Source organism: Dongia sp. (assembly GCF_041905885.1).
In the GTDB taxonomy this organism is placed as follows: Bacteria; Pseudomonadota; Alphaproteobacteria; order Dongiales; family Dongiaceae; genus Dongia.
In genome coordinates this window covers 371-110,285 of record NZ_JAYRKD010000010.1, presented here as the reverse complement: position 1 = coordinate 110,285, position 109,915 = coordinate 371, and the positions used below count along the sequence as shown (strand labels likewise).

Here is a 109,915-nt window from a genome sequence, read left to right as displayed (position 1 = left end):
TTTGGCCGGGCTGGTTCCGTCACTCATGGTCTTCAATCCTTCTTACCTTGTTGCAGCAGCAGCGCGTCCAGAGCTGCGCGCAAATTCCTCTCGTCGCCGCGAATTTCCACCAGCTTGCGCCGGTCGGTTGCGCCCGAGACGACGGAAATCGCCGATTTGGCGACACCGAGCGCCTCCGCCAGCAGGGCGATCACCGCGGCATTGGCCTTGCCGTCTTCGGGTGGTGCGCCGACCGAGAGCTTCAGGGCTAATCCGTCCGGATCTGGGGTCCATCCGGCGATGCCCTCGCGGCGCGCCTTCGGTTGCACCTTGAGGCGCAGGCGGATGCCACCGGCAACCGCACGCGCGCCGGAGACCTCAGGCAAAGATCACATACTCGAACAGCAGGTCGCGGATGAAGTAGAGCAGGAGGATGAGAACGACCGGCGAAAGATCGAGACCGCCGAAATTCGGCAGGATGCGGCGGATCGGCCGCAACACCGGCTCGGTGATCTTATAGGCCACGTCCGCGATCATGTAGACGAAGCGGTTGCGGGTGTTGACCACGTTGAAGGCGATCAGCCAGCTCATCACCACCTGAACGATCAGGATCAGGATGAAGATGTTGACGACCGCGTTGATCAGATTGGCGAGAGCAATCATGGCGTGAGACGCTTCCTCCGAGCCCGCGCTTATCCCCAACGCCGTCCGCGGGACTGGTTGCCTCCGGGCCGGGGTTCAGCAAGTGGGCCGGACCCTAGCCAAGGCCGGGGCCGGGTGCAAGGTCGCCCCGGGGGCCCTGGGGTCGCACCGGCCAATTAAGGCTTTTGTTTTCTTGAACAAGACCTTAGACGCTGCTTGACAGGCCACGCCCCAGGCAACCATATTCCGCCCCGTTCCGCGCGGGCCCAAAGCCCGCGCCGGATCTCCCGCCGGGTGGGCCCGTAGCTCAGTTGGGAGAGCGTCTCGTTCGCAATGAGAAGGTCGTCAGTTCGATTCTGATCGGGTCCACCAATCTCTCCGCGCTTTCCCGTCAAAACCCCGGTTCCGGCACCCGCGCCGCCACGCCCAGCAGCTGAACGCCGTCCGCGTGGCGCAGCGGGCAGAGCAGCGATTCGAAGCTGAACCAGTCGGAATACTCGCATTTCATCCGCCCCAGGCTGCGGTAGGGCTGGGCCTGCTCGGTCACGAAATCGAAGTAGCCGGCGAAGGCGCGCGCCAGCGGCTCGCCGTCATCGCGCCGCCAGATATGGCCGCGGCGGCGGCGGAACAACTGCTCGAACACCTCACCCGCCAGCCGCAACCGGAAGCCGTCCGTCACCGGCTCGACCAGATAGAGATGGGCGGCAAGCTGCCGGTTCTCGACCACGTCGAAGTCGTTTCGATGCGGCTGCCGCCCGGCCGCGGCAGCGCCCCGCCACCAGGACCAGAGCGCCCGCGCCTCCGGGGTCTCCGGCGCAGCGGCATCGGCCGGGAGGACGCTGCGCCCGGACTGCGCGACATAGGCCGCGACCCGGGAATCAATCGCGCCCATCGGCGAAGCGGCGGCCTGCAGCGGATCGGCGATGAGTTTCGGCACGATGTTGGCTCCCGGGGTCGTCCCGCCGATCCTAGCCTGAACGTCCGATTCGCCCGCAGGGGTCTGTGAATTTTCGCTGAAAGATCAGTATATTCCTATCGGAAAGGACCGACACGGCAGGACTTCCTTCACGATTTTCGCGCAAGTTGGAGCGATGAACGCGCTCTCGGAAATATTGCGCCGGACGGCCCGCGGAACGAGAGACCCGATGATGCCGCAGGACATACTGGGCGCGCATGAAGCACTGCCGGACCGCCGCTTCCGGCTGACCCGCAGCTTCGCCATGGTCGCCGGCCTGGTGATGGTGGCGGCCTCGGCGCTGCTCTCGGTCTTCCACTGGCATTGGTCTCTGGGCGAGCTCGAGAAGATGGCCGAGCAGAACAACGTCAACGTCGCGCAGGTGCTCTCCAACGTGCTGTGGAGCCGCAACGCGCCGCTGATGGAAGCGCTGGCTGCGGCCGACCGCGAAACCTTGAAGGATCGGCCAGAAGTCGCGCAACTGCGCGGCGAGATCATGAGCTTCATCGAGGACGCGCCGATCGCGCGGGTGAAGATCTTCGACAAGGACGGCGACATCATCTTCTCGACCGACCCCAACCAGATCGGCTGGAACGTCCGCGACCGGCCCGGCTTCGCCACGGCGATCACCGGCGTGGTCAAGAACGAGCTCGCGCGCAAGAACAGCTTCAGCCTGACCGAGGCGGTGACGGTCGATCGCGACCTGATGTCGAGCTATATCCCGATCTACCGCAACGGGCCGGGCAGCGAGATCGTCGGCGTGTTCGAGGTCTATGACGACGTCACCATCTTCCTGCGCGACATCAACCGCGGCATCGCGCTGCAGGTTGCGATCGTCCTCTTGATCACGCTGGGCGTCTACCTGGTGCTGATCTGGTTCGTGCGGCGCGGCGACCAGCTGCTGCGCGCGGAACATGCGCGCTCGCTCGAGCTGGCGCAGACCGCGGCGCGCGCCGAGGCCGCCAGCAAGGCAAAGTCGCAGTTCCTGGCCAACATGAGCCACGAATTGCGGACGCCGCTGAACTCCGTGATCGGCTTTGCCGAGATCCTGAGCGCCGAGGGCTTCGGGCCGCTGGGCGACAAGCGCTATCTCTCCTATGCCAAGGAGATCGGCGACGGCGGGCGAAACCTCCTCACCATCATCAACAACACCCTCGATCTTTCGAAGATCGAGCTCGGCACCGCCGACGTGATCCTGCGTCCCGTGGACCCCGTGGCGGTGGTGCGCGGCGCGGTGGCCCAGCTCGACCGGCAGATCCAGGACAGCGGCGTCGCGGTCGCGATCGAGATCGATCCCCGCACCACCTCGATGCAGAGCGACGAGACCAAGCTGAAGCAGATCCTGCTCAACGTGATCTCGAACGGCTTGAAGTTCACGCCGGCGGGCGGAAAGGTCTCGATCCGGGTCAGCAGCAGCGCCGCCGACCGCATGGTGAGGTTCGAGATCAGCGATACCGGGATCGGCATCTCTGCCGGCGACGTGCCGATCGCGCTGGCGCCGTTCGGCCAGGTGGATTCGGCGCTCAACCGCCGCTATCAGGGCGCGGGCCTGGGCCTGCCGCTGGCCAAGGGCCTGGCCGAGCTGCTGGGCGGCAGGCTCGAGATTGCCGGCGCGCCGGGCGCCGGCACCACCGTCGCCATCACGCTGCCGGCGCAGCGCTAGCTCAGCCTTCTCCCGTCAGCGTCCGCGTGTTCGCCTCGGCGAGCACAATCGCCTCGCCGAGCAGCTGCAGGATGCGGATGTTGTTGTCCAGCACCTGCCGCGCTTCCTTGCGCGGGTCGCCGGCATGTTTCTGCATGCGGGCGATGATGTCGGCGCGGATCAGCCCCAGCACCTTCTCCGTCGTATAGCCGTTCGGGTTGGCTTCGGAGACCAAGAGTTTCGTCATGATCATCCCTCCTCGGGAAAATCGGGCAACAGATCAATCGATAATCCAGCCTCGCGCGCCGATATTAAAGCGCGGTTAACGTGTGATTCCGATCACGACCCGATTGATCCCGACTACTCGCGGATCGGCCATTTTTGTATAGCTCGCGCCCATCAGAGCCGTTCGGGGACGGTCATTGGGAAAGGATTCTACCATGCTCAGTCGCCGCCTGTTGCAAATCGCGGTGGTCTATTGGGTGCTCGGCGTCAGCTGGGGCATCTTCATGGGCGCCACCGAGAACTTCACCGACGTCCCGGTGCACGCGCATCTCAACCTGCTCGGCTGGGTCAGCCTCGGGCTCTGCGGCCTGATCTACGCCAAGGCGCCGCATCTCGAGAAGAGCTTCCGGGCCAAGGCGCATTTCTGGCTGCACAACCTCGGCCTCCCGCCCCTCATGGCCGCGGTCTGGCTCATCGTCAACGGCCATCCGCAAATCGGCGGGCCGATCGCCGGCATCGTCTCGGTGGTGATGGGCCTCGGCGTGCTGAGCTTCGCCGCCAATCTCTGGCTCAAAGGCTTCCCGCTGCCCGCGGGCGAGACCGAAGCGTCGACGATGGTGCCGCAGACCCGCGGCGCCTGATGCCCGGGTCAATCCCCGGATCAAGTCCTGGGACGGGCATGACGACTCAGTGAGCTTCGCCTTCGATGCGCTCCATGTCGGCGTCGCTGAAGCCGAAGTGGTGGCCGATCTCGTGGATGAGGACGTGGCGGACCAGCTCTTCGAAGTCCATCGCGTCCTCCGCCCACCAGTCGAGCAAAGCCCGCCGGTAGAGAAACACCATGTCGAGGTGCTGGGTCACGTCGGCGACGCCGCGCGTGGGTAGCGGCGCGCCGCGATAGAGGCCGGCCAGCTCGAACGCGGATTCGATCCCCATCTCGGTGAGCGTCGCGTCGTCGGCGAAATCCAGCACCCGGATCGCCAAGCCCTGGCAGCGCGCGGTGAAGATCTGCGGCAGCGCCGCGAAGATGCGGTGCGCCAGCTCCTCGATCTCGTCGAGGCTCGGCGGCGGGCCGAACCGGCGAAGCTCAGCGGTCATGCGTTCCCCGACCGGTTGCAATCGGCCTTGCCATTCTCGCTCTCCTTGGCGATCCTGCGACAGGGGGCGACTATGGCACGAATCGAATATCCGGTGTGGACGGTCGCACGGTCGGCGCTCGCGATGCCGTTCCGCTACCCGCTGGCGCTGGTCAGGTTCGGACTGCTGCCGCTGCTGATCGCCACGGTCTGCCTGCCGCCACCGCTCAATATCGGCCAGACCACCACCACGACTGTCGACGGCGTGGACACGGGTGCCATCACCGATATGTTCTCGACCACCGACAACGAGCTCGGCCTGCGCGATCTCGTCGGCTTCCTCCTGATGCTGCCCTTTGCCGCCGCCTTCGCAGCCGCCTGGAACCGCCTCACCGCCACCGGCGACGCTACCACGATGGGACGAGCGCCGATCGCCTTCGACGCCCGCACTGTCGGCGTGATCTGGGGCTTCATCCGGCTAGCCTGCGTCGCGCTGGGAATGGGGCTGCTGGTCGTCGTCGCGTTGTTTCTCATCTTCGGCAAGTACCAAGACGGCCAGCTCTCGTTCAACATCTCATACACCACGGAGGTCGATGGCCTGGGGCCGACCCTGGCCATGATTGCCGCGATGCTGCTGGTGACGCTGGCCTTCGCCTGGTTCGTCCTGCGATTCGCGCTGATCATTCCGGCCGCCGCCATGGCCAACCCGATCAGCCTCAAGGAAAGCTGGCGCCTCTCGGCGCCGGTGCAATTTCGCCTGTTCGGCGCCGCCTTGGTGGCCACGGCCGGCTTCTTCATCGTCTACCTGCTGATGTCCTTGGTCCTCGCGCTCCTGTTCGGGGCACTCGGCGCGAGGGGGACGTTCTATGTCGCCGTCGTCCTGTACTTTCCGGTGCTGGTCTACGCGCACGCCGTCTGGGCGGGACTGCTCGGCGCAAGCTATGGCCTGCTGCAGCCGGCCCACTTCGCGGCGGAAGCCAAGGCGTTCGACTGAGAAGAGACCGGACCGCTATTTTTGGTGCGAGGCCTTCAGGAAGCCCCGCAGCCGATCCGATTTCGGATTGGCGAAGATCTCCTTCGGGTCGCCCTCTTCCTCAATGCGCCCCTGGTGCAGGAAGATCACGTTGTTGGCAACCTCTCGCGCGAAGGCCATCTCATGGGTCACCACCAGCATGGTGCGCCCTTCTTCCGCGAGCTGGCGCATGACGCGCAGCACCTCGCCGACCAGCTCCGGGTCCAAGGCCGAAGTCGGCTCGTCGAACAGCATCACCTTCGGTTCCATGGCAAGCGCCCGGGCAATCGCCGCGCGCTGCTGCTGGCCGCCGGAGAGATGGCTCGGATAGTGGTTGCGCTTGTCGGCGATGCCGACCTTTGCGAGCAGTTTCTCGGCGCGCTCGACCGCTTCCTTCTTCGGCAGCTTCAGGACATGCACCGGCGCCTCGATCACGTTCTCGAGGATGGTCATGTGGGACCAGAGGTTGAAGCTCTGGAATACCATACCGAGGCTGGAGCGGATCCGGTCGACCTGCTTGGAGCTTTCCGGCACCGCATGGCCATTCTTGGTCGGCTTCATGCGAATGAGCTCGCCATTGACGATGACCTTGCCGGAATCCGGTGTCTCCAGCAGGTTGATGCAGCGGAGCAAGGTGCTCTTGCCGGAGCCCGACGAGCCGATCATCGCGATCACGTCGCCGACATGCGCGGTGACTGAGACGCCTTTCAGGACTTCGAGATCCCCGAATCGCTTATGCAGGTCCTCGACGACCAGCGCGGTCTCCGCCATCGGCTTTCCCTCGTCTGAGCACCGTGTTTGCCACGGCGAAGCGGGCCTTCGGCCCGTTGCCTTCCCCTTAGGGGTCTCGCCCCTCGGGTTATTCTATGGGCCCTGGCTCCGGCCTTGCCAAGCAAAAATCGCCGGCGTCGGGTTTGCCGGCGCTCCCGGGCCGGCGGTCATCCGCGCCTGGCTTGTGTGGAGCCGGCACGGCGGCGATCCCGGGTATTGAGACGCATTGCCGCCGCGTCCCGCGTTGACTAAATCCGCGGTTGCATTACGGTGCACACGCCGGGCGACGGGCCGGAAGATGGATTGAGCGGGAAGCGGGGAATGCGGGGCTTGATTTTGGCGATGGCGCTGCTGGCGCTGTCGAGCGGTGCGGCACAGGCGGTGGAAGGCCAGAAGATCGATTGCGCCGACACCGACATGGCGCTCAACGCACCGGATTTCGAGATCACCTGCGAGGATTACAGCAACAACACGGCGCTCTCGAGCGCCGGCAAGCTCGGCGTCGAGTATCTGAAGGCGGTCTCGGAAAAGCGCGAGCAATTCATCGGCGTGGTGGATCGCCGGGCCATCGGCACCATCTACCTGCTCCGCAAAGGCCTCGAAGAGGATATTCGCGGCAATTTCCCGAACGAAGAGCTGGCGGAATGGCGTGCCACCGGCGAGCCGGTCGCCGGCTTCGAGTATGCCGAATATTCCAACCGGCGCAGCGGCTCCAGCGAAGAGGAATGCATCGCCTTCCGGCGGCAGATGACGCGACGCAACGGCGGCGGCGGCGACGCCGGCTTCGGCCGGATCGTGATCGGGATCGGCTGCACCACCGGCGACCGGGCCGGGCTGATCGAGACTCTGAAACTGCTCGAAGCACCCGGGGACTGAGACAGAATGAGGATGAATGGAATGCGCTTGATGAGGACCGTCGCGGCCGCCCTGGCCCTTTCTGCCTTGACCGCCACGGCGGCATTCGCCGAAGGAAAGGAGGTCGATTGCAGCGAGACCAAGCTTTCGTTCAAGGCGCCGGGCTTCGAGGTCAAATGCAAGGACTACAGCCGCTCCTCGGTCAGCACCGGCCAGTCGGTTGCGGCCTCGAACTCTTACAGCCTCTATGCCTATTCCCAGAAGGACGTGACTTTCCTGGACGCGTTCAGCGACTACATCGTGAGCGCCTCGGTCTATTACACCCGGCGCTCCATGGAGGCGGATCTCGAAAGCAACTACACGGCCAAGTTCTCCGACTGGGCGACCCAGGAGGATGTCGGCGACTACGAGATCCGGACCGTGACCGTGACCTTCAGCGATGGCGAGCCGCTCGAATGCGTCGGCTTCCGCAAGCTGGGGGCGCGGCGCTGGGAAGGGATCAACGGCCTGACGGTCGGCCTCTCCTGTTCCGACGGCGGCCGGGACAAGGCCTTCGAAACCGTGAAGCTGTTCATCTCCCAGGACTGAGCGCGGCGCGCCCGAGAGCTGGGCGCGCGCCCCGCCGCCTTTACCGGTGCGGGCCGGGCGCGTAGCATGGCCTGATGGCCGATATCGAGAATCAACGGGCTATCCTGGATCGCCGGACGCTGGCCGGCGATCTGACCGCGCTGGCCGATGCCAGCGCCGATCCGGCCGGCGCCACCGCGGAGCTCCAGGTCCTGCTGCGCCGGCATCTCGCCGAGGGCCGGGCCGAGATCAAGCGGCGGTTCGACGCCAACCCGCGCGGTGCCGGCGCGGGTCTCGCCTGCGCCCACGAGATGAGCTTCCTGATCGACCAGCTGATCCGCTGCCTGTTCGACTATGCGATCGAGCGCGCCTATCCGCTGCCCAACCCGACCAGCGCCGAGAAGCTCTCCCTCGCCGCGGTCGGCGGCTATGGCCGCGGCGAACTGGCGCCGCATTCCGACATCGATCTCCTGTTCCTGCTGCCCTACAAGTTGACGCCGCACAGCGAGCAGGTGGTGGAGTTCATCCTCTACCGGCTCTGGGATTTGGGGCTGAAGGTCGGGCACGCGGCGCGCACGGTGCAGGAATGCATCCGCCAGGCCCAGGGCGACCTCACCATTCGCACCAATCTGCTGGAATCGCGCTATCTGTGGGGCGAGCAGCCGCTCTACGACCAGTTCCGCGCGCGCTACGAGAAGGAGATCCTCAAAGGCAAGGGCGAGGCATTCCTGAAGGACAAGCTCGCCGAGCGCCAGGCACGGCACAAGCGCGCCGGTGATTCAAGATACGCACTCGAGCCCAACATCAAGGAAGGGAAGGGTGGGTTGCGCGACCTCCAGACCCTGCTCTGGGTCGCGCGCTTCATGTACCGGGTGCGCGACTTCGTCGACCTGGTGGAGCAGGACCTGCTGACCGCCAACGAGGTGCTGGCCTATGACAAGGCCTTCAACTTCCTCTGGACCCTGCGCTGCCATCTCCACTACCTGACCGGCCGCGCCGAGGAGCGCCTCACCTTCGACCAGCAGTCGGAGATGGCGCGGCGCCTGGGCTATACCGATCACGCCGGCTCGAAGGGCGTCGAGCGGCTGATGAAACACTATTTCCTGGTCGCAAAATCGGTCGGCGGCCTGACCCGCTATTTCCTGGCCGCGGTGGAATCGAAGCAGCTGCACCGGCCGCTGTTCAAGATGCCGAAACTCTCGCTGCTGAAGAGCGACGTCGAGGGCTTCCGCAACGAAGGCGGCCAGCTGCACGTCGCCGGCTCGAACTGGTTCCAGAAGCACCCGATCGACCTCTTGCGGATCTTCGCCGTCGCCCAGCGCCACGAAATGGGGATCCACCCGGTGGCGATGACCTGGCTCACGCAATCGGCGCGCCACATCGATGCGATGCGCACCGACCCGGCCGCCAATCAGATCTTCGTCGACATCCTGACCGGCGCCAACGATCCGGAGCTCACCTTGCGCCGGATGAACGAGGTCGGCGTGCTCGGCCGCTTCATCCCGGATTTCGGCCGGGTCGTGGCGCAGATGCAGTTCGACATGTACCATCACTACACGGTCGATGAGCACAGCCTGAAGGCGATCGGCATCCTCTGGCAGATCGAGCGCGGCGACATCAAGGAGGAAGCGCCGGTCGCCAGCGAGGTGGTGCATCAGGTGGTCTCGCGCCGCGTGCTCTATCTTGCGGTGCTGCTGCACGACATCGCCAAGGGCCGCGGCGGCGATCATTCCGAGCTCGGCGCCGACATCGCCGACCGGCTGGCGCCGCGCCTCGGCCTCAGCGCGGAAGAGACCGAGACCGTCGCCTGGCTGGTGCGCTTTCACCTGATCATGAGCAACACCGCCTTCCGCCGCGACATCGAGGACCCGAAGACCATCGCCGACTTCACCGAGGCGGTGCAGTCGATGGAGCGGCTGCGGCTGCTGCTGGTGCTGACCGTCGCCGATATCCGCGCCGTCGGCCCCAAGGTCTGGAACGGATGGAAGGCGCAGCTGCTGCGCGCGCTCTACCAGCGCGCCGAGGAGAAACTCTCCGGCGGCCTGATCACCGAGGGCCGCGAGGCGCGGGTCGCCGAGACCTTGAAACAGCTGCGCGCCGAGCTCGCCGATTGGAGCGACGCCGATTTCGAGGCGCATGTGTCGCGCGGCCCCGCCTCCTACTGGCTGGGCTTCCCGCTGCCCAGCCTGGTCCGCCAGGCACGGCTCATTCGGGAGGCGGAGCTCGACAAGCGCCCGCTCTCGATCGACTACGCGGTCGACACCTGGCGGGCCATGACCGAGGTCACGATCTATGTCGCGGATTGGCGTGGCCTGGTCTCGCAGCTGGCGGGCGCCCTAGCGCTCTCCGGCGCCAGCATCGTCGATGCGCGGATTTTCACCCTGAAGAACGGCATGGCGCTCGACTCCTTCACCGTGCAGGATTCCAGCGGCGGCCCGTTCGAGAGCCCGGCCAAGCTGGCGCGGCTCGCCGCCACCATGGAGCGCGTGCTCGAGAACCCGACCAAGACGCTCGGCGAGTTGAAGCGGATCGCGCCGGCCAATCCCGCGGTCCGGAGCTTTCCGGTGGTGCCGCGCGTTCTGATCGACAACAAGGCCAGCGCCACCCATACCCTGGTCGAGATCACCGGCCGCGACCGCCGCGGCCTGATGCACTTCCTCACCCGCGCCTTGACTGCGCAAAACCTGCAGATCTCCACCGCGAAGATCTCGACCTTCGGCCACCGCGTGGTCGACGTCTTCTATGTGAAGGACCAGTTCGGCCTGAAGGTCGAGAGCGAGGGCCGGCTGAAGGCGATCCGCGACTCGCTGATGCAGGTGCTGCAGGAACGCGAGGCGGATTTCGCGCCGGCGAAAGACACGAAGACGGTCACCGCGGCCCAGTAGCCGCGCTACTCGTTCCGAAGATACGGCGCCGCCTTCGCGCCCAGCGCCCGCCAGGACGAGGCGAAGCCGATCAGCAGCGCCAGGCTGAGACTCAAGCCGACGGCGCCGAGGGCGGCCGCGGGCGAGAAGACGAAGGCCGTGTCCATCACCCGGGTCAGGAAGAACCAGGCGCCGACACTGCCGACCAGCAGCGCAATAGCGGCGGCGGAGAGCGCCAGCAGGGCGAACTCCCAGAGGAAGCTCATGGCGATGTCGCGGCGCCGGCCGCCCAGCATCTTCAAGAGCACCGATTCATAGATCCGGCGCTGCTGTCCCGCTGCCATGGCGCCGGCCAGGACCAGCACGCCGGCGACCAGCGCCACGCCCGCCGCCACCCGTACCGCGGCGCCGACCGAGCGCAGGATCTCGGCGGCCGAGGCGATGGCATCGCGCACCCGCACCGCGGAGACGTTGGGAAACTGCTTCGACAAGAGCGCGATCAGGTTGCCTTCCTCATCCGGCGCGACGTGCAGGGTCGCGATATGGGTCTGCGGCGCGCCGGACATCATGCCGGGCGAGAACACCATCACGAAATTGATCGAGAGGCTGGACCAGTCGATTTCGCGCAGGTTCTTGATCGTGCCGGTGATCTCGCGGCCGAGCACGTTGACGGTGATCGTGTCGCCGACCTTGAGGTTGAAGGCATGCGCGGTCTCGGCGCTCAGGGAAATCAGCGGCGGTCCCTGGTAGTCCGGTGCCCACCATTCCCCCTCGACCAGCCGCGAGCCCTTGGGCGGCGTTGCCGACCAGGTGATGCCGCGATCGCCCTTCAGCACCCAGGCCTGGTCCTCCGGCGTCGGGATCTTGTCGACCGGAACGTCCCGCATCTTCATGATCCGGCCGCGCAGCATCGGCACGCGTTCCAGGCCTTCGGCGGTCGGGAAAGCGCTCAAGGCCCGGTCGAAGGCTTCGGTCTGGTTCGGCTGGATGTCGAGGAAGTAGAAGCTCGGCGCCCGCGCCGGCAGGCTGCTTTCCATCTCGTCGACAATGCTGCCCTGGATCTGCATCACCGCGACCAGCACGGTAAGACCGAGGCCCAGCGAGAGCACGATGCTGGCGGTCGGCGCCCGCGGCCGGCCGACGGCGGCGAGGGCGAAGCGCAAGGCGCGGCTGCGGGACCGCGCGCGGCCCCAGCGCGCCAGGCGCCGCAGTCCCACCGCCAGGACCTGGAACAGCGCGAAGGCCATCAGCGCCGCGGCGACGAAGCCGAGCGAGAGCCGCACATTGCCGGTGGAAATTACCGCAAGCGCGGCAAGCGCGACCACCGCGATCCCGATCGGGATGAGATCGCGCCGGCGCACCTCGCCGAGCTCGGTCGCGACCGCGCGGAAGAGCTGGGCCGGCTTGACCCGCATCGCCTGGAACAGCGAGGGCAGCGAGAAAGCGAGCGCGGTCACGAGACCGAAGCCGGCGGCGAGCAGCAGCGGCTCGGCATAGAGCGCCGGAATGAGGCGGAGATCGAAGCGCGCGAACAAGCCTTGGGTCGCAAAAGGCGCCAAGGCGCCGAGGACCAGGCCGAGCGCGGTGCCGATCAGCGCCATGCGCGCGATCAGCAGCATATGCAAGGTGAAGACGAAGCCGCGGGTGGCGCCCAGCGATTTCAGGATCGCGAGCGACTGGGCGCGGCCCTCGAGATAGACCCGGACCGCATTGCCGATGCCCAAGCCCCCGATCAGCAGGGCGCTCAAACCCACCAGGTTGAGGAACATGCGGGTGCGGTCGATGAAGTTCTTGACGCCGGTGGCCGCATCCTCGACGCCGCGAATGCGCCAGGGCTGTTCCGGAAACTGCGCCTTCACCTTCGCCAGCCAGCGCGGCCCGGAGATCGCCGCCGGCAGCTTCGCCCGATAAAGGTGATAAACCAGGCTGCCCGGCTGCACGAGCTGGGTGTCCGGCAAGGCCGCGCCGGAGATCATCAGCCGCGGGCCGAGGTTGAAGACCTGCGAGCCGCGATCGGGCTCGTCGGCAATGACAGCGCGAAGCTGAAAGGTCGCCTCTCCCAGGCGGACTTCGTCGCCGAGCTTGAGCCCGAGGCGCTGGACCAGCGCCGGTTCCGCCACTGCGCCATAGCGGCCTTCCGCGTCCTTCTTCAGAGCGGCGGCGAGCGGCATGTCGGGTTCGAGCAGCATCTTGCCGTAGAGCGGATAGATGAGGTCGACGGCCTTGAGCTCGACCAGTGTCGCCGCGGCGGAATGCGCGCCCTCGGCCTCGTTGGCGGCACGCGCCATCGCCCGCATCTCGACCGCATGCGAGAGCTGGGTTCCCGACTTCAGCGCGTTGGCCTGGTCCTGGGTCAGCGGTTCGTAGGTCAAACGGAACTCGTAGTCGCCGCCGAGGATGCGCTTGCCGTCGGCGGCGATGCCGGCATCGATCGCCGCGGCGATCGAGCCCACGCCCGCCACGATCGCCACGCCGAGGATCAGGCAGAGCAGGAAGATGCGAAAGCCGCGCACCCGCCCACCGGTGCGGCCGCCGCGCATCTCGCGAAATGCGATGCGCAGCAGCGTCGGGAAGCGGCTCATTTCGCCGCCTGGTGCTGCACGATCTCTTCTTCGACGATCCGGCCGTCAGCGAGATGGATGATGCGGTCGCAGCGCCGTGCCAGCGCCGGGTCATGGGTGATCAGCAGCAAGGTGGCGCCGCGGCGGCGCTGCATGCCGAACAGCAGCTCGATCACCTTCTGGCCGGTCTCGGTGTCGAGATTGCCGGTCGGTTCGTCGGCCAGCAGGATGTCGGGTTCCGGCGCGACCGCCCGCGCAAGGGCGACGCGCTGCTGCTCGCCACCGGAAAGCTGGCTCGGGTAATGGCCGAGCCGGTGGCCGAGGCCGACTTCCTCCAGCGCATGCCGGGCGATCTCGAAGGCCTTGCTCTCGCCGGCCAGCTCGAGCGGGGTCGCGACATTCTCCAGCGCGGTCATGGTGGGGATGAGATGGAAGGCCTGGAACACGATCCCGATGCGGCGGCGACGAAAGAGAGCGAGTTGATCCTCGGAAAGCGCGGTCACTTCTGCGTCACCGGTTTCCGGATTGCCGAGACGGATCTTGCCGCCGCTGGCCTGCTCCAGGCCCGCGATCAGCAGCATCAGGCTGGTCTTGCCGGAGCCGGACGGCCCGACGATGCCGAGCGATTCCCTGGCCGCAACCTTGAGATTGAGTCCATTGAGGATATTGACCGGGCCGGCATCGCTCGCCAGTGTGAGACGGAGGTCCGCAATGTCGATCATGAAACCTTCTTCAACCCTGTCCCCCCGTCTGCGGGCCCCCAGCATTCAGTTTGGCCGGCGCGGCTTCCTCGCCGGGTTAGCGGGGTTCGCATTGGTTGCCCCGCTGCGCCCCGCCCTCGCCGAGGACCCCGTGAAACTGCTGGCCCTTGGTGACAGCCTTACGGCCGGATATGGGCTTAAGCAGGGCGAAGGCTTTGCCGACCAGCTGCAGACCGCTTTTCGCAAGATGGGCCGTCCGGTCACGGTTATCAATGGCGGGGTCAGCGGGGATACCTCGGCGGGCGGGCTGGCCCGGATCGACTGGGCCCTCGCCGACCAGCCGAAGGTCGTGATCGTCGAGCTCGGCGCCAACGACATGCTGCGCGGGATCAATCCCGACAGCACGCGGCAGAACCTCGCCGGGATCATCGAGAAGGCCCAGGCCGCCGGGGCCAAGGTCCTGCTGGCCGGCATGAAGTCGCAGCGCAATCTCGGCGCCGATTATGTGCAGAGATTCGATGCGATCTATCCCGATCTCGCCAAGCAGTACAATGTGACGCTCTATCCCTTCTTCATGGCGGGCATCGTCGGCGCGGATGGCAAGGCCGATCCAAAGCTGCTGCAAGGCGACGGGCTGCACCCGACCGAGGCCGGGGCCAAGGTGATCGTCGATGGCATCATGCCGGACATCCTGAAGCTGCTCGACAGCCCATGAGCGCGCCGTTCCGTGTCGCCCATGCGGGCGCGAATGACGACGATGTCGCCGGCGGCCATTGGTCGGCGCTGACCCGCCGCTGCCTGGCCGCACTTTCAGAGCAGGGCCCGGTACCGACCGGTGATGCCGGGCTCGGTTTCGTCTATGTGACCGACCGGCTGGGCGCCCATCTTTCGGAGATCATCGACCACTTGCGGCTCAGCACCGGATTGAAGCACTGGGTCGGCACGGTCGGGATCGGCATCGTCGGCAATGATGGAAGCGCCGCGATGGAGTATTTCGACGCGCCGGCGATGACGGTGATGGTCACCGATCTTGCCGCCGACAGTTTCCGGCTGTTCGAGCAGCAGGAGATTGGCACCAGCGCCTTCTCGAAGCAGCATGGAAGCTGGATCGAAAGCCATGGCGCGCAGCTCGGGCTGATCCACGGCGATCCCCGGAGCCATCGCCTGCCGGCGATCCTGGAATCGCTGGCCGACAGCAGCGGGCTCTATCTGGTGGGCGGCCTCGCCTCGTCGCGCGGGCCCTATGCCCTGGCGGCGGAGCATGTCGCCGAGGGCGGCGTCTCCGGCGTGATGTTTTCCGGCGCGGTCACCGTCGCGACGGGTCTCAGCCAGGGCTGCTCGCCGATCGGTCCGGTTCATGCCATCACCGAATGCGACAGCAACATCGTGATGACGATTGACGACCGGCCGGCGCTCGAGGTCTTCAAGCAGGAGATCGGCGAGGTGCTGGCGCGCAATCTCAACCGCGCCGCCGGATATATCTTTGCGGCCCTGCCGGTGAAAGCTTCGGATACCGGCGACTACCTGGTGCGCAATCTGGTCGGGATCGATCCCAACAAGGGCTGGATCGCGATCGGCGACCTGGTCGCCAAGGGCGATCCGATCATGTTCACCCGGCGCGACAAACCCAGCGCCGAGACCGACCTCGATCGCATGCTCGCAAAGCTGAAGCAGAGGATCGAGAAGCCGATCCGCGGCGGAATCTATGTGTCCTGCCTGTCGCGGGGCGCCAACCTGTTCGGCCCGGACGCGGCGGAAACCCGCCGCATCAACGCCCAGCTCGGCGACTTTCCGCTGGTGGGATTCTTCGCCAACGGCGAGATCAGCCATGACCGGCTCTACGCCCATACCGGCGTGCTGACGCTGTTCACCTGAGCGCCGGATCAATCGGCGTATTCGAGCTCCGGGTCGCGCATCGGGAAGAAACGCTCGCGGCTGCTGTCGAAGGCGCGGCAGAAGGAGGTCTCGCGCACCACGCCGCCGGCGTCGGCATAGTCGATGCGGCCGCAGAAGATCAGCGCGATGACCTCGCTGTCCTTGATCAGGTTCTTGTTCCAGGTCCGCTCCGCCACCTTGTAGGTGAAGGTCGCGGCCTCGCCGGCATTGAGCGTCAGGTCGCCGATCTCGTTCTTGCCGGCCGGGATCGGCACGCGGCGCGGGCTCTGCCAATGCTGCACGTCGACCGAGAGCACGCTCTCGACGATCCGCGCGGCCGAGCTGCCGGTGTTGCAGATCGTGTAGGTGACCTCGATCGGCTCGCCCGCCTGGCAGTTCTTGGCATGGACGTCGCGCAGCACGAAGCGCGGCCGCATCGCGGCGAAGAATTCATGCTTCACGTTTTCGAGGCGCCGGCGGATCAGGTGCGTCTGGCTGATGCTGGCCAGCGCGATGACCACCGCCAGGGCGGCGATGCTGGAGGAGATGGCGACGTCGGGATGGGCCCGCCAGCTCCCGAGGATGTCGCCGAACCAGCTCAGAATCGGGTTGTCCACCAGGTCCAGCCAGGCAAAAGCTTGAAAGAATTCTTCGAGATTCATGGCGGTGCGTCCGGTCCGAAAGCCAGCAGGCAGGCGCAAGAAGCGGCGGACGGCAATCTCCGGCCGTGCTGCAAAAACGTCAATCCCGTCGGCTTCGTTCCCCCGGTCGCTGCGGTTTCCGGGGCCGCCGTCTTGTAGTTGAAGCCCGCCGTTTTTATGTATTATCGGACGGCTGCGGCGATTCGCCCGGCGCGGCGGTCAGGCGCCGCGGGGCGCCTCACGCGGCAGAATTGGGGCACTATAATGCGCTACTTCGTTGCCCTGAGCTTGCCCGAAAACCTGCGCTGGCAGTTGCGCCTTCTTTGCGGCGGATTGCCGGGCGCGCGCTGGGTGCCGCCGGAGAATTTCCATATCACCTTGCGCTTCCTCGGCGATGTCGATGGCCGCGACATGGATTATGTCGATGCGGCGCTTGCCAATATCCGGGCGCCCGGCTTCATGCTGCGGCTGGCCGGAGTCGGGCATTTCGCCAGCGGCAACCGGGTGAAGGCGGTCTGGGCCGGCGTGGAGAAGGAACCGGCGCTCTTGCATCTGCATGACAAGATCGAATCCGCCGTGGTGCGCGCCGGCCTGCCACCGGACGGGCAGAAATACACGCCGCATGTGACCTTGACCTGGCCCAAGGATCCGCCGGTCGGAAAGCTGCAGCAATATCTCGCGGGGCATAATCTGTTCCGCTCGGACCCGTTCGAGGTCACACACTTCACCTTGTTCTCGAGCGAGCTCGGCAGCGAGAACTCGGTCTATCACGCGGAGCGGTCCTACGCGTTGACCGCGCGCCCCATGCCGCTAGTGCAGAACGCGGGACGCTGAGGCCGGCATCTCGGCCGCGCTTGGCGCAGCGAGGCCGGCATAAGGCGGGATTGGCTTCGCGACCATTCCGGCTTCGCTCAAGTCGCGCGCAAGATCGACCAGATGCGGCAGCGCCGCACGGGCCGCCGTCCCGGGCATCAACTGGCGCAGCGCCACGGTCGCGACGAAATAGCCGCCCGCTTGCGCCGCCGCCATGCCGTCGATCAGCAGCGCTTCGTCGGGACTGAGCAGCCGGCACTGCACGCAGCGGATGTCGATGCTGCGCGCGGCGGAAGCGGCGAGCACGGTCATCAGGCTGTCGACCGCCAGCGCGGACCGCGACAAGCCGAAGCGCGCGAAGGTCTGATGGGTGACGTCGTCGAAGGATTGCTTCGACTTGAAGGCCTGGACCCAGCTGCGGATCGCCCAGACGGTGAACTGCGCGGTGAAATCCAGCGCGCTCACGTCCGGCATCGCCATCAGCTCGTTGCGGCAGTCGTCCTCGTGCCCCCCGCCCTGATTCTCTTCCGGCCGGTTGTCGTTCACGGCGGGGACTTTGGGCGCGGGCGCCTTTGGCCGACCGGATCGTGCCATGCGGGATCCTTCATTGCTCGGGGAGGTCGCGCCGGGGAGTTTTCTTCGCGGGAGTTGCCGCGCCTGCCTGAACACGGCCCGAATATGAACTCCCCGGCGCTGACGAGTTTGTAGCACCCTTCCCGGCCAATTGCAAATCATTCTCATTTGCATAAATCACGATCGCTTGAAGGGCGGTTTTGGGCGCTTACTTACTGGAAAGGCAGGGTTTGGGAGCGATGTTCGGAACTCGGCGGTCACGGGTGGTGGCGCTGCCGGTGGCAGCGGCCATCGGTTTTTCGATCATAGGAAGCCGCACCTCCGGGCCACTGGCGGATCTTTCCTTTGCCTTCGCTGTCGTTATTGCGCTCGGCCTGCTCTATGTCGGCTTTTACGGCCGGTTCCTGGCCTGGGCCTGGGTCGACAAAGCGCGGCCCATTGACGAGGCCATCCGCAGCGTCTTTCCTCGCTTGCGCCGATGGTCCTGGCCGCTGGCGCTTGTGGTGACGCTGGGGCTGGGGCTTTCCGTCGTGGTGCTGCGTGCGTGGTGGCACGCACCGCCCGAACAGACGGCGCATATCGATTTCGGAGATCAGCAATGGTTGCGCGACTTAATGAATCGGAGCGACAAGCCGCACTGAAAGAGTTGACGAGCTGGCAGGCCACCCAAGGCCGCGACGCGATCCAGCGCAGCTTCAAGTTCAGGAATTTCAGCGAGGCCTGGGGCTTCATGAACCGGGTGGCGCTGCTGGCCGAGACCCAGGACCACCACCCGGAATGGTCCAATGTCTACAACCGGGTCGAGATCCTGCTCAGCACCCATGACTGCGAGGGCCTCTCCGAGCGCGACCTGAAGCTGGCGCGGGCGATCGACAAACTGCTGGCGTAAGCGGAGCGGACGGGAACCTTTTCCTCGATTTCACATTGAGCTTGCGGGTGGCGAATCCGACCTTCGGGCCGGATGGAGACGTGGCGCCTGGCGCCGATCAATCTCCCCGATTCTGCGGCCCGCATCGTCCGTGGGGTTCCCCCCAGCGATTCCCGCGGACGTCCCCTTGGGCCTCGGCGCCATCCCCTGACTGGCCGGCCGCGTTCCCCCCGCGGCCGGCCAAACTTTTCCCAGTTCGGAACGACTCCAGAAAGTCGACATTGGTTTTTGAGACCGACTGATCATGGAGTTGACGAATGGGACAGCGCAACGAAGGCGAAGGCAACAAGACCGCCGCCCGCGAATACAACCGCGACACCACCGAGTTTGCGAAGAGCGGCCAAGTCGAAGGCAAAGCCCGCGAAGCCAAGCAGGCGATGGAAGGCAAGGACGCCGACGCAATGCGCAAGGCCGAGCGCGAAGGCAAGTCGCATTCCCACGGCGAGGACCGGCTGCTGAAAGGCGGCGCGCATAAGAGCGCGGAGTAGCTTCTGAAAACCCGACCGGCCGCAATGGAGCGGCCGGTCACTCGAACACGCCGGCGAGGTGAACGTCCCGCCGGAACAGCGCGCCGAAAGCAACGATCCCGATCGTTCCCCCCATCAGCGCGACCGACAGCGCGGCGAAGCCCGAGCCGATATCGGAGGCGACGACATAATAGGCCGCCTCCGCTTCGAGGCCGGACCACTGCGCGAGTGATTCCGAGAGCGGCGTCACGCCGGGGACGAACCCGCCGAAATACCAGAACCCCAACTGAACGGAGGTCGCGACCAGTTCGACCACCAGGAAGGTATAGAACAGCGGCCCCAATGCGCCGCGTGTCGCCTTCCAGGATTGGACGAGGGTCGCGGGTCGCTCTTCGTAAACCGCGGCCACGACATACAAGGCCAGCCTGGCGTGCAGATAGGTGAAGAGCAGAATCCCAAGCAGCACGAGTACCAGGAAAGAGAGCCAGGACACCAGCAGGTCCGCGTCCTGGAACAGCGGCCCGACGCTGTCGAGGACTTTTCCCAGGAGATAGCCCGGGATCAGGAATGCGACCCAATAGATGACCATCCGCGCCACGAAGCGCGGAAGATAACGGTCGGGGCGTTGCCCCGGCTGCGGCGTGGCGCGGACGAACAACCACCCGAGCGCGACCGTGAGAATGACCCGCCACGAAAACTCGGCCCCTTCCGTCGCAACGGCGTATTGGATCGACAAGATGTCATTGCCGATCCAATCGTAAATTCCGGACGGAACGCAAGCGTCGAGCAGCGACGGAAAGCATCGGGCCATGGCCAAGAGCGCGAGCAGAGCACCGGCGGCGACCGCCACAACAGACAGCGCCACCATCCGGCCATGCCGCAGCAGCAGACCGGTCGATTGCCGGAGCAGAGCGCCGGTCGAGATGAAATCCTGCGACGCCGCGCCGCTCACTTCGGCGCGAGACGCAGCGCGCCGTCGAAGCGCACCACCTCACCGTTCAGCATGACGTTCTCGATCATGTGCTGCACCAGGCGCGAGAACTCGCGGGCTTCGGCGAGGCGCTGCGGGAAGGGCACGGAGTCGCCCAAGGCCTTCTGGATGTCGGGCGGCAGGTTCAGCATCATCGGCGTCGCGACCAGGCCGGGCGCAATCGCCAGCACGCGGATGCCGGAGCGCGCGAGGTCGCGGGCGGCGGGCAAGGTCAAGCCGACGATGCCGGCCTTGGAGGCGGCATAGGCCGCCTGGCCGATCTGGCCTTCATAGGCCGCGACCGAGCTCGTATTGACGATGACGCCGCGCTCGCCGTCGGCCAAGGGCACCATCGCCGCCATGTCGGCGGCGGCGAGGCGCATCATGTTGAAGGTGCCGATCAGGTTCACCTCGATCACCTTGGAGAACTTCTCCAGCGGCAGCGGTCCCTCCTTGCCGAGGATGCGGCCGGGGATGAGGATGCCCGCGACATTGACCAGGATGCGGGCGGGGCCATGCGCGGCCTTGGCCTTGGCAAAGGCCGCTTCGGCGCTGTCGGCCTTGGAGATGTCGCAAGTGCAGGCGACGCCGCCGATTTCCTTGGCCACGGCTTCGGCCCCGGCGGTGTTGACGTCCAGCACCGCGACCTTGGCGCCCAGCGCCGTCAGGTGCCGCGCCACGTCGGCGCCCATGCCCGAACCGCCGCCGGTCACGACCGCGGCCATACCTTTAATCTGCATGAGTTAACCCCTTCTTAGAACCCGCCGAGGCTTCTAGCAGAGGGGGTCGGGGCGAGGCTATCGGGAAAGCACCAAATCCCCAGGCGCGGGGCTGTTCAGACGCACGGGAACATGCATCATGGGGATGGGGTCGGGGAAAACGTCTGGGCGCATGAAATCGGGCCTGCTCAAGTTCGTCGTGGGTGCAGCATCGCTGTGCGGCCTCGCCGCCGTGCTGCTTTGCGCCTGGGCGCTGGCCGGGGCCGGTGCTGAAGCACCGCCGGGCTTCGGCCTGCTGAGCGCATCATCCCTGCTGCTGGTCGCGCTCGGCGCCTTCCTGGCGCAGTGGCGCGCCTGGCGCCGTTTGTTCCGCTGGGTCACGGCGCTCGGCGGTTTCATCGGCCTGGCGGCGCTGCTGATGCCGGAGGCGATGGCGCCTTCCGCGAGCGCATCGGTCATCTGCTACGGCGCGGCGGCGCTGCTCTTCCTAGCCTGCCGCTACGGACTCGGCCAGGCCGCGGCGGCACTCGGGTTGCTGCCGAGCCTCGGCAGCGCGATCGGCCAGCTGCTCCACACCGAGGTCTTGTTCGGCCGCCCGCCGGCGCTGGTGCTGCTGGCGACGGTGCTTGCCGGCATCGCCTTGCTGGGCGGCACGGCGCATCGCGGCGCGATCCGCATCTTTCTCTCCAAGACCATCTCCGGCAGCTTCGCGCGCAAGCAGATCCTGGTGGCAACCGTCGGGCCGATCGTCCTGGCGTTGTTCTATGCGGGCCTGCTGCCCCAAGGCGGCACGCCGCTGGCGCTGGCGGAGACGGTCGCCAGCGTGATCGTGGTCGGCTGGATCACCTTCGGCGCCACCGCCCTGGTCGGGCGACGCCTGGACATCAAGCGGCACAAGGCGGAAGCGGAGCTGCGCAACGCAGCGCGGCATGATGCGCTGACCGGCCTCTTGAACCGGCGCAGCATGAACATCTCGATGCCGCAGCGGCACGCGGAAGCGCGCGCCGAGGGTCAGGCTATCACCTTGATGATGTGCGACCTCGATCACTTCAAGCATTTGAACGACGAATACGGCCACGCGGTCGGCGACGAAGTGCTGCGCCGCACCGCCCAGCGCGTGCATGCCGCGGTGCGCGACAGCGACCTGGTGTTCCGCTACGGCGGCGAGGAGATCGCGGTGCTGCTGGAATGCGGGTCGTTCGACGCCCAGCGAATCGCCGAGAAGATCCGCGAATCGGTGAAGTCGAAAGGCCGGCGCGCCCATGACGACGACCTGCCGCCGGTCACCATCTCGATCGGCGCCGCCACCAGCGAGAAGGCCCAGACCGAGCTCAAGGAGCTGATGGCCGCGGCCGACGAATGCCTCTACGCCGCCAAGGATGCCGGCCGCGACTGCGTGAAGACGGTCACCCTGCCCTAAGTCTTAAGGCCCGCTGCGTAATCCAGAGCCATCGCCAGCCAAGCGAACGCGCCACGAACGAGTCGTGATTCCCCGGGCGGAACGCGCTTGTGGACGGAAACTCCGTAAATACAAGTGCTTGAGGCGGTATTCTTAAGAGATTACTCTCGTTTCCGCTTTGTGCGACTCGAGTCGACGCCGAGTCGCGCCTTGATTCTGATCGGCCTTTTGGCTTTCGGGGTGTTATGCGCGCGGACCGACTCGAGTCCTTGGTAACCTTCCATCCCTTCACGCGGCTCAACAAGCTGCTGGAGGGCATCGCCCCGGGCGGCGGAAATACGCCTTTGCTGTTACAGCTCGGCGAGCCGCAATTCGCGCCGCCGGCCTTCGTCGCCGAGGAGATCGCCAAGGCCGCCGCCGGCTGGAGCAAATACCCGCCGACCGCCGGCAACGAAGCCTTCCGCAACGCCGTGAAGGCCTGGCTCGAGCGCCGCTATCATCTGCCGGCGACGATGCTCAATCCCGACAAGGAGATCCTGCCGGTCTCCGGCACCCGCGAGGCCTTGTTCCAGATCGCGCTCTCGGCGGTCGCCGCCGGCGAACCTAGGGGCAAGACCAAGGTCTTGATGGGGAATCCCTTCTATCATTCCTATGCCGGTGCCGCGGCGGTCGCAGGTGGCGAGCCGGCTTTCCTGCCGGCGGATCGCAACAGCAACTTCCTGCCCGACATCTCCAGGATCACCGCGGCCGCGCTCGACCAGGCGGCTTTGGTCTATCTCTGCTCGCCGGCCAACCCGCAGGGCGCGGTGGCGCCGCTCGACTATCTGAAGCAATGGCTCGAACTCGCCCGTAAGCATGATTTCGTGCTGGCGGCGGACGAATGCTATGCGGAGATCTATCCCGATGCGCCGCCGCCGGGCGCGCTGGAAGCGGCGCGCGAGCTGGGCGGCGCCGTCGATCACCTGCTGGTGTTCCATTCGCTCTCCAAGCGCTCGAGCGCGCCGGGCCTGCGGTCCGGCTTCATCGCCGGCGACGCCAAACTGATCGCGCGGCAGGCGCAGCTCGTCAATTACGGCGGCGTGGCGATGCCGCTGCCGATCCTCGCCGCGGCGACCAGGCTCTGGCAGGACGAGGCGCATGTCGCGGAGAACCGCGCGCGCTATCGCCGTAGCTTCGAGATCGCGCAGGAAATCCTCGGGCCGATCTTCGGCGAGGTGCGGCCGCAAGGCGGCTTCTTCCTCTGGCTCGATGTCGGCGACGGCGAGCGTACGGCGGTCGAGCTGTGGAAGCAGGCCGCGGTGAAAGTATTGCCCGGCGGCTACATGGCACGGGCCGAGGCGGACGGAAAGAATCCCGGCGCGCGCTACATCCGCGTCGCGGTGATTTTGGAACCGGATGAGATGGCGGCAGCGTTGCGCCGCATGGCGCCGGTTCTGGAGGGTTTGGTTCATGGCAAGAGCGCAAAAGCTGCGGCAGGGGGCCGGTAATCCAATGATCGGGGACAACACGCGGATGTCGCTGCTCTCGCGCGCCGAAGGCACCGGCGGGCAAAGCCTGCTCGACTTCCTGCGCCGCCGCACCATGGAAGCGGTCGGCGTCGGGCTGATCCTGATCGGGCTCGCCTATCTGATGGCGCTGCTCTCGGCCGATTCCAACGATCCCAGCTTCAACCATGCGGTCGACGATCCGGCGCGCAACCTGCTCGGCCTGCCCGGTGCCTATGTCGCCGACTTCGCGCTGCAGGCGCTCGGGCTCGCGGCGGCGGTGCCGGCCGCGGCGCTGATCGCCTGGGGCTGGCGCCTGATCCGCACACGGGCGATGGCGCGGTGGTGGCTGAAGCTGCTGTTGCTGCCGATCTCCACAGCACTGACCGCGATTCCCTTGTCGGCGCTCCCCTCCAGCGGGCAATGGCCCTGGGTTGCGGGCTTCGGCGGCTTTGTCGGCCGCATGGGCTTGGCCGGCGCCGACGGCAACAGCGGCCTCGCCGGTTGGGCGGCGCGGCTGGCCGGCAACGAAATGCCCGGCACGCAGGTGCATGCGCTGCTGATCCTCACCACCACGGTGCTGAGCTTCGTCGCGCTGTTCTTCACCTTGGGCATCGCGCTCGGCGGCTATGTCCGCTTCGGCCGCAATGTCGCCCATGCCGGCAAGAAAGTCGGCCTCGCCTTCGACCGCCGCCGCCAGCCCGCCGCCGCAACCGCGCGCGTCGCGCGGACCGTGCGCGAAGAGGACGAGGAAGAGAAGGAGTCCTTCTTCCGCCGCACCTTCGGCGAGATCCGGATGCCGAGCCTCAGGAGCCTGTTCACGATCCGCGGCCGCCGCGACGACGACGAGGACGTGGTCGCGCGCCGCGAGCCGCAGCTCGGCGCCTATGAGGAGCCGGAGATCGACCTGCCTGAGCCGGCGATGATCGAGCGTCAGGGCGCCGCGCGGGTCGTGGTGCCGCCGGCGCCGAAGAAGGAGAAGAAGCCGGCGAAGAAGGAGCGTGTCCAGGCGAAGCTCGACTTCGACGGCGAACCTGAGTTCGAGCTGCCGCCGCATGACATGCTGTCGCGCCCGACCTCCAATGCCGCGGTCCAGCGCATCAACGAGGAATCGCTGGAGAAGAACGCGCGGCTGCTGGAAACCGTGCTCGACGATTTCGGCGTCAAAGGCCAGATCGTGAAGGTGCGCCCCGGCCCGGTGGTAACGCTTTACGAATTGGAGCCGGCACCCGGCACCAAGACCAGCCGCGTGGTCGGCCTCGCCGACGATGTGGCGCGGTCGATGAGCGCGGTCTCGGTGCGCATCGCCGTGGTCACCGGCCGCAGCGTGATCGGCATCGAGCTGCCGAACCGCGAGCGCGAGGTGGTGAGCCTGCGCGAGCTGCTGGAAGACGATTCCTACGCGGGGACCGGCAGCAAGCTCGGCCTGGCGCTCGGCAAGGATATCGGCGGCCAGCCGATGGTGGTTGATCTCGCGCGCATGCCGCATCTGCTGATCGCCGGCACCACCGGCTCGGGCAAGTCGGTCGCGATCAACACCATGATCATGTCGCTGCTCTATCGCCTGACGCCGGAGCAGTGCAAGTTCATCATGATCGACCCGAAGATGCTCGAGCTCTCGGTCTATGACGGCATCCCGCATCTGCTGGCGCCCGTCGTCACCGAGCCGAAGAAGGCGATCGTCGCGCTGAAATGGGTCGTGCGCGAGATGGAGAACCGCTACCGCTCCATGTCGAAGCTCGGCGTCCGGAATGTCGAAGGCTACAACCAGCGCCTCGCCCAAGCCGTCGCCGCGGGCGAGCAGCTGACCCGCAAGGTGCAGACCGGCTTCGACCCCGAGACCGGCCACCCGATCTACGAGGAGGAGCCGTTCGACCTCAAACCCCTGCCCTTCATCGTCGTCGTGGTGGACGAGATGGCGGACCTTATGCTGGTCGCGGGCAAGGAGATCGAGGCGGCGATCCAGCGGCTGGCGCAAATGGCGCGCGCCGCCGGCATCCACATCATCATGGCCACACAAAGGCCATCGGTCGACGTCATTACCGGCACAATTAAGGCCAATTTCCCGACCAGAGTGTCGTTCCACGTGACCACCCGCATCGACAGCCGGACCATTCTCGGCGAGACCGGCGCCGAGCAGCTCCTGGGGCAAGGCGATATGCTCTACATGGCCAATGGCGGCCGGATCACCCGCGTTCACGGCCCGTTCGTCTCGGATCGTGAAGTTGAAACTGTCGTGAAGTTCTTGAAGGCCCAGGGGACGCCTGACTATATCGAGGACGTCACGGCCGAGGAGGAAGAGGTCGGCGAGGACGGCGAGCTGCCCGGCGAGGGCGGCGGTTCCGGCGACGAGCTCTACGACAAGGCGGTGCAATTGGTCTGCCGGGAACGCAAAGCCTCCACGAGTTTTGTTCAGCGGTACCTGCAGATCGGCTACAACCGCGCGGCCCGCCTGATCGAGCGCATGGAAAAAGAAGGCGTGGTCAGCCAGGCCAATCACGCCGGCAAGCGCGAAGTGCTCGCCCGCAACATCGACGGAATGGACTGAGACAAACCTTGCTGAAACTGGATCTGACACGGCCCCTCTTGTCCCGAAGGGGCTTGATGCGCGCCGGATTTGGCGCGCTGGCGTCATCGACGGCGATCGGCGCCCTCGCCTCTTCCGCCTGGGCGAAGAAGGTGCAGGCCGCCGCCCTGTCCGACCAGGACAAGGCCGACGTCGCGCGCATCGAGGAATATCTCAACGGCATCACCACGATGCGGGCCAAGTTCCAGCAGGTGGACGACGCCGGCAACATCGCCTTCGGCATGATCTATGTCCGCCGCCCGGGTTTCCTGCGCGTGCAGTATGATCCGCCGAGCCAGGTCATCCTGGTCGCGGATTCGATCGCGGTCAGCTACTACGACGCCGAACTCAACCAGCTCAACCAGGCGCCGCTCGGCCTCTCACCGCTCTGGTTCCTGCTGCGCGACCATGTCAGCCTCGGCGGCGACGTGACGGTGACCACGTTCAATCGCGGCCCGAATGTCTTCGAGATCGGCATCGTGCAGACCGACGAGCCGGATGCCGGCACGGTCACCCTGGTGCTGGGCGACAAGCCGCTCGAGCTGCAGCAATGGACCATCGTCGACAGCAAGAACCAGGCGGTCCGCGTCGCCCTCTACAACGCCGAGTTCGGCGTGAAGCTGGAGAACGCGCTGTTCCGCACGCCGGAGAAGAAGAAGGGCAAGGGCTAGCCGCGGCGCCCGACCCGGACGCCCAACCGGCCCGGATTCGCCTAAGCCTTTGACGATCCATGTTTAAGCCGCCGCCGCCGCGCGGCGGTTTTGTTGTTCTGTCCGGGTCCTGTCCGCGATGCAGTGCAGCACAGACGGCGACTTGCGACGCCCGGGAGAAATTCCCCGGTCTGCGTCCGGTCTGCGATGCAGCGCAGCACAGACGGCGGCGTGCAAAGCGCAGATGCGTGATCCGGCTTTCGGCAGAAGTTTCACGATTTCCAACAGCACAGCGATCATACCAGAATCGGCGCGCGCGTCTCCGCTGCTGCGTTGCGTGAATTCGGGACTATGCTGTAACGCCGCGTTACGACCGATAGAACGGCAGCGCGAGCAGGCGCAGCAGATTGACTTCCTTCTCACCTTCGACGCCGATCGGCATGTCGCGGCGGCGGTCGATGTTCGGGCCGGTGTCGAACAGTCGGTCCCACAAGCTCAGCAGCGTGCCGTAGATCGAATCAGTGTCGCTCTTCTGCTTGTGGTGATGCACCCAGTGCAGCGAGGGCGTGATGATGACTCGCGCCAGGCGCTGCTCGATCGCGGCGGGCAGACGCCAGTTCGAATGGTGGAAGATCGCGGCCAGCAGGACCAGGGTCTCGAAGACCAGGACCGAGCCCAGGGGAATCGCCAGCAGGAAGATCACGATCGCCCGCGCCACCGCCGCGATCACCACTTCGCCGAAATGGAAGCGGAGCGCCGTGGTCGCATCGAGGAAGGCGTCGCGGTGATGCACCTCGTGGAAGCGCCAGAGGATCGGCAGCTCGTGGTTGGCGCGATGCCACGCATAGATCCAGAGATCGAGCAGCAGCAGATCGAGCGGCAAGCTGTAAGGGAAAGAGAGAAAGATCGGCCGGGGCCAGAGCGGATTGGCGGCGGCGAAGAATGTCACCGGCAGCACCAGCAGGGGTGCGAGACCGGCATTCAGCGCGAAGAAGCCGAGATTGCGGCCCCAGCGCTGGAACCAGGCGCGGCCATAACCGGCGATGCGCAGCGGCACGATCGCGCTCGCCCAGCGATTCTCGATGACGATGACGGCAATGAGCCAGGCCAGGACGAGAACCGATTTGCCGATCAGGGCGTAGCCGAGCCAACCCTGTTGATCCGCAGTCACTGCAGAGTCACCCGGGGGCCTTGACCATGTTTTCCAGGCGCGCGGCGAGCTTGGGGCCGACTTCGCCACCCTCGCCCTTGATGTCCTTGGTGATGATCAGCCGCAGCGCATCGAGATGCGCCTGGACCACGCCGAGATCGGCGTCGGAGAGGTCGCGTTCCTGGCGCACCAGGGTGCAGAGCGAATGGGCGATCCGCGTCACCAGGGGATAACCGAAGGCGCCGCCCTGGCCCTTCACGTTGTGGGCGATGCCGTAGAGTTCCTTGATCGAAGCCGCGCGGGTGGCGAGATCGGCGCGCGCGGCTTTCAGCAGGCTCGCGCAGCGATCGAGATCGGCGAGGGTGCTGGGGCCATAGCTCTTCGCAAGATCGGCAACCGCAGCCTGGGCGCGCGCGAGCACGGCTTCCATCTTGCGATCGCGCTCCTCGTGCATTGGCCCTCCTCCCGCGGCGACGGGATAGTAGAAAGCTTGGAACCCCTCTACAAGTCGTTAAGGCCTATCACCAAGGCGTACATCCGAAAGGCTTACATGCGCCGGGGCAATCGCGTGGCGATCAGTCCAACCGCGAGAGTCAGCACACCACTGGCAACGAAGACCGAGCGCAGGTCGAAATACCCTTGCAGGGTGAGATAAACGAGGCCCGGCAGCAGGTCGCCGAGATCGATATAAGTGCGGAAAAGCGCGGTCATCTGCGGCCGCTCATAGGAACGCACCGCGCGCATGAAGGGGATGTTGCCAAGCGCGTCCAATGCGACGACGAAGACCGCGCCGGCCAGAAACAGCAGCGCCGTCAGCGGCACGGCGTCCCAGGTAACCGAAGTTAAGAGCGTCAGGCCGCCGGCGCACAGGAAAGCAATCACAATCGGCCGCCGGATTCCGGTGCGCTGCGCCATCCAGCCGATCGGGAGTGTCAACAGCAACAGCAGGTTTCCGGCCCCGGTGAGCGCGCCGGTCCAGCTGTCATCGACCTCATGGTTGCGCAGATAGAGCGTCGGGTAGACGAAGAACATCGACCACCAGGCCGAACGGCCGAAGGCGATGGCCCAGCCGAGCATCAGACGCGGCTGCGAGATGAAGCGCTTCAGGTTGGCAAAGGGATTGGGCGGCGGTCGTGTCGCCGCGGCGACCGCGGGGTTGTCGCTCAAGCGCAGGTACCAGAAATAGACCATGAGCGTGGCATAGGCGATGAAGCTCATCGCCGAGGTCGCCTCGACGCCGAAATGCTTGTAGAGCTCGACGCCGATCCAGGGACCGAGGCCCCAGGGCAGGCAGCTCGAGAAGAGACGCAGCGGCTCCGAGCGGATCATCTGATGCCGCGGGATGAAATCCATCACATAGAGCATCAGGCCGATGTTGATCGCGACGCTGCTCAAGGCGCGCAACACCAGGGCGGCGATTTCGCCCGTCATGGTCGCGGTGCCGAGCGAGACCACGGCGGCCATGCCGAGCAGGATGCCGCCGGTATAGACCCAGCGCCGGCGGAAGCGCTGCATCAAGAGCGGCGCCAGGAAGCTGAAGATCAGCGAGCCCAGGCTCGCGACATTGGTGAGCAAAGTGATGTCGCGGTCCGGCAGGCCGAGATCCTTGGCCTGCAGATAGAGCACGGTGACCACGGATGCGCGCGCCAGCGAGTCCAGTGCGAACAAGGCGGCAAAAGCGCCGGCACCCGGTTTGCGGGTCGGCCTCAGCCAGAAAAGCGGGTTGGATTCCATCGGAGGGGTTGGCGGAGTGAACGCGGTCTTCTATTGATCGAGAGATAGCACGCGCGCCATACGCGTGGCGATGGGGGCTGCATGAGGAAATCGACAGCATGAATGAGCTTTGGCGTTTGAGCGCCTGCGCCGTTACCGACTTGCTGCGCCGCGGCAAAATCTCGCCGGTCGAGCTGATCGATGCAGCCCTCGCCCGCATCGCCGCGGTCAATCCGGCGGTCAACGCGCTGGTGACCTTGGGCGAAGAGCGCGCGCGGGCACAGGCCAAGCGGCTGATGCAGCTTCCGATCGAGGCACGCGGGATGCTGGCCGGCCTGCCGATCGCGGTCAAAGACCTGAACGACGTCGCGGGCCTCAGGACCACTTACGGCTCGCCGATCTACGCCGACAACGTGCCCACCCGTTCCGACATCATGGTCGAGACGCTCGAAGGCAATGGTGCGGTTCCGCTGGCGATGTCCAACACGCCCGAGTTCGGGGCCGGCGCCAACACCTTCAACGAAGTCTTCGGCGAGACGCTCAATCCCTGGAACACCAAGTTGAATGCCGCCGGTTCTTCGGGCGGATCGGCGGTCGCGCTGGCGACCGGCCAGGTCTGGCTGGCGACGGGATCGGATCTCGGCGGCTCGTTGCGCACGCCGGCGAGCTTCTGCTCGGTGATCGGGCTCAGGCCCTCGCCGGGGCGCGTTGCCAACGGGCCGCGTGAGCAGAATTTCGACACGCTCTCGGTCAACGGGCCGATGGCGCGCAATGTCGAGGACGCGGCGCTGATGCTGGACGCGATGGCGGGCTGGCATATCGAGGACCCGATCTCGCTCAGCAAACCGGAGGAGACATTCCTCACCACGGCGCGGCGGCGGAAGAAGCCGAAGCGGGTGGCGCTGATCCTCAGCCTCGCCGGATTGCCGATCGAGCCCGAGGTGATCGCCGGCGTTCGCGCGGTCGCCGAGAAGCTCGCCAAGGAAGGCATCATCGTCGAGGAGGCGAGCCCGGATTTCGGCGGGGTCGGTCAGGCCTTCCAGACCCTGCGCGCGGTCGATTTCTCGAGCAGCATGGGCGCGCTGCTGCAGCAGCATCGCGACAAGCTGAAGCCAGATGTGATCTGGAACATCGAGAAGGGTCTCGCGCTGAAGTCCGAGGAGATCGGCAAGGCGCTGCTGCGGCGGGCGCGGCTCTACAGCGAGGTCGCGGCCTTCTTCGCAAGCTACGACGCGATCCTGCTGCCGGCGGCGCCGATCCTGCCGCGCGACGTGAAGGAACGGTGGCCACGGGAGATCAACGGCGTGCAGCTCGAGAATTATGTCGAATGGCTGAAGCTGGCGGCGCTCATCACCATGACCTCCTGCCCGTCGCTGGCCTTGCCGGGCGGGTTCTCGGCGGACGGGCGGCCGATCGGTGTCCAGTTGGTCGGCAAGCCCCGCGGCGAGGCCGACCTCCTCTCCCACGGGCTCTGGATCGAGGACCTCCTCGGCCTCAGGGATGAGGTTCCGATCGATCCCAAGGTTCACCCCAGAACCCATTGATCGGGCAGCGAAAATTAACCTTTCGCGGCGCAGCGTGATGCCTTGTGACGGGTGGGTGCGCCCGATATAGTGCCGCGCCAAATCTTGGCCCACGACTGAACCCTTTGAGGGCGACATGGACGAATTGCGCGGCAAATACCTGGACGAGATCACCGAGGGCATGAGCGCGGTCTTTTCCAAGACCGTGACCGAGGCCGATATCGTCCTCTTCGCCGGCATCACCGGCGACACCAACCCGGTCCATCTCGACGAGGAATTCGCCAAGCCGACCATGTTCAAGGGCCGGATCGCCCATGGCATGCTGACCGCGGGCTTCATCTCCGCCGTGTTCGGCACCAAGCTGCCCGGGCCGGGCTGCATCTACTTGAGCCAGAATCTCAAGTTCAAGGCGCCGGTGAAGATCGGCGACACGGTGAAGGCCCGGGTCACGGTCAGCGCCATCGACCAGGAAAAGGCCCGCGTCACCTTCGCCACCACCGCCCATGTCGGCGACAAGATCGTCCTCGACGGCGAAGCGCAGCTGATGGTGCCGCGCCGCCCGGCACAGTGATGCCAGTCGGCAAGAGTCATCGACCCCTCACCCCGCCCTCTCCCGCAAGGGGAGAGGGAGTTTTTATTCGCTGCGGGGCGAGACGGTCTCTCCTGGTTACGCGCGGAGCGCGGAAGAAATCCCCCTCTCCCCTTGCGGGAGAGGGTCGGGGTGAGGGGTCGACGGGTCTCTCCACAATTGAACACACGCGGCCATGCGGCTGATCCGCCATTTCGAAGATGTGCCCGCGGAGCTGCGGGGCGCGGTGATCGCCATCGGCAATTTCGACGGCGTGCATCAGGGCCACCAGGTGGTGCTGGGCCAGGCGGCGGAACAGGCGAAGAGGCTCGGCACCAAGCTTGGGGTGCTGACTTTCGAGCCGCATCCCCGCTCCTTCTTCAAGCCGGATGAGCCGCCGTTCCGGCTGACGCCCTTCCGCATCAAGATGCGGCATCTGCAGGATCTCGGCGTCGATGTCGCCTTCGTGCTGACCTTCGATTTCGACATGTCGCAGCGGAGCGCCGACGCCTTCGTGAACGAGGTGCTGGTGAAGGGGCTGGGCGCCGCGCATATCGTGGTCGGCTCGGACTTCTGCTACGGCAACAAGCGCGGCGGCAATGCGGCCACGCTGAAGGCCGCCGGCGAGAAGCATGGCTTCGGCGTCACCGCTGTTTCGCCGCAGACCGACCGGGCCGGTGCCATCTATTCCTCGACCCTGATCCGCGATGCGCTGGCCAAGGGCGATCCGGTCTCCGCCGCCATCGCCCTCAACCGGCCCTGGGAGATCGAGGGGCGGGTCGAGCATGGCGACCAGCGCGGGCGGCTGCTGGGCTTCCCGACCGCCAATATTGCACTCGGGGAGTTCATGCACCCGAAGCTGGGGGTCTATGCGGTGAAAGCCGCCGTGGACGGCGGCAGCGGCTTGCAATGGATCGGCGGCGTCGCCAATCTGGGGATGCGGCCGACGGTCGGCGGGACCAGGGTCCAGCTCGAAGTGCATCTCTTCGACTATGCCGGCGACCTCTATGGCCGGCATCTCCGGGTGGCGCTGCTCGGATTCATCCGGCCGGAGATGAAATTCTCCGGCCTCGATCAATTGAAGGCGCAGATCGCCGCCGACAGCGACACCGCCCGGCGGATGCTCGCCGAGTATCGCGGGCCGGCTTTGCGCGAACACCCGGCGAGCCTGCCGGAAGATTTGAACTGAAGGACCGAACGTGGACTACAAAGCGACCGTGTTTCTGCCGAAGACCGATTTCCCGATGCGCGGCGACCTGCCGAAGCGCGAGCCGGAGATCCTGGCCTCCTGGCAGAAGGTGAACCTGTTCAAGCAGCTCCGTGAGACCTCGAAGGGCCGCGAGAAGTTCATCCTGCATGACGGCCCGCCCTACGCCAACGGCAACATCCATATCGGCCATGCGCTGAACAAGATCCTGAAGGACGTGATCAACCGCTCGCAGCAGATGAGCGGCAAGGACGCCTTCTACATCCCGGGCTGGGACTGCCACGGGTTGCCGATCGAATGGATGATCGAAGAGAAATACCGCAAGGCCGGCAAGAACAAGGACGAAGTCGCGATCATCGACTTCCGCAAGGAATGCCGCGAGTTCGCCGCACACTGGATCAACGTGCAGCGCGAGGAGTTCAAGCGTTTGGGCGTCGAGGGTGACTGGGAGAATCCCTACACCACGATGAAGAACGCCTCCGAGGCGCAGATCGCCGCCGAGATCGGCAAGTTCCTGATGAACGGCGGGCTGTTCCGCGGCTCGAAGCCGGTGCTCTGGTCGGTGGTCGAGAAGACCGCGCTCGCCGAGGCCGAGGTCGAGTACAAGGAGCACACTTCGGACACGATCTGGGTGAAGTTCCCGATCGTGAAGGCGCCGGCGAAAGAACTCGAAGGCGCGAACGTGGTGATCTGGACCACGACGCCCTGGACCATCCCCGGCAACCGCGCGGTCGCCTATGGCGACAACATCGACTATGTCGTGCTGGAAGTGACCAGCACCGGCGAAGGCGCGCTGGTGAAGGCCGGCGAACGCCTGCTGGTGGCCGAGGCGCTGAAGGCTGCGTTCGAGGAGAGCGCCAAGATCACCGGCTCCAAGCCGATCTGGTCAGGCAAGGGCAGCGCGCTCAAGGGCACCGTCACCAAGCATCCCTTGGCCGGGCTCGATCCCTATTACGCGACGTTCCAGGTGCTGGCGCATCCGGGTGATTTCGTCACCACCGATGCCGGCACCGGCTTCGTGCATATCGCACCCGGCCATGGCGCCGACGACTATGTGCTCGGCATCGCCAACGGCATCGAGGTGCCGCAGACCGTCGATCCGGATGGCGCCTATTTCCCCCATGTCGGCCTGTTCGCCGGCAAGCGGGTGCTGACGCCCTATGGCAAGAAGGGCGACGCCAACGCCGCGGTGATCGAGAAGCTGAAGGAAGCGGGAGCACTGGTCTCAAACAGCACCGTCACCCACGAATATCCGCATTCCTGGCGCTCCAAGGCGCCGCTGATCTTCCGCAACACGCCGCAATGGTTCATCTCGATGGCGAAGAACGATCTCCGGAAGATCGCGCTCGCCGAGATCGAGAAGACCCGCTTCGTGCCGCCGCAGGGCAAGACCCGGCTCTATTCGATGATCGAGAACCGGCCGGACTGGGTGATCTCGCGCCAGCGCGCCTGGGGCGTGCCGATCGCGGTCTTCGTCGAGAAGAAGACCGGCAAGCTGCTGCAGGACCAGCAGGTGATGGACCGCATCGTCGACATCTTCCAGAAGGAAGGCTCGGATGCCTGGTTCGCCAGCGAGCCCTCGCGCTTCCTCGGCAACGACCACAACCCGGACGACTACGAGCAGATCAAGGACATCGTCGATGTCTGGTTCGAATCCGGCTCGTCGCATTCCTTCGTGCTGGAGCCGCGCCGGGACACGGACTTGAAGTGGCCGGCCGATCTCTATCTCGAAGGCTCGGACCAGCATCGCGGCTGGTTCCATTCCTCGCTGCTGGAAGCCTGCGGCACGCGCAAGCAGGCGCCGTTCAAGGCAGTGCTGACTCATGGCTTCACGCTCGACGAGCAGGGCCGCAAGATGTCGAAGTCGCTGGGCAACGTCGTCGCCCCGCAGAAGGTGATGGAGCAGTACGGCGCCGACATCCTCCGGCTCTGGGTCGCGGCCTCGGATTATTCCGACGACCAGCGGATCGGGCCGGAGATCCTGAAATTCATGGCGGACCATTATCGCCGCCTGCGCAATACCTTCCGCTATCTGCTGGGCGCGCTCGACGGCTGGAGCGAAGCCGAGCGGATCGCGGCGAAGGACATGCCGGAGCTCGACCGCTGGGTGCTGCACCGCCTGAGCGAGCTCGACGCCAAGGTGCGGGAGAGTGCGCGGGATTATGAGTTCCACGCGCTCTTCACCGACCTGCATAATTTCTGCGCGGTCGATCTCTCGGCCTTCTATTTCGACATCCGCAAGGACGCGCTCTATTGCGATGCGCCGGCTTCGGTGCGTCGACGTGCCACGCGAACCGTGCTGCACGAGGTCTTCTCCCGCCTGACCGCCTGGCTGGCGCCAATCCTCTGCTTCACCGCCGAGGAAGCCTGGAAGGCCAGACCTTGGAAGGACGGCGAGGATAGCGTGCATCTGCGACTCTATCCGGAGACGCCGGGGAATTGGCGCGATGAAGCCTTGGCCGCGCGCTGGGACAAGATCCGCGACATCCGCCGGGTCGTGACCGGCGCCTTGGAACGCGCCCGCGCCGACAAGAAGATCGGCTCCAGCCTGCAGGCCGTGCCGGTCGTGCATCTGACGCCGGAACGCAAGGCCGAGCTTTCCGGCATCGATATCGCCGAGATCGCGATCACCTCCGGCGCCACGCTGGCGGACGGCGCCGCACCGGATGGCGCCTTCACCTTGCCGGATGTGGCCGGCGTCGCCGTGGTCGTGAACCTGGCCGAGGGCGAGAAATGCGAGCGCTGCTGGCAGGTCTTGACCGAGGTCGGCAGCCACAAGGAGCATCCGACGCTCTGCAACCGCTGCACGGATGCCGTGGATTCCATGGAAGGTGTGGACGCATGACCTTCGGAATCGCCGATCGGCGGATCTTCCGCCTGGGGCTGATCGCGGTCGTCGCCATCATCGCGGCCGACCAGATCTCCAAGGCGGTCATCATGTCGATCCTGGAGCAGCACCCGTTCGGCATTTCGGTCCTGCCGGTGTTCTCGCTGGTGACGGCGTGGAATACCGGGGTGAGCTTCAGCATGTTCCGCAAGATGCCGTCGGAGGCGCTGTCGGGCTTCGCCATCCTGGTCTCGCTCGCGCTGGTCTATTGGTTAACGCGGGTCGAGAACCGGTTGATCGCCCTGGGAATCGGGCTGATCGCCGGGGGCGCGCTCGGAAATGTGATCGACCGGCTGCGGTTCGGCGCCGTCTTCGACTTCCTGGATTTCTACATCCGGACCGGCGATGGCAAGGAATACCACTGGCCGGCCTTCAACCTGGCGGATTCCAGCATCTTCGTCGGAGTCGTCTTGTTACTTTTCGACGGGTTGTTTCACCGGGTCGATCGCGCTAAAACGGAGCATTCCTAGGAGATTAGGGACTATGCGCCGATCCTTGCTGACCCTTCCCCTGGCGCTCGCCTTGGTCCTGCCGGCGATCACCGGCTGCTCGAGCACCAAGGAGATGCTGGGTCTCACCAAGCGTTCGCCGGACGAGTTCCAGGTCGTCTCGCGGGCACCCCTGAGCATGCCGCCGGATTACAGCCTGCGCCCGCCGACACCCGGCGCGCCCCGGCCGCAGGAAGGCACCACCACCCAGCAGGCGCAGAACATCGTCACCGGCTATCAGCAGTCGGGCGGCACGATGTCGCCCGACCAGATTCCCCCGATCGGCGAAGGCGAGTCGACTTCGACCGAATCCGCCGGCGAATCCGCCTTCCTGCAAAGTGCCAGCCTGAGCGGCATCGACCCCAACATCCGCAAGACCGTGGATGCGGAGACCTCGGCCGACCAGGATGCCTCGCAGAGCTTCCTCGACGATCTGGTGTTCTGGCGGGCGCCCGAACCCTACGGCACCGTGGTCGACCCGGTCGCCGAGCAGAAGCGCATGCAGGAAAACCAGGCCCTCGGCCAGCCGACCGATACCGGCGAAACCCCGATCATCGAGCGCAAGAAGAAGGGCCTGTTTGAAGGCGTATTCTAGGCGCAACCCAAGCCAACGACGGATTCGGCCGGCGACATTGTTCGCCGGCCTTCTGCTCTGGGGTGCCGTTGCCGTCGCGCAACCGGCGCGGGCCGATCTGTTCGAAGCCGACACCTTCACTCTGGAGAACGGCCTTGAGGTCGTGGTGCTGCCCAAGCACCTGGCGCCGGTGGTCTACCAGATCCTGGCCTACAAGGCGGGTGCCGCCGACGGGGCGCCGGCCAAGAACGGCGTCGCGCATTTCCTCGAGCACCTGATGTTCAAGGGCACGCAGAAATTCGGCAACGGCGTGTTCACCCGGGAAGTCGACCGGCGCGGCGGCGATGACAACGCCTTCACCAACCAGGACGTCACCGCCTATCACCAGCAGATCGCCAAGCGCGACCTGCCGCTGATCATGGAGATGGAAGCCGACCGCATGAACGGCATCATCCTCAGCGATCCGATCGTGCTGCCGGAGCGCGACGTGATCATCGAGGAGCGGCACCAGCGGATCGAGAACAACCCCGGCGCCCAGCTGGGCGAGATGATGAACGCGGTGCTGTTCCTCAATCACCCCTATCGCCTGCCGATCATCGGCTGGCAGCACGAGATGCAGGCCTACACCACCCAGGACGCGATCGACTTCTATGGGAAGTATTACGCGCCCAACAACGCGGTGCTGGTGATCGCCGGCGACGTCACCACCGAGGAGGTGAAGGCGCTAGCCGAAAAATACTACGGCCCGCTGCCGAAGAAGGAGATGGCGAAGCGCGAGCGGCTGCAGGAGCCGGAAGCCTATGCGCCGCGCCGCGTCACCCTGGAGAGCGAGTTCGTCGACCAGCCCTCGGTCAGCCGCATCTACCTGGCGCCCTCCTTCCGCACGGCGTCGGGCAACCAGGCCTATGCGCTGCAGGTGCTGGACGAGATCCTGGGCGGCAACAATGTCGGCCGGCTCTACCGGCGGCTGGTGGTCGACCAGGGCATCGCGGACTATGCTGGGTCGAATTACGACGCCAGCCCGTTTGACGAAGGCAGCTTCTCCTTCTACGGCGCGCCGCGCCAAGGCGGCACCGCCGCGGCGATCGAGCAGGCGCTGGATGCCGAGATCGCCGACCTCCTGAAGAACGGCGTCAGCGACCAGGAGGTCGCCGATGCCAAGCGCCGCATGGAGATCTCCGCGGTGAAGTCCCGCGACAGCCTGAACGGCGCCGCGCAATTCGTGGCGACGCGGATGGCGACCGGCAGCAGCCTCGCCGACATCCAGGCCTGGCCGGACCGGATCAAGCAGGTGACCGCCGCCGACGTGCTCGCCGCGGCCAAGGCGGTGCTGGTCTTGAACCGCTCGGTCACCGGCACGCTGCTCCCCAAACCGGGCGCGGAGTCCGGCGCCCCGCCCGCAACGCCGCCGGCCCCGATCGGCGGAGGCATCCAGTGAGCGCCATCCGCCGCCTCGCGCTGTTCATCCTCCTGCTGCTGGCGCCGCTCCCCGCGCGCGCCGTCGATATCCAGTCGGTGACCTCGCCCGGCGGCATCACCGCCTGGCTGATCGAGGACCACTCCAATCCTTTGATCTCGCTCGCCTTCGGCTTCAAGGGCGGCGCGTCGGGTGATCCGGCGGGCAAGGAAGGTCTCGCGACCTTCATCTCCGGCATGCTCGACGAAGGCGCCGGCGGCATCCCTTCCGCGGATTTCCAGAAACGCCTGGCCGATCACGGCATCGAGTTCGGCTTCGACGCTTCCCTCGACAGCTTCACCGGATCGCTGCGCTTCCTCACCGACGACCGGGATCTCTCCTTCGAGCTGCTCGGCCTCGCCCTCACCGCGCCGCGCTTCGACGAGGAGCCGGTGCAGCGGATGCGCGGCCAGTTCATCTCCTCCGCCGCGCAGGACGAGCGCGATCCGGAGGCGATCGCCGGGCGCGCGCTCAACGGCATCATGTTCGCGGGGCATCCCTATTCCCGGCGCAGCAGCGGCACGCCGCAATCGCTGGCCGCGATCACGGTCGATGACTTGAGGGGCTTCGTCGCGGCCAACTTCCTGCGCGACCGCCTCAACGTCGCGGTGGTCGGCGACGTGACGCCGGAGCAGCTGAAGCCGCTGCTCGACAAGGCCTTCGCCGCCTTGCCGGAAAAGGGCCCGCCGATCGCGATCCCGGAGGCGAAGGTCGATGACCAGGGCGGGCTCGCGGCGATCGAGCGCGACATCCCGCAGACCATCCTGCTGTTCGGCGCCCCGGGCATCAAGCGCGAGGATCCGGACTTCTTCGCCGCCTACCTGGTCAACTACACGCTCGGCGGCGGCGGCTTCTCGTCGCGGCTGATGCACGAGGTGCGCGAGAAGCGCGGCCTCGCCTACGGCATCGACACCGACCTGGTGACGCTCGACCATGCCGGCGCCATCATGGGCAGCGCCCAGACCGTCGCGGCGCAAGCCTCGCAGGTGATCGACCTGACCCGCGCCGAATGGGCCAAGATGCAGCAGGAGGGTCCGACCCAGGCGGAGATCGACGCCGCGAAGACCTATCTGCTCGGCTACTACGCGCAGAATTTCACCACCACCCGCTCGGCGGCGCGCACCCTGCTCGGGATCCAGATGGAGGGTCTGCCGATCGACTACCCGACCCGGCGCGAGCAGGAAATCTCCGCCGTCACGCTCGAGCATGCGAAAGCGGCGGCGAAGCGGATCTTCGATCCGGCGAAGATGGTGGTGGTCGCGGTCGGCCAGAAGGACGGCCTGAAGCCCACGCGCGACGCGCCCTGAGCTTTACTTCAGTCCCTCGTAGTTTCGCGCGGCAAGTTTCCGCTTGATCAAGGCCGCGAGGATAAGGCTGCCGAGGAACAGTGCGCCCAGCGCTGCCAGGACGACCGATAGCGACAGGCTCATTTCCGCCGCGTGTGTTGTAGCGAAGACAATTGCCACGACAAGCATCAGCCCGAATGCGATCGGCAGGCCATAAAGGTAGAAGTGGCGTCGGCGGCTGATATTCGAGAGAATCCCTTCAGGCAGCGGCCTCTTGATCTTGGGAATGCCCGCCAAGGCAACGTAAGCCTTCATCGCAATGAAGGCGGCAACAAACAGCAGGGCGCCGCCGCCCAATCCAACTCCAATGTCGACAAGGCTCATCTTAGCAAGGACGAGAAGCACGCATCCTGAAATCGCGAAGACCAGGCCGATGGCCTCGCAGACAAGGTGTTCCGCCCGGGTCAGCCGATAGCCGTCACCGAGCGGCCCAAAGATAAATCGAGGCTCCACGCCGTCTCTTCCGTCCCCTATCGGCTGGCTCAAGTGACTCGCCTGCTCCCTGTCACTACTTCGTGGTGCGCTCCGGCTTCTTCGGCGGCTGATGCTGCGCCTTCGGGGCGGCGGCACCGCCGTCGTTGACCGTGGCGCCTTCGTCCCCGCCGCCGAGAATGCTGTCGACCAGGCGGTCGAGCAGGCCCGGCTCGTCGGCGCTGGCGGTGGCCGTCGCCGGTCCCGCACTGGCGCCGGGAAGCTGCAGCGGCTCGCCGGCGGCCAAGAGCGGGCCGACCCCCGCCGGCAGCGGCAGGGGCGACGGCGGCACGCCGGCCAGGGCTTCGACCGTGTAGTCGTGCCAGATCTCCACGGGGAGCGAGCCGCCGGTCACCTTGTTCATCGGCTTGTTGTCGTCATTGCCGACCCAGACGCCGGTCACCAGCTCCGCGGTCAGGCCGATGAACCAGGCGTCGCGGAAATTCTGGCTGGTGCCGGTCTTGCCCGCCGCCGGACGGTCGAGCTGCGCATGCTTGCCGGTGCCCCAATCGACGGTCGCGGTCATGATGTCCAGCATCTCGCGCACGGCCATGGGCGAGGCCACCGCGCCGAGCCCGGAGCCTTCGCGCCGATAGAGCCGCTTGCCGCTGCGGGTCTGGATGCTGGTGATGCCATAGGGCAGCACGCCCTGGCCCCGGTTGGCGAAGGTGGCGTAGGCCGCGGTCAGCTCCAGCACCGTGGTCTCGCTGGTGCCGAGCGCGATGGAGGCGTCGTTGCCGAGCGGCGTATCGATGCCGAGCCGCTTCGCGGTCTCGATCACATTGCTGCGGCCGGTGCTTTCGGAGAGCTGCACAGCGACCGAGTTCAGCGACCGCGCGAAAGCCTCGCGCAGCGACACCGTGCCGTAGAACTTGTCATTGTAGTTGCCGGGCCGCCATTTCCCGATCGAGATCGGCGCGTCGACCATGGTGCTGTCCGGGGTCAGGCCGCGCTCGAAGGCGTTCAGGAAGACGAAGGCCTTGAAGGCGGAGCCCGGCTGGCGCATCGCCTGGGTGGCGCGGTTGTACTGGCTGTGCTTGTAGTCGACGCCGCCGACCATGGCGCGGACCGCGCCGTCCGGCGTCAGCGAGACCAGCGCCGCTTCGCTGGCATTCTGCTTCGGCCCGTCCTTGGCGAGGACCTGTGCCAGGTTGCGCTCGGCGATGCCCTGCGCGCGCGGATCCAAGGTGGTCTGCACCACCAGGTCCTCGTTGGTGAAGCCGATGTAGGACGAGACCTGGTCGAGCGCCCAGTCGGAGAAATAGCGCGCGACCGGCGGCATCGGCGCGTTGTCCTCGGCCGCGGTCGATTGGCTGCCCGCCTGGTTGGCCTGCTCCTCGGTGATGAAGCCGGCATCGACCATGTTCTGGATCACGATCTGCGCGCGGGTCGCCGCCGCGATCGGGTCGTTGTTCGGGTTGTAGCGCGAGGGCGCCTTCAGCATGCCGGCCAGCATCGCCGCCTGCAGCAGGGTCACATCCTTGGCCGGCCGGCCGAAGTAGCGCCGCGCCGCGGCGTCGACCCCATAGGTGCCGGAGCCGAAATAGACCCGGTTGAGATAGAGCTCGAGAATCTCGGTCTTGGTGAAGTTGTGCTCCAGCCAGAAGGAGAGCAGCAGCTCCTGTCCCTTGCGGTGGAGCGACCGTTCCGGCGTCAGAAACACGTTCTTGGCCAGCTGCTGGGTGATGGTGCTGCCGCCCTGGACCAGGCTGCCCGAGGTCAGGTTGACGTAAAGCGCGCGCAGCAGGCCCACGGGATCGATGCCGAAATGGCTGTAGAAGCGGCGGTCCTCGGTCGCCAGCACCGCGGCGGGCAGCGCGCCGGTCATCTGGTCCAGATGGGTGAACTCGCCGTAGAGATCGCCGTAGCTAGCGAGCAAGCTGCCGTCCGCCGCGATCAGGGTGATCGACGGCTGGCGCTTGACGTCGTTCAGGCTGCTGACATCGGGCAGATCAAAGGCGCACCAGCCGAGGAACAGCAGCGCGGCAAAGCCGCTCCAGATGCCGCCCACCGCGCCCCATTTCAGCCCGCCCCACAGCAGGCGCCGCCGCCAGGATCGCACTGAGGAACCCTGGGGCTGCCGTCCGGTCTTCGCTGTCCCTTTTGCCATGCGCCTCTTCTAGCTGATTCGCCCCTGCTTTAGAATCCAGCAGGACGGGGAAACAGCTCTTTCGGCGCCGTTATGCGCGGGAAATAGGGCGAAACCGGGGCGCCGGAATCGTCATGCCCGGACCCTCGTTTCCAAGGACCCGGGCATCTCTTGCGGGGTGCAGAGGAGCGCCGGCTTGCTATATCCGGCGCGGACGAGCCATCTCGGCTTTAATGCGCGCTGGCGCTTCGCAGCGGGGTGACTTCAGGGCCGCGGCCGCGGTCCTTGCCGTTCTCGAGGCGCATCAGCACCTCGGTAACACGCTGGTCGAAGGACTGTTCCGCGTTGGCGCCGCCGAGCTCGAGGTCGATCACTGCCAGCACCTCGGCCCGCCAGCCGGCCGGCGCGAAGCCGAAGCGGCGCGAGCGGACGTTGCGCGAGAGCTCGATCAACCGGATGAACAGGCCCTTCAATTTCGGCTCGAAGGCGCAGTGCTCGAACAGGCGTTCGGCACCCCGGCCGCTCTCGTCGGCGATCAGCAGCCGCACGTTCCGGCTCGGGATCCGCGCCTGCAGTGCCAGCGCCGGCAGCAGGAAGGTGAAGTTGCCGAGGCAGAGCGCACGCAGGATGAGACTCGTGGTCAGCAGCTTGTTGTCGGCCAGGCGCTCGACCAGGCCGCGGATCTCGTCCGCCGACTGGTCGAGGGCGAAGCTGGTCAAGAGGACATGCTCGCGGCCATGCTGGATCAGGCGCGAGACCCGGTGCGCCGGGATGTCGTAGCGCTCGATCAGCTTCTGCAGGACCTTGCCGCCGACCACGGCGGTCAGCCGCTCGACGATTGCCAGCGGCAGCATGCTGCGCTGGCTGACCGCCTCGACCACCGGCTGGTTCTCGGCAAATCGGTCCATCATGCGGTGCATCGAGCCGACTTCGATCTCCGCATTGTCATTGGAGGCGACGCGCAGCACGCAGACTTCGTCCTCGGTCTTGATGAGAGCGGTGGTCAGCGGCGCGGTCAGCTTGGAACGCTTGGCGATGGCGCGGGCATGGCCGATCGAATGGCGGTCGATCACCGCCAGCAGGTCCTCGTCGCTCAAGGCCAGCGACTCGGCCAGGATCGGCTCGGCTACTTCGAGCACGTCATTGGCGAGGCGGGTTGCCAGTCGATGGTCGAGCCAGGGCACATTCTTCAGGAACTTCGCCAGCTCGGCGCGGATCTCGATCTCGGCTTCGGGCAGCACGCGGTCGATAATCGCGTAGGCGATCAGGCGCTCTTCCAGCCCGACGACGCCGCTGGCCAGAACCTCACCCACCCGCAGCATAGTGGCCGCGCGCGTTGCGGGCGTCCGGTCCGCCGCCAGTCTCTCGACATCTTCCTGCGATAGATAAGCCAAAGCGATCATCCCCGAGTCCAAGTGAAACCTCGTCGTCCAGTAATCTTGCTCGTCCTCGTATCAATGCGTTTCTACAGTATAGGTTTCGCGTCCGCAACAAAAAAAGTAAGTAAATCAATTAGTTATCATAATAACTAATAATCTATTTCAATAAAGCCAAATATTCGCGACAATCGATTTGAATTTTCCCGGCATTCGCGGGAATGCTCGCACCCCGCCCAGCCTGAATGTCAGCGAATTTCATGCCGCAAGCGACCGTCCGGTGCGAAAAATCCTGTGGAAAAGTCCTCAGAAAAACCGGGGCCGCCCAATGGCTTGCGGAGCGGCCGGTCTTCGCTATGATGCGCGCCGCCGTCGGGCGGCTTACGCCTGGACGTGCGCCCATGGGGAAGACCCCTGGGAGAGCCCCTGTGGCGGAATTGGTAGACGCGCCTGACTCAAAATCAGGTGGATTCACATCCGTGCTGGTTCGAGTCCGGCCAGGGGCACCATCCCAGTTGTTGTGTAAAATACCCATACCAACCCCGACCCAACGCTTCCCCCAAAAATCAGGACCGGCTCCCCAGCCGATCGACGGCGCGAAAACGGCTTTAGCCGCGATGCGATCCCTCAAGGTTCAAGCCCAGGGGGATCGGCAGCGGCTCGGACACTCGCAGTGGCATTCCAAGTCGTCAGCGCATTTTCTAAATTGCCCGCGTCGGGTTTTGTTCCAAAATCGTTGCACCGCCGGTTGCGTTTTGTCGCAGCGGCCCGGCGCGCGGCATTAGCGCGGTCGCGATGCGACGGCCGGTCGATCATGCCGCGTTGCCTGCAGCAGGCTATTTCACGGAGCTCAGCGTCGCGGCAGGCGGACAGGCGCCGTTCCATCTCTCCAGCGCGGGTCCAGCGCCCCGAGCCCGCATCCTGCGACTCGATCGCGCGCACGATCCCGAGTCGACAGACTGGCTGGTGACAGAAAGCGCCGCATATCCCGGGGTGCAGAGCCTCGATCTCGGCGCCTGGCTGGCGATCCGGCCGCCTGACAGGTTGCTGAACGCCGCCGAATGGACGCTGGCCTTCGAATTTCGACTGGCCGGAACACCGGCGGGGCGCGTGCTGGTCGCTGGGGCCGGCATGGTGGTGCGGTTCGCCGGCGACGGCGCGATGGTCTTGGAGGGCGCGGACGCCGTCGCCGGGCAAATTCTGCCCAGCGGATCCTGGCTGAATGCGCGGCTATGCAGGCGGCGGGACGGGCTGTCCCTGACCGTCACGAAGGCCGGTCGTGAAATCGCGTCTCTCTTCACCGCGCCCAACAGCTTGCCGGCGGGAATCCTGCATCTCGGCAGCGACCTGGCGGGCAGCGTCCCGACCTTGAATGTCGGCATCGGCCGCATCGCGCTCCGCGATGCCGCCGACCAGGTGATCGCAGCGTGGCGATTTCCCGCGATCGGCCGCCCGCGGCAGTTGGCGCCGGTCGAGGGCGACGGAGTCCTGGAGATCCACAACGCGCCGAGCTTCGGCCTGCGCTCGGCCCGCTGGGACGGCAGCCTGCTCGATCCGAGGCTGGCCCCGGCGCATTACGACGCCGTCGCCTTGCATGACGATGACCTTGCCGACGCGGGATGGCCGGAGACGCATCGCGTCGCCGTGCCGGGCTCCGCCGAGCCGGGCGTCTATGCGGTCGAAGTCGCCACCGCGATGGAGACCCGGCGCTTTCCGTTCTTCGTGACGCCGAAGCAGCGGCAGGCGGATCTCGTGTTCCTGGTGCCGACCTTCACCTATCTTGCCTACGCGGACGAGCGGTTGCCGCCGGAGCGCTTTCCTTGGGTCTGCGACGATGCCGGGCATCGCTTCGCCAAGGCCAACAACCTGACTTCGCTCTACGACACCCATAATGACGGCAGCGGCGTCTCGCTGGCGGGCTTCCGCCGACCGCTCGCGACCTTGCGCGACGACTATCTCTATCCGCTCTGCGGCGCGCCGCATCTGCTGCCGGTCGATCTCAATCTCCTGCGCTTCCTGCATGGAGAGGGGATCCGCATCGATCTGCTGACCGATGCGGATCTCGATCGCGGCGGTGTCGGGCGGTTGCAAGGGTACCGCGGCCTGGTCACCGGCAGCCATCCGGAATACTGGACCGGCGTCATGCGCGATGCGCTGGACGGCTTCCGCGCTACCGGCGGCCATATCGCCTATCTCGGCGGCAACGGCGGCTATTGGGTCACCGGCTTCGACGGCGACACGATCGAGGTGCGACGCGGGCTTTCCGGCATCCGCACCTGGAGCTCAGAGCCCGGCGAGACGCATCTCGCCATGACCGGCGAGCCCGGCGGCCTCTGGCGCCATCGCGGCCGCGCCGAGCATCAGTTGCTCGGCACCGGCCTGCAGGCGATGGGCTTCTCGCGCGCGCAGCCATTCCATCGCACGCCGGAATCCTACGCGCCGGATCTCGCCTGGCTGTTCGACGGCGTCGGCGACGCGCCGATCGGCGAGACCGGCATCGTGCTCGGCGGCGCGGCGGGCTACGAAATCGATGCGCGCAGCCCGCGGTGGATGACCCCCGCGGACACCAGGCTGCTGGCGGTGGCGCAAGGCTTCGATGCGGGTTATGCAATCGACAGCGACGCGACCGAGGATGGATTGCCGGTGCCGGCACGGGGCGAGATGACACTCACCCAAGGCGCCGTCGGCTGGGTGTTTGCGGCGAGCTCGGTTTCCTGGTGCGGCGCGCTGCCGCAAGCCGGCAGCATGAATGCTGTCGGCCGGATTACCGCGAATCTGCTGCGGCGCTTCACGCGCTGAGAGCTGCTGCGCCGCACCCGGCGTTGATCGCAGCGCAGCGTGAATCGCTTTCACGAAAGAGCCATCCCCTCAAGCGCAAAAATTTCACGCCCGCCCGGTATTGCGATGCCGCCTTGCGATCACCATCCTTTGGTCTCGCCGGCTGTTGGGAGATGGGTCGGCGAGAGCAGGGATGCTATCGGGGAAACGTCTTGAATACCGGGAACACCCGGGGAGGTAGCCTTGTCCTTTCAGCTCGTGTCGCCGATATCCTTGCACGATCGCGCCAAGACCATGATCGAGTTCGAAGCGGAATATGACGGCAAGCCGCTGGTCTGCTCGATCAGCCGCCGGGTTCTGGAGCAGCTCGGCAACCGCGACGGCGCCAGCACCGAAGAGCTGCTGAAGCTGTTCGAGGAACACCGCCCGACCATCGCCGCCATGGTGCGCAAGAAGTACGAGGTCGGTGTGGTCGACTTCGTCGGCAAGGTCGTGGTGACGACCGCCGATCTCAATCGCCGCGGCGTGGTCGCGCTGAGCTAGCGCGCTATTTCATCAACTGCACGCGGATGGCGCGGGCGGGATCGGGCTGGGCGGCGATGGTTGTGAGCGCCGCCTGGTAGTGCGGCTGGCCGGCGTCCTTCGAGGTCTTCGAGCGCAGGCGTTGACGAATGTTCTTCAGGTTGTTGGCGGTCAGGCCGCGCTTGGCGGCGACATAGTCGATCGCTTCCTGGATCGGCATCTTCTCGAACTGATTGAGCGCATCGACCAGCGCGGCGGCAAGCGCCTGGTCGGCGGAAGCGCCGGACGCCTTCTTCTCGGCGGCGCCGTCCTTGCCGAGTTCGAACAGCGCGGGCGAGGTGCCGCGGTTCAATTCCTCCAGCGCCTGGATCAGCTTGTTGACGACAGAGAGGCCTTCGACCGGCGCGCCGGAGGCGGCGGCGAATTCCCAGAGCGCGCGCAAGGTCGAGACGGTCGCCGCGCGCTTGCCGTCGCCCTCGCGGGCCAGCGCATAATCGGCTGCCGCGCGTTTCACGTCCGCGATCCTGACGTCCTTCTCCCTGGCGTCCATGCCCCAGCTCCCTGTCTGATGATGCCCTGCAGGGCGCGCCCCGACCGCGTCCGACCACAAGATTGCCGGTATGGTGCATAGGAAAGGGTGCCGCGTCCAGCCGCTTCCGGAGCGGCGTGTGAGCCGCCCGGATTTGTAATAAATCTGCGCGAGTTAGAGGCGATAGAGTCGGCGCGCCGTCTGCGACAAGACCTGCGCCCGGTCCGGTTCGGACAAAGAGGCCAGGGCGCCGCGATAGGCCTGCACCAGATCGGCGTAGCGCGACCAGAGCTTCTCGATCGGGAAGTTGGAGCCGAAGACGCAGCGCCCGGCACCGAACATCTCGATCGTCGGCAGGGCGATCGCGGCGATATGCGCCTGGTCCACGCGGTGGATGAAGGTGCCGAGGCCGGACAGCTTGATGTAGAGGTTCGGCAGTTGCGCCAGACGCTGCATGCCCTCGCGCCAGGCGGCCCGGCCGGCGGTCGAGGTATCTTCCAGCATGCCGGCATGCAGCAGCACGAAGTTGATGCCGGGGAATTCCTTGATCAGCGCCTCCGAGTCCTTCATCTGGCTGGTGAAGACCTGGAGCTCGAACAGCCAGCCGTGGTCCTGCAGCCTGGCGAGATTCTTGCGGAACAGCGGCTCCTTCATGAGATCGGGACGCGGCGCGAATCGGTAGAGCGGGTTCTCGTGCCAATGCAGCTGCATGCGTATGCCGCGCACCAGCTTCGAGGCCTTGGCTTCGGCCGCCAGCATCTCCGGCGCATCTTCGCTGAGCAGGTTGCAATAGGCGGTCATGCCCTGCAGCACGCCGTTGCTCTTTTTCGCTTCGGCATCGACCCATTCGACTTCGGTGAGCTCGCCTTTCGGCGGCCAGTTGGTCTGGCAGTAGACCGAGCCGACCACGCCGGTGCCGGCGAGGTCGCTCAAGTATTCGGCGATTGGATAGTCGCGCCGGATCGGCTCATAGGGGCCGAAGATGCGGGGCTGCATCGGTCCCTTGAGCCAGGCGAGGTCGTCCTGTCGCCAGATGTGATGATGCGCATCGATGATCGGGATCATGCTTCGGTCCATTCGTGAATCTCGGCAGCGAGGGTCTCCAGCGAGGCCGCGCCGCCGATATGGTCGAGGTAGGGCGCCATCGCCGCCATGGCGCGGGTCACCGGCCGATACTCGGCATCGCGTTTCAGCGGCGTCAGCCAGACCAGGCGCTCCGCCAGGCGCTGCAGGCGCTGCACGGCGTGGAGCAGCAGAGTGGGATCGCCGCGTTCCAGCCCGTCGGACAGGATGAGCACCACCGCGCCCCGCGCCAGGCCGGCATATTGCCGATGCGCGAAGAAGTCGGTGAGCGCGCGACCGATCTGGGTGCCGCCCTCGAAATCCGCAACCTTGGCGGCGACGCGCGTCAGCGCCCGGTCGAGCGTGCCGCCGAGCAAAGCCGCGGTGAGACGGGTCAGCCGCGTGCCGAAGGTGAAGACCTCGACCTTGGCCGAAGTCTCGCCGAGCGCACGGGCGAAGCGCAGGTAGTCCGGCGTCAGGCCTTTCAGCGAGCCGGAGACATCGACGAAGACCAGCACCGGCCGCGCCTTCATCGGGCGGGCACGGTAGCGGAAGCGAATCAACTCTCCGCCATGGCGGGCGGCGGCGCGGATCATGCGGCGAAGGTCGATGACGTCGCGTCGGTGGCTGGCCTTGAGGCGCAGGCTCGGCCGCCTTGGCAGATGGCGCTCGGCGGCGCGGCGGGCGCGCTTGATCAGGGCCTGTTCCCGCGCGTCGGCACGCCGCGGCGACATCCGATTCAGGAGATCGTCGGGGCTGGCGGATTGGCCGCTGCCTTCGCCGGGCGCCAGCGGCAGCTGCAGCGTGCCGCCATGGAGCGAGTCCGGCTTGCGCACCTCCTCGCCTTCGGACTCAGGCACCACGGGTATCACGCCGGCCTGCGCTTCGCCGAACCAGCTGGCGAAGACCGGGTCGAAACGGTCGATCTCCTCTTTCGATCCGGTCAAGGTGATGCGCGCCTGCCAGTAGAGGCCGTGGCGCGAGATCGGCGGTGTGGCGGCGAGGGTCTGCAGGAAATCTTGCTGCTTCTGATGTGGCGCGCTGATTCCGGCTGCGCGCAAGGCGGCGAGGAAGCCGGTGACGTGTTGGGCGGCGACACTAGCCATTGACCGCGCGGAGCAGCGGTTCGCCTTCGCTGAGCACGGTTTCGAGATCGTCCTGATCCTTGACCAGGAGGCCGAGAGCGCGGCGGAGCGCGGTCGGCCAGTCGTTGCCGCCATCGACCAGCACCTGCCCGGCCCGCGCCCACTCGATCGATTCGGCGATGCCGGGTTTCTTCAGCAGCGCCAGGCGGCGGATGCCGTTGACCGCATCGACCAGCGAAGCCGCGGCGGCTTCGGTCAGGCCCGGCACCTTCAATTCGAGGATGCGGCGTTCCCGCGCGGCGTCCGGGAAATCGATCCAGTGGTAGAGGCAGCGGCGTTTCAAGGCGTCGTGGAGCTCGCGGGTGCGGTTCGAGGTCAGCACCACGAAGGGCGGCTGCACGGCCTTGATGGTGCCGAGCTCCGGCACGGTGATCTGGAAGTCGCCGAGGAATTCCAGCAGGAAGGCCTCGAACTCGGCATCGGCGCGATCGACTTCATCGACCAGCAGCACGGCGCCTTGTCCGGCGCGCAGAGCCTTCAGCAGCGGCCGTTCGACCAGGAAGCGTTCGTTGAAGACGTCATCGACGCCCGCTTTCTCGCCGTCGGCGCGGACCGCCAGCAGCTGCTTGGCGTAGTTCCATTCATAGAGCGCCTGCGCGGCGTCGATGCCCTCGTAGCATTGCAGGCGGATGAGCGCGCGGCCAAGCGACGCCGACAGAGCCCGGGCGATCTCGGTCTTGCCGACGCCGGGTTCGCCTTCCAGCAACAAAGGCTTCTGCAGCGCGGTGGCGAGTTGCACCGCCGTCGCCAGGCCTTCATCGGCCAGATAGCCCGCTTCCTCCAGCACGGCGGTGACGCCGGTGCTGGAGGTGAAGTCGGGTTGCTTGCGGGTCGCCTTGGCCATCAATGCCCGAGGGTTAGTGACCGAATTGCGGATGTTCTTGCGTGACGACGCGGACGCGGTTGCTGACATGGGCGGCGGCGTCGGCGCCGGCCGCCTTGCCGCCGTCGGTCGCGAAGGCCGCCGCCATGGCTTCCTCGCTCTCGAACCACATCTCGCTGACCGAATCATAGGTGTTGGCGGGATCGTCCTTCACCACCACGTCCACCTGGTACTTCTTCATGCCGGGCACGCCGCGGGCGAGCTTCGGATGCTCCTCCAGCGCCCATTTCTTGTAGTCGGCGAAGCTCATACCTTCCTTGCGCTTCATCAATGACATGACCTTGATCATTCTCTGCTCTCCGGTTGCTTTGGGAAACTGCTTACTTGCTCTTCAGCGCGTCGAGGCCGCGCAGCACCTTCTCCGGCGTGATCGGCATCGATTCGACGCGGACGCCGCAGGCATCGAAGATCGCGTTGGCGATGGCGGCGATCGGGGAATTGGCGGTCATCTCGCCGATGCCCTTGGCTCCGTAGGGGCCGTTGGACGCGGGCCGCTCGATGATGGCGCTTTCCATCACCGCGATGTCGCCGGGGCCGGGCATCAGGTATTCACTGAAATCCAGCGGCCCATGGGCGCGGTCGGGATAGTAGGGCTCGGTGGTCTCGTAGAGCGCGTGGCTCATGCCCATCCAGGCGCCGCCGACGATCTGCTGGTGCGCCATGGCGGGATTCATCGCCCGGCCGATCTCATAGGCATTGGTGAGCTTCAGGACGAAGATCTCGCCGGTCTCGTCATCGACCTCGACCTCGGCGACGGTGCAGGCATGGGCCTGCGCGGAGTCCGGGTTCATCTCGCCGGTCTCCGGCACGACGTCGCTCTTCGGCTTCATGAAGATGCCGCGGCCGGAGATGGTCTTGCCGTATTTGAAATGCGCCGCCAGCGCGACATTCAGCACGTCGACCGCTTTCTCCGGCGAGCCCTTCACATGGATCTTGCCCTTGCCGTCGGTGACGAGATCGGCCGGGTCGACCTCCAGCTCCTCCGCCGCGACGTCCAGCATCACCGAGCGCGCCTCTTTCGCGGCCATGATGATGGCGTTACCGATGCGGTGGGTGCCCCGGCTGGCAAAAGTGCCCATGCAATGCGGGCCGGTATCGGTGTCGGCGGTGTCGACCCAGACGGTGTCGACCGGCACGCCCAGGGTCTCGGCGCCGATCTGCGCCATCACGGTCTTCAAGCCCTGGCCGAGATCGACCGAGGAGAGCGTGATCACGAAGCTGCCGGTGGTGGTGGCATGGATCAGCGCCTGGCTGGGATCACCGCCGAGATTCATGCCGGTCGGGTAGTTGACGGCGGCGACGCCGCGGCCTTTCAGCATGGCCATGTCACAAGCCCTCCTTGTTCAAGGAGCTCATCTTCTTGAACCGCTCCGGCAGGTTGCGGCCGGTCATCTCGGCCGCCTTCTGCATCACCTCGACGAGGGCGCAGCCTTCGGCCTTCTTGCGATGCGCCTTGATGTCGCCGTCGCGATAGGCATTCAGCATGCGGAACTCGATCGGGTCCATCTTGAGCTGGCGGGCGATGCGGTCCATCTGCGATTCCAGCGCGAAATCGCCGATGGTGACGCCGAAGCCGCGCATCGCGGAGGAAGGCGTGCGGTTGGTGTAGACGCAATGCGCATCGACCCAGACATTGGGGATGCTGTAGGGTCCCGGCATATGCGCCGCGGCCTTGGTGGTGCCATAGGGCGAATGGCGCGAATAGGCGCCGGCGTCGACATACAGCGTGACCTTCCGGGCGATGATCCGCCCGTCCTTCATCACGCCGTCCTTGATGTAGATCCGCTCGGCGGCGCGCGGCGAGGAGACTTGCATCTCCTCTTCGCGGCTGTAGGCGTATTTGACCGGACGCTGGGTCAGCATCGCGGCGATGATCGCGATCGGCTCAACGGTGACGTCGACCTTGCCGCCGAAGCCGCCGCCCACCGTGCCGCCCTTGACGCGCAGCTTGTTGAACGGCAGGCCGACGATCAGCGCCGCGTTGTCGAGGGTGAAATAGCAGGCCTGGGTGTTGGAATAGATGGTGAAGCGGCCGTCGCCCTCGGGCCTCACGATGCAGCCGGTGGTCTCGGTCGGGGCATGCTCGATCGGCGCCGACTGGTAGCGATGCTCGATCACGTGGTCGGCCTGGGCGAAAGCCTTGTCCACATCACCGAAACGGATGCGGCGGCAATGATGGCCTTCATAGACGAAGTAGTTCTTGCCATGCGGCTTGATCGCCGGCGTGCCGGGCTTCAGCGCCTCCTCGACATCGAAGACTGCGGGGAGATCCTTGTAGTCGATCTTCACCTTGGACGCGGCCTCGCCCGCGGCTTCCGCGGTCTCGGCCAGGATGGCGGCGATCTGCTCGCCCTGGAACAGCACACGATCCTCGGGCAGGACCGGCTCGTCATTCGGCTCGACGCCGATCAGCCGCAGGATCGTGTACCAGTTGTTGGGCACGTCCTTGTGCGTGAGCGCGCGGACGAAGCCCGGCACTTTCTCGGCCGGCTTGGTATCGACCTTCTTCAGCAGCGCGTGATGCCGGGTCGAACGCGCCATCTTCAGATGCAGCATCCCCGGGAAAGAGACGTCCTCGTAGAACTGGGTCTTGCCGGTGACATGGGCGCGGGCATCGACGCGCGGCACCGTGGTGCCAACCACGTCAAGCTCGGCCTCGCGCTCGGCGGCGAAGAACTTCGTGTCGATCTGTTCGAAATCCTGCATGGCCGTCACTCCGCTGCCTTTTTGCGGGGAGGCGCGGCCTTCTTCATCTTCGCCGCGGCGGCCAGGACCGCGTCGATGATGGCTTCATAGCCGGTACAGCGGCAGACATTGCCGGAGATCGCCCGCACCACCTCGGTGCGGCTGGGGCTGGGATTGGCGGTGAGCAGGCCCTTGGCGGCCATGATCATGCCGCTCGAACAGAAGCCGCATTGGGTGGCGAAATTCTCGATGAAGCTTTCCTGCAGGGCATGCAGCGCCGCGCCGTCGGCCAGGCCTTCCAGGGTCTCGACCTTGCGCTCGCCGACCGTCTCGATCGGGACGAGGCAGGCGAAGACCGGCTTGCCGTCGAGCAATACGGTGCAGGTGCCGCAGGTGCCCTGCGCACAACCCTTCTTGGCCGCGGTCAGGCTGAGCGATTCGCGGAGCGCATCGAGCAGGGTGGTGCCGGGGCGCGTCAGAAACTCCTGCGCGCGGCCGTTGACCTTCAGGGTGACGACAGACGATGGCATGGATCCCCTCCCAGGGAGACGCGCGGCTTATCCGCCGCGTCGCCGGTTGAACTATTCGCCGAGAATCGCGCGGCGGAAATGCACGGGCAGGACGCGCGCCCGGTACCAGGCACTGGCATAGGCGTCGGTGAAAGGCGCGGCATCCTTGATCAACAGCGCGCCGGCTTTGGCCGTTGCTTCTGCGTCGAACTTCTGCCCTTCGAGCGCCGCCGCGGCCTTGACCGCAAGCACTGGTTTCGCGCCGCAGCCGCCGAGCGCGATCCGCGCCCCGCCGATCTTCTTCTGCTTCTGCGGCAGATGCGCGGCGATGGTGACGATCGACGCCGAGTTCGCGGCGCGGCGCATCGCCTTGCGGTAGAACCAGCTGCCCTTCTCCGGGCGCTTGAAGCTCACCGCGGTCACGATCGCATCGCGGGCGACGCCCTTCAGCAGGATCTCCGCGACCGACACCTTCTTCACGCCGCGCTTGGTCGCGACCGTCGCTTCTGCATTCAATGCCAGCAGGCAGACGGCGATGTCGCCATAGGGCTGCTCGGTGAAGAGATTGCCGCCGATGGTCGCGAGATTGCGCAAGGTCGGCGAGCCCACCGATTCGATCGCCGGGTGCAGGAAAGCGAGACCGCGCTCCTCGCCGATCGCCGCCAAGGTGGTCGCGGCGCCAATCGTGACCTTCTCGCCCTTGATCGCGATCCGGTCGAGCTTGCATTGGCTGAGACTGACCAGCGACCCGAGGCCGGAGAGTCCCGCCTGCACCTTCGGCATGACCAGCGTGCCGCCGCCGATCACCAAAGCATCGCGCGCCCGCGCCAGGTGGCTTACGGCCTCGGCGGTGGTGCGCGGAACATCGATTGCTCGCAGCAATGGTTCCTCCCCTGATTCGACTTCTTATTGCAATCGATTATCGATAGTAGGAAACTGGAGTCAAGGCGCTTGGCAGGGCGTATAAGTGGAAAGCTACACCAAGTGTGATGGGACTCGCTTGAGCCGGATGCGACCGGTCGGTAGGGTCCCGCGGCCTGTCGGCGCCAGAACATGACGGTGTCAGGGCGGAAACGACGCCAACCACAAGACTAAGTTCTCTCGCGGCACCAGCGAATGCGAGGGACGGCACATAAGCCGGCGGGCCGCGATGGAGGGGAGAAAACGCGTGAATGAGTCCAGCGTGAAGCGGCTGCCGCTTCGGCACCAGATCAAGGAAGCCATCATCGAGCGGATCGTGGCCGGCAAGCTCCGGTCCGGCGACCGCCTGGTCGAAATGAAGATCGCCGCCGAGTTCGGCACCAGTCAGGCGCCGGTGCGCGAGGCCCTGCGCGAGCTGGAGGCGATCGGCTTCCTCTCGGCGACCCCGCATCGCGGCGCCTTCGTGCGCGATTTCTGGCGCCAGGGCCTGAAGGAATTCTACGCCGTGCGCGGCGCGCTCGAGGAATCGGCGACCCGCCAGGCGATGCCACTGCAGGAAGCGGATATCGACAAGCTCGAGAACGAACTCGAAGCGATGCATGCGGCGGCGCTGGCGCAGAATCTCGACGCTATCGCCAAGCACAGCGTCGCCTTCCACGAGGTGATCGTGAAGGCGGCGCATAACGAGCTGCTCTACACGGTCTGGAAGTCGCTCTGCATCGAGACCCGCACCACGGTGACCCTGATGGCCGCCGGCGACAGCCTGGTCGAGCTGGCCGACAGCCACCGCGAGATCATCGACTCGATCAAGAGCGGCGACGTCGAAGCCGCCTGCCGCGCCGCGCGCCAGCACCAGGACATCTTCGAGCACCTGCCGGTGCTGGAAGAAGCCGAAGCACCGAGCGCGGCCGATCCGGAACAGCCGGCGGCTTAAGGCTTACGCCACCGCGTCCCATGCGTGAGGTGATGGGCGAGCAATTGCCCGAGCCTCGCGGCGCCCAGCGGCAGCTTGTGGATGCGCTGCAGGATGTCTTGGTCGGGCAGGCCGTTGGCTTCGACGATCGCCGGGCCGTCCTCGAGCACCGCCACGTCCCAGCCGATCACCACGCGCTCGCCGAGCTTCAAATGGGCTTCCGCGACCAGCGCCATCACCTCGGGCCAAAAGGGCACGATGCGGCCGGCGATGCGGCCGCCGGTGACGGGATGCGCTTCATGCCAGCGCGTGCTCGCTTTCAGCCCCATGTCGCTGGCGGCACCGAGCCGGCCGGTCGCCGAATCGACCGGCGCCGCGATGCCGCCGGCGTGGAAGTTGTCCACCGCTGAATCCGGCCGGCTCGGCATCCGCAAGACCGCGCCGATCAACTCCGGCCGCTCCTGTTCGTCGAGCGCCGTCACCACGCGGAAGGTCGAGAGCGCGCCGAGGTTGATGTCGGCAAGATCGGGATGGTTGACCAGCCGCGGCTGCAGCAGCAATGCGCCGACATGCGAATGGTCGGCGAGATGGGTCATGAGTCCCGCCTCATCGAACGAATGCCGCCCGCAATGCCAATGCCCGTTCTCGTAGCGCCAGCATTCCGCACCGCGCCCGCCCTTGCCTTCGATCAGCTTCACGAAGAGATCGATCGGCGGCAGCGGGTCCGCTTCCCGAGCCTTGACCTTGCCCTTCTCGAACCGCGCCAGGACCGGCGCCGCGCGCAGGCCGGCCGCGATGCATTCCGCGGTGAAAGCCACCTTGTTGCGGAACGGGTTGCGGCGGCTGGGATCGAAATCGCGCGGCCGCAACAGGAAGAACGCACCGCCCTTGGTCTCCGCGCGCAAGAGATACTCGTCGGCGCGGCGGCGATGGTCGTCGAGGTAGAGCTCGAACATATAGTAGGCCGAGGGCGGGATGAGATGGCGACGGGCCAGCCGCAGCTGTTCGCCGAACTGCGCAAGGCGGCTCTTGCCGGTCGCGCGGGCCACCCGCCCCCCGAGCTTGAGGCTGAGCCGTGCCGATTCCACCAGCGCCCAGGCCGGCCAGGTTGCCGCGGCCAGCCACAGGCCCAGCCGCTGGTGCCATTCGGCGCGGCGCCAGACCACCTGGCGATAATTGTCCCGGATGACCTCGGCATAGGCCAGTTCCGGCCCGGCGGGCGCGCGGCGCTTCAGCGGTGGCGGATAGAACCAGATCTGCACGCGGCTCGTCTCTTCGGCGGCTTGGCCCGGAAATCCAACTCGCCCGACCCCAGCTTGACAGGTCCCAACTTGACAGGTCAGGGGACAGGCATCGAATGTCTGCCAGCAATCCCGGCGCGACGCAATGTCGGGCAAGTGAAAACGGGGGAGAGATCATGCAGCAGCGCGGCCTGTCGGATGCAAAGTCGGTCGCCTTCGACTGGGTGAACGAGAACCGCCGCGCGCTCTCCGACTGGAACCAAGTAATCTGGCATTTCGCCGAGCCGGCTCTGCGCGAATACAAGTCCGCCGCCTGGTACGTGGACCGCCTCAGCCGTGAAGGGTTCAAGGTCGAGGCCGGCAGCGGCGGCATGCCCACCGCCTTCTCCGCGACCTTCGAGAACGGGGATGGCCCGGTGATCGCCGCCTATGCCGAATACGACGCGGTCCCCGGCAATTGCCAGGTCGCGGCCGCCCGCAAGGGGCCGCGGCCTGGCCTTTCCAAATACGCGGCCGGTCATACCGACCCGCATTCGGCGCTGGGCATCGCGGCTTTGGGCGGCGCGCTTGCGGCCAAGGCGGCGATGCAGCGGCACAACATCAAGGGCACGCTGCGCTTCTTCGGCGAGCCCGCCGAGAAGCTGCGGCTCTCGAAACCGGTCCATGCGGCCAAGGGCTATTACGACAGTATCGACGCCGCGATCAGCTTTCACCCGACCTATATGCTGCCCCTCTGCAATACGGTGCGCTGGGACACGCATTGCGGCGCGGCCTATGTCTGCATCTACAGCTTCGAATGCGTCGAGCCGGAATACTGGGGCTCGGCCGATGCCTCGAGCCCGATTCCGGCCTCGCATATCTCGGCCCGCGCACCTGGCGCCAACGACGCGCTGTTCACGATGTTCGGGCTGACCAAGCAGCTGCAGTCCTCGATGCTGCCCTTCACCACCGGCTGGTCGCTCTCGGAAGCAATCCTGACCGCGGGCCAGGCGACCGCCGACAATCTTCCGGCCCATGTGGCGCAGATCCAATACATCTGGCGCGTGCCGGATCTCGGTATGGCCGAGCAGGTCCTGCGCGTGCTCGACAACAACGCCGAGGCCGCGGCGAAAGCGGCGCATTGCAGCTGGCGGCGAATCTGGGTCAGCCGCTCGCGGCCCGGTCTCGCCAACCACGCGATGTCGAAGCTGGTCTACGACAACCTGAAACGCGCCGGTGCCCCGCAATGGGGCGACGAAGCCATTGCCTCGGCCCAGGCGATCCAGCGCGAGCTCGGCTTGGAGCCGATGGAGAAGCCCTATCTCGAGGCCATCGAGCGGCTGATCGAGCCGGAGGAAGCCGAGCGCCTGCTCCGCCGCAACCTGCCGCCAAGCCAGGTGAACTCGACCTCCGACGACTACACCGAATTTTGCTGGCATGCGCCGACCGCGCGCTTCTATGTCGGGCGCCCGATGCTGAAGGCGCCCCGCGGCTTCCACTATCCGGACTGGGTGCTGAACGCGCTCGGCGGCATCCCGGCCTGTATCGACCCTATGATCGAGACGGCCGCCAAGACCATCGCCGGCAGCATCTGCGACCTCCTGACACGTCCGGAGCTGTTGGCCGCGGCCAAAGCCGAGTTTGCCGAGCGGACCGGCGGTGGGATCGGCGGCAGCAACTGGATAAGTCCCCAGCTTCCCAAGGACTTCCGTCCCCCGATCGACTACCGCTGGCCGGAATATGTTACCACCAGCCGGGGCGAGGAATGGTGGATTCCGGCGGCCGCCGACGAATAGTTCACACCCGAATATTCAGATCTTCGAGCCGAGGGGGGCGCCCTTTGACTTGGATCAACGCACCGAGCCGCTTCCCGGCCTATTGATTTACCCTTGAACAGACCCAGCATGGACTTCGAGGGTGATGCACGCGACCTTTCATAGCCATCCCAACCTGGATGGATCGCTCGAGCAGCCGCCGACGGCCGAGGATCGGCGCCGCTTGCGCCGGCTGCCGCTGTTTGCCGGCGCCAACGATGCGACGGTCCAGGACCTGCTGGCGCGCACACCGATCAACGTCGTGCAACGGCACCAGCTTGCAGTGCGCGAGGGCGCCGTTCCCAACAGCGTGATGGCGGTGCTGTCCGGGCGCCTGGCGCTGTCGACCCAGATGTCGGGCGAGCAGCCGATCGTGATCGGCATCGTCGGCCGCGAAGAGATGGTGATGCCGGGTGCTGCCATCGTCGCCTCGCCCTATCCGCTTTCGGCCCGCGCCATCGAAGAGACGCGCATCGCCGTCGTGCCCTTGACCGACCTCTGGGCCGCGACCGAGCGCGACCGCGGCTTCGCCATGGATCTCGCCCGTCTTGCCAGCGGGGAATGGCAGGGCCTGCTCTCGATGCTGAAGGATTATCGCCTGCGCTCGGCGCCACAGCGTTTCGCCGCCTATCTGGTGCGACTCGCCAAGGAATCCGGTCGCGCGGAGTCCGGGTCCGTGGAGATCGAGCTGGTCGATGACCGCAAGACCCTCGCCAGTCTGCTGGGGATGACCCCGGAGAATCTCTCCCGCACCATCGCGCAGTTCCGCGACCGCGGCGTGGTCGTCTCCGGCCGCCTGGTCAGCATCCTCGACATCGCCGCCCTCGCCGCCTTCGCCGGCGTTTAACCCGGTTGAAGTAGGCCGCTTCGGCATGGGATGATTCCGCCCTGTTTCAGGGAGGAATACACCCATGACCACGGCGGATTGGCGCCCGGAGAGCTGCGCGGCGCAGGCGCTCGGCTGGATCGATCAGAAAACCGGCGCGATCAGCCCGCCGATCCACATGTCCTCGACCTTCCTGCGCGATCCGGACAACCAGTATCGCAGCGGCCATTCCTATATCCGCGACGACAATCCGTCCTTCGAGCAGGTCGAAGCGCTGTTGACCAAGCTCGAAGGCGGCGCCGCTGCGCTGGTCTTCGCCTCCGGCATGGCGGCGGTGACCTCCGTGTTCCTCGCGCATAAGCCCGGCGACCATGTGCTGGTGCCGGAGCATGTCTATTACGGCGTGCGCAAATGGCTGAACGGCTTCGCCAAACCCTGGGGGCTGCTGGTCGACTATGTCGACATGAGCAACCTCGACGCGGTGAAGCGAGCGACGCGGCCGGGCCAGACCAAGTTGATCTGGACCGAGACGCCGGCCAATCCGGTCTGGACCATCACCGATCTCGCCGCGATCGCGTCGATCGCCCATAACGCCGGCGCGAAGGTCGCGGTGGATTCGACGGTGGCGACGCCGGTCTTCTGCAAACCGCTCGCGCTCGGCGTCGATATCGTCATGCATTCGGCGACCAAGTTCCTGAACGGCCATTCCGATCTCTGCGCCGGCGCGCTGATCACACGGGCTGAAGACGAGATGTGGGAGCGGCTCTGGACCATCCGCACCCAATTGGGCTCGGTGATCGGCTCGATGGAGGCCTGGCTGCTCCTGCGCGGCATGCGCTCCTTGTTCCCGCGGGTGCAATGGGCGGCGCGCTCGGCGCAACAGCTGGCGGAGAAGCTGCTGGCGCATCCTTACGTCGATTCCGTGCTCTATCCGGGTCTCGCGAACTTTCCCGGCCATGACATCGCGCGGCGGCAGATGACCGGCGGCTTCGGCGCCATGCTGTCGATCCGCGTCAAGGGCCGGGAGACGGGCGCGATCAAGTCGGCGGCCAATGTGAACCTGTGGAAGCGCGCCACCTCATTGGGCGGCACCGAGAGCCTGATCGAGCACCGCGCCAGCATCGAAGGCGACCAATCGACCACGCCGAAAGACCTGTTGCGGCTTTCAGTCGGGCTCGAAGACCCGGACGATCTCTATGAAGACTTGAGCGCGGCGCTCGAAGCCGGGCACCGGAACTGAGCGTGGCCAATCTCCTGATCCTCGGCGCCAGCCGCGGCCTCGGCGCCGCCATGGTCGAGGGCCTGCCGCGCAAGGGCGACCAGGTCTTCGGCCTGTCCCGCTCAGAACCGGCTTGGCTGCGGCGCAAATCTTCGATCAAACGCGATTGGATCGAGGCCGATCTCACCGAGCTCGGCGCGGTGCAGAATGCGCGCGCGATGATCGGCAAGACGCCGATCGATGCGCTGATCCACGTCGCCGGCATCTGGGACGAGGCCGCGTTCGAGGCGATGCACGACGACGAGATCGCCGAGATCCTCGACGTCGATCTGCGCGCTTTCCTCGCCTTCACCCGCGGGCTCGCGCCGAACCTGCGGCGCGCCGGTCACGCCAAGATCATCGCCATCGGCTCGACGACCGGGGTCGAGAACAGCGGCGACATGACCGCGGTCACCTATGCCGCGGCGAAGTTCGGCTTGCGCGGCGCCTGTCAGGCTTTGCGCCAGCATTTCCGCAAGGACGGCATCGCCGTCACCTGCCTTTCGCCCGGCTCGATCGCCAGCGATGTGCCGCTCGGTGATGGGGCAACGTCCGCGCTGAAGAAGCACCGCGGCAAGCGCATGCCGGTCGCCGACATCGTCGCCATGACCCGCTGCATCCTCGACCTCTCGCCGGCGGCCTGCGTGAAAGAGATCACCATGCCGGCGCTGAAGGATCAGGATGTATAGGCGCCCGTTAAAGCCAGCGGCTTAGAACAGGTCCGGACACTCATACTTGACGACGCGGTATTGCTTGACGTCAGATTCAAGCGTTCCGGGCAGCACGAAGATGCTTACGTTCTGGCCCTTGTCCACGGCCAGGAGCGCCTTCCGGTTGAGGTAGCCCCCATAATAGCCGCTGACCTGATAGCACTTGGTGCGGTTGAAGCGATATAGATCGCTGGGCCAGGTCATGCAGTCATACTTGCCACCCGGCATGCAGCGCAGCGGCTCCAGCTCACCGACATCCGCGATGTATTGGCCTTTGAGCTTGTCGGTGTCGTCCAGGATACCCGCCATGGCGGCGGTCGACACCAGAGCCGACGCCGCGAGCGCAACCAGCAAACGCATCCGGATCCCCTTGCATTTCCCCGGGGACGGATTTTGCACGGAACGGTCGCAGCGCGCCAGAATCTCGGCGCGGGAAATTTTGCCGGGCTCTATTCCGCCGCTTTCTTCAGCCGCGGCCGGTTCGCCAGCGCCGTCTCGTAGAGGCCGAGGATGCGCTTGCGCTCTTCGCCTTCGAGCGGCAGGCGCGGGGCGCGGACCCATTCGGTGCCCAAGCCCACGACCTGCTGGCCGATCTTGATGTACTGGACCAGCTTCATATGCGTGTCCAGATGCAGGGTCGGGGTGAACCAGCGGTAGAGCGCGCGGGCTTCGTCGAAACGGCCGGCGATCGCCGCGTCCCAGAGCGCAATCGATTCCTCCGGGAAGACATCGGTGAGGCCGGAGACCCAGCCGTCGATGCCTAGGGCGACGCTTTCCAAGAGCAGGTCATCGACGCCGCAGAACAAGGTGTAGCGCTCGCCGAGCTCGTTGTGGAGATCGGTGATCCGGCGCGGGTCGTCGGAGGATTCCTTGATCGCGACGATGTTCTTTTCCGAGGCGAGCTCGATGAAGCCCTGCGGCTTCACATCGACGCCGTACACGAGCGGGTTGTTGTAGATCATGATCGGCAGGCCGGTCGAACGCGCGATCGTGCGGAAATGCTGGACCGCCTCGCGGGCATCGGCCTTGTAAACCATGCCGGGCAGCACCATCAGGCCGTCGATGCCGATCTTCTCGGCGTCCTTCGCATACTGGCAGCCCAGCGTGGTTGTGTATTCCGAGACGCCGGAGACGATCGGCACGCGGCCCTTCACGATTTCCTTAGCCGCCGCCAGGACCTGGCGCTTCTCCTCGGGCAGCAGCGAGCAATTCTCGCCACAGGTGCCGAGCATGATCAGGCCATGCACCCCGGCTTTCAGCAGCGCGTCGATTTCTTTCTGGGTCGCCCCGAGGTCGAGGGCGCCGTCCTTGGAGAACTGGGTGGTGACGGCCGGGAAGACTCCGGTCCAGGCGGATTTGTTGCTCATTCGGGTCAACTCCCTGCTCGCTGTCTCATTTCGGATATTGTATACAATCTACAAGACGGATGTCAAGCCCGGTTAAGCCGCATCGCCGGAGTCACGCCCAGCATGGTATCGTTCCAAGCATGAATCGCCCCCTGGTCAACCACGTCATCGAGCGCCGTACCGTTGCCGCCGAAGCCGCCGAGATCCTGCGGCAGCGCATCCTGTCGGGCGAGATCCGCGCCGGCCAGCCAATCCGCCAGGAACAGATCGCCCAGGAGCTCGGCGTCAGCCGCATCCCCTTGCGCGAGGCGCTGAAGCAGCTCGAAGCCGAGGGCTTCGTCACCATCGCGCCGCATAAAGGCGCCGTCGTCTCGACCCTCTCCGCCGAGGAAGCGGAAGAGCTGTTCGCGCTGCGGGCTCAGCTCGAGCGCTGGCTGCTCAAGGAAGCGATTCCCCGGATGCGGGAAGCCGACTTCGCTCATCTCGACGCGATCATCGACGAGTCCCGGGCGCCTGACAACTTGGCCCGTTGGGGCGAGTTGAACTGGCATTTCCACGAGGCGCTGTATCGGCCGGCCGGCCGGCCGCTGTCGCTGCGCTTCCTGAAACGGGTGCATGACAACCTGGATCGATATTTGCGATTGCAGATCGCCATCACACGGGATTGGGACCGCGCCTACAAGGATCACCAGGACCTGGTCGCGTTGTCGCGCGAGCGGAATATCGAAGCGGCGGTCGCGTTGCTCGAGGATCACATTCTCGGCACCGCGAAGGCGCTGTCGAGCACGCTCGCCAAGCGATCCGCATGATCGGGAGTCGCCGCCGGGCATAGCTCACACGGTAAGCCCCAATCCGAAGCCCATTGGGCGCTTTACCGGGCGGCGGCAACAGATTACCTACAAAGACGCGTGGGCAAGGCGCGTGGGCTGGGTCGAGAACGGCATTGGGGAGTCTGACCGGAGTCGCATGAGTAGCGCGATCACATTGGACCGTCGCACGGCGGCGATCTTCTATTCCGATGTGGTCGGGTATAGCCGCCTCATGGGCGCGGATGAGATCGGCACCATATCGGCGCTGCGAACCACTTTGGGAACCATTGCCTTGCCGGCGATCCGCGACGCTAGCGGCCGCCTGGTGCAGGTCGCCGGCGACGCGATCCTGGCCGAGTTCTCCGGCGCGCCCGCCGCGGTCGATTGCGCGGTGACGATCCAGCGGCGCCTGGCCGAGCGCAACATCGGCATCGACCCGGAGCGGCGGATCGAATTCCGCATCGGCGTGAACTACGGCGAGATCATCGGCGAGGAAGACCGCATCTTCGGCGACACCGTGAACATCGCGGCGCGACTCGAAGGCATCGCCGAGCCGGGCGGCCTCGCGATCTCGCGCCGGGTGCTGGAGACCATCACCGACCGCAAGGACCTGGTGTTCGAGAGCCTGGGCGAGCGGCGGCTGAAGAACATCTCCCATCCGGTCGAGGTGTTCCGCCTGGCCAGCGGCCGGCCGAGCCGCTCGCTCGAGCCCGCGACCCTCACCTTGCCGCAGCGGCCGTCGATCGCGATCCTGCCCTTCGACAACCGCACCGGCGATCCCGAGCAGCAGTATTTCGCGGAAGGTCTCGCCGAGAGCGTCATCGTCGATCTGGCGCGCTTCCGCGCGCTGTTCGTGATCGCGCGCAACGCCAGCTTCGCCTATCGCAGCGCCGACGCGGACCTGATCGAGGTCGGCCGCAAATTGGGCGTGCGCTATGTGCTGACCGGCAGCCTCTGGGGCAGCGGCGACAAGCTCCGGCTCAACCTGCAGCTCTCCGACGCGGAATCCGGCGGCATGCTCTGGACCAGCCGGCGCGAATTCGACAAGGCCGACCTGTTCCGCACCCAGGACGAGATCACCCGCGAGATCGTCTCGGCTTTGCCCGGCCGGATCGAAGCCCATTGGCTGGAGGGGAGCCGGCGCAAGCGGGCGGAGAATTTCGTCGCCTATGACTATGTGCTGAAAGCCTGGGATCTTCTCTACGAGCATGGCGGCGACCAGCACACCGCGATCCGCAGCCTGGTCCAGCAGGCAATCTTCCTGCAGCCGGGCTATGCCCAGGCCCAGGCGATGCTGGCCTATTCCTGGATGCTGACCTGGTTCCGCAACCAGGATCCCTCCGCCTTGGATGCCGCCGAGCGCGAGGCCAAGCGTTCGCTGCTGCTCGATGCGACCGACGGCTGGTGCCAGTTCGTCGCCGGCTATGTGGCGCTCTATCGCCATCGCTTCGACGAGGCGGAGGAGCACTACAACCGCGCGATGGAGCTCAACCCGAACGACGCCCAGCTCTATTCCGAAATGGGCGCCTTCAAGAAATATCTCGGCGAGACCGAGGAGGCGATCGACTACCTGCGCCAGGCTTTGCGTTTGAACCCGACCCGCAATGCCTGGATCTGGCATGAGATGGGCCTGGCGCAGATCTCCGCACGGCGACCCGCGGAAGCGTTCGAGGCCTTCCAGAAGGTGCAGCCACCGCTGCCCTTCGACGACATCTATGTCGCGATCTGCCTGGCCAAGCTCGACCGGATCTCGGAAGCGAAGGCGCTGGCGCGGCGCGTGCTGATGGCGCGTCCCGGCATCACCGTGCGCGGCTGGGCCACTCGGGAGCCCTATTACGAAAAAGCCGATCTCCAGGACTTCCTCGACGGCATGCGCATCGCCGGATTCCCCGAGGAATAAAGCCTCACTTCGCCGTCACGAAACCGCCGTTTTGCTCCTGACACCACCCTGTCAGGAGGGCTCGACTACACTCTCCTGCCATGAATGGAGAGGTGTCCCATGCGCAGCAAAACCTGGAGCGGATTTCAGCAACAGCCGGCGCGCCGTTTCGGCGTCGATGGCGTGATGGCGGTGTTCCTGCGCGGCGTTGCCGAGGGTTTCCGGCGCGCGCGGCAGCGTCGCGACCTGGCCGCGCTTTCCGATCACAATCTGCGCGACATCGGCCTCACCCGCAGCGACGTCGAGGGCGAGATCGGCAAGCCGTTCTGGCGGGCGTGAACGGTCAGCTCGGGCTGAGCTGGCGGGCGAGATAATCGTTCAGGGTCTTGCCGCGCTCCGGCTTGAACTTGTCCTCGGAGAGCACGAGCGCCTGCATGCGGTCGAGCCGGAAGGCGCGGAAGTCCTGCCTGAGCTCGCACCAGGCGGCGAGAATCCAGATCGGTCCATAGAAAGCGAGGCCGAGCGGCCAGACCTGCCGCTCGGTCTCGGTCTCGCGGCCGTCCTTGTAGCGGAACTTCACTTTGAGCCGCTGCCGGAGCGCGCGGCGCAATTCCTGCGAATCGACGTTGAGCTTCTCCGCGAAGTGGCGGCTGGGGGCGATCAGTGCGGTCTCGGCCAGGCTGCGGCGCAGATGTTCCGGCAGCACCGCCTCGATCTTCGCCAGCACCTGGCCGGCGGATTCGGCGAGGCTCTTGTCGGTCCAGGATTCGACGATCCGGGCGCCGAGGACCAGGGCCTCGAGTTCCTGCGAATCGAACATCAGCGGCGGGAGGTCGTAACCGCCACGCAAGGCATAGCCCAGGCCCGGCGCGCCTTCGACCGGCACGCCGCTCGCCATCAGCTCGGCAATGTCGCGATAGATGGTGCGCTCCGAGACTTCCAGCTTCTCGGCCAGCTCGCTGGCGCGGACCAGGCGGTGGCGGCGCAGATGCTGGATGATATCGAACAGACGCTGGGCGCGGCGCATGGAAATCTCCTCCGCTGCAGGTCGCGGGAGCGCAGCCTAGTCTCCTGACATTCTCCTGTCACCAGCGAAGCGTGGAAATCGGGCAACCGATGCCGGGTGGCCCGGTTGATTTCAAAAGCAATGGAGGAAGGCATGCGCGGCAAAGTCGCCTGGCTGGTGGTCGCCGACGGACAGCGCGCGACCGTGTATCACAACAGCGGGCCGGGCAAGGGCCTGGAGATCATCCGGGGTCTCGGCGGGCATCAGGAAGTGCCGCCGAGCCGCGAGATCGTCAGCGACGCGCCGGGCCGCAACCGCGGCGTCGGCGGTGGCGCGGCGCCGATGGACGGCGGGGCCAATCCGCACGAGCTGGAAGAAAAGCGATTCACCGAGAGTCTGGCCGAGGAAGTGAACCGAGCCGCGCTGGCGAAGCAGTTCGACCGGCTGATCCTGGCGGCGCCGCCGCGCACGCTGGGCATCCTGCGGAAGTCGCTCTCATCGCACGCGACCGGGCGGGTGATCGCCGAGCTCGACAAGGATTTGACCAAGGCCTCCCGTGACGATCTCGCGGCGCAGATCGACGGACATATCGCGGCCTGAGCTGCCACCGCCCGTCGTCCGTCCGTCATCGGTCTGTGCTAATAGGCGCACTAGGCTTGCCGCCAGGGCTTTGCCTAGATGGCGGAAATTGCGCAGCGACGACGGCGGGAAATGGGGCAGCGAAGGCGGTATTTCCAACGGATCTGGCGGCTGATCAAGCTGCGGCTGCTGGTGCCGCTGATGCGCAGCCAGCACCCGCCGGAATACGCCGCCTGGGGCACCGCGGTCGGCCTCGCCTGGGCCTTCACGCCGACCCCCGGCATCCAGATGCTGGTGGTGCTGGCGACCTGGCTGGTTGGGCGGGCCTTCCATTGGCATTTCAGCCTGGTCCTCGCCGCCGCCTGGACCTGGGTCAGCAACATCTTCACCGGACCGCCGGTGCTCTATCTCTCTTACGCCACCGGGCAGGTCCTGCTCGGGCGCTGGGACGACATCACCGGCTATGAGAGCTTCATCCGGCTCTGGGAAAGCGCCTTCTCGACCGGCCAGCCTATTTCCGTGCAGGTGATGACCGCGCTCAAGATGGCCATCCGCGATTGGGGCCTCGCGATCTGGATCGGCTGCCTGCCTTGGTGCGCGCTGCTGGCTGTGCTCGGCTACCATTGGAGCCTGCGTTTCGTCATCGCCCACCGTCACCGCAAGGTCCGCCGTCTCGCGCGTCGCCTGGCGCATAGAGAATGACGCGGGACGGGTGACTCCGCTCCGCCTTGGCGCTAGATGATTGGGTCGTCGAGACATGAGCGGGGCGATGCCGCGTAAGCGAACGGGATTCTGGGACCGAATGGCGCGGCTGGTGAAGTTTCGCCTCGTGGTCCCGCTGATGCGCAGCCGGCACACGGCGGAATATTCGGCGCGCGGCACCGCGATCGGCCTCGCCTGGGCCTTCACGCCGACGGTCGGCATCCAGATGCCGCTGGTGCTGGTGACCTGGCTGATCGCCCGCCGGCTGTTTCGCTGGGATTTCAGCCTGATCCTCGGCCTCGCCTGGACCTGGACCACCAACGTCTTCACCGCGCTGCCTTGCTATTACCTGTTCTACGTCACCGGCCGCACCATGCTCGGGCGCTGGGACGAGGTTTCCGGCTATGCGCGCTTCCTCGATCTCTGGCAGAGCTTCTTCCGCGCGGACCAGACGCTGGAGCAGCAGGTCGCCACCATGTTCGACGTGCTGGTCAAGGACTGGGGCATCGCCATGTGGGTCGGCTCCCTTCCCTGGTCGGCCCTGGTCGCCTTCCTGGGCTATCGCTGGAGCCTGAAATTCATCCATGCCTATCGCCATGCCCGCGAGCACCGGCGCCACGTCCGCCACCAGCGGCGCCACCCGCACTGAAGCCGGTCCGTGGCGGCCAGCACCGACTTGATCCGCCGCGGCCGATCCCCTAGCTTCGCCGCAGCCTTTCCGGGGGATATCTTGACCAAGGCGGCAGCGACCGAGTTCGATACCTTCATCAAGCGGCATCCACAGACCGTGCATGTCGATGCCTTCCTGCATGACCTGAACGGCAATCTCCGCGGCAAGCGGCTGCCGGTCGCGGAGGCGGCGAAGCTGTGGAAGTCCGGGCTGGAGATGCCGCGCTGCATGCTGTTCCTGGACCCGACCGGCGACGATCTCAATCCCGGCGAACGCTCGACCGGCTTGGGCGATCCCGACGGCGCGGCGCGGCCGATCCCGGGCCTGCTCGCCAACGTCCCCTGGGCCGACGAGCCGACCGCGCAGATCCTGCTGCAGATGACCGATCCGTTGGGCGATCCCAACCACGGGCATCCCTCGCGCTATTGCGCCCGCGCGGCACTCGCCGAGACCCTGGCGCATTTCAAGCGGCTGAAGCTCACGCCGGTGGTGGCGGTCGAGCTCGAGTTCTACCTGTTCGACCGCGACCGCAGCACCGAAGGTCTGCCGGTCGCGGTGAAGAATCCGCTGACCGGGCGGCCCGAGACCTCGAAACAGCCTTACAGCATCGACGACCTCGATGCCTATGGCGCCTTCATCCGCCGCGTCGCGGCCTACGCGCGGGAGCAGAATATCCCCGCTTCCGCCGCGATCACGGAGTATTCGCCGGGCCAGTTCGAGATCAACCTGAAGCACGAAGCCGACGCGGTCGCGGCCTGCGACCATGCGGTGCTGCTGAAGCGCGCGATCAAGGCGGCGGCGCGGGTCGACGGCCATCACGCCAGCTTCATGGCCAAGCCCTTCCTCGACCAGGCGGGCAGCGGCATGCATATCCATGTCAGCCTGGTGGACAGCCGCGGCAAGAACCTGTTCGGCGAGAGCGGCGCCAAAGGCGAGACGCTGCTCCGCCAGGCGATCGCCGGACTGCAGGTGGCGATGCCGGAATCGATGGCGATCTTCGGCGGCAACCTCAACGGCTTCCGCCGCTACCAGCCCGGGCACAACGTGCCGATCACGCCGGCCTGGGGAAACAACAACCGCTCGGTCGCCTTCCGCATTCCGGCGGGCGGCGGGGCGGCGCGGCGGATCGAGCACCGGGTCGCCGGCGCCGACGCCAATCCCTATCTGGTGATGGCGGCGGTGCTGGCCGGCATGCTGCACGGCATCGAGAAGCGCCTCTCGCCCACGGCCGAGACCAAGGGCGATGCCGGCGACGACGCGGATCCCAATGTGCCTTTCGAGTTCACTGCCGCGCTGGATCGTTTCGCCAAGGCGAAGATCCTGCCGCGCCATATCGCGCCGGACATCCTCGAGCTGATGCGCGACCAGCGCCGGCTCGAGATGCAGAAGTTCATGGGCACGATCTCGCGCCAGGAATACGACTGGTTTTTGTAAGCGCACCAGACTATCGGCGCGCAGCGGGGTTGGCGGGGCGGCCGCTGCGCGCCGATCAAAGAATCAGAAGAACATCCAGAGCAGATAGACGTGGCTGACCAGGATGCTCATCAGCATCAGTGGGAAGGCCAGTTTCATGAACTCCAGGAAACGGAAGGGCACGCCGGCGCGCTCGCCGATGCCCGCGACCGTGAGATTGGCCGAGGCGCCGATCAATGTGCCGTTGCCGCCAAAGCAGGCGCCCAGAGACAAGGCCCACCAAAGCGGCAGGATCGCCTGGTCGCCGCCCAAGGCCGGCGCCATCGACTTGATCAGCGGGATCATGGTGGCGACGAAGGGGATGTTGTCGATGATCGCCGAGAGGATGGCCGAGGCCCAGAGGATGGCGATCGCCAGCGCCTTCATATCGCCGCCGGTGGCGCCGACCAGGGCATCGGCCAGCAGCCGCAGCAGGCCGGCATGCTCGACGCCGGCCACCACGATGAACAGGCCGACGAAGAAGAAGATGGTGATCCACTCGACCTCGTTGAAGCTCTCGATCAGGCTTTCATGCTGGTGCTCGGCGCTGCGGCCGAGATTGTCGAGCAGCAGCAGGATGGCGGCGCCGAAAAGCGCGATGGTGCCGGCCTCGAGATGGATGAAACGCGCGGTCGCGAAGGCCAGCACCACCAGGACGATGACCGCGACCGACTGCTTCATGAGCCTTGGATCGGTGATGGCGGCGCGGTGGTCCAGCGCCATGACCCGGGCCCGCGCCTCCGGCGTGGCGCTGAGCTTGCGGCCCCAGATCAGGTGGATCGCCAGCGACGTCAGCACCAGCACGACGACGCAGACCGGCGCCAGGGCATAGACGAAGTCCATGAAGGAAAGGCCGGCGGCGGAGCCGATCAGGATGTTCGGCGGGTCGCCGATCAGGGTCGCGGTGCCGCCGATGTTGGAGGCGAGGATCTCGGCGAAGAGGTAGGGATAGGGCGGCACCTTCAATTCGCGGCAGATCACCAGGGTGACCGGCGCGACCAGCAGCACGGTGGTGACGTTGTCGAGGAAGGCGGAGAACACCGCCGTCACCACCGAGAGGAGCAGCAGCACGCCGGCCGGGTTGGCGCGCGCAGTCCGCGCGGCGACGATTGCGACATACTGGAACACCCCGCAGCGCCTGGTGATCGCCACAATGAGCATCATCCCGGTCAGCAGGGCTAGGGTGTTGAAGTCGATGCCCGCGACCGCCTGCTCCTGGGTCAAGAGCCCGAGCGAGATCATCAAGCCGCCGCCGAGCAGAGCCACGATGGCGCGGTTCAACTTCTCGCTCATGATCGCGGCATAGGTCGCGATCAACAGCGCGGTTGAGGTCCAGAGCGGATCGAGCCCGAAAAGAACGTGTTCCGGCAAAGCAGCATTCCCCTTGATTGGATGGGGATGGGAACACGATTGTTACAGCCGTGCAATATTCAGAAGGCTGCGGTCGCCCCGAATGGCGCGAGGTTGCCGAGAAATTGCTGGGTCGCCGCTTTCCAGGAGAACTGCTCGGCCAGCGCCCGGCAGCGTGCCGCCGGCAGGGCCAGCGCCTGCTTCACTGCGACGCCGAGATCCGGACTCAAGATACCGGCGCCGCTCCCGGCGAGGATGTCGCGCGGGCCCGGCACCGGATAGGCGGCGACGGGCAGGCCGCTGGCGAGCGCTTCCAGAATCACCAAGCCGAAAGTGTCGGTGAGGCTGGGGAAGACAAAGACATCGGCGGCGGCGTAGTGCCGCGCCAGATCCTCGCCGACCTTCTTGCCGAGAAAATGCGCCTTCGGGAACCTGCGCCTGAGCTCGCCGAGCTGCGGGCCGTCGCCGATCACCACCTGGCTGCCGGGAAGGTCGAGCGAGAGGAAAGCTTCGATGTTCTTCTCGATCGCCACCCGCCCCACGAAGAGATGGATCGGGCGCGGCAGGGCCAGCAGAGACTTGTCATGCGGCTTGAAGAGTTCGAGATCGACCCCGCGCGACCAGCGACGGATGTTGCCGAAGCCGCGGGCGAGGAGATCGGACTCGATCGACTGGGTCGCGACCATGATGCTGCGCGCCCGGCCGTGGAAGCGCCGCAGCCAGGCATAGGAGAGGCCGACCGGCACCGCGAAACGCGCCTCGACATATTCCGGAAAGCGGGTGTGATAGGCGGTGGTGAAGGGCAGGCCCTTGCCGAGACAATAGCTGCGCGCGGCATGGCCGAGCGGCCCCTCGGTCGCGATGTGGATGGCATCGGGCCGGAAAGTCTCGATGGTCCGGGCGATCTTGCGGCCCGGCAGCAATGCCAGCTTGATCTCCGGATAAGTCGGGCAGGGAAAACCGTTGAACTGGTCGGGCGAGATCACCTCGACCGCGTGACCCATGGCGTTGAGCTCATCCCGGGTGCGCATCAGCGTGCGCACCACGCCGTTGGTCTGCGGCGCCCAGGCATCGGTCACGAGAGCGAGCTTCATGCCGCGGCGTGGTGCTCCACATCATCGACGACGGTCGGCGCCAGCATCGAAAAGTTCCGGTTGGCGGCCCATTCGACGATCTCGAGTCGGCCGTCCATATGCTCGACCAGCGCGGTGCAGCTCTCGACCCAGTCGCCGTCATTGATGTAGTGAATGCCCTCGATCATCCGCGATTCGGCCTTGTGGATATGGCCGCAGATGACGCCGTCCAGGCCCCGACGTCGCGCCTCCGCCGCCATGGCGTCCTCGAAATCGCTGATGAACTTGACCGCGTCCTTGACCTGGGTCTTGAGATAGGCGGAGAGCGACCAGTATTGCAGGCCGAGCCTGACCCGGATGTGGTTGTACCAGTGGTTCAGGGTCAGCACGCAGTGATAGGCGGTGTCGCCGAGATAGGCGAGCCACTTCGCGTATTTGATGACGCCGTCGAAGGCGTCGCCATGCACCACCAGGTAGCGCCGGCCGTCGGCGGTGACATGCACGATCTCGTTGACGACGGCGACATCGCCGAAGGTCATGCCGTCATAGTCGCGCAAAGGCTCGTCGTGATTGCCGGGGACATAGACGACGCGCGTTCCTTTGCGCGCCTTGCGGAGCAGCTTCTGCACCACGTCGTTGTGGCTCTGGGCCCAGAACCAGGCCTTTTTCAGCCGCCAGCAGTCGATGATATCGCCGACCAGGTAGATGTTGTCGGCCTCGTTGTACTTGAGGAAATCGAGCAGGAACTCCGCCTTGCAGCCGCGCGTCCCGAGATGGAGGTCGGAGATGAAGATGCTCCGGTACTGGCGCAGCTGAAGCGTGCTGGTCTGTGCGTTCATCTCACCCTGCGCGACTCGGGAACCAAGGCCCTAGTTCGGCGGGAGAGATATCCCCTGATGGGTGACGCGCCGATGACAGGAAGCCGATCGACGCATTGTCTTCATGCGTTTGTCATTCCGCGTTCAGCGGGATGTCACGATCAGCCGCTCGGGCGCGGGGGCGCGGCTCGAAATCGGCGCCCCGCAATCGACCGTGCCCCGTTCGCGCAGCCGCGCCAGCTGCGACACCGGATCCTCGACCGGCGGCGCATCCTGGCGCCACAGGATCTCCGCCCCGACGGCGGTATCCGCGGCGGCACCGGTGATGCCTTTGACCTGCCGGACCGACTGCAGGCAATAGGCGGCGACGCCGGATCGATGCCGCTCGCCGTAGCCGACCACGAAGATGTTGCCCATCAGCACCCCGGTGCCGATGTAGCGGAGGCTCGGCGTATACCAGTCGACCAGATAGATCGCGCCGGCGCGTTTGATTTCCACGGTGCCGCCGTAAGGCGAGCCGTCGGGGTTGCGCCCGAGGGTGATGATGAAGCGGCCTTGCAGGCCTGCCGGCCCGTCGAGATTCTCATGGCCGAGGGTGGCGGTCGAGCGACCGCCGTCGCTGCGCCAGACGCCTTCGAGATGCCCGTCCCGGACCCGATAGAGCACGATGCCGTAATCCGCGCTCGGATCGTCGGCAACGACGCCGAGCACATCGTCGAGTCGAACCGCGTAGCCGCGCTGCTCGAGCGGCAGCGGCCGGCTCCACTTCACGCGAAACGTGGTTCCATTGGGCTCGATCGTCGCCGCGCCCTGATAGACATCGCCACCCGCGTTCTGCCCGACGAGACGATAGGCGCCGCTGCCGTCCTCGGCCGCAGCCGGCGCGGCCGGGCCGAGCGCCAGCCCGAGACAGACGGCCGCGAGCTGAAGCGCGCGGCGCAGGCTCATGCGCCGGCGAGGGTCATGCCCCCGCCAAGGTCATGCCGTCGATGCGGAGCGTGGGCGCGTTGATGCCGTAGCGGAACTCGAGATCGTCGGCGACGGTGATTGCCTTGAACATGTCCTTCAAGTTGCCGGCGATGGTGACTTCGGAGACCGGATAGGCGAGCTCGCCGTTCTCGATCCAGAAGCCGGCGGCGCCGCGGCTGTAGTCGCCGGTGACGCCGTTGACCGCCGAGCCCATCATCTCGGTCACGTAGATGCCGCGTTGGATATCCTTGAGCATCGCGTCGCGGCCGATCTTGCCCGCCGGGATATGGACATTGGCGGCGCCCGGCGAGGGGGGCGAGGAGGCACCGCGATGCGCGTTGCCGGTAGACTTCAAGCCGAGCTGCCGCGCAGAGCGCAGATCCAGCATCCAGGTCTTCAGCACGCCGTTCTCGACCAGGAGGCGGCGCTGGGTCGGCAGGCCCTCGCCGTCGAAGGGCATCGAGCGCAGGCCGCGGGCGCGGTGCGGATCCTCGATGATGTCGATGCCGGCGGCGAAGATCTGCTCGCCCATCTTGTCCTTCAAGAAACTGGTGCCGCGCGCGATCGAGCCGCCGTTGATGGCGCCCAAAAGATGGCCGATGATCGAGCTGGAGACCCGCGGGTCCAGCACCACCGGCAGTTTCTCGGTCGCGACCTTGCGCGGGTTCAAGCGCTTCACCGCGCGTTCGCCGGCGCGCTTGCCGAGCACCGCCGCCGCTTCGAGATCGCCGAAGAAGACCGCCGAGGAATAGTCGTAGTCGCGCTCCATGCCGGTGCCTTCGCCGGCCAGCACCGCGACGCTGACACCCGAATGCGACTGCGCATAGCCGCCGTAGAAGCCGTTCGAGGCCAGCATCGCCATCTCGCTGCGGCCCCAGCCGGCTTCGGCGCCTTCGGAATTGGTGACGCCCTTCACGCCGCGGGCCGCGGCTTCGGCTTCGCGCACCAGGGCGATCAGTTCGGCCTCGGTCGGCTCCTTGGGATCGAGGATCTCCAGCTGCGGCGGATGCCGGTCGATCTCGGCGGGATCGGCGAGGCCGGTATAGGGATCCTCCGGCACCACCTTGGCCATCGCGACGGCGCGCTGCGCCAGCTCTTCCAAGGCGGCGCGGTTGAAGTCGCTGGTGGAGACGATCGCCTGCTTCTTCCCGATGAAGACGCGAAGCCCGAGATCCTGGTCTTCGGAGCGCTGCAGCTTCTCGAGCTTGCCGAGGCGCTCGCCGACCGAGAGGCTCAAATTCCGCCCGATCACCGCATCGGCCGCATCGGCGCCGGCGGCTTTCGCGAATTTCACAGCGGATTCCAGCAGGGTCGGGAAGTCGGCATTCGTGGAAGCGGGCATGAAGGGCTTTCGTCAGGATCCAGGGGAGGCCGGGCGTCAAGTTGGGTCAGGTGGGGGTAAAAGGCAAGGGGCGGCGGCGCCGTTTCCCTCGGCGGAATCCGGGCATTATGATGGGAATCATGCCGAAGCGTTTCACCCTGCCGACCGCCTCGAGGCGCCAGATCTCGACCGCCATGGTCATTCTGGTGATGGTGTTGGCCGTCGTCTATCTCAGCCAGTTCCGCATCAATGCGCCGGCCTCGCCCTGGGCTGCCGCCCTGCAGTCCTTCCGCAACGACTGCGCCAAGGCGGCACGGCATGCCAATGGCGGCGGCGACCTGGTGATGGACGACGCGACCGAAGAGAAAATCGGTGCCTATTGCGGCTGCATGGCCGAGGCCATCAAAAGCAATGTCCAACCGGCCGAGATCGAGATGATCGGCCGCGGCCAGCCCAGCGACAAGACCGTGCAGCTGCTGAGCCGCATCGCTGAGGGCTGCAAGCCGCAGCTGGAGTGAAAGTCGGAAAGAGTCTTCGACCCGCTTTGATCTAAGCCGCGCTGAGGCTTTCGCCTTTGAGGACCTTGCGGATGAGATCCGCGGTTTCCTTGCGGCCGTAGAGCGCGATGAAGGAGCCCATGCGCGGGCCCTGGTCCTGGCCCAGCAGCACCTCATAGAGCGCCTTGAACCAGGCCTTCAGTTCCGGGAAGGGATGGCGCTTGCCGATCTCGTAGACCTCGTTCTGCAGGTCTTCGGCCGTCGCATCCGCCGGGGCGGAATCCAGATAGCGCAAGAGTTCGTCGAGCGCGGCGCGTTCGGTCGCGTCGGGGGCGCGGTACTGCTTCTTCGGCTTCACATGGTCGCGGTAGTAGTTGATCGCATAGCCGACCAGCTTGTCGAGGAAGGGCGCGGTCTGCGGCGTCGCCTCCGGGAGATAGCGGCTGATGAAGCCCCAGAGCGTTTCCTTGGCCTCGGCATTGCAGACCGAGGCGAGATTGAGAAGGATGCCATAGGAGAGCGTCACGCCGGGGGCAGGCGGCTGGCCGTTGTGGATGTGCCAGGCCGGATTCTCCATCCGCTGCGCCGGCGCCTCGTTCGGGAATTTTTCGACGAAGGTCAGGTAATCGTCGACCGCGCGCGGGATCACGTCGAAATAGAGCCGCTTGGCCGCGCGGGGCTTCTGGTACATGAACAGGGCGAGGCTCTCGGGCGGCGCATAGGTCAGCCATTCCTCGACCGAAAGGCCGTTGCCCTTGGACTTGGAGATCTTCTGGCCCTTGTCGTCCAGGAAGAGCTCGTAGTTGAAGCCCTCCGGCGGCTTCGAGCCGAGCACGCGGCAGATCTTGTTGCCGAGATCGACCGAGGGGATGAGGTCCTTGCCCGACATCTCGTAATCGACGCCGAGCACGCTCCAGCGCATGCCCCAGTCGGGCTTCCATTGCAGCTTGCAGCGGCCGCCGGTGACCGGCGTCTCCACCAGGCTGCCGTCCTCTTCCTCATAGACGATGGTGCCGGCATCCGGGTCGGTCTTCACCACCTTGGTCATCAGCACCTTGCCGGACTTCTGCGAGACCGGCAGGAAGGGCGAATAGGTGAGCGCCCGCTCCTCGCGCAGGCTCGCCAGCATGATCTCCTGGATCTTGTCGTAATTCTTGAGCACGTTCAGCAGGCCTTCGTCGAAGCGGCCGGCGTGATAGCAGTCGGTCGAGGAGACGAACTCGTATTCGAAGCCGAACGCGTCCAGGAAGTCGCGCAGCATGGCGTTGTTGTGGTGGCCGAAGCTCTCGTGGGTCCCGAAGGGATCCGGCACCTTGGTCAGCGGGTAGCCGATATACTTCTGCAGCATCTCCTGGTTCGGCACGTTGGTCGGCACCTTGCGCAGGCCGTCCATGTCGTCGGAGAAGGCGAAGAGCTTGGTCGGGATGTCGGAGAGGCGCTGGAAGGCGCGGCGCACCATGGTCGTGCGCACCACCTCGCCGAAGGTGCCGATATGCGGGAGCCCTGAGGGGCCGTAGCCGGTCTCGAACAGCACGTAGCCCTTTTTCGGCGCGGCGTCCTTGTAGCGTTCGACGAGTTTCCTCGCTTCCTCGAACGGCCAGGCACGCGCGGCTTGGGCATAGGTGCGTTCGTCAGACATTCTCTCCAATCTCCAAAAATGACCGGCGGAGACTAGAGGCGCGGTGTCCATCCCGCAAGCCTGGGCGGCCGATATCAGCGGGTGGGAGGGATGCCCGGCATGCAATGGTAAAGGCGCTACGGCGCCGCGGCGGTGGCCGCGTGCGGCCAGGCGACGGTGGCCATCAGCGGCAGGTGATCCGAGCCGAGCTCGGGCCCGACCTCGGCCGCGATCACCACCGGTCCGCCCCGGCTGAAGACATGGTCGATCGGCAGGCGCAGCCATTCCGGCACGTCCCGGCCCTTGATCGGCAAGGCCGGCCAGGTCGGATGATAGCCGGGCTCCGCGACCAGCCCGGTCCGTTCCCGGAAGTCGCGCTGGTTGCGCACCCAGGCGCCGCCATTGAAATCGCCGCCGACCAGCAGCGGCCCGTCGAAGGCCTCGAGCGAACGCGCCAGATGCAGCAACTGCTCGCGCTGCGCATCCGCCCCCGCCATCGGGAACGGCCAGACGACATGGACCGCGACCGCGGTCAGGGTCCGGCCGTCGATGTCGAGCTCGGCGATGGCGGCCGACGGCAGCGCGCCGTCGATCCGGCCCGCCCGCCAGCTCCGCGCCGGAAACCGGCTGAGCAGCAGGGTCTCGCAGTCGATCGTGCTCTGATGGCAGGTGACCTGGGTCGGGTAGAGATCCTTGAGCGCGGCGAAGGCCTGCTTGTGCTTCTCCGTCAGCTCCTCGAGGAAGACGATGTCCGGCTGCTCCTCGCGCAGATAGGCCATGATCCGATCGAGCGCGCGATTGCGCGTCCAGATGTTGAAGGCGACCACCTTCAGCTGCGGCGTCTCCACGGCGACCGGCGGCTGGCCCTGAATGGAGGCGATCACCGGCGTGCCGCAGAGCGCCGCGACGAAACAGGAGGCGATCACCAGACGGCCGCGCCACATCAGCAGCCCGGCCACGGCAATGACGCTGACCGCGGTCAAGAGCAGAAGGCGCAGGTTCTCGATCACCGTCAGCCAGGCGCGCGCGGCGGGCGGCCAAGGCCATGCCGCGAGCCACGGCAGCGCCGCTGCGGCAAACAACAGCCACAAGCCCAGCCAGAGCAAGCCTGCGGCCAGGCGCGCGACGGCACGGCGGGCCGCGGTCCGGTCTTCCCAGAATGTCGTCATCGCTTGTCCCCGCTTTCCGCCGCGAAGCTGGCCGAACACTGTGGCGGCGCCGTGGCGGCGGCGCGGCAATGTCGCGGAAGGGTCGGGCGCATGCGGGGCATCGACTCGATAGGCGATCGGCATTTCAGCGCGGGCCGAGCCGGGCGCAGATTGACCGCGACCGACCGGGCATCGGGCCCGGTCCGAGAAAAGGATCTCTACCATGACTGCGCGTTTCACCGGCCTCTGCGCCGCTATCGCCCTGGCCGCGGGCCTCGCAGGCTGCGCGGCTTCCTCCGATCAACCCACCGCCATGACTGCCCCATCCATGAGCGCGAACGGCATCGTCGCCGCGAAGAGCGCCTATGGCATGGACGAGACCGTCGCCCGCCTGAAGCAGGACATCGCCGGCAAGGGGCTGATGTTCTTCAGCGAGATCGACCAGGCGAAGCTGGCCAAGGACGCGGGCATCGCGGCCCGGCCCTCCACCCTGCTGGTGTTCGGCAACCCGGCTTTGGGCACCCAGTTCATCACCGCGAACCCGCAATCCGGCATCGACTGGCCGGTCCGCCTGCTGGTCTACCAGGATGCCAACGGCCAGGTCTGGACCGAATACACCGACTTCCATTATGTGCAGGCCCGGCACGGCATCGAGGATCGCGACGCACAGTTCCAGAAGGCATCCGAGGTGATCGCCTCGATCACCTCGAGCGTCGCGCAATAGCAGATTGGGTGCGGGGCGAGGTCCGGAACTATCGGGTTACCGCGACCTCGGCCTCGATCGGCGCGTGATCGGAGCCAACATCCGGCCCAGCCTCGAACCGGGTCACGACAAGATTGCCGCCGGTGAAGACATCATCAAGCGGCAGACGAAAGATCCAGGGTAGCTGGAGCATCCAGGTCGGCACGAAATGGCCGCGGTTGTCGAGCCCGCTTGCGGCCCGAAAGGCGGTTTGGGTCCGACCCCAAGCAACGCTGTTGAAATCACCCATAAGGACGCGGTCCGGTGCCAGGGTCCGGGTGTATTCCGCGATTGCCGCCATCTGCATCGACTGCCAGAGCTGCGGCGCGCCGGGAAGCTGCGGTGATGGATCGCCGGGCGGCAGCAGGTCGACCAGCGGGGCGTAGTCGATCGGGGTGAATGGCAGCATGGGATGCGCCGTGACGATGCTGATGCGCCGGCCCTGCCATTCAATATCGCCGCGCGCGACATAGGCCAGCTTGGCGCCGGCGCTTCCCGCGAAGCCGTTCATGATCGGAAGCCGCGACAGCAGCATCACGTTGCAAACCACCGAGGCATCGACGCAATCGACGCTGTGGAGGTAGATCGTCCGCAGATCGGCAAGCAGCGCTTTCGAAGCGGGCGTCACCTCGGTGAGCCCGATCACATCGGCGCCACTGGTCTTCAGATAATCGAGCGTTTCGGCGAACCGGGCGTTCTCGTACCAAAGATTCAGGCTGACGATCTTGAGCGGCGGCCCATCCGCGACCGGCGGCGGCGCGGCAACGATCACAGTCGGCAGCACCAAAAAAGCATTCCAGCCAGCGACGATCAGGCCAGCGAGCGCCAGCACGCGATGCCGGTACGCGACCGCCAACGAAAGAACGACGCCGCCAACGGCAAAATGCGGCGCGAAAGCCTCCAGAACCGAAAGCCTCGGATCAATGAAGGTCGCGTATCCCAAAATTGTCAGCGCAATCGTGGCCATGAGACAGAAGCGCAGAACTGCCACGCTGATTCCCCCGCTATCGGACGGCCCCGGCCCGTCACAACGCGATCTTAGCCTATTCCGGCCGGATCGCGATCTCCGCCTCGACCGGGAAGTGATCGGAGCCGACTTCCGGGCCGAGCCGAAGTTCAACTATCCGCGCCCGTCCACGAACGAAGACCGGATCCAGTGGCAGGCGCAGGATCGGCCAGACCGAGGTCGGCCAAGTCGGCAGGAAATGGCCGCGGTTGTCGAGACCCGAGGCCGCACGGAACGCGCGTTGCAGTGGGCTCCAGGAGGCGCTGTTGAAGTCGCCGACCAACACGAGGTCGGCGGGCTGCCGCTTGAGGAAGGCGGCCAGGTTGGCGGCTTGATAGGACTGTTCGAGATCCGGCGCATCCGGAAAGGACGGCGCCGGACCGGGATCGACCGCGGCCAGCGGTTCGCGCTTGCGGGTGAAGGGCGTCATCACATGCGCCGCCGCAATCCGGATGGAGGTGCCGTCCGGCAACAGCACGTCGGCCATCGCGACGAAGGGATAGCGCCCATCGATCGGGCCGGCATAGGCGTTGCTCAGCGGGTATTTCGAGAACAGCATGTTCTGGCATTTGCTGTCGGCGGCGATGCAATCGATGCTGTACGGATAAACCGCCTTCAAGCGCAAGAAGGCTGCTTTCGAGCGCGCATTCGCCTCGACCAGGCCGATGACGTCGGCGCCGCTGGCGACGAGATAGTCCGCAGCCGCGTCCAGGCGCTGGTTCTTGAACCGGATGTTGAAGTTCACGACCTTCAGTACCCGTTCGCCTGCCGCCATCCCAGGCGTGGGCCGGAACGGCGAGATGTCCGGCCAGATCAGCTGCGCATTCCAGGCCGCGACCAGCAGGCCCAGCAGAGCGAGCTTGCGCCGCCGCGCGACGAGCGCCCACGCCGCCAGCAATGCGGTCAGCGCCGCCGCTTGCGGTGCCATCGGCGCCAGGATCGTCGCTCGCGGAATGATCGGCCAGGACAGCGGAATGAGCGTGACGGCCGTGACGGCCAGAACCCCGAGGCCCAGCAGGAGGCTGCTGAGCCGCTTCACTCCGCCTCGGCGATGATGCTCTTCGCGCCGATCTCGGCGATGAGCGGGAGATGGTCGGAGCCGAGGTCGGGGCCGGGGTGCAGGTTGCGCAGGGTCAAGCCGCCGCCGACGAAGACGGTGTCGATCGGCACGCGCAGCGGCGCCGGCAGGCGGGTTGGCCAGGTCGCGACCAGGGGGCCGCGGTTGTCGAGCCCGGTCGCGGCGCGGAAGGCGACCTGGGCGTCGCTCCAGGGCACCGAGTTGAAGTCGCCCATCACGATCTGGTCGCGGCCGAGGCTCTTGGCATAGTCGGCCAGCACCGCCATCTGCATCGACTGCCAGAGCCATGGCGTCTTCGGGAGCAGCGGCGAAGGATCGTCGGGCGTCAGCCATTGCTGCAGCGGCTGCCAATCCGGCTTCACGAAGGGCAGCACGATATGCGCCACCGCGACGCTGATGGCGCTGCCCTGGAAATCGAGATCGGCGCTGGCGACATAGGTGAGCTTCGCCCCGATCTTGCCGGCGAAGCCGTAGCGCAGCGGCTTCTTCGAGAGCAGCATCAGCTCGCAGAACCGGTCCTGGCCGACGCAATCCACGCGGTGCGGGTAGATCTCATCGAGCTTGCCGAGCGCCTTCTTCGCTTCCGGCGTCACTTCGGAAAGCCCGATCACATCGGCGCCGCTCTTGGCCAGGAAGGCCACGGTCTTCGAATAGTCCGGATTGTCATAGGCGAGGTTGAAGCTGACGACCTTCAGCGTCTTCGCCTTCGGCGGCGCGTCGGCGAAGGCGGCCTGCACATTCGCGGCGATCGACGGCCAGGCCAGCGCGATGTTCCAGAGCGCCGCCAGCATGCCGACGATGGCCCAGAGCCGCCGCCGATACAGCAACATCAGTACCGACAGCAGCGCGGTCGCCGCGGCGAGGTGGATCGCGGCGGCCTGGAGGCCGGCGACCCGGGCGTCGATGAAGCCGAGCAGCGGCGCCAGGGTGAGCGCCACCGCGCAGAACAGACAGAAACGAAGAAACAGCAAGCCCGATTCCCCCAGATCCCGGTATCGCCTTTATGGCCCGACCGCGACCTCGGCTTCAACCGGCAGATGGTCCGAGCCGACCGCGGGCCCGAGCCGCAGCGCGGTCGACTGCACGGCGCCGCGAACGAAGACCTGGTCGATCGGCAGCCGCAGGACCTGCGGCATGAAGGTCGGCCAGCTGGGCAGGTAATGCCCGCGGTTGTCGAGGCCGGTCGCCGCCCGGAAGGCGATCTGCATCCGGCTCCAGGACGCGTTGTTGAAGTCCCCCATGACAACGAGGTCGCGCGGCAGTTTATTCACATGGAACGCGAGATTGGCCGCCTGCCGCGACTGCGCGAGGCGCGGCTGGTCGGGCAGCTCCGGCGCGGGCGGCTCGATCATGGTCGCGTTGATCGCCGTGGTCGGCACCATCAGCGGCCAGGAGAGATGCGTCATCACGACGGTCACGGGACGCCCGCCCCAGTCGAGCTCGCCTTGCGCGACATAGGGATAGCGGCCGTCGATCTTGCCGGCATAGGGCTGCCGCAACGGCAGCTTCGAGAGCAGCATGATCTCGCAGGTGGGGTCCGCGCCGATGCAGTCGATGCCGTAGGGATAGAGCCGCTTCAACGGCGCCAGCGCCGCTTTCAAATCCGGCGTGGTCTCGACCAGGCCGATCACGTCCGCGTTGCTGTTCTCCAGATAGGCCAGGGTCGCGGCGGGGTCGGTGTTGGCGTACCAGAGATTGAAGGCGATGAGCTTCAGCGGCGTGGCGCTTGCTTGCGCCGGCGCGGCGCTGGGGAGCGTGCCGAAGCCCGGCCAGATCAGCACGACGTTCCAGGCGGCAATCGCGAAGGCCAGCAGCGCCGTCTTGCGCGCGCGCAGCAGCAGGAAGCACAAGGTGAGGATCAGCGCCGCGGTGCCGAATTGCGGCGCCGCCGGCACCAGGGCCACCGACTGGGGCACCCAGCGCCAGAGCAGCGGCATCAGCGAAATCGCGCCGACGCCGACCAGAGCCAGCACGAACACGAACAGCAGAAAGCCTCTCAGCATCGGCGCTTCATTCCTGTTTCAAGCCGATCTCCGCCTCGACCGGCAGATGGTCGGAGCCGACATTCGGGCCGGTCTTCAAGTGCCGGATTGCCAGCGCGCCGCGGGTGAAGACCGGGTCGATCGGGATGCGGGCGAAGACCGGCTGCCAGGCCGGCCAGTCGGGCGCCCAGTGACCGCGATTCTCCAGCCCAGTGGCCGCGCGGAAGGCACGCTGCAGCGGATTCCAAGGCACGCTGTTGAAGTCGCCGAGCACGATGCGGTGCACGGGCTCGGGTGCCGCGAGATGCTGCGCGAGGCCGGCGGCCTGCTGCGACTGCCAGACATCGGCGGTACCGGGGAGCATCGGCGGCTCCGGCTGGCCCGGCGGGCGATAGGGCAGATGCGATGGGACCGTCAGATGCGTCACCGTGACCATGATGGTGCGACCCTGCCAGACAATCTCGCCCTCAGACAGGTAGGTCACGGCTGTACCGACAGGACCGGCATAGGTACGATGGAGCGGCAGCTTGGACAGCAGGACCGTCTGGCAGACCGGGTCCAGGTCCACGCAGTCGACGCTGTAGGGGTAGAGCGCTTTCAGCGGCGCCAGCATCGGCTTGTATTTCGGCGTCACCTCGACCAGGCCGACGATGTCGGGGCTTTCGGTCGAGACATAGTCGATCACCGCATCGAGATCTTCCCGGTCCCACCAGATGTTGATGTTGGTGACGCGCAGCACCGGGCCTTCGGCAACCGCGGGAGGGCGATAGGTCAGCTCCGGCCAGACGGTGTAAGCGCTCCAGCCTGCCGCGATCAGCCCGGCCAACGCCCAGCCGCGCCAGGAGCGCAGCCGGCGGCGGAAGACCAGCAGCACGACCACCAGCACGGTGTTTGCCGCCACGCATTGCAGCGCGAAGGCGTCGAAGGCGGCGAACAGGGGATGGAGCCGGTGCAGCAGCGGCAGGAAGCTGGTGACGATGCCACCGAGGAGACAGAAGCGCAGAAGAAGCATGCCTACTCCGGGGTCACGGCGATCTCGGCTTCGACCGGCAGGTGGTCGGAGCCGATGAAGTAGCTGCTCTTGAAGTTCAACCGGGTGAGGGCGCCGCGGGTCATGATCTGGTCGATCGGCAGGCGGACCCATCGGGGCTGCCAGCTCGGCCAGGTCGGGACCATCGGCCCGGCATTCTCGAGGCCGGTCGCGGCGCGCAAGGTCGCTTGGGTCCGGCTCCAGGGCACAGAGTTGAAGTCGCCCATCAACACCAGGTCGGGTCCGAGCTTTTGGAGGTATTGCGCGAGATTGGCAGCCTGCTCGCTCTGGACCAGCGGATAGGCGTCGCCCAGCTTGGGCTGCAAGGCGCCGCCGGCAATCAGGTGGCCGCGGTCAGTCTCCGCGCGCAAGGGCCAGGAGAGGTGCGTCGCGGCCACGGTGATGGAGCGCCCCGCAAGACTGATCTCGCCCCAGGCGATCACCGGCGAACGGCCGTCGATCCGGCCGGCAAAGGCCCGCCCGAAGGGATGTTTCGACATCAGCAGCATCTCGCAGGGCGGCGTGCTCTGCATGCAGTCGATGCGATACGGATACTTGGCATAGAGCGACTGCAACGCTGTCAGCCATTGCGGTGTCACCTCGATCAGCGCGATGACGTCGGCATTAGTGGATTCGAGATAGTGGATCGCCGCCGCATAGCCGTCGTTGCGATACCAGACGTTGGCCGAGACCACCTTCAGCTTCGGCGCGGCCTCGAGGCCCGCCGATTCAGCCGTCACCGGCGCGTGGAACGGCAGATAGGGCCAGAGCGGGAAAATGTTCCAGGCGAAGGCCAGCAGCCCCAGCAGAGCCAGCCAGCGCGGCCGGAACAGCAGCCCCAGCAGCGTCAGCGGCAGGCTGGCCAAGGTGATGTGCAGCAGGAAGGATTCGAGCGTCGCCAGCGGCGGGAACTGATGGGCCAGCAGCGGTGCGAAGCTGCCGACGAAAACGCCGATCAGGCCGACATGCACCAGCAGCTGTATGGGATAGAGCAAGGCCGCGAAGACGTCCGGCATGGGTGAGACCAGGGCGTACCGGCCCGGCCGGCCTCTCGATCCTAGACGCGTCCGTGGCATGGCGGTCGCCGCTGTCCCCGAGTGCTCTTGCGCGAATCTGGCTGGCCGCCAGCCCCGATCGGCGGCAATCTATCGGCTCTTGGGGTATCCGCAAGCATTTCAACACGGCTTCTTAGGGGGAAGAGGATGTGGCGTCAGCGTATGGTTAAGGTGACCGGCGGGCTGCGGGGGTGGCCGAGCTTGCTGGCGCTGCTGCTGCTGGGATCGATCGGCGCGATCGGCCCGACCTTCGCACAGGACTCCACGACGGAGGAAGAGAGCGATCCGGTCGCCGACTATTTCGTCGGCAACCTGCTGTTCATCTTCTACCACGAGCTCGGCCATGGGCTGATCCACAAGCTCGATCTGCCGGTGCTGGGGCGCGAGGAAGACGCCGCCGACCAGCTCGCCACGCTGATGCTGATGGATGCGGGCAGCGACTCGGTCGGCGGCGAGCCGGTCCTGACCGCGGCAATCGGCTGGCTCGATTCCTGGAAGAAGCGCGAGGGCGAGGCCGAGAACTCGGACTATTTCGACGAGCACAGCCTCGACTACCAGCGCTACGCCAACATCGTCTGCCTGGTTTATGGCAGTGACCCCGACAACTACGGCAACCTGATCGAGGAATGGGATCTGCCCGCCGACCGCGCCGAGCGCTGCCCGGGCGATTACAGCTCGGCGATCCTGAGCTGGGACAGCGTGATGGAAGGCGTCTGGGTGACCGACGAGAATCCCGCGCCGGCCGGCAACAGGTCCTTCACTCTCGACGTGCAGGCAGCGCAGAGCGACGAGACCCGGGCGATCGCCGAATACGTCGTCGACCAGAAGGTCTTCGACGATCTGGTCGCGGGCATGAACGAGAGCCTGATCCTGCCCTCGCCGATCAAGGTCGTCGCCAAGGATTGCGGCGAGGAGAACGCCTACTACGATCCGGAAACCAGCCAGATCACCATGTGCTACGAATGGCTTGCCACCTTCATGGCCGATGCCGAGAAGCAGGCGGAATAGCCCGCGGCCGGCGACCTTTATTGCCGCCGTCTTGCTGACCGCCGGCGCCGCCGCGGCGGACGAGGCCGATGACCGGCAGCGATTGGCCGGCGACTATTTCGTCGGCGCCTCGGTCTTTCTGTTCGAGCGCAGCGTGCTCGCCGCCTTCGCGCCGGAAGGCAGCGACGATGCGACCCTCGATGCCGGCGCCATCGTGCTGGCGCGGGAAAAGGCCGACAGCGAGGCTGGCTCGGTGGCGCTGCAGGCGATCCTGGCCTGGCTGGAAGCCTGGCTCAGTCTCGAGAAGCAGGCGCCCGGCAGCGAGGCCCCGCCCGGCTTCGATCCGGCGCGGCGCCATGCGCTCGCCTGTCTCGCCTATGGCGCCGATCCCGAAGTGAGCGGCGGTCTCGCCGACCACGTGGCGCTGGGCAGCGTGGAGCGACAGGCCTGCGTCACGCGCTATCTGGAGGCGCGCAAGCTCTGGACGGCGTGGCTCGAATCCTATCGCAAGTCGCCGGGTGCGCCGGCGCCGATCCGGGCCGCGCCCGAAGGTGCGCCGGCCGAGGACGAGCCGGTCTTGCGCCTCGCCTTCGCGCCGACGATCGACGAGGCCGACCAGGCGATTGCCGACGCGGTGCGCGAGAACGGTCTCTTCCAGGTGCTGACCGACGACTTCAACATGAGCTTCGCCATGCCGCGGCCGGTGACGGCCTTGCTCACCCAATGCGGCGAGGCCAAGGCCTTCTACAACCCCAATCGCGGCGAAGCGGTGCTCTGCTACGAGATGCTCGGCGCGCTGGTGAAGGCGGCGCCGTAAGCCCGCTTCACTCGTAATGCCGGCCGAAGCGGTTTTCCAGGAAGCGCTCGAGGTCGCAGGTCTCCTGGCGCACGAAGCCCTGCTGCGGCAGATGGCCGTCGAACATCAGATCGACCATCGCGCAGATGCCGGCGGCGGTGGTGATCTGGATGGCGCTCATCAGATGACCGCGAATCTCTTTCGCGTAGATCTTCTTGGCGTAGCTTTCCTGGGTGAGGCGGCCTTCGCGCATGCCGGTCGCGGTCACGAAGATCAGCACCACGTCCTGGTGCGTGATCGGCAGCGACTGCTCCATGATGTCCTTCAAGAGATGGCGGCGGTCGCGCAGGCGCAGATCCTCCAGCAGCATCTTCATCACCGCGCAATGGCCGGGATAGCGCACGGTCTTGTAGTTCAGGCTCTCGACCTTGCCGTCCAAGGTCTCGACCAGGGTGCCGAGGCCGCCCGAGGTGTTGAAGCATTCATAGTCGATGCCATCGAGCGAGAAATGCTCCAGGCCTTCCATCGGCATCAGCTCGACGGCGCGGCCGTCGTGAATGGCCTCGCAGGGATTGCAGTATTCGTTGATGAGGCCGTCGGTGGACCAGGTGAGATTGTATTTGAGCGCATTGGCCGGGAACTGCGGCAGGGCGCCGACCCGCATATGCACCTGGCGCAGGCTGTCGAACTTCTTGGCGAGGTGATGGCCGACGATCGAGATGAAGCCCGGCGCCAAGCCGCATTGCGGCACGAAGGCGACCTTCGCGCCGGCGGCCACCTTGCGCACGGCCCGGGTGGTGGCGACATCCTCGGTCAGGTCGAAGTAGTGGACGCCCGCTTCGCCGCAGGCCTCGGCGACACCCGGGTTGAGGAAGAAGGGCAAAGCCGAGATCACCGCCTGCTGGCCCTGCATCGCGCCCAAGAGCGCTTGTCTGTCGGCGACGTCGATCTGCTTCGGCGTGGCGCGGTCGCCGGCAGCCTGTTTCAGGAAGGCCGCGTCGGTGTCGGCGAGGGTGATCTGGTAGTCGCCGGTGGCGTGCAGAAGATCGACGATGGCGCCGCCGATCTTGCCGGCACCAAGGACCAAGACTTTGCGGGCGGGGGCCATGGGATTCTTCTCCGGAAAAGGTTGAAGCCGTTACTAGCCCTTTTGCGAGGCTTGCTTGAAGCTGCCGAAAAGGCGAAAAGCGGGGACCCTCCCGGCGAATCGACGGTCAGCCCATGGCGAAACGCAATCTGGATGACACCGATCGGAAATTGATCGCGTTCCTGCGCGCCAATGCCCGGACCCCGACCGCCGCCCTGGCGCGGAATCTGGGCCTGTCCCGGAGCGCCGTCCAGGAGCGTCTGCGCCGGCTGGAGCGGGACGGGGTGATCCAGGGCTATACGCTGACCGTCGCCAGCGACGCCGCCAAGGGCGGGGTATCCGCCCATGTGCTGCTGACCCTGGACCCCAAGATGCAGGACCGGGCCATGGCGGCGGTCAAGGGCCTGCCCGAGGCCACCGCCGCCTATACCGTTTCCGGCGCCCATGACGCGATCGTCATGCTGACCGCCGAAACCTCCGCCCATCTGGACGAGGTGCTGACCCGGATCGGCAAGTTCCCGGGGGTCAACCGCACCACCTCGGCGATCCTGCTCTCGACCCTGTTCGAGCGGGTCTGAGCGCAGCTCGGCTCGGATCTTCAGTCGCACCCCCTCCCCGGCCCTCCCCCGAAGTCGGGTGAGGGAGAAGCGAAGCGCGCTCTAAGCCCTCCCCCGACTTCGGGGGAGGGTTGGGTGGGGGTGTGACTGATGGACACCAGCCAGTTTCGCGCCCAGGAAATCGCCGGATTCGGCGGCGTTTCACGTTGAGTTGTTGACAGTTAGACGGCGGAACCCGTGACAATTCCATGAATTTGCCTTAAGTCAGGCTCCGCGCCGTTTCGGGGCCGAAAAGGCTGCCGAAACGCGAGACGGGCGCCCGGAAATTTATGATGCGGTTTGGACCATCCACCCTCTCCGAGATCGAGCCGAAATGGCTCCGCGTGACCCTGCGCTGGCTGACGCCGCTGGTCGCGAGCGGGGTGCTATATGCCGCCGCCTACGCGGCTTCGCGCTGGGGCTTCGAGGTTAAGATCCAGTGGGAGCGCGTGCCCTATGACTTCGGGCTGCTGCTGGTGATCGCCTATCTGCTGTTCTGGGCCTCGCGCCGGATCTGGGCCTATCTGCTGCTGCTGACCGTGCTGGTCGGCGTCATCTATATCGGCAGCGCCGCCAAGATCATCTACCTCGACCGGCCGATCATGCCGGAGGACATCTACAACGTCTCGGCGCTGTTCCGCATCCTGGGGGTCTGGGGCTGGCCGGTCGTGGCGCTGCCGCTGGCCGCCCTCGCCGGGCTGTTCCTGTTCAACCTCCGCCTGACGGGGCGACTCAGAAAGACCGCGCTCTCGGCGCTGTTCATCCTGCCGGCGGGAGCCGCGGCGGAGAGCCCGATGCTCTACGAGGCGATGGACAAGTTCTGGGGCAACACGCCCTGGGACCAGCGCGAGAATTATGTCTGGCGCGGCGCCACCGTGCATCTGACCCAGGAGCTCCTCCGCGCCGTCGCCACCCGCCAGGCCCCGCCGCAGGCCGATGACGTCTCGGCCGCGATCGAGCGCCGCCGCGCCGCCGCGGGAGTCGAGTGATGCTGACCCGCCGCCGTCTGTTGAATGGAATTGCCGCCGGCGGTGCGCTGGCCGGCTCGCTGGCGGCCCTGCCGGCCGCGCGCGCCGCATCGAGCACGTTGTTCGGCGCCTCGAAGCTCAGGAACATCCACTTGATCCTGGAAGAGTCCTTCTGGGATCCGTCGGCGCTGACGGCTGCGGGCGTCGAGCAGCCGATCGACCCCCGATTCATGAAGCTCTGGGCCGAGAGCGGCTACACGCATTCACTCTCGCCCGCCTTCGCCGGCCAGACCGCCAATGCCGAGTTCGAGATCCTGACCGGCTTCCCGCTGGACCGCGTCTCGGTGAAGTTCGAGGAAGGCTTCAACGATCATCTGCCGGCGCTGCCGCGGCTCTTGCGGGAGATCGGCTATCGCACCGTCGCCTCGCACCCCAATTCGCCCGGCTTCTGGAATCGCCTGGTCTCCTACGAGAAGCTCGGCTTCGAGACCTTCTGGTCGCTGCCCGATTTCACCCAGGACGACATGGCGGGGCCGTTCCTCTCCGACAAGTCGCTGCATGCCCAGGTCGGCAACAAGCTCGCCGATACCGACGACGGCCGCCCGGTCTTCGACTACACCGTCACTTTCTACGGCCACTGGGGCTACGACGCCTCGAAGTTCCGGCCGCAGGTGATCGACACGGGCTCGCAGGTCGATGAGGTCAACGCCTACATCAACACCGTGCATTACAAGTCGCGGGAGATGATGGACGCGCTGGCGCATTTCCAGGCGAGCGATCCGGATTCCATCATCATCCTGTTCGGCGACCATCTGCCGATCCTGGGGCGGAAGTTCGCCGGTTATGTGGAATCCGGCTTCCTCGCCTCGACCTTCGGCGATTTCACGCCCGACATGTATGCGCGCTCGACCGCAACGCCCCTGGTGGTAATCGACGGCCAGAACGGCCCGGTCAAGCTCGGCAATGTGCCGATGTACCGCCTCGGCAAGGTGCTTCTCGACCTCATCGCCTATGACCAGCCGAGCATGCTGGACCTCGCCTTGCCGCCGAGCCGGACCCTGGAGAATACCGTGCTCCGGCCGCTGCCCGGCGTGGTCGTCAGCTACCAACCCGACGGCTTCGAGCAGCCCCGCGTCTCGCTGCCGGACAAGCCCGGCGCCGAGGACGCCGAGGTGGTCGCCTGGCTCAATGACGTGAAGCTGATCGCATCGGACATCTTCGACGGCCGGCAATTCGCCCTCAAAGGCCTGACCGCCAGCATCTGACATTGAGTTTGTGGCACCCCCTCCCAACCCTCCCCCGAAGGCGGGGGAGGGCTTCGCAATATCTCGCCTTCTACCTCCCCCGCCTTCGGGGGAGGTGAGGTGGGGGTGCAACTGATGACTCTATCCAACATCGCGCATGCTCGTTACATTCGGCGCGGTTTGAAGCTTCTGCCGCAGATTTCCGCCGCGATGGCCCGCATCAAGGAACGACGCTCGCTCCCACCGCTGAATGCGCTCCGCGCCTTCGAGGCGGTCGCGCGTTCGCTGAGCTTCACCCGGGCCGCGGAAGAGCTGCTGGTGACCCAGAGCGCGGTCAGCCGCCAGGTGAAGAACCTGGAAGACATCCTCGGTGTCGCCCTGCTCCGCCGCAAAGCCAACCTGGAGCTGACCGACGAGGGGAAGAGGCTGCTCCCGGTCCTGACCGATGCCTTCGACCGGATCGACGTGGTGGTGGCGGGATTCAAGCGGCAATCGAAGAAGCCGCCGCTGACCATGAGCCTGCCGCCGACCTTTGCGCGCAGGCTGTTCCTGCCGATCTTCCCGGAGTTCCAGAAGCAGCATCCGGATCTCGAGATCCGGATCGAGACTCCGCCGGTCAATGTCGATTTCCGCAATTCCGGCCATGACCTCGCGATCTTCTTCGGCGAGGTCGACACCCCGCCTGAGATGATCGTCGACCTCTTGATGTCCGACCAGATGACGCCGCTGGCCAGCCCGGCCCTGATCAAGGAGGCGAACTGGCCCGATCTCGGCACCATGCTGGCCAAGGCGCAATTGCTGCATATCCGCCAGGGCAACGACCCCTGGTACGACTGGCGCCTGTTCGCCCGCCAGACCGGGTTGACCACGGCCCGGGTCGAGCGCGGGCTGGTGCTGGAGACGGCGGATCAGGCGGTGCAATCGGCGACCAATGGCGGCGGGGTCGCGATCTGCGATCCGCGGCTGTTCCAGGAGGAGATCGCCCAGAAGCGCCTGGCGCCGGTCTTTGAAGTCAGCGTCAATTCCGGCCGGCACTACTACCTGGTGAGCCGCGCCGAAGAGATCGAGATCCCGCGCATCGCCGCCTTCCGCGCCTGGGTCTCCCGCCACTTCGCGGGCGCCTGACCCATCGGATTTCCAGCCGGCCTACCAGCGGGTCCGCTTGCCGCCGCCGAACAGCACGAAATAGCCCAGCACGCCGAGACCGAGGGCGGCGAGGCCGCAGCCCATGATCGCCATCGGCCGGAAGGCCAGCACCTTCTCGGCGAAGACCGCCAGGCCCAGGCCGAACACGATGTCGGCCAGCAGCAATAGAATGACGATGAAATGGAGCGGCTCGCGTTGCAGGATCTCCGGCGTGGGATCCTCCGGGGCCGCATCGGTTGGCACCGCGGCCGGGGCGGCGCCGGGCACGTCGTCCTCCGGACGGGTCATGCTGTCGCGGCCGCCCGGCAAGGAGCGGTCGGCCTGCCTGGTTGCGGTCTTGGCCGGCCGGCGCAGCCCGGCCCGTGCCTTGAGATCATGATCGAATTTCCCCCGACCCGCCGAATCCGGCGGTCCTCTTAGGACCATGATCGGCCTTCGACCGGGCGGCTTCAATCGTTAATTTTGCCGCGGCCGGTCGCTTGCAAAGGGAGCCCAAGGCCCTATATATCCCTGCGGATCAAGCGGTTTACCCGTCGGGATGGGCGCGAGACAAGCCGGTCCGGGCGGGCCATTCAAACATCGAAATAGGGATCCCTGGGCGGTGCCTTGAAGAAGGGCCGCGAGACGGGGTCTGCTGAGGAAAGGACTGTTCCATGAGTAAAGTCATCGGTATCGATCTCGGCACCACCAACTCCTGCGTCGCCGTCATGGAGGGCAAGGACGTCAAGGTGATCGAGAATGCCGAGGGCGCGCGCACCACGCCCTCGATGGTTGCCTTCACCGATTCCGGCGAGCGCCTGGTTGGCCAGGCTTCGAAGCGCCAGGCGGTGACCAACCCGGAAAACACCCTCTTCGCCATCAAGCGCCTGATCGGCCGCCGCATCGACGACCCGATGACGAAGAAGGACAAGGACCTCGTCCCCTACAAGATCGTCAACGGCGACAACGGCGACGCCTGGGTCGAATCCCACGGCAAGAAGTACAGCCCGTCGCAGATCTCCGCCTTCATCCTGCAGAAGATGAAGGAAACCGCCGAGAACTATCTCGGCGAGAAGGTGACCCAGGCGGTCATCACCGTCCCCGCCTATTTCAACGACAGCCAGCGCCAGGCGACCAAGGATGCCGGCAAGATCGCCGGCCTCGACGTGCTGCGCATCATCAACGAGCCGACCGCGGCGGCACTCGCCTACGGAATGGACAAGAAGGGCTCCGGCACGATCGCGGTCTATGACCTCGGCGGCGGCACCTTCGACGTCTCGGTGCTGGAGATCGGCGACGGCGTCTTCGAGGTGAAGTCCACCAACGGCGACACCTTCCTGGGCGGTGAGGACTTCGACGCGCGCATCATCGACTATCTCGCCGACGAGTTCAAAAAGGACCAGGGCATCGACCTCCGCAAGGACAAACTCGCCCTTCAGCGCCTGAAGGAAGCGGCCGAGAAGGCGAAGATCGAGCTTTCGAGCGCGGTGCAGACCGAGGTCAACCTGCCGTTCATCACGGCCGACCAGACCGGTCCGAAGCATCTCAACGTGAAGCTGACCCGCGCCAAGCTGGAAGCGCTGGTCGACGACCTGATCGAACGCACCATGGAGCCTTGCAAGAAGGCGCTCAAGGATGCGGGCCTCAAGGCCTCCGACATCAACGAAGTGATCCTGGTCGGCGGCATGACCCGTATGCCCAAGGTCGGTGAGAAGGTGAAGGAGTTCTTCGGGCGCGAGCCGCATCGCGGCGTGAACCCGGATGAAGTCGTGGCGATCGGCGCCGCGATCCAGGGCGGCGTCCTCAAAGGCGACGTCAAGGACGTGCTGCTGCTCGACGTGACCCCGCTGTCGCTGGGCATCGAGACCCTGGGCGGCGTGTTCACCCGGTTGATCGACCGCAACACCACCATCCCGACCAAGAAGAGCCAGGTGTTCTCCACCGCCGAGGACGGCCAGACCGCGGTCACCATCCGCGTGTTCCAGGGCGAGCGCGAGCTCGCGGCCGACAACAAGATCCTCGGCCAGTTCGACCTGGTCGGCATTCCCGCGGCACCCCGCGGCGTGCCGCAGGTCGAGGTCACCTTCGACATCGACGCCAACGGTATTGTCAACGTCTCGGCCAAGGACAAGGCGACCGGCAAGGAGCAGCAGATCCGCATCCAGGCCTCGGGCGGCTTGAACGACGCCGACATTGAGAAGATGGTGAAGGATGCCGAGAGCCATGCGGCCGAAGACAAGAAGCGCCGCGCGGCGATCGAAGCCAAGAACCAGGCCGAAGCCCTGATCCACAGCGCCGAGAAGCAGCTGAAGGACAGCGGCGACAAGGTGGCGCCCGCCGACAAGTCGGCGGTCGAAACCGCGATCGCGGCCCTGAAGGAAGTGAAGGACGGCGACGACACCGCGGCGATCGAGGCCAAGACCAACGACCTCACCCAGGCGCTGATGAAGGTCGGCGAAGCGCTCTACCGCGCCGGCCAGGACGCCGGCAGCGGCGGTGCGGGCGGCGGTGACGGCGCCTCGGGCGGCGCGGAATCCGGACCCGACCAGGGCGCCGGCGGTGCGGCAGGCAGCGACGAGAAGGTCGTCGATGCCGACTTCGAGGAAGTCGATGACCGGAAGGGCAAGACCGCCTAGTAGCCGGGAGGCATCCGCCTATAACGAAACAGGCCAGGGATAGGATTCGAAAACTCTCCCTGGCCTTTTTTCTTGTCTGATTGTTGAGAGATGAGTACTGACACCTCCACCATGAAGCGCGACTACTACGAAACGCTGGGCGTCGAGAAGGGCGCCAACCCGGACGCCATCAAGAAGGCGTTTCGCAAGCTCGCCATGGACTATCACCCGGACCGCAACCCGGGCGACCAGTCGGCCGAGCAGAAGTTCAAGGAGCTGAACGAGGCCTATGACGTCCTGAAGGACGAGCAGAAGCGCGCGGCCTATGACCGCTTCGGCCATGCCGCCTTCGAGAACGGCGGGATGGGGCGCGGCGGCGCCGGCCAGGGCTTCGCCGGCGGCGGCTTCGATTTCACCGACATCTTCGACGAGATGTTCGGCGAGTTCATGGGCGGCGGCCGGCGCGGCCAGGCCTCGCGCGGCAGAGGCGCCGACCTCCGCTACAACATGGAAATCACCCTGGAAGAGGCCTTCGGCGGCAAGCAGGCCACGATCCGGGTCCCGACCTCGGTCGCCTGCGAGAGCTGCCAGGGCAGCGGCGGCGAGAAAGGCGCGCAGCCGATCTCCTGCCCGGCCTGCCACGGCTACGGCAAGGTCCGCGCGACCCAGGGCTTCTTCACCATCGAGCGCACCTGCGCCGCCTGCCACGGGGCCGGCAAGGTGATCGAGAAGGCCTGCAAGACCTGCAAGGGCTCCGGGCGCACCGCCAAGGAGAAGACTCTGCAGGTGGCGATCCCGGCGGGCGTCGAGGACGGCACCCGCATCCGGTTGGCCGGTGAAGGCGAGGCCGGGATGAACGGCGGACCGGCCGGCGATCTCTACATCTTCATCTCGCTGTCGGCGCATCGCCTGTTCCAGCGCGAGGGTGCGGGCATCCATTGCCGCGTGCCGATCGCCATGGCCACGGCGGCCCTGGGCGGCCAGATCGAGATCCCGACCATCGACGGCAGCAAGGCCAAGGTCTCGGTTCCGGCCGGAACCCAGACCGGCCAGCAGTTCCGCCTCAAGGGCAAGGGAATGTCGGTCCTGCGCTCGCCGGCCCGCGGCGACATGTTCGTCGAGATCGCGGTCGAAACCCCGGCCAACCTGACCAAGAAGCAGCGCGACCTGCTCGAGCAGTTTGACGCCGAATCCCAGGCCAATGCCAAGACCTCCCCGGAATCCGCGGGCTTCTTCGCCCGGGTGAAGGAGTTCTTCGACAACGGCCGCGGCTAGCCCCGCCGGCGCTTGATCCCCACTGGCTCTTGATCTCTGACATTTAGGCTTATTTAACACGCCCTCGTCGACAATTCGGGGAAACCCATTGCCGGAGAAGAACCGCCGGGCCCAAGGCTCGGGCGCGGCGGTCCGAAGCCCCCTTGTCCGATCCGACCGCGGAAGCCCGATATTTCTCAGCGCTGGGTGCCGGCCGGGCGTTGTGCGCGGTATTGAACGCGCCACTGGCGTGGCTGACCTGGACCTATGTCCTGGGGGTGGCGACCGCGATTCCCTACATGATCGATCTCAGCACCAGCCAGCGCTGGCTGTGGTGGGACGGCGTCATCATCTCGGCCGCGGCCACCAGCGGCCTGCAATGGTTGGGTATCGCGCGGTCGAACCGCGATCAGGTGCGCACCGCAGCGGCCTGGATCTCAGCCGGAATCGCCGCCTGGTGGCTGAGCGCGCTCGCCGGGTTCGCCTGCAACATGACGGGCGGCGACTGGGCTCTGTTTCCCTCGCCTGCCAGCGTCGGCTTCATCCTGTTCGTGCCGCTGCTCGGCGTCGGCCTGGTGCTCTACATCCAGCGCGCCGTGCGGCAGTGGTTCAGCATCCCCCTGCTCTGCGATCTCGGCGTTATCGCCGCGACGCTGCTCGTTGTCGTAGGGCTGCCGGTGAACGCCGCCATTCCCTATGGATCGGTCGAGACTCCGATCCGCGTCGCCGTCGTCGTTTATCCGGTAGTCGGCGCGCTGTGCATGGCATTCGGCCTGTTCAGTCTGCTCGCTTACGGCTGGGGCGCGCGGCGCTGGATCCTGGTCCTGCTGCTGCTCGGCGTCGGCTGCGTGGTCGGCGCCGACTTCTTCTTCAGTCTCGCCCGCGTGGACCCGGCCCTCGAATCCGCTGCGCTGCTCTATCCGCTCTGGGGCATTGGCTTCGCCTTCCTCTCCCTCGCCGCCTTCGAGCATCACCGCATCGTCGAGCGGCAGGCTCCGCCCATGGAGTCGCTCCTCCTCAGGGTGCGGCAGGCGCGGCAGGTGCTCCCCGCTTCCGCGCTGATCGCCATCGCCGCGACCGTGATCGCCAACATCGGCCATCTGGATATCGGCGAGGCGGTGTCGCTGCTGCTCCCCGCCCTGCTGCTGCTCGCCGGGAGCTCGAGCACGCGCGGCGCGTGGAATCGCCGGCAGATGCGCGCGCTCCAAGCTCGAAACGAGGCCACCGAGGACGCGCTGCGCCATTCCGAGGCGCGCTTCGGCGCCGTGCTGGAGTTCTCGCCGGACCCGATGCTGGTGATCGACGGCCTGCGCCGCATCTGCGTCGCGGGCAAGGGCGTCGAGAGCGTGTTCGGCCACAGCCGCAGCGAACTGATCGGCCAGAGCATAGACCTGCTGTCGCCGGAGATGTGCGGCGCGCTGCCGATCGAAAGCATCAAGCAACTGACCGCGATCCAGGATGCCGGAACGCTGGCCAGCCATCGCTTCAACGCCATGGGCCGGCGCAAGGACGGGGCCGCGCTGCCGATCGAAGGGCTGGTCTTCCCGTTGAACGGCGGGACGGAGCGCCTGTTCGCCGTCGTCCTGCGTGACATCACTGAGCGCCGCACCGTCGAGCAGGAGCTGCGCGCCGCCCGGGACCGGGCGGAGCTGGCCGACCGCGCCAAGTCCGAGTTCCTGGCCAACATGAGCCACGAGCTCCGGACGCCGCTCAACGCCATCATCGGCTTCGCCGAGATCATCGAGACCCAGGTGTTCGGGTCCGGTGACGGCCGCTATCCCACCTATGCCAAGGACATCCGGCAGAGCGGGCAGCACCTGCTGCGCCTGGTGAAGGACATCCTCGACTTCTCGCGGATCGAGACCAAGAACGTGATGCTGCGCGAGAGCGAGATCGTCATTGCCGACGCGGTCAATGATTGCCTGGGCATGATGCACCTCCGGGCGCGCGAGAGCGGCGTCACGATGCTCGCCGACTTGCCGGCCGCCCTGCCGCACCTCATCGCCGACGAGGTGAAGCTGAAGCAGGTGCTGCTGAACCTGCTCGGCAACGCCGTGAAGTTCACGCCGCGCGGCGGCCGCATCACGATCGGCGCCCGGCACCAGCCGGGGGAGGCACTGATCCTCTCGGTCAGCGATACCGGCATCGGAATGCGAGAGGAGGACATCCCGCTCGCCCTCTCGCCGTTCGGCCAGGTCGCCAGCGCCTTCGCCCGCGAGCACGACGGCCTCGGCCTCGGCCTGCCGCTCGCCCGGCACCTCACCGAGCTGCATCAAGGCAGTCTCGAGATCGTCAGTCGATTGGGTCAGGGCACGACCGTCCATGTGCGCCTGCCCGGCAAGCGGCTGGTCGAGGCGGTCCGACAGCCGCCTCAACTGGTCCAGGCCCGGGCCTGAAAAATCCTTTGATTTTAAGGGTTAAGACTTTCTTCACCGCGTTCTGAGACGATCGTTCCGCAGCCCGCGCAATCCCGCGCGGCGCAAATGGACCCGTATGTCGATCGCCAGTCTCGCGACCTCCGATCAGGATACGACCGCGCGGCGGCGCCTCTGGCTTCTAACCGGCTGGATCGGCGCCCTGGTGCTCTATGCCGTCCTGCAGTTCGGGATGACCGAGCGCGGCTCGTTTCGCGCCGCCTTCCTGATCGATTTCGCCTGGACCCTGGCGGCGCTGGTCGCGGCCCAGCAATGCGCCCAGACCGCCATCCGGTTCCGCGGCCGCGAGCGGCTGGCCTGGGCCTGCTTCGCCGGCGCCAGCGGCGTCTGGCTGCTCGGGCAGCTCTACTGGAACGTCGCCGAGCTCTGGCTCGGCAAGCCGCCGCAGTTCCCGGCCTGGTGCGATCTCGGCTATCTCGGATTCCCGGTGCTGGCGGTGGCCGGCCTGCTGATCTCGATCCGCCGCGTCGAGCTTCGCAGCGGCTTCCTGCGCCCGCTCACCAATCTCGGCATGATCACCATCGCGCTCTACACGACGCTCGGCATGCTGATGCATGATTCGCTGGCCGCAACGTCGAGCTCGATCGTCGCCGCCGTCGCGGGCGCCGCCTATCCTTTCCTCTACGGCACCGCCTTCCTGTTCGCCTTGAGCGCGCTCGCGATCTATTCCGAGCCCAGGAAACGCTTCATCGCGCTGCTGCAGACCGGCGCGCTCGGCGTGCTCTGCGTCGCCGCGACCAACTGGGGCATCGGCATGCTCGGCGCGAACTATCTGCCGGGCGCGCTGGCCGAGCCGATCTGGCTGGTCGGTTTCGGGCTGCTCAGCTGGGCGGCCTGGGAGCGCAAGAACCAGCCGGCGCTGCTGGAGCGCATGCGCGCGCCGGAGCCGCAGACCCAGTGGCTGGAGCCGATCCTGCCCATGGTCGCGCTGATCGCGATCTTCGCGGCCGTCGCTTCCGACGGGGACGGGCTGCAGCTCGGCGAGGTGCACTTCATCCTGCTGCCGGGCGGCATCCTGTTCGCGTTCCTGCTGGCGGCGGCCGAATGGGTCAGCCGCGGCGCCGAGGCGAAGCTGCGGCGTCGCGCCGAGACCGCGTTGCGCGCGCTGCAGGTCTCGGAGGAACGCCTGGCCTCGATCCTGGAGATCGCGCCGGAAGCCATCGTCGCCGCCGACCGCGACAGTCGCATCGAGCTTTTCAACCGCGGCGCCGAGCACGTGTTCGGCTATTCCGCCGCCGAGGTGATCGGCCGGCCGATCGAGATCCTGCTGCCCGAGCGCATCCGCAGCCGCCTGCTGCCGCAGGATGGACGCCGTGTCGCCGGCAAGCTCTGGGCCGCCGAGTTCGACGCGCAGCAGGAGATGTTCGGCCTGCGGCGCGACGGCAGCGAGTTCCCCGCGGAAGCCTCGGTGTTCCAGCTCGCGACCGACGACGAGCTCGCCTTCGCCCTCATCCTGCGCGACGTCACCGACCGCAAGCGCCAGGAGCGCGATCTCCGCCACGCCAAGGAGACCGCGGAGCTCGCCAACCGCGCGAAGTCCGAGTTCCTGGCCAACATGTCGCACGAGCTCCGCACGCCGCTGAACGCGATCATCGGCTTCTCGCAGATCATCAATTCGCGGATGTTCGGCGCCGATATCGACCGCTATGTCGATTACGCCCACGACATCCACAACAGCGGCAAGGACCTCCTGAAGATCATCAACGACATCCTCGATCTCTCGAAGATCGAGGCCGGGCAGATGAATCTCTCCGACCAGGCGGTCGATCTCGACCGCGTCATCACCGGCTGCATCAAGGTGGTGGCCGAGCGCGCCCAGCGCGGCCGCATCACCATCGAGCGCAACCTGCCCGAAGCGCTGCCGCGGCTCTGGGCCGACGAGCTCAGGGTCAAGCAGATGGTCAACAACCTGCTGACCAATGCGGTGAAGTTCACCGAGGCCGGCGGCCGGGTCGTGATCTCGGTGCGGCCGAGCTACACGCCGGGCGGCCATCCGGACGGCGTCGATATCGTGGTGCGCGACACCGGCATCGGCATGGACCCGTCGGAGATCCCGGTCGCACTCTCGCCCTTCGGCCAGGTCGACCAGGGCCTCGCCCGCCGCCATGAAGGAACCGGGCTGGGTCTGCCGCTGGTCCGGCGGATGATCGAGCTGCACCAGGGCCAGTTGAGCCTCTCCAGCGCCCGCGGCAAGGGCACCACCGCGACCCTCCACTTTCCCGCCAACCGCGTGGTCGCGCACGAACTCGCCAGCTGAACGGCTTGCGATACCAACAGGATATCCACAGAGCCTGTTGCTGATTCGTCGCAGAACGGATTAGATACCGCCCCGGGTATCAGGGGGTTGCATGGCTACGAAATCACTGCGCCGCAGCACGCCGCCGAAGGCTTCGAAGGTCGTCGCCGCGAAGCCGGGCAAGGCGAGCGCCGCCAAGCCGACTGCGTCTAAGACTTTGGAAAAGAACAAGAAACCGGAGAAGCCGACAGCCACCCCGGCAAAGCCCGTGGCCAAGCCGGCCGCACCCGCCCTGAAACGCGGCAGCAATGGCGCCATTCGGGTCGGGATCGCCGGCTGCGCCGGACGGATGGGGCAGATGCTGCTGAAGCTGCTGATCTCGGCGCCGGGCGTGCTGGTGGTCGGCGGCACCGAACGCCGGGGCTCGCATGTGCTCGGCCGCGACCTCGGCGCGCTGGCCGGCGGCGAGCCTTTGGGCATCATCATCGGCGACAACCCCGAGCCCCTGTTCGAGCAGGCCGACGTGGTGGTCGATTTCACCAGTCCCTCGGCGACCGCGCAGCACGCGACCCTGGCCGCCAAGACCGGCACCGCGCATGTGATCGGCACCACCGGGCTCGACAACGACCAGATGGCGGCGATCAGCCGCGCGGCGCAGCGGGTGCCGATCGTGCTCGCCTCCAACATGAGCCTCGGCGTCAATCTGATCGAACAGGTGGTCGAGGAGATCTCGCGCATCCTCGACACCGACTGGGACATCGAGGTCGTGGAGATGCATCACCGGCACAAGGTCGATGCGCCCTCGGGCACCGCGATCTCGCTGGGCGAGGCCGCCGCGAAGGGCCGGGGCGTGCAGCTCCGCCGCGTCTCCAAGCGCGGCCGCGACGGCCAGGTCGGCCCGCGGGTCCGCGGCGAGATCGGCTTCGCGGCGATCCGCGGCGGCGACGTGGTCGGCGACCATACGGTGATCTTCGCCGCCGACGGCGAGCGGATCGAAGTCACGCACAAGGCGTCCAGCCGCGAGATCTTCGGCCGCGGCGCGGTCAAGGCCGTGCTCTGGGCCGCGGGCAAGCGCGCCGGGCTCTACAGCATGAAGGACGTGCTCGGTTTCAACCTGGGTTCGTCGTCTTCGTCAGCGAGCGGTCCGGCATAAGCCGCGGCAACGCCAGGCCCGCCAGGATCAGCGCCAGCGCCACCAGCGCGTTCAAATGCGGCTGCTCGCCGAGCAGCAGGTAGCCGTAGCCGAGCGCCAGCACCGGCACCAGGTAGTTGTTGAACGAGGCGAAGCCGGCGCCGATCCGCCGCATGATGATGTAGAAGAGCAGGTTGCCGCAGCCGGTCGAGATGACACCGAGCCAGGACGCGGCCGCGACCGCCTGTCCTTGCCAGTCGATCGCCCAGGGCCGGTCGTGGATCAGCCAGACCGGCAGCAGCACGATCAACCCGGCGAGCAGGATGACACCGACCAGCATCTCCGCCGGCAGCTGCGGCAGGCGCCGCGCGGTGACGCCGTAGAGCGAATAGCTGAAGCACCCACCGATGATCAGCAGCTGGCCGATCACCTGATCGCCGAGGCCGCGCAAGGCATCGACGCCGACCAGCACGACCACGCCGGCGAAGCCGAGCAGCACGCCGATCAGCTTTGGCAGCCGCAGGCGTTCGTCATGGGTGAAGAAATGCGCCAGGATCACCACCAGCAGCGGGATCACCGCCATCAGGATGCCGGCCAATTGCGAGGTGGTGCTCTGCTCGCCCCAACCGATCAGGAAGAAGGGCAGCGCATTGCCGACCACGCCGAGGAACAGGATTCGCAGCCAGAGGCCGCGGCTGCCGAAGGACGGCCATTGCTGCCCGCGCGCGCGGGCAATCGCAAGCAGCATGGCGGCGCCGACGCCGATGCGCAGCAGCGCCAGGGTCATCGGCGGCATCGCATGCTCGACCGCGATTTTGATCGCCAGGAAAGACGAGCCCCAGAGCAGCGAGAGCAGGATCAACAGGCCGTAATCGGCGAGGCCGGGATGCCGGATCTCGCCGGCGGGTGAAGGCGTGTTCATGCTGCGGTCAGCCGAGGGACGGACTGCTCCGGTGACGGGCCAGCACGGCCTGGAGCTCGCGGGCAAGATCGCGGCGCTCCTGGCCGGAGAGGAATACACCGAGCCGGATCGAGCGGCCGTGCGAGCGCAAATAGAGCGCGTTGTCGGGTTCCTCGGCGCGCTCGAGGATGACGTTCAGCCAATAGGGCTGCAGCTGTTCCTTGGTATGGCCGCCGCGCTTGTCGTAGCGCTCGAACACCAGATGATCGGCGTAGAGACGGATCCGCTCGGCGCGATCGTCGCCGCTGTGATGCCGGCGGAACAGGAACCAGAACAGCAGCCATTCGCCGCCGAGGAAGCCGAAGATCGGCCAGGCGCCGAGCGCGAGAAACACCAGGCCATAGAGCAAGACGATCGCCGCGGTGCCGGCGATCAGGATCGCATAGCCCTTCCGGCCGAGCGAGCGGTGCGGATAGAGCAGCGCCTCGAAGACCGGGCGTTCTTGCGACGGCTTATTCTCTGACTCTTGGTGGTCCATGGCCGCGGAGTATAGACTTGCGGCCCCCGGGAGCAAGCAAGCCCACTGAAAACCTTGGCATGTTGAAGCGACCACAAATCGAAGAGTTCTTCGCGCGCCTGCAGAAGGCGATGCCCGATCCGCGCGGCGAGCTCCAATACATCAACCCTTATACGCTGCTGGTGGCGGTGGTGCTGTCGGCGCAGGCGACCGATGCCTCGGTCAACAAGGCAACCGAGCCTTTGTTCAAGATCGCCGACACGCCGGAGAAGATGGTGAAGCTCGGCGAGGCGAAGCTCAAAGGCTTCATCAAGACCATCGGCCTCTTCAACACCAAAGCGAAGAACGTCATCAGACTTTCCGAGATGCTGATCGCCGAGCACGGCAGCCAGGTGCCGGCCGATCGCGAGGTGCTGCAGTCGCTGCCGGGCGTCGGCCGCAAGACCGCGAACGTGGTGCTCAACATCGCCTTCGGCCAGGAGACGATGGCGGTGGACACGCATATCTTCCGGGTCGGCAACCGCACCGGCCTGGCGCCGGGCAAGGACGTGCTGCAAGTCGAGCTCCAGCTGGAGAAGCGCGTGCCCAAGCCCTACCGGCTCCACGCCCATCACTGGCTGATCCTGCACGGCCGCTATGTCTGCAAGGCCCGCAAGCCCGATTGCCCGGTCTGCGTGGTGCGCGATATCTGCCAGTACAAGGCCAAGACGACGAATGAGTAATGATATTGCGTCTGATGGCGGCTGATTTTTGGGCGTTATCAACGATTTGGCGAGCGGTTGACAGTACTCACACTATGGTGTACGGTCTTGCCGACCTCCGGAGCAGCGACAGAGAATCCGCCAGCTGCCCCTGCTGAGGGCCAATCCCCGCGAAGCCAATTTTGAATCGAGCGACGAGCACCACTCGGACGAGTTGCCGAGTTGCTTAGTCTAGCCAGTAGCGGCGAGCGGAATAGAACTACTGCGCCGAAGCGGTCGGGCGCTCGAGCAGGGACTTCAGGCAGCGCGAGGTTGGCGACGGCTCGGCGCTGCGGGAGCGGGCTTCGACATAGGTGACTTTGAGCGCGCCGGCGTCATCGTCGTAGAGATAGAGATCGACCACGCAGTCGCCGGTCACGTATTGCCAGACCTGGGCGCTGAGCTCGCGGCGCACCTGCGCGGGCTTGCCGAGCACACGGCGCAGCGCCGAATGGTCGAGGCCGAGCAATTCCTTGGGATCGCCGGAGAGCCGCAAGGCGGTCGGCAGGATCGCGTCGCTCTGGGCGACGGCCGGCGTCGCGGCGAGCGGTGTCGGCTTCGGCAGCGCGTCGGGCGCCGTGGATTGGGCGGTCTCCGCCTGGGCCGTGTCGGTTTGCGCGGGCGCGGGCTGGTTGGCGGCGCCAGCCGTCCTCAACTGGTGCTGCGGCACTTGGCAGGCGGCGAGGAGGAGGGTAGCGGAAGCGGCGGTGAGCATCGGGGTGAGTCTGCTGCCCGCGAACCTTATCCGGCCCGCGCCCAGCGACAACTTCCCCCGCAAGCCCAACATGCACTGCACCCGGCTCCGGCCGGGCCCCAACTCGGGACTTCAAGTAACGCCCAGTCTGGGCGCCGAGATGATCAGGATCCCGGCCGCGGCACCGCCCCGATGAAGGCGCCGCGGCCGAAGCCCTGTGGTTCGATCAGCCGACCGCCGCGGTCGGGGCCTGCATGATCTGCGCTTCGGGGAGGACTTCCACCTCGCCGGAGAGCACGCCGCCCCGCTCGATCTCGAGCTGGCCGTAGCGGATCTTGCCCAGCACCTTGCCGCCGGCGCGCACGATCAGGCGCTGACGCGCGGTCAGGTCGCCATCGAAACGCCCGCTGATATCGGCGACGTCGACTTCAGCCGCGCCCTTGAACTCGCCGGGCCCCATGATCTCGATGTTCTTGCAGTCCTGCAGCACCGCTTCGACGCGGCCCTCGACCACCAGCGTGTCGCAAGTGCGGATCTCGCCGTTGAGCGAGATGTCGCGACCGACGATCAGCTTCTTGTGCTCGGGCTCCATCGCCGAGGTCGGCTTCGCGGGCTGCGCCGCGGCCGCCGGCTGTGCGCCGCGGCCCGGGCCGAAGACCGAAAGGTCCGGCCCGCGACGGGCGATTTCCGGATTGACCGCCGGGCGGCTGGCCGGTTGAGCACCGGCGGCATCCGACCGCTGATAGTTGCGCGGGGCCGCCTCCGCGGCTTCCTTGGCCTGCTCGGCGGCGATTTCGTCGTCCCTTTTCTTACCAAACATTATGGTTACCTTCTCTTAACTAGTTAGCCCCCGAAGGCGGACGCCGGGTCACCGAAGCAGCCCGATCGCTCTCAAGTTTTACCACGGATTCAAAAAGATGCACCATAAAAGCAGTGGCGATGATGGGCGCGATCAAATTCACAAACGGGATTGTGGAAATGAAAGCAATTAACACTCCACCGAGGGTGAATTGGCCTTTGTGAGCACGGTAGAGCTGCTTGGCGACCGGCCGCTGCAGCCGGCGGAAGGCCGGCATTTCGTAATACTCGCGGCCGAGCAGCCAGCCGTTCACGCCATAGACGATCACGGCGTAGAGCGGCGGGAAGATGACGAAGGGCAAGGCCAGGATATTTACAATCAGCGATAGAGCGGCCAGTTTCACGCCATCGAAAATCACCGACCAGAGCGGAACCTCGAGAGGCGCCGGTCGGCCCGGATAATGCCGCGCTTCGACCGCATCGATCACGCGGTCAGCGAAGATCGCGCTGATCGCCGCGGCGAGCGCCGGAAAAGTGAACCAGGCGATCACAACCGTGCCGAGCAGGCCGGCGAACTGTGCCGCGTCGCCCCACCAGCCGCTCAAACCCGAGAGCCAACCGACCAGGTACCAGGCCAGCAAGGCCACGGCGATGAACACGGCGATCGTGAGGGCGATGCTGAGGCCGATCAGCTTCTGGATCCTCGGGTCGCCGAGCTGGCCGAGGGCTTTGGAAACGGCTGCGAACAAGGAATTTACCCCGCTGTCCCAAAGGTATGACCGAGCAGATTTAGGGGGTCGCCGGACCCGCCGCAATGCCCGGCTTTCCGTCGACTCGGGGTGTGCGGGATTGCGGCGCTTCGGCTTGTGCCGGGCGCGCCGATCCCTATACTGCGCCGGCTTTCGCGCCCGCAGCACAGTCTTAAATTCGGGCCTTCGCCCGGGGGCACAGTCGGGCACGCCCCAGGAATGGTTTATTAGATGCCGGACAAGCATTTTGACGTTTGCGGCATCGGCAACGCGATTGTCGATGTCTTCTCCCATTGCGAGGAAGAGTTCCTGACCCGCATGTCGCTGACGAAGGGCGCCATGATGCTGGTCGACCCGAAGCGGTCGGGCGAGCTCTATGACGCGATGGGTCCGGCGGTCGAAGTCTCCGGCGGCGCCGCGGCCAACACCATCGCCGGCATCGCCAGCCTCGGCGGCACGGCGGCCTATATCGGCAAGGTCGGCAATGACCAGCTGGGCGGCATCTTCCGCCACGACATCCGCGCCGCCGGCGTGCATTTCGAGACCGCCAGCGTCGCCAGCGACACGCCGACCGCGCGCAGCATGATCTTCGTGACGCCGGATGCCGAGCGCACGATGAACACCTATCTCGGCGCCTGCGTCGAGCTCACCCCCGACGACGTCGATCCCCAGGTGATCCAGCATGCGAAGGTGACCTATCTTGAGGGCTATCTCTGGGATCCGCCGCTGGCCAAGCAGGCCTTCCTGAAGGCCGCCGATCTCGCCCACCAGGCCGGCCGGCAGATCGCGCTGACGCTTTCGGATTCCTTCTGCGTGATCCGCTACCTGAAGGAGTTCCAGGATCTGGTGCGCGAGCATGTCGATATCCTGTTCGCCAACGAGGGCGAGATCAAAGCGCTCTGGGAAACCGACAACTACGAAGAGGCGGTGCAGATCACCCGCGGCGCCTGCGATCTCGCGGCCTTGACCCGCAGCGAGAAGGGCTCGCTGATCGTGACCCCGGAGACGGTCGTCGAAGTGCCGGCCTGGCCGGTGCCGCGGATCGTTGACCTGACCGGCGCCGGCGATCTCTTCGCCGCCGGGTTCCTCTACGGCTATACGCAGGGGCGCAACCACGCCGATTGCGGCCGGATCGGCAGCCTCGCCGCCGGCGAGGTGATCAGCCATTACGGCGCGCGGCCGGAAACGCCGCTTTCCGAACTGCTGCTGCAAAGCGTGTAACGGAGAGACGGTAACGTGACCTGGCCAGGTTGGATGCGCGCCTAGCACTCGTCATCCTCCGCCCCGGAGGCGAAGGCCGACCTTCGTCGGCGGGGCGGAGGATCCACGAGTTTGAATCCCGTCACACGAGAGCAACTCGTGGATGGTCCGCCACAGCAAACGAAAGTTTGCATTCGCAAACGGTGGACCATGACGATCACAAAAATGCTCTTCCTCGGAATCCGGGAAAGAGCGCTGAAAGAGATGAGTTTGTAGTTATGCAGCTTCGCAACATCGCCATCATCGCCCATGTCGACCACGGCAAGACCACGCTGGTCGATCAGCTCCTGAAGCAGTCGGGCTCGTTCCGCGCCAACCAGCAGGTGATGGAGCGGGTCATGGACTCCAACGATCTCGAGCGCGAGCGTGGGATCACGATTCTCGCCAAGTGCACCTCGGTGCAGTGGAAGGACGTGCGCATCAACATCGTCGATACGCCGGGCCACGCCGATTTCGGCGGCGAGGTCGAGCGCATCCTCTCGATGGTGGACGGCGTGGTGGTGCTGGTGGACGCGGCCGAAGGCCCGCTGCCGCAGACCAAGTTCGTGACCGGCAAGGCGCTGAAGCGCGGGCTGCGCCCGATCGTGATGATCAACAAATGCGACCGGCCCGACGCCGAGCCGCATGTGGTGCATGACGCGGTGTTCGATCTGTTCGCCGCACTCGATGCCAACGACCAGCAGCTCGATTTCCCGACCCTGTTCGCCTCGTCGAAGCAGGGCTGGGCGGCGGAGAGCCTGGAAGCCGAGCGCGTCGATCTCTCGCCGCTGTTCGACCTGGTGGTGCGGCATGTGCCGTCGCCGACCGTGGACACGGATGGCCCCTTCGCGATGCTGGCGACCACCCTCGAATACGACAACTATCTCGGCCGCGTGCTGACCGGGCGGATCGAGAGCGGCAAGGCCCAGATCAACATGGCGGTGAAGTCGCTGCGCCCCGACGGGACGCAGATCGAAGCCGGGCGCCTCACCAAGCTGCTGGCCTTCCGCGGCATCGAGCGCGTGCCGGTGGATACGGCCGAAGCCGGCGACATCATCGCGATCGCGGGCCTGACCGATACGACGGTCGCCGACACGATCTGCGAACCGCAGATGGAGAACCCGCTGCATGCCCAGCCGGTCGATCCGCCGACCCTGGCCATGACCTTCTCGGTCAACAACTCGCCGCTGGCCGGACGCGAGGGCGACAAGGTGACGAGCCGCATGATCCGCGCGCGGCTGATGCGCGAATCCGAGGGCAACGTCGCCTTCCGCATCACCGAGACCGGCGACAAGGACGCGTTCGAAGTCGCCGGCCGCGGCGAATTGCAATTGGGCGTGCTGATCGAGACCATGCGCCGCGAGGGCTTCGAGCTCTCGATCAGCCGGCCGCGCGTGCTCTATCGCACCAACGAGCAGACCGGCGAGCGCCAGGAGCCGATCGAGGAAGTGGTGATCGACGTCGATGAAGGCTTCTCCGGCGTGGTCATCGACAAGCTCGGCCAGCGCCGCGGCGAATTGGTCGAGATGAAGCCGTCGGGCGGCGCGAAGACCCGCCTGGTCCTGCACGTGCCGTCGCGCGGCATGATCGGCTATCATGGCGAGTTCCTGACCGACACCCGCGGCACCGGCGTGATGAGCCGGCTGTTCCACGCCTATGGCCCCTACAAGGGCCCGATCGAGGGGCGGCGCAACGGCGTGCTGATCTCCAACAGCGACGGCGCCTCGGTGGCCTACGCGCTGTGGTATCTGGAAGAGCGCGGCCAGATGTTCATCAACCCGGGCGAAGCCGTCTACGAGGGCATGATCATCGGCGAGCACACCCGCAGCAACGACCTCGAGGTCAATCCGCTGCGCTCGAAGCAGCTCACCAACATCCGCACCACGTCGAAGGACGAAGCCATCCGCCTGACGCCGCCGCGGCAGATGAGCCTCGAACAGGCGCTCGCCTACATCCAGGACGACGAGCTGGTCGAGGTGACGCCGAAGTCGGTGCGGCTCAGGAAAGCGCTGCTGAGCCCACATGACCGCAAGAAGGCGGAACGCGCGGCGGAAGCGGAAGCGGTTTAGGGTTTCTCGGACAGACCGAGCGACCCCTCACCCCGCCCTCTCCCG

Annotated in this window: 106 protein-coding genes and 2 tRNA genes (1 of these 108 only partly in view); 56 read left to right on the top strand and 52 right to left on the bottom strand. The window is 66.2% G+C overall.

The genetic code is table 11. The annotated features are described in order from the left end of the window. The 3 genes in view from folD to ACH2CY_RS12615 are tightly spaced (at most 5 nt apart) and all read right to left on the bottom strand, a layout consistent with a single transcriptional unit that may run on beyond the window. Positions 1-27, bottom strand: the beginning of a protein-coding gene (gene folD / locus ACH2CY_RS12625) for a bifunctional methylenetetrahydrofolate dehydrogenase/methenyltetrahydrofolate cyclohydrolase FolD (protein ID WP_395019517.1). Its footprint begins 882 nt before the window's first position; only the first 27 of its 909 coding nucleotides appear in the window; its start codon is at positions 25-27; its stop codon lies beyond the left edge, outside the window. Positions 28-32: 5 nt separating this feature from the next. Beyond that, positions 33-365, bottom strand: a complete 333-nt coding sequence (locus ACH2CY_RS12620; RefSeq protein ID WP_395019516.1) for a DUF167 domain-containing protein — start codon at positions 363-365, stop codon at positions 33-35. Then, complete coding sequence (locus ACH2CY_RS12615) at positions 358-642, bottom strand: YggT family protein (RefSeq protein ID WP_395019514.1); 285 nt, start codon at positions 640-642, stop codon at positions 358-360. The genes ACH2CY_RS12620 and ACH2CY_RS12615 overlap by 8 nt, the downstream gene beginning before the upstream one ends. Before the next feature lie 275 nt (positions 643-917). Between ACH2CY_RS12615 and ACH2CY_RS12610 the strand changes: the two genes are divergently transcribed. After that, positions 918-993, top strand: a tRNA-Ala gene (locus ACH2CY_RS12610). 19 nt (positions 994-1,012) lie between these two features. Here the strand turns inward: ACH2CY_RS12610 and ACH2CY_RS12605 are convergent. Then, positions 1,013-1,558 carry a PAS domain-containing protein gene (locus ACH2CY_RS12605; protein WP_395019512.1) on the bottom strand — a complete coding sequence of 182 codons (546 nt, stop codon included), beginning with the start codon at positions 1,556-1,558 and terminating at the stop codon, positions 1,013-1,015. Between the two features lie 208 nt (positions 1,559-1,766). Here ACH2CY_RS12605 and ACH2CY_RS12600 point away from each other — a divergent pair, with 208 nt between their 5' ends. Further along, positions 1,767-3,239 (top strand): ATP-binding protein, encoded by a 1,473-nt coding sequence (locus tag ACH2CY_RS12600; RefSeq protein ID WP_395019511.1) that lies wholly within the window; start codon positions 1,767-1,769, stop codon positions 3,237-3,239. Position 3,240: 1 nt separating this feature from the next. Here the strand turns inward: ACH2CY_RS12600 and ACH2CY_RS12595 are convergent, their stop codons facing one another. Beyond that, positions 3,241-3,465 carry a hypothetical protein gene (locus tag ACH2CY_RS12595; RefSeq protein ID WP_395019509.1) on the bottom strand — a complete coding sequence of 75 codons (225 nt, stop codon included), beginning with the start codon at positions 3,463-3,465 and terminating at the stop codon, positions 3,241-3,243. Positions 3,466-3,658: 193 nt separating this feature from the next. On the opposite strand from ACH2CY_RS12595, the gene ACH2CY_RS12590 reads away from it, so the two are divergent. Then, positions 3,659-4,084, top strand: a complete 426-nt coding sequence (locus tag ACH2CY_RS12590; RefSeq protein WP_395019507.1) for a DUF2871 family protein — start codon at positions 3,659-3,661, stop codon at positions 4,082-4,084. 46 nt (positions 4,085-4,130) lie between these two features. On the opposite strand, the gene ACH2CY_RS12585 is transcribed toward ACH2CY_RS12590, so the two are convergent. Then, positions 4,131-4,541 carry a metallopeptidase family protein gene (locus ACH2CY_RS12585; protein ID WP_395019505.1) on the bottom strand — a complete coding sequence of 137 codons (411 nt, stop codon included), beginning with the start codon at positions 4,539-4,541 and terminating at the stop codon, positions 4,131-4,133. Positions 4,542-4,613: 72 nt separating this feature from the next. Between ACH2CY_RS12585 and ACH2CY_RS12580 the strand changes: the two genes are divergently transcribed. Next, positions 4,614-5,513, top strand: a complete 900-nt coding sequence (locus ACH2CY_RS12580; protein WP_395019503.1) for a hypothetical protein — start codon at positions 4,614-4,616, stop codon at positions 5,511-5,513. Between the two features lie 15 nt (positions 5,514-5,528). Here the strand turns inward: ACH2CY_RS12580 and ACH2CY_RS12575 are convergent, their stop codons facing one another. Beyond that, entirely contained in the window at positions 5,529-6,302 is a 774-nt protein-coding gene (locus tag ACH2CY_RS12575; protein ID WP_395019501.1) for an ABC transporter ATP-binding protein, read from the bottom strand. A gap of 321 nt (positions 6,303-6,623) precedes the next feature. Between ACH2CY_RS12575 and ACH2CY_RS12570 the strand changes: the two genes are divergently transcribed. The 3 genes from ACH2CY_RS12570 to ACH2CY_RS12560 all read left to right on the top strand — a co-directional run bounded on the left by ACH2CY_RS12570 (position 6,624) and on the right by ACH2CY_RS12560 (position 10,609). Beyond that, positions 6,624-7,178, top strand: coding sequence for a hypothetical protein (locus tag ACH2CY_RS12570; RefSeq protein WP_395019500.1), 555 nt, complete (start codon positions 6,624-6,626; stop codon positions 7,176-7,178). A 21-nt stretch (positions 7,179-7,199) separates the two neighbouring features. Continuing rightward, on the top strand, positions 7,200-7,745 hold the full coding sequence (locus tag ACH2CY_RS12565; RefSeq protein ID WP_395019498.1) for a hypothetical protein: 546 nt from the start codon (positions 7,200-7,202) through the stop codon (positions 7,743-7,745). A gap of 74 nt (positions 7,746-7,819) precedes the next feature. After that, entirely contained in the window at positions 7,820-10,609 is a 2,790-nt protein-coding gene (locus ACH2CY_RS12560) for a [protein-PII] uridylyltransferase (protein ID WP_395019496.1), read from the top strand. Between the two features lie 5 nt (positions 10,610-10,614). Here ACH2CY_RS12560 and ACH2CY_RS12555 read toward each other — a convergent pair whose 3' ends face one another. Next, positions 10,615-13,170 (bottom strand): ABC transporter permease, encoded by a 2,556-nt coding sequence (locus ACH2CY_RS12555; protein WP_395019494.1) that lies wholly within the window; start codon positions 13,168-13,170, stop codon positions 10,615-10,617. Beyond that, positions 13,167-13,871 (bottom strand): ABC transporter ATP-binding protein, encoded by a 705-nt coding sequence (locus ACH2CY_RS12550; protein WP_395019493.1) that lies wholly within the window; start codon positions 13,869-13,871, stop codon positions 13,167-13,169. Before ACH2CY_RS12550 ends, ACH2CY_RS12555 begins: the two co-directional genes overlap by 4 nt. A gap of 130 nt (positions 13,872-14,001) precedes the next feature. Between ACH2CY_RS12550 and ACH2CY_RS12545 the strand changes: the two genes are divergently transcribed. Both ACH2CY_RS12545 and ACH2CY_RS12540 read left to right on the top strand, forming a co-directional pair. After that, positions 14,002-14,565 carry an arylesterase gene (locus ACH2CY_RS12545; protein ID WP_395019492.1) on the top strand — a complete coding sequence of 188 codons (564 nt, stop codon included), beginning with the start codon at positions 14,002-14,004 and terminating at the stop codon, positions 14,563-14,565. Continuing rightward, complete coding sequence (locus tag ACH2CY_RS12540) at positions 14,562-15,725, top strand: FIST N-terminal domain-containing protein (RefSeq protein WP_395019491.1); 1,164 nt, start codon at positions 14,562-14,564, stop codon at positions 15,723-15,725. Before ACH2CY_RS12545 ends, ACH2CY_RS12540 begins: the two co-directional genes overlap by 4 nt. An 8-nt stretch (positions 15,726-15,733) precedes the next feature. On the opposite strand, the gene ACH2CY_RS12535 is transcribed toward ACH2CY_RS12540, so the two are convergent. After that, positions 15,734-16,387, bottom strand: coding sequence for a hypothetical protein (locus ACH2CY_RS12535; RefSeq protein ID WP_395019490.1), 654 nt, complete (start codon positions 16,385-16,387; stop codon positions 15,734-15,736). 243 nt (positions 16,388-16,630) lie between these two features. Here ACH2CY_RS12535 and thpR point away from each other — a divergent pair, with 243 nt between their 5' ends. Further along, positions 16,631-17,200 carry an RNA 2',3'-cyclic phosphodiesterase gene (gene thpR, locus ACH2CY_RS12530; protein WP_395019488.1) on the top strand — a complete coding sequence of 190 codons (570 nt, stop codon included), beginning with the start codon at positions 16,631-16,633 and terminating at the stop codon, positions 17,198-17,200. Here the strand turns inward: thpR and ACH2CY_RS12525 are convergent. Continuing rightward, a complete protein-coding gene (locus tag ACH2CY_RS12525; protein WP_395019486.1) occupies positions 17,177-17,773 on the bottom strand; it encodes a hypothetical protein in 597 nt (198 codons plus the stop codon). The two genes, thpR and ACH2CY_RS12525, sit on opposite strands and share 24 nt — an antisense overlap. Before the next feature lie 245 nt (positions 17,774-18,018). On the opposite strand from ACH2CY_RS12525, the gene ACH2CY_RS12520 reads away from it, so the two are divergent. The 3 genes from ACH2CY_RS12520 (at position 18,019) to ACH2CY_RS12510 (ending at position 19,168) form a co-directional block, all read left to right on the top strand. Continuing rightward, complete coding sequence (locus ACH2CY_RS12520) at positions 18,019-18,393, top strand: hypothetical protein (protein WP_395019484.1); 375 nt, start codon at positions 18,019-18,021, stop codon at positions 18,391-18,393. Further along, positions 18,351-18,641, top strand: a complete 291-nt coding sequence (locus ACH2CY_RS12515) for a 4a-hydroxytetrahydrobiopterin dehydratase (protein ID WP_395019482.1) — start codon at positions 18,351-18,353, stop codon at positions 18,639-18,641. The genes ACH2CY_RS12520 and ACH2CY_RS12515 overlap by 43 nt, the downstream gene beginning before the upstream one ends. Before the next feature lie 296 nt (positions 18,642-18,937). Beyond that, on the top strand, positions 18,938-19,168 hold the full coding sequence (locus ACH2CY_RS12510; protein WP_395019480.1) for a hypothetical protein: 231 nt from the start codon (positions 18,938-18,940) through the stop codon (positions 19,166-19,168). Between the two features lie 37 nt (positions 19,169-19,205). Here ACH2CY_RS12510 and ACH2CY_RS12505 read toward each other — a convergent pair whose 3' ends face one another. Beyond that, the gene (locus ACH2CY_RS12505; RefSeq protein ID WP_395019478.1) at positions 19,206-20,099 is read right to left on the bottom strand and encodes a hypothetical protein; all 894 of its coding nucleotides are present in this window, start codon (positions 20,097-20,099) and stop codon (positions 19,206-19,208) included. Beyond that, entirely contained in the window at positions 20,096-20,857 is a 762-nt protein-coding gene (locus ACH2CY_RS12500) for an SDR family NAD(P)-dependent oxidoreductase (protein WP_395019476.1), read from the bottom strand. Before ACH2CY_RS12500 ends, ACH2CY_RS12505 begins: the two co-directional genes overlap by 4 nt. Positions 20,858-21,008: 151 nt before the next feature. Between ACH2CY_RS12500 and ACH2CY_RS12495 the strand changes: the two genes are divergently transcribed. The 4 genes from ACH2CY_RS12495 (at position 21,009) to ACH2CY_RS12480 (ending at position 26,956) form a co-directional block, all read left to right on the top strand. Then, positions 21,009-22,256, top strand: a complete 1,248-nt coding sequence (locus ACH2CY_RS12495) for a GGDEF domain-containing protein (protein ID WP_395019475.1) — start codon at positions 21,009-21,011, stop codon at positions 22,254-22,256. Between the two features lie 224 nt (positions 22,257-22,480). Beyond that, positions 22,481-23,722 (top strand): aminotransferase class I/II-fold pyridoxal phosphate-dependent enzyme, encoded by a 1,242-nt coding sequence (locus tag ACH2CY_RS12490; protein ID WP_395019473.1) that lies wholly within the window; start codon positions 22,481-22,483, stop codon positions 23,720-23,722. 4 nt (positions 23,723-23,726) lie between these two features. After that, on the top strand, positions 23,727-26,267 hold the full coding sequence (locus ACH2CY_RS12485; RefSeq protein WP_395019471.1) for a DNA translocase FtsK 4TM domain-containing protein: 2,541 nt from the start codon (positions 23,727-23,729) through the stop codon (positions 26,265-26,267). Between the two features lie 56 nt (positions 26,268-26,323). Further along, entirely contained in the window at positions 26,324-26,956 is a 633-nt protein-coding gene (locus ACH2CY_RS12480; RefSeq protein ID WP_395019469.1) for an outer membrane lipoprotein carrier protein LolA, read from the top strand. A 346-nt stretch (positions 26,957-27,302) separates the two neighbouring features. Here ACH2CY_RS12480 and ACH2CY_RS12475 read toward each other — a convergent pair whose 3' ends face one another. From ACH2CY_RS12475 to ACH2CY_RS12465, 3 genes are all read right to left on the bottom strand, one after another. Then, positions 27,303-28,106 (bottom strand): sterol desaturase family protein, encoded by an 804-nt coding sequence (locus ACH2CY_RS12475; protein WP_395019467.1) that lies wholly within the window; start codon positions 28,104-28,106, stop codon positions 27,303-27,305. A 7-nt stretch (positions 28,107-28,113) separates the two neighbouring features. Continuing rightward, positions 28,114-28,539, bottom strand: a complete 426-nt coding sequence (locus ACH2CY_RS12470) for an Hpt domain-containing protein (protein WP_395019466.1) — start codon at positions 28,537-28,539, stop codon at positions 28,114-28,116. 92 nt (positions 28,540-28,631) lie between these two features. Beyond that, positions 28,632-29,753 carry an MFS transporter gene (locus ACH2CY_RS12465; protein ID WP_395019465.1) on the bottom strand — a complete coding sequence of 374 codons (1,122 nt, stop codon included), beginning with the start codon at positions 29,751-29,753 and terminating at the stop codon, positions 28,632-28,634. A gap of 164 nt (positions 29,754-29,917) precedes the next feature. Here ACH2CY_RS12465 and ACH2CY_RS12460 point away from each other — a divergent pair, with 164 nt between their 5' ends. The 8 genes from ACH2CY_RS12460 to ACH2CY_RS12425 all read left to right on the top strand — a co-directional run bounded on the left by ACH2CY_RS12460 (position 29,918) and on the right by ACH2CY_RS12425 (position 39,808). Further along, entirely contained in the window at positions 29,918-31,342 is a 1,425-nt protein-coding gene (locus tag ACH2CY_RS12460; RefSeq protein ID WP_395019463.1) for an amidase, read from the top strand. 115 nt (positions 31,343-31,457) lie between these two features. Then, positions 31,458-31,892, top strand: a complete 435-nt coding sequence (locus ACH2CY_RS12455) for a MaoC family dehydratase (protein ID WP_395019461.1) — start codon at positions 31,458-31,460, stop codon at positions 31,890-31,892. Between the two features lie 193 nt (positions 31,893-32,085). Next, positions 32,086-33,078, top strand: coding sequence for a bifunctional riboflavin kinase/FAD synthetase (locus ACH2CY_RS12450; protein ID WP_395019459.1), 993 nt, complete (start codon positions 32,086-32,088; stop codon positions 33,076-33,078). A 55-nt stretch (positions 33,079-33,133) separates the two neighbouring features. Then, a complete protein-coding gene (ileS, locus tag ACH2CY_RS12445) occupies positions 33,134-35,941 on the top strand; it encodes an isoleucine--tRNA ligase (protein ID WP_395019634.1) in 2,808 nt (935 codons plus the stop codon). Continuing rightward, a complete protein-coding gene (gene lspA / locus ACH2CY_RS12440) occupies positions 35,938-36,453 on the top strand; it encodes a signal peptidase II (protein ID WP_395019457.1) in 516 nt (171 codons plus the stop codon). Before ileS ends, lspA begins: the two co-directional genes overlap by 4 nt. A 13-nt stretch (positions 36,454-36,466) precedes the next feature. Continuing rightward, entirely contained in the window at positions 36,467-37,066 is a 600-nt protein-coding gene (locus tag ACH2CY_RS12435; RefSeq protein ID WP_395019456.1) for a DUF3035 domain-containing protein, read from the top strand. A 37-nt stretch (positions 37,067-37,103) separates the two neighbouring features. After that, entirely contained in the window at positions 37,104-38,483 is a 1,380-nt protein-coding gene (locus tag ACH2CY_RS12430; protein ID WP_395019454.1) for a M16 family metallopeptidase, read from the top strand. Continuing rightward, on the top strand, positions 38,480-39,808 hold the full coding sequence (locus tag ACH2CY_RS12425; RefSeq protein WP_395019452.1) for a M16 family metallopeptidase: 1,329 nt from the start codon (positions 38,480-38,482) through the stop codon (positions 39,806-39,808). The genes ACH2CY_RS12430 and ACH2CY_RS12425 overlap by 4 nt, the downstream gene beginning before the upstream one ends. A gap of 3 nt (positions 39,809-39,811) precedes the next feature. Here ACH2CY_RS12425 and ACH2CY_RS12420 read toward each other — a convergent pair whose 3' ends face one another. The 3 genes from ACH2CY_RS12420 to ACH2CY_RS12410 all read right to left on the bottom strand — a co-directional run bounded on the left by ACH2CY_RS12420 (position 39,812) and on the right by ACH2CY_RS12410 (position 43,729). Next, positions 39,812-40,333 carry a hypothetical protein gene (locus ACH2CY_RS12420; protein WP_395019449.1) on the bottom strand — a complete coding sequence of 174 codons (522 nt, stop codon included), beginning with the start codon at positions 40,331-40,333 and terminating at the stop codon, positions 39,812-39,814. A 22-nt stretch (positions 40,334-40,355) separates the two neighbouring features. Continuing rightward, positions 40,356-42,428: a transglycosylase domain-containing protein gene (locus ACH2CY_RS12415; protein ID WP_395019448.1), complete on the bottom strand. Its 2,073-nt coding sequence runs from the start codon at positions 42,426-42,428 to the stop codon at positions 40,356-40,358. 209 nt (positions 42,429-42,637) lie between these two features. Then, complete coding sequence (locus ACH2CY_RS12410; RefSeq protein ID WP_395019447.1) at positions 42,638-43,729, bottom strand: DUF2336 domain-containing protein; 1,092 nt, start codon at positions 43,727-43,729, stop codon at positions 42,638-42,640. Between the two features lie 476 nt (positions 43,730-44,205). Between ACH2CY_RS12410 and ACH2CY_RS12405 the strand changes: the two genes are divergently transcribed. From ACH2CY_RS12405 to ACH2CY_RS12395, 3 genes are all read left to right on the top strand, one after another. After that, positions 44,206-44,292 (top strand) — tRNA-Leu (locus ACH2CY_RS12405). A 286-nt stretch (positions 44,293-44,578) separates the two neighbouring features. Then, the gene (locus ACH2CY_RS12400) at positions 44,579-46,582 is read left to right on the top strand and encodes a N,N-dimethylformamidase beta subunit family domain-containing protein (RefSeq protein WP_395019446.1); all 2,004 of its coding nucleotides are present in this window, start codon (positions 44,579-44,581) and stop codon (positions 46,580-46,582) included. A 222-nt stretch (positions 46,583-46,804) separates the two neighbouring features. Then, positions 46,805-47,104, top strand: a complete 300-nt coding sequence (locus ACH2CY_RS12395; protein WP_395019444.1) for a DUF1488 family protein — start codon at positions 46,805-46,807, stop codon at positions 47,102-47,104. A 4-nt stretch (positions 47,105-47,108) separates the two neighbouring features. Here the strand turns inward: ACH2CY_RS12395 and ACH2CY_RS12390 are convergent, their stop codons facing one another. The 9 genes from ACH2CY_RS12390 to ACH2CY_RS12350 form a co-directional block, all read right to left on the bottom strand. Further along, entirely contained in the window at positions 47,109-47,633 is a 525-nt protein-coding gene (locus ACH2CY_RS12390; protein ID WP_395019442.1) for a hypothetical protein, read from the bottom strand. A gap of 153 nt (positions 47,634-47,786) precedes the next feature. Beyond that, positions 47,787-48,677, bottom strand: a complete 891-nt coding sequence (locus ACH2CY_RS12385; protein WP_395019440.1) for an amidohydrolase family protein — start codon at positions 48,675-48,677, stop codon at positions 47,787-47,789. Continuing rightward, a complete protein-coding gene (locus ACH2CY_RS12380; RefSeq protein ID WP_395019438.1) occupies positions 48,674-49,780 on the bottom strand; it encodes a VWA domain-containing protein in 1,107 nt (368 codons plus the stop codon). Before ACH2CY_RS12380 ends, ACH2CY_RS12385 begins: the two co-directional genes overlap by 4 nt. After that, positions 49,773-50,663, bottom strand: coding sequence for an AAA family ATPase (locus ACH2CY_RS12375; protein ID WP_395019437.1), 891 nt, complete (start codon positions 50,661-50,663; stop codon positions 49,773-49,775). Before ACH2CY_RS12375 ends, ACH2CY_RS12380 begins: the two co-directional genes overlap by 8 nt. Before the next feature lie 13 nt (positions 50,664-50,676). Beyond that, positions 50,677-50,991, bottom strand: coding sequence for an EthD family reductase (locus tag ACH2CY_RS12370; RefSeq protein ID WP_395019435.1), 315 nt, complete (start codon positions 50,989-50,991; stop codon positions 50,677-50,679). A gap of 31 nt (positions 50,992-51,022) precedes the next feature. Next, entirely contained in the window at positions 51,023-52,027 is a 1,005-nt protein-coding gene (locus tag ACH2CY_RS12365; protein ID WP_395019434.1) for a xanthine dehydrogenase family protein molybdopterin-binding subunit, read from the bottom strand. 1 nt (position 52,028) lies between these two features. Continuing rightward, entirely contained in the window at positions 52,029-53,408 is a 1,380-nt protein-coding gene (locus ACH2CY_RS12360; RefSeq protein WP_395019432.1) for a xanthine dehydrogenase family protein molybdopterin-binding subunit, read from the bottom strand. A 5-nt stretch (positions 53,409-53,413) separates the two neighbouring features. After that, positions 53,414-53,917, bottom strand: a complete 504-nt coding sequence (locus ACH2CY_RS12355) for a (2Fe-2S)-binding protein (RefSeq protein WP_395019430.1) — start codon at positions 53,915-53,917, stop codon at positions 53,414-53,416. Positions 53,918-53,968: 51 nt separating this feature from the next. After that, a complete protein-coding gene (locus tag ACH2CY_RS12350) occupies positions 53,969-54,778 on the bottom strand; it encodes an FAD binding domain-containing protein (RefSeq protein ID WP_395019428.1) in 810 nt (269 codons plus the stop codon). A gap of 286 nt (positions 54,779-55,064) precedes the next feature. Here ACH2CY_RS12350 and ACH2CY_RS12345 point away from each other — a divergent pair, with 286 nt between their 5' ends. Further along, positions 55,065-55,751: a GntR family transcriptional regulator gene (locus ACH2CY_RS12345; RefSeq protein ID WP_395019426.1), complete on the top strand. Its 687-nt coding sequence runs from the start codon at positions 55,065-55,067 to the stop codon at positions 55,749-55,751. Here ACH2CY_RS12345 and ACH2CY_RS12340 read toward each other — a convergent pair. Then, positions 55,748-56,992: a sugar-transfer associated ATP-grasp domain-containing protein gene (locus tag ACH2CY_RS12340; RefSeq protein ID WP_395019424.1), complete on the bottom strand. Its 1,245-nt coding sequence runs from the start codon at positions 56,990-56,992 to the stop codon at positions 55,748-55,750. The genes ACH2CY_RS12345 and ACH2CY_RS12340 overlap by 4 nt on opposite strands. Before the next feature lie 155 nt (positions 56,993-57,147). On the opposite strand from ACH2CY_RS12340, the gene ACH2CY_RS12335 reads away from it, so the two are divergent. From ACH2CY_RS12335 to ACH2CY_RS12320, 4 genes are all read left to right on the top strand, one after another. Further along, positions 57,148-58,746, top strand: a complete 1,599-nt coding sequence (locus tag ACH2CY_RS12335) for an amidohydrolase (RefSeq protein WP_395019422.1) — start codon at positions 57,148-57,150, stop codon at positions 58,744-58,746. Positions 58,747-58,870: 124 nt separating this feature from the next. After that, positions 58,871-59,611, top strand: a complete 741-nt coding sequence (locus ACH2CY_RS12330; protein WP_395019420.1) for a helix-turn-helix domain-containing protein — start codon at positions 58,871-58,873, stop codon at positions 59,609-59,611. 64 nt (positions 59,612-59,675) lie between these two features. Further along, positions 59,676-60,830, top strand: coding sequence for a trans-sulfuration enzyme family protein (locus ACH2CY_RS12325; RefSeq protein WP_395019419.1), 1,155 nt, complete (start codon positions 59,676-59,678; stop codon positions 60,828-60,830). Between the two features lie 2 nt (positions 60,831-60,832). Then, complete coding sequence (locus tag ACH2CY_RS12320; RefSeq protein ID WP_395019417.1) at positions 60,833-61,537, top strand: SDR family NAD(P)-dependent oxidoreductase; 705 nt, start codon at positions 60,833-60,835, stop codon at positions 61,535-61,537. Positions 61,538-61,558: 21 nt separating this feature from the next. Here the strand turns inward: ACH2CY_RS12320 and ACH2CY_RS12315 are convergent, their stop codons facing one another. Both ACH2CY_RS12315 and ACH2CY_RS12310 read right to left on the bottom strand, forming a co-directional pair. Continuing rightward, positions 61,559-61,918: a hypothetical protein gene (locus ACH2CY_RS12315; protein ID WP_395019415.1), complete on the bottom strand. Its 360-nt coding sequence runs from the start codon at positions 61,916-61,918 to the stop codon at positions 61,559-61,561. A gap of 89 nt (positions 61,919-62,007) precedes the next feature. After that, entirely contained in the window at positions 62,008-62,925 is a 918-nt protein-coding gene (locus ACH2CY_RS12310) for a dihydrodipicolinate synthase family protein (RefSeq protein WP_395019413.1), read from the bottom strand. A 119-nt stretch (positions 62,926-63,044) separates the two neighbouring features. Between ACH2CY_RS12310 and ACH2CY_RS12305 the strand changes: the two genes are divergently transcribed. The 3 genes from ACH2CY_RS12305 (at position 63,045) to ACH2CY_RS12295 (ending at position 65,931) form a co-directional block, all read left to right on the top strand. Then, positions 63,045-63,713, top strand: coding sequence for a GntR family transcriptional regulator (locus tag ACH2CY_RS12305; RefSeq protein WP_395019411.1), 669 nt, complete (start codon positions 63,045-63,047; stop codon positions 63,711-63,713). 157 nt (positions 63,714-63,870) lie between these two features. After that, entirely contained in the window at positions 63,871-65,613 is a 1,743-nt protein-coding gene (locus tag ACH2CY_RS12300; RefSeq protein WP_395019410.1) for an adenylate/guanylate cyclase domain-containing protein, read from the top strand. Positions 65,614-65,712: 99 nt separating this feature from the next. Further along, positions 65,713-65,931, top strand: coding sequence for a DUF1127 domain-containing protein (locus tag ACH2CY_RS12295; RefSeq protein ID WP_395019408.1), 219 nt, complete (start codon positions 65,713-65,715; stop codon positions 65,929-65,931). Positions 65,932-65,935: 4 nt separating this feature from the next. Here ACH2CY_RS12295 and ACH2CY_RS12290 read toward each other — a convergent pair whose 3' ends face one another. Next, entirely contained in the window at positions 65,936-66,619 is a 684-nt protein-coding gene (locus ACH2CY_RS12290; protein ID WP_395019407.1) for a helix-turn-helix transcriptional regulator, read from the bottom strand. Positions 66,620-66,751: 132 nt separating this feature from the next. On the opposite strand from ACH2CY_RS12290, the gene ACH2CY_RS12285 reads away from it, so the two are divergent. The 4 genes from ACH2CY_RS12285 to ACH2CY_RS12270 all read left to right on the top strand — a co-directional run bounded on the left by ACH2CY_RS12285 (position 66,752) and on the right by ACH2CY_RS12270 (position 69,983). Beyond that, the gene (locus ACH2CY_RS12285) at positions 66,752-67,198 is read left to right on the top strand and encodes a host attachment protein (protein ID WP_395019405.1); all 447 of its coding nucleotides are present in this window, start codon (positions 66,752-66,754) and stop codon (positions 67,196-67,198) included. Between the two features lie 111 nt (positions 67,199-67,309). Further along, complete coding sequence (locus ACH2CY_RS12280) at positions 67,310-67,879, top strand: DUF2062 domain-containing protein (RefSeq protein WP_395019403.1); 570 nt, start codon at positions 67,310-67,312, stop codon at positions 67,877-67,879. A gap of 67 nt (positions 67,880-67,946) precedes the next feature. Further along, positions 67,947-68,528, top strand: coding sequence for a DUF2062 domain-containing protein (locus ACH2CY_RS12275; RefSeq protein WP_395019401.1), 582 nt, complete (start codon positions 67,947-67,949; stop codon positions 68,526-68,528). Positions 68,529-68,609: 81 nt separating this feature from the next. Continuing rightward, positions 68,610-69,983, top strand: coding sequence for a glutamine synthetase family protein (locus ACH2CY_RS12270; RefSeq protein WP_395019399.1), 1,374 nt, complete (start codon positions 68,610-68,612; stop codon positions 69,981-69,983). A 63-nt stretch (positions 69,984-70,046) separates the two neighbouring features. Here ACH2CY_RS12270 and ACH2CY_RS12265 read toward each other — a convergent pair whose 3' ends face one another. The 5 genes from ACH2CY_RS12265 to ACH2CY_RS12245 form a co-directional block, all read right to left on the bottom strand. Further along, positions 70,047-71,372, bottom strand: coding sequence for an SLC13 family permease (locus ACH2CY_RS12265; RefSeq protein WP_395019397.1), 1,326 nt, complete (start codon positions 71,370-71,372; stop codon positions 70,047-70,049). A gap of 59 nt (positions 71,373-71,431) precedes the next feature. Then, entirely contained in the window at positions 71,432-72,445 is a 1,014-nt protein-coding gene (locus ACH2CY_RS12260; RefSeq protein ID WP_395019396.1) for a glycosyltransferase family 4 protein, read from the bottom strand. Beyond that, a complete protein-coding gene (locus ACH2CY_RS12255; protein WP_395019395.1) occupies positions 72,442-73,263 on the bottom strand; it encodes a UDP-2,3-diacylglucosamine diphosphatase in 822 nt (273 codons plus the stop codon). The genes ACH2CY_RS12260 and ACH2CY_RS12255 overlap by 4 nt, the downstream gene beginning before the upstream one ends. A gap of 123 nt (positions 73,264-73,386) precedes the next feature. Next, positions 73,387-74,190: a hypothetical protein gene (locus ACH2CY_RS12250; protein ID WP_395019393.1), complete on the bottom strand. Its 804-nt coding sequence runs from the start codon at positions 74,188-74,190 to the stop codon at positions 73,387-73,389. Between the two features lie 13 nt (positions 74,191-74,203). Continuing rightward, positions 74,204-75,553, bottom strand: coding sequence for a TldD/PmbA family protein (locus ACH2CY_RS12245; RefSeq protein ID WP_395019391.1), 1,350 nt, complete (start codon positions 75,551-75,553; stop codon positions 74,204-74,206). A 119-nt stretch (positions 75,554-75,672) separates the two neighbouring features. On the opposite strand from ACH2CY_RS12245, the gene ACH2CY_RS12240 reads away from it, so the two are divergent. After that, complete coding sequence (locus tag ACH2CY_RS12240; protein WP_395019389.1) at positions 75,673-76,050, top strand: hypothetical protein; 378 nt, start codon at positions 75,673-75,675, stop codon at positions 76,048-76,050. A 31-nt stretch (positions 76,051-76,081) separates the two neighbouring features. On the opposite strand, the gene ACH2CY_RS12235 is transcribed toward ACH2CY_RS12240, so the two are convergent. Both ACH2CY_RS12235 and ACH2CY_RS12230 read right to left on the bottom strand, forming a co-directional pair. Further along, positions 76,082-77,668, bottom strand: coding sequence for a lysine--tRNA ligase (locus ACH2CY_RS12235; RefSeq protein WP_395019387.1), 1,587 nt, complete (start codon positions 77,666-77,668; stop codon positions 76,082-76,084). Between the two features lie 116 nt (positions 77,669-77,784). Then, on the bottom strand, positions 77,785-78,816 hold the full coding sequence (locus ACH2CY_RS12230) for an endonuclease/exonuclease/phosphatase family protein (protein WP_395019385.1): 1,032 nt from the start codon (positions 78,814-78,816) through the stop codon (positions 77,785-77,787). 202 nt (positions 78,817-79,018) lie between these two features. Between ACH2CY_RS12230 and ACH2CY_RS12225 the strand changes: the two genes are divergently transcribed. Continuing rightward, on the top strand, positions 79,019-79,519 hold the full coding sequence (locus ACH2CY_RS12225; RefSeq protein WP_395019383.1) for a DUF302 domain-containing protein: 501 nt from the start codon (positions 79,019-79,021) through the stop codon (positions 79,517-79,519). Positions 79,520-79,547: 28 nt separating this feature from the next. On the opposite strand, the gene ACH2CY_RS12220 is transcribed toward ACH2CY_RS12225, so the two are convergent. The 6 genes from ACH2CY_RS12220 to ACH2CY_RS12195 are packed head-to-tail and all read right to left on the bottom strand — an operon-like array spanning position 79,548 to position 85,649. Further along, positions 79,548-80,528, bottom strand: a complete 981-nt coding sequence (locus ACH2CY_RS12220; protein ID WP_395019381.1) for an endonuclease/exonuclease/phosphatase family protein — start codon at positions 80,526-80,528, stop codon at positions 79,548-79,550. Positions 80,529-80,580: 52 nt separating this feature from the next. Beyond that, entirely contained in the window at positions 80,581-81,582 is a 1,002-nt protein-coding gene (locus tag ACH2CY_RS12215) for an endonuclease/exonuclease/phosphatase family protein (RefSeq protein WP_395019378.1), read from the bottom strand. Further along, positions 81,579-82,592, bottom strand: coding sequence for an endonuclease/exonuclease/phosphatase family protein (locus ACH2CY_RS12210; RefSeq protein ID WP_395019376.1), 1,014 nt, complete (start codon positions 82,590-82,592; stop codon positions 81,579-81,581). The genes ACH2CY_RS12215 and ACH2CY_RS12210 overlap by 4 nt, the downstream gene beginning before the upstream one ends. Positions 82,593-82,622: 30 nt before the next feature. After that, entirely contained in the window at positions 82,623-83,624 is a 1,002-nt protein-coding gene (locus tag ACH2CY_RS12205) for an endonuclease/exonuclease/phosphatase family protein (protein WP_395019374.1), read from the bottom strand. A 7-nt stretch (positions 83,625-83,631) separates the two neighbouring features. Beyond that, positions 83,632-84,615 (bottom strand): endonuclease/exonuclease/phosphatase family protein, encoded by a 984-nt coding sequence (locus ACH2CY_RS12200; protein ID WP_395019372.1) that lies wholly within the window; start codon positions 84,613-84,615, stop codon positions 83,632-83,634. A 2-nt stretch (positions 84,616-84,617) separates the two neighbouring features. After that, entirely contained in the window at positions 84,618-85,649 is a 1,032-nt protein-coding gene (locus tag ACH2CY_RS12195) for an endonuclease/exonuclease/phosphatase family protein (RefSeq protein ID WP_395019371.1), read from the bottom strand. Positions 85,650-85,835: 186 nt separating this feature from the next. On the opposite strand from ACH2CY_RS12195, the gene ACH2CY_RS12190 reads away from it, so the two are divergent. Both ACH2CY_RS12190 and ACH2CY_RS12185 read left to right on the top strand, forming a co-directional pair. Next, positions 85,836-86,696, top strand: a complete 861-nt coding sequence (locus ACH2CY_RS12190; RefSeq protein ID WP_395019369.1) for a DUF4344 domain-containing metallopeptidase — start codon at positions 85,836-85,838, stop codon at positions 86,694-86,696. 31 nt (positions 86,697-86,727) lie between these two features. Next, positions 86,728-87,492, top strand: coding sequence for a DUF4344 domain-containing metallopeptidase (locus tag ACH2CY_RS12185; RefSeq protein ID WP_395019367.1), 765 nt, complete (start codon positions 86,728-86,730; stop codon positions 87,490-87,492). 7 nt (positions 87,493-87,499) lie between these two features. Here the strand turns inward: ACH2CY_RS12185 and ACH2CY_RS12180 are convergent, their stop codons facing one another. After that, on the bottom strand, positions 87,500-88,579 hold the full coding sequence (locus tag ACH2CY_RS12180; RefSeq protein ID WP_395019366.1) for a saccharopine dehydrogenase family protein: 1,080 nt from the start codon (positions 88,577-88,579) through the stop codon (positions 87,500-87,502). A gap of 113 nt (positions 88,580-88,692) precedes the next feature. Here ACH2CY_RS12180 and ACH2CY_RS12175 point away from each other — a divergent pair, with 113 nt between their 5' ends. The 4 genes from ACH2CY_RS12175 to ACH2CY_RS12160 all read left to right on the top strand — a co-directional run bounded on the left by ACH2CY_RS12175 (position 88,693) and on the right by ACH2CY_RS12160 (position 92,491). Next, positions 88,693-89,136: an Lrp/AsnC family transcriptional regulator gene (locus ACH2CY_RS12175; RefSeq protein WP_395019364.1), complete on the top strand. Its 444-nt coding sequence runs from the start codon at positions 88,693-88,695 to the stop codon at positions 89,134-89,136. Between the two features lie 311 nt (positions 89,137-89,447). Then, complete coding sequence (locus ACH2CY_RS12170; protein ID WP_395019362.1) at positions 89,448-90,143, top strand: hypothetical protein; 696 nt, start codon at positions 89,448-89,450, stop codon at positions 90,141-90,143. Then, positions 90,143-91,387 (top strand): LTA synthase family protein, encoded by a 1,245-nt coding sequence (locus tag ACH2CY_RS12165; protein ID WP_395019360.1) that lies wholly within the window; start codon positions 90,143-90,145, stop codon positions 91,385-91,387. The genes ACH2CY_RS12170 and ACH2CY_RS12165 overlap by 1 nt, the downstream gene beginning before the upstream one ends. A 114-nt stretch (positions 91,388-91,501) precedes the next feature. Further along, entirely contained in the window at positions 91,502-92,491 is a 990-nt protein-coding gene (locus ACH2CY_RS12160) for a LysR substrate-binding domain-containing protein (RefSeq protein ID WP_395019359.1), read from the top strand. Between the two features lie 21 nt (positions 92,492-92,512). Here ACH2CY_RS12160 and ACH2CY_RS12155 read toward each other — a convergent pair whose 3' ends face one another. Further along, positions 92,513-92,938, bottom strand: coding sequence for a hypothetical protein (locus tag ACH2CY_RS12155; protein ID WP_395019357.1), 426 nt, complete (start codon positions 92,936-92,938; stop codon positions 92,513-92,515). Between the two features lie 227 nt (positions 92,939-93,165). Between ACH2CY_RS12155 and dnaK the strand changes: the two genes are divergently transcribed. From dnaK to dapB, 5 genes are all read left to right on the top strand, one after another. Further along, on the top strand, positions 93,166-95,127 hold the full coding sequence (gene dnaK / locus ACH2CY_RS12150) for a molecular chaperone DnaK (RefSeq protein WP_395019355.1): 1,962 nt from the start codon (positions 93,166-93,168) through the stop codon (positions 95,125-95,127). Positions 95,128-95,217: 90 nt separating this feature from the next. After that, a complete protein-coding gene (gene dnaJ, locus ACH2CY_RS12145) occupies positions 95,218-96,381 on the top strand; it encodes a molecular chaperone DnaJ (protein WP_395019354.1) in 1,164 nt (387 codons plus the stop codon). Between the two features lie 212 nt (positions 96,382-96,593). Next, a complete protein-coding gene (locus tag ACH2CY_RS12140; RefSeq protein ID WP_395019353.1) occupies positions 96,594-98,756 on the top strand; it encodes an ATP-binding protein in 2,163 nt (720 codons plus the stop codon). Positions 98,757-98,853: 97 nt separating this feature from the next. After that, a complete protein-coding gene (locus ACH2CY_RS12135; protein ID WP_395019352.1) occupies positions 98,854-101,052 on the top strand; it encodes an ATP-binding protein in 2,199 nt (732 codons plus the stop codon). 295 nt (positions 101,053-101,347) lie between these two features. After that, a complete protein-coding gene (dapB, locus tag ACH2CY_RS12130) occupies positions 101,348-102,184 on the top strand; it encodes a 4-hydroxy-tetrahydrodipicolinate reductase (protein WP_395019632.1) in 837 nt (278 codons plus the stop codon). Here the strand turns inward: dapB and ACH2CY_RS12125 are convergent. Continuing rightward, positions 102,141-103,085 (bottom strand): DMT family transporter, encoded by a 945-nt coding sequence (locus tag ACH2CY_RS12125; protein ID WP_395019351.1) that lies wholly within the window; start codon positions 103,083-103,085, stop codon positions 102,141-102,143. The two genes, dapB and ACH2CY_RS12125, sit on opposite strands and share 44 nt — an antisense overlap. A 7-nt stretch (positions 103,086-103,092) precedes the next feature. Next, a complete protein-coding gene (locus tag ACH2CY_RS12120; protein ID WP_395019349.1) occupies positions 103,093-103,602 on the bottom strand; it encodes a DUF2244 domain-containing protein in 510 nt (169 codons plus the stop codon). A gap of 59 nt (positions 103,603-103,661) precedes the next feature. Here ACH2CY_RS12120 and nth point away from each other — a divergent pair, with 59 nt between their 5' ends. After that, positions 103,662-104,303, top strand: coding sequence for an endonuclease III (gene nth, locus ACH2CY_RS12115; protein ID WP_395019348.1), 642 nt, complete (start codon positions 103,662-103,664; stop codon positions 104,301-104,303). Positions 104,304-104,541: 238 nt separating this feature from the next. Here the strand turns inward: nth and ACH2CY_RS12110 are convergent, their stop codons facing one another. From ACH2CY_RS12110 to ACH2CY_RS12100, 3 genes are all read right to left on the bottom strand, one after another. Further along, the gene (locus ACH2CY_RS12110) at positions 104,542-105,036 is read right to left on the bottom strand and encodes a hypothetical protein (RefSeq protein WP_395019347.1); all 495 of its coding nucleotides are present in this window, start codon (positions 105,034-105,036) and stop codon (positions 104,542-104,544) included. Between the two features lie 205 nt (positions 105,037-105,241). Continuing rightward, positions 105,242-105,835: a polymer-forming cytoskeletal protein gene (locus ACH2CY_RS12105; protein ID WP_395019346.1), complete on the bottom strand. Its 594-nt coding sequence runs from the start codon at positions 105,833-105,835 to the stop codon at positions 105,242-105,244. A gap of 19 nt (positions 105,836-105,854) precedes the next feature. Then, positions 105,855-106,562, bottom strand: a complete 708-nt coding sequence (locus tag ACH2CY_RS12100; RefSeq protein WP_395019345.1) for an EI24 domain-containing protein — start codon at positions 106,560-106,562, stop codon at positions 105,855-105,857. Positions 106,563-106,793: 231 nt separating this feature from the next. Here ACH2CY_RS12100 and ACH2CY_RS12095 point away from each other — a divergent pair, with 231 nt between their 5' ends. Both ACH2CY_RS12095 and typA read left to right on the top strand, forming a co-directional pair. After that, positions 106,794-107,783: an adenosine kinase gene (locus ACH2CY_RS12095; protein WP_395019343.1), complete on the top strand. Its 990-nt coding sequence runs from the start codon at positions 106,794-106,796 to the stop codon at positions 107,781-107,783. 257 nt (positions 107,784-108,040) lie between these two features. Further along, positions 108,041-109,870: a translational GTPase TypA gene (gene typA, locus ACH2CY_RS12090; RefSeq protein ID WP_395019341.1), complete on the top strand. Its 1,830-nt coding sequence runs from the start codon at positions 108,041-108,043 to the stop codon at positions 109,868-109,870. The last annotated feature ends 45 nt before the right edge of the window (positions 109,871-109,915 follow it).

What these genes read in the sequence shown, in the direction of transcription:
- thpR (WP_395019488.1), top strand. Translation starts at nt 16,631, where the DNA reads ATGCGCTACTTCGTTGCCCTGAGCTTGCCCGAAAACCTGCGCTGGCAG.
- ACH2CY_RS12355 (WP_395019430.1), bottom strand. Translation starts at nt 53,917, where the DNA reads ATGCCATCGTCTGTCGTCACCCTGAAGGTCAACGGCCGCGCGCAGGAG.
- ACH2CY_RS12315 (WP_395019415.1), bottom strand. Translation starts at nt 61,918, where the DNA reads ATGCGTTTGCTGGTTGCGCTCGCGGCGTCGGCTCTGGTGTCGACCGCC.
- ACH2CY_RS12415 (WP_395019448.1), bottom strand. Translation starts at nt 42,428, where the DNA reads ATGGCAAAAGGGACAGCGAAGACCGGACGGCAGCCCCAGGGTTCCTCA.
- ACH2CY_RS12510 (WP_395019480.1), top strand. Translation starts at nt 18,938, where the DNA reads ATGGGACAGCGCAACGAAGGCGAAGGCAACAAGACCGCCGCCCGCGAA.
- ACH2CY_RS12565 (WP_395019498.1), top strand. Translation starts at nt 7,200, where the DNA reads ATGCGCTTGATGAGGACCGTCGCGGCCGCCCTGGCCCTTTCTGCCTTG.
- ACH2CY_RS12300 (WP_395019410.1), top strand. Translation starts at nt 63,871, where the DNA reads ATGAGTAGCGCGATCACATTGGACCGTCGCACGGCGGCGATCTTCTAT.
- ACH2CY_RS12190 (WP_395019369.1), top strand. Translation starts at nt 85,836, where the DNA reads ATGTGGCGTCAGCGTATGGTTAAGGTGACCGGCGGGCTGCGGGGGTGG.
- ACH2CY_RS12525 (WP_395019486.1), bottom strand. Translation starts at nt 17,773, where the DNA reads ATGGCACGATCCGGTCGGCCAAAGGCGCCCGCGCCCAAAGTCCCCGCC.
- ACH2CY_RS12410 (WP_395019447.1), bottom strand. Translation starts at nt 43,729, where the DNA reads ATGCTGCGGGTGGGTGAGGTTCTGGCCAGCGGCGTCGTCGGGCTGGAA.
- ACH2CY_RS12575 (WP_395019501.1), bottom strand. Translation starts at nt 6,302, where the DNA reads ATGGCGGAGACCGCGCTGGTCGTCGAGGACCTGCATAAGCGATTCGGG.
- ACH2CY_RS12165 (WP_395019360.1), top strand. Translation starts at nt 90,143, where the DNA reads ATGCTGACCCGCCGCCGTCTGTTGAATGGAATTGCCGCCGGCGGTGCG.
- ACH2CY_RS12360 (WP_395019432.1), bottom strand. Translation starts at nt 53,408, where the DNA reads ATGCAGGATTTCGAACAGATCGACACGAAGTTCTTCGCCGCCGAGCGC.
- dnaK (WP_395019355.1), top strand. Translation starts at nt 93,166, where the DNA reads ATGAGTAAAGTCATCGGTATCGATCTCGGCACCACCAACTCCTGCGTC.
- ACH2CY_RS12590 (WP_395019507.1), top strand. Translation starts at nt 3,659, where the DNA reads ATGCTCAGTCGCCGCCTGTTGCAAATCGCGGTGGTCTATTGGGTGCTC.
- ACH2CY_RS12180 (WP_395019366.1), bottom strand. Translation starts at nt 88,579, where the DNA reads ATGGCCCCCGCCCGCAAAGTCTTGGTCCTTGGTGCCGGCAAGATCGGC.
- ACH2CY_RS12245 (WP_395019391.1), bottom strand. Translation starts at nt 75,553, where the DNA reads ATGCCCGCTTCCACGAATGCCGACTTCCCGACCCTGCTGGAATCCGCT.
- ACH2CY_RS12495 (WP_395019475.1), top strand. Translation starts at nt 21,009, where the DNA reads ATGAAATCGGGCCTGCTCAAGTTCGTCGTGGGTGCAGCATCGCTGTGC.
- ACH2CY_RS12540 (WP_395019491.1), top strand. Translation starts at nt 14,562, where the DNA reads ATGAGCGCGCCGTTCCGTGTCGCCCATGCGGGCGCGAATGACGACGAT.
- dnaJ (WP_395019354.1), top strand. Translation starts at nt 95,218, where the DNA reads ATGAGTACTGACACCTCCACCATGAAGCGCGACTACTACGAAACGCTG.
- nth (WP_395019348.1), top strand. Translation starts at nt 103,662, where the DNA reads ATGTTGAAGCGACCACAAATCGAAGAGTTCTTCGCGCGCCTGCAGAAG.
- ACH2CY_RS12310 (WP_395019413.1), bottom strand. Translation starts at nt 62,925, where the DNA reads ATGAGCAACAAATCCGCCTGGACCGGAGTCTTCCCGGCCGTCACCACC.
- typA (WP_395019341.1), top strand. Translation starts at nt 108,041, where the DNA reads ATGCAGCTTCGCAACATCGCCATCATCGCCCATGTCGACCACGGCAAG.
- ACH2CY_RS12285 (WP_395019405.1), top strand. Translation starts at nt 66,752, where the DNA reads ATGCGCGGCAAAGTCGCCTGGCTGGTGGTCGCCGACGGACAGCGCGCG.
- ACH2CY_RS12095 (WP_395019343.1), top strand. Translation starts at nt 106,794, where the DNA reads ATGCCGGACAAGCATTTTGACGTTTGCGGCATCGGCAACGCGATTGTC.
- ACH2CY_RS12260 (WP_395019396.1), bottom strand. Translation starts at nt 72,445, where the DNA reads ATGAAGCTCGCTCTCGTGACCGATGCCTGGGCGCCGCAGACCAACGGC.
- ACH2CY_RS12255 (WP_395019395.1), bottom strand. Translation starts at nt 73,263, where the DNA reads ATGAACGCACAGACCAGCACGCTTCAGCTGCGCCAGTACCGGAGCATC.
- ACH2CY_RS12120 (WP_395019349.1), bottom strand. Translation starts at nt 103,602, where the DNA reads ATGGACCACCAAGAGTCAGAGAATAAGCCGTCGCAAGAACGCCCGGTC.
- ACH2CY_RS12225 (WP_395019383.1), top strand. Translation starts at nt 79,019, where the DNA reads ATGACTGCGCGTTTCACCGGCCTCTGCGCCGCTATCGCCCTGGCCGCG.
- ACH2CY_RS12240 (WP_395019389.1), top strand. Translation starts at nt 75,673, where the DNA reads ATGCCGAAGCGTTTCACCCTGCCGACCGCCTCGAGGCGCCAGATCTCG.
- ACH2CY_RS12555 (WP_395019494.1), bottom strand. Translation starts at nt 13,170, where the DNA reads ATGAGCCGCTTCCCGACGCTGCTGCGCATCGCATTTCGCGAGATGCGC.
- ACH2CY_RS12490 (WP_395019473.1), top strand. Translation starts at nt 22,481, where the DNA reads ATGCGCGCGGACCGACTCGAGTCCTTGGTAACCTTCCATCCCTTCACG.
- ACH2CY_RS12175 (WP_395019364.1), top strand. Translation starts at nt 88,693, where the DNA reads ATGGCGAAACGCAATCTGGATGACACCGATCGGAAATTGATCGCGTTC.
- ACH2CY_RS12170 (WP_395019362.1), top strand. Translation starts at nt 89,448, where the DNA reads ATGCGGTTTGGACCATCCACCCTCTCCGAGATCGAGCCGAAATGGCTC.
- ACH2CY_RS12330 (WP_395019420.1), top strand. Translation starts at nt 58,871, where the DNA reads ATGCACGCGACCTTTCATAGCCATCCCAACCTGGATGGATCGCTCGAG.
- lspA (WP_395019457.1), top strand. Translation starts at nt 35,938, where the DNA reads ATGACCTTCGGAATCGCCGATCGGCGGATCTTCCGCCTGGGGCTGATC.
- ACH2CY_RS12230 (WP_395019385.1), bottom strand. Translation starts at nt 78,816, where the DNA reads ATGACGACATTCTGGGAAGACCGGACCGCGGCCCGCCGTGCCGTCGCG.
- ACH2CY_RS12370 (WP_395019435.1), bottom strand. Translation starts at nt 50,991, where the DNA reads ATGATCAAGGTCATGTCATTGATGAAGCGCAAGGAAGGTATGAGCTTC.
- ACH2CY_RS12280 (WP_395019403.1), top strand. Translation starts at nt 67,310, where the DNA reads ATGGGGCAGCGAAGGCGGTATTTCCAACGGATCTGGCGGCTGATCAAG.
- ACH2CY_RS12480 (WP_395019469.1), top strand. Translation starts at nt 26,324, where the DNA reads ATGCGCGCCGGATTTGGCGCGCTGGCGTCATCGACGGCGATCGGCGCC.
- ACH2CY_RS12580 (WP_395019503.1), top strand. Translation starts at nt 4,614, where the DNA reads ATGGCACGAATCGAATATCCGGTGTGGACGGTCGCACGGTCGGCGCTC.
- ACH2CY_RS12380 (WP_395019438.1), bottom strand. Translation starts at nt 49,780, where the DNA reads ATGGCTAGTGTCGCCGCCCAACACGTCACCGGCTTCCTCGCCGCCTTG.
- ACH2CY_RS12335 (WP_395019422.1), top strand. Translation starts at nt 57,148, where the DNA reads ATGCAGCAGCGCGGCCTGTCGGATGCAAAGTCGGTCGCCTTCGACTGG.
- ACH2CY_RS12235 (WP_395019387.1), bottom strand. Translation starts at nt 77,668, where the DNA reads ATGTCTGACGAACGCACCTATGCCCAAGCCGCGCGTGCCTGGCCGTTC.
- ACH2CY_RS12155 (WP_395019357.1), bottom strand. Translation starts at nt 92,938, where the DNA reads ATGGTCCTAAGAGGACCGCCGGATTCGGCGGGTCGGGGGAAATTCGAT.
- ACH2CY_RS12250 (WP_395019393.1), bottom strand. Translation starts at nt 74,190, where the DNA reads ATGAGCCTGCGCCGCGCGCTTCAGCTCGCGGCCGTCTGTCTCGGGCTG.
- ACH2CY_RS12195 (WP_395019371.1), bottom strand. Translation starts at nt 85,649, where the DNA reads ATGCCGGACGTCTTCGCGGCCTTGCTCTATCCCATACAGCTGCTGGTG.
- ACH2CY_RS12110 (WP_395019347.1), bottom strand. Translation starts at nt 105,036, where the DNA reads ATGCTCACCGCCGCTTCCGCTACCCTCCTCCTCGCCGCCTGCCAAGTG.
- ACH2CY_RS12435 (WP_395019456.1), top strand. Translation starts at nt 36,467, where the DNA reads ATGCGCCGATCCTTGCTGACCCTTCCCCTGGCGCTCGCCTTGGTCCTG.
- ACH2CY_RS12365 (WP_395019434.1), bottom strand. Translation starts at nt 52,027, where the DNA reads ATGGCCATGCTGAAAGGCCGCGGCGTCGCCGCCGTCAACTACCCGACC.
- ACH2CY_RS12125 (WP_395019351.1), bottom strand. Translation starts at nt 103,085, where the DNA reads ATGAACACGCCTTCACCCGCCGGCGAGATCCGGCATCCCGGCCTCGCC.
- ACH2CY_RS12550 (WP_395019493.1), bottom strand. Translation starts at nt 13,871, where the DNA reads ATGATCGACATTGCGGACCTCCGTCTCACACTGGCGAGCGATGCCGGC.
- ACH2CY_RS12535 (WP_395019490.1), bottom strand. Translation starts at nt 16,387, where the DNA reads ATGAATCTCGAAGAATTCTTTCAAGCTTTTGCCTGGCTGGACCTGGTG.
- ACH2CY_RS12450 (WP_395019459.1), top strand. Translation starts at nt 32,086, where the DNA reads ATGCGGCTGATCCGCCATTTCGAAGATGTGCCCGCGGAGCTGCGGGGC.
- ACH2CY_RS12560 (WP_395019496.1), top strand. Translation starts at nt 7,820, where the DNA reads ATGGCCGATATCGAGAATCAACGGGCTATCCTGGATCGCCGGACGCTG.
- ACH2CY_RS12325 (WP_395019419.1), top strand. Translation starts at nt 59,676, where the DNA reads ATGACCACGGCGGATTGGCGCCCGGAGAGCTGCGCGGCGCAGGCGCTC.
- ACH2CY_RS12585 (WP_395019505.1), bottom strand. Translation starts at nt 4,541, where the DNA reads ATGACCGCTGAGCTTCGCCGGTTCGGCCCGCCGCCGAGCCTCGACGAG.
- ACH2CY_RS12275 (WP_395019401.1), top strand. Translation starts at nt 67,947, where the DNA reads ATGCCGCGTAAGCGAACGGGATTCTGGGACCGAATGGCGCGGCTGGTG.
- ACH2CY_RS12400 (WP_395019446.1), top strand. Translation starts at nt 44,579, where the DNA reads ATGCGACGGCCGGTCGATCATGCCGCGTTGCCTGCAGCAGGCTATTTC.
- ACH2CY_RS12160 (WP_395019359.1), top strand. Translation starts at nt 91,502, where the DNA reads ATGACTCTATCCAACATCGCGCATGCTCGTTACATTCGGCGCGGTTTG.
- ACH2CY_RS12290 (WP_395019407.1), bottom strand. Translation starts at nt 66,619, where the DNA reads ATGCGCCGCGCCCAGCGTCTGTTCGATATCATCCAGCATCTGCGCCGC.
- ACH2CY_RS12105 (WP_395019346.1), bottom strand. Translation starts at nt 105,835, where the DNA reads ATGTTTGGTAAGAAAAGGGACGACGAAATCGCCGCCGAGCAGGCCAAG.
- ACH2CY_RS12615 (WP_395019514.1), bottom strand. Translation starts at nt 642, where the DNA reads ATGATTGCTCTCGCCAATCTGATCAACGCGGTCGTCAACATCTTCATC.
- ACH2CY_RS12385 (WP_395019440.1), bottom strand. Translation starts at nt 48,677, where the DNA reads ATGATCCCGATCATCGATGCGCATCATCACATCTGGCGACAGGACGAC.
- ACH2CY_RS12305 (WP_395019411.1), top strand. Translation starts at nt 63,045, where the DNA reads ATGAATCGCCCCCTGGTCAACCACGTCATCGAGCGCCGTACCGTTGCC.
- ACH2CY_RS12200 (WP_395019372.1), bottom strand. Translation starts at nt 84,615, where the DNA reads ATGCTTCTTCTGCGCTTCTGTCTCCTCGGTGGCATCGTCACCAGCTTC.
- ACH2CY_RS12460 (WP_395019463.1), top strand. Translation starts at nt 29,918, where the DNA reads ATGAATGAGCTTTGGCGTTTGAGCGCCTGCGCCGTTACCGACTTGCTG.
- ACH2CY_RS12205 (WP_395019374.1), bottom strand. Translation starts at nt 83,624, where the DNA reads ATGCTGAGAGGCTTTCTGCTGTTCGTGTTCGTGCTGGCTCTGGTCGGC.
- ACH2CY_RS12570 (WP_395019500.1), top strand. Translation starts at nt 6,624, where the DNA reads ATGCGGGGCTTGATTTTGGCGATGGCGCTGCTGGCGCTGTCGAGCGGT.
- ACH2CY_RS12455 (WP_395019461.1), top strand. Translation starts at nt 31,458, where the DNA reads ATGGACGAATTGCGCGGCAAATACCTGGACGAGATCACCGAGGGCATG.
- ACH2CY_RS12295 (WP_395019408.1), top strand. Translation starts at nt 65,713, where the DNA reads ATGCGCAGCAAAACCTGGAGCGGATTTCAGCAACAGCCGGCGCGCCGT.
- ACH2CY_RS12500 (WP_395019476.1), bottom strand. Translation starts at nt 20,857, where the DNA reads ATGCAGATTAAAGGTATGGCCGCGGTCGTGACCGGCGGCGGTTCGGGC.
- ACH2CY_RS12600 (WP_395019511.1), top strand. Translation starts at nt 1,767, where the DNA reads ATGATGCCGCAGGACATACTGGGCGCGCATGAAGCACTGCCGGACCGC.
- ACH2CY_RS12390 (WP_395019442.1), bottom strand. Translation starts at nt 47,633, where the DNA reads ATGGACGCCAGGGAGAAGGACGTCAGGATCGCGGACGTGAAACGCGCG.
- ileS (WP_395019634.1), top strand. Translation starts at nt 33,134, where the DNA reads ATGCGCGGCGACCTGCCGAAGCGCGAGCCGGAGATCCTGGCCTCCTGG.
- ACH2CY_RS12515 (WP_395019482.1), top strand. Translation starts at nt 18,351, where the DNA reads ATGGTTGCGCGACTTAATGAATCGGAGCGACAAGCCGCACTGAAAGAG.
- ACH2CY_RS12485 (WP_395019471.1), top strand. Translation starts at nt 23,727, where the DNA reads ATGATCGGGGACAACACGCGGATGTCGCTGCTCTCGCGCGCCGAAGGC.
- ACH2CY_RS12375 (WP_395019437.1), bottom strand. Translation starts at nt 50,663, where the DNA reads ATGGCCAAGGCGACCCGCAAGCAACCCGACTTCACCTCCAGCACCGGC.
- ACH2CY_RS12595 (WP_395019509.1), bottom strand. Translation starts at nt 3,465, where the DNA reads ATGACGAAACTCTTGGTCTCCGAAGCCAACCCGAACGGCTATACGACG.
- ACH2CY_RS12135 (WP_395019352.1), top strand. Translation starts at nt 98,854, where the DNA reads ATGTCGATCGCCAGTCTCGCGACCTCCGATCAGGATACGACCGCGCGG.
- ACH2CY_RS12470 (WP_395019466.1), bottom strand. Translation starts at nt 28,539, where the DNA reads ATGCACGAGGAGCGCGATCGCAAGATGGAAGCCGTGCTCGCGCGCGCC.